Annotated in this window: 92 protein-coding genes; 44 read left to right on the top strand and 48 right to left on the bottom strand. The window is 63.5% G+C overall.

All coding sequences use genetic code 11. The features are described from left to right. The first annotated feature begins 168 nt into the window (after window positions 1–168). Both ACGYKA_RS14140 and ACGYKA_RS14135 read left to right on the top strand, forming a co-directional pair. Window positions 169–1,395 (top strand): glutathionylspermidine synthase family protein, encoded by a 1,227-nt coding sequence (locus ACGYKA_RS14140; protein ID WP_394413211.1) that lies wholly within the window; start codon window positions 169–171, stop codon window positions 1,393–1,395. Between the two features lie 39 nt (window positions 1,396–1,434). Further along, window positions 1,435–2,013, top strand: coding sequence for a DUF1190 domain-containing protein (locus ACGYKA_RS14135; RefSeq protein ID WP_394413209.1), 579 nt, complete (start codon window positions 1,435–1,437; stop codon window positions 2,011–2,013). Window positions 2,014–2,027: 14 nt separating this feature from the next. On the opposite strand, the gene ACGYKA_RS14130 is transcribed toward ACGYKA_RS14135, so the two are convergent. Genes ACGYKA_RS14130 through ACGYKA_RS14120 form a run of 3 tightly spaced genes read right to left on the bottom strand, consistent with a single transcriptional unit; the run spans window position 2,028 to window position 3,943 of the window. Beyond that, a complete protein-coding gene (locus ACGYKA_RS14130; RefSeq protein ID WP_073037890.1) occupies window positions 2,028–2,186 on the bottom strand; it encodes a peptidase M23 in 159 nt (52 codons plus the stop codon). 38 nt (window positions 2,187–2,224) lie between these two features. Next, window positions 2,225–3,052 (bottom strand): 3-keto-5-aminohexanoate cleavage protein, encoded by an 828-nt coding sequence (locus tag ACGYKA_RS14125; protein WP_394413207.1) that lies wholly within the window; start codon window positions 3,050–3,052, stop codon window positions 2,225–2,227. Between the two features lie 27 nt (window positions 3,053–3,079). After that, window positions 3,080–3,943: a 3-hydroxyacyl-CoA dehydrogenase NAD-binding domain-containing protein gene (locus ACGYKA_RS14120; protein ID WP_394413204.1), complete on the bottom strand. Its 864-nt coding sequence runs from the start codon at window positions 3,941–3,943 to the stop codon at window positions 3,080–3,082. An 86-nt stretch (window positions 3,944–4,029) separates the two neighbouring features. Here ACGYKA_RS14120 and ACGYKA_RS14115 point away from each other — a divergent pair, with 86 nt between their 5' ends. Next, window positions 4,030–4,755: an SDR family NAD(P)-dependent oxidoreductase gene (locus ACGYKA_RS14115; protein WP_394413201.1), complete on the top strand. Its 726-nt coding sequence runs from the start codon at window positions 4,030–4,032 to the stop codon at window positions 4,753–4,755. Here ACGYKA_RS14115 and ACGYKA_RS14110 read toward each other — a convergent pair whose 3' ends face one another. The 4 genes from ACGYKA_RS14110 to ACGYKA_RS14095 form a co-directional block, all read right to left on the bottom strand. Beyond that, window positions 4,756–5,664 (bottom strand): LysR family transcriptional regulator, encoded by a 909-nt coding sequence (locus ACGYKA_RS14110; protein ID WP_394413198.1) that lies wholly within the window; start codon window positions 5,662–5,664, stop codon window positions 4,756–4,758. It abuts the gene before it with no gap. A gap of 71 nt (window positions 5,665–5,735) precedes the next feature. Then, a complete protein-coding gene (locus ACGYKA_RS14105) occupies window positions 5,736–6,917 on the bottom strand; it encodes a LarC family nickel insertion protein (RefSeq protein WP_394413195.1) in 1,182 nt (393 codons plus the stop codon). After that, window positions 6,917–8,230 carry a lactate racemase domain-containing protein gene (locus tag ACGYKA_RS14100; protein WP_394413192.1) on the bottom strand — a complete coding sequence of 438 codons (1,314 nt, stop codon included), beginning with the start codon at window positions 8,228–8,230 and terminating at the stop codon, window positions 6,917–6,919. Before ACGYKA_RS14100 ends, ACGYKA_RS14105 begins: the two co-directional genes overlap by 1 nt. A 24-nt stretch (window positions 8,231–8,254) precedes the next feature. Then, the gene (locus ACGYKA_RS14095) at window positions 8,255–9,802 is read right to left on the bottom strand and encodes a UxaA family hydrolase (RefSeq protein WP_394413189.1); all 1,548 of its coding nucleotides are present in this window, start codon (window positions 9,800–9,802) and stop codon (window positions 8,255–8,257) included. Window positions 9,803–9,895: 93 nt separating this feature from the next. Here ACGYKA_RS14095 and ACGYKA_RS14090 point away from each other — a divergent pair, with 93 nt between their 5' ends. Next, complete coding sequence (locus ACGYKA_RS14090; protein WP_394402883.1) at window positions 9,896–10,672, top strand: GntR family transcriptional regulator; 777 nt, start codon at window positions 9,896–9,898, stop codon at window positions 10,670–10,672. A gap of 1 nt (window position 10,673) precedes the next feature. Here the strand turns inward: ACGYKA_RS14090 and ACGYKA_RS14085 are convergent, their stop codons facing one another. Genes ACGYKA_RS14085 through araD form a run of 3 tightly spaced genes read right to left on the bottom strand, consistent with a single transcriptional unit; the run spans window position 10,674 to window position 14,047 of the window. Next, a complete protein-coding gene (locus tag ACGYKA_RS14085; protein ID WP_271690337.1) occupies window positions 10,674–11,384 on the bottom strand; it encodes a ribonuclease activity regulator RraA in 711 nt (236 codons plus the stop codon). After that, a complete protein-coding gene (locus ACGYKA_RS14080) occupies window positions 11,381–12,292 on the bottom strand; it encodes a dihydrodipicolinate synthase family protein (protein WP_073037906.1) in 912 nt (303 codons plus the stop codon). The genes ACGYKA_RS14085 and ACGYKA_RS14080 overlap by 4 nt, the downstream gene beginning before the upstream one ends. Window positions 12,293–12,304: 12 nt before the next feature. Beyond that, window positions 12,305–14,047 carry an L-arabinonate dehydratase gene (gene araD / locus ACGYKA_RS14075; protein ID WP_394413183.1) on the bottom strand — a complete coding sequence of 581 codons (1,743 nt, stop codon included), beginning with the start codon at window positions 14,045–14,047 and terminating at the stop codon, window positions 12,305–12,307. Window positions 14,048–14,164: 117 nt separating this feature from the next. Between araD and ACGYKA_RS14070 the strand changes: the two genes are divergently transcribed. The 3 genes from ACGYKA_RS14070 to ACGYKA_RS14060 are packed head-to-tail and all read left to right on the top strand — an operon-like array spanning window position 14,165 to window position 17,468. Then, a complete protein-coding gene (locus ACGYKA_RS14070; protein WP_394413180.1) occupies window positions 14,165–14,965 on the top strand; it encodes an HpcH/HpaI aldolase/citrate lyase family protein in 801 nt (266 codons plus the stop codon). 2 nt (window positions 14,966–14,967) lie between these two features. Beyond that, window positions 14,968–16,509: an aldehyde dehydrogenase (NADP(+)) gene (locus ACGYKA_RS14065; protein ID WP_394413177.1), complete on the top strand. Its 1,542-nt coding sequence runs from the start codon at window positions 14,968–14,970 to the stop codon at window positions 16,507–16,509. Then, a complete protein-coding gene (locus ACGYKA_RS14060) occupies window positions 16,506–17,468 on the top strand; it encodes a 2-hydroxyacid dehydrogenase (protein WP_394413174.1) in 963 nt (320 codons plus the stop codon). The genes ACGYKA_RS14065 and ACGYKA_RS14060 overlap by 4 nt, the downstream gene beginning before the upstream one ends. 40 nt (window positions 17,469–17,508) lie before the next feature. On the opposite strand, the gene ACGYKA_RS14055 is transcribed toward ACGYKA_RS14060, so the two are convergent. From ACGYKA_RS14055 to ACGYKA_RS14035, 5 genes are read right to left on the bottom strand one after another with little or no spacing between them, the layout of a single operon-like run. Continuing rightward, window positions 17,509–17,823 (bottom strand): NIPSNAP family protein, encoded by a 315-nt coding sequence (locus ACGYKA_RS14055; protein ID WP_394413171.1) that lies wholly within the window; start codon window positions 17,821–17,823, stop codon window positions 17,509–17,511. 25 nt (window positions 17,824–17,848) lie between these two features. After that, window positions 17,849–18,565 carry a FadR/GntR family transcriptional regulator gene (locus tag ACGYKA_RS14050; RefSeq protein ID WP_394413168.1) on the bottom strand — a complete coding sequence of 239 codons (717 nt, stop codon included), beginning with the start codon at window positions 18,563–18,565 and terminating at the stop codon, window positions 17,849–17,851. A 3-nt stretch (window positions 18,566–18,568) separates the two neighbouring features. Then, window positions 18,569–19,270, bottom strand: coding sequence for a nickel pincer cofactor biosynthesis protein LarB (gene larB / locus ACGYKA_RS14045; RefSeq protein ID WP_394413166.1), 702 nt, complete (start codon window positions 19,268–19,270; stop codon window positions 18,569–18,571). Continuing rightward, the gene (locus ACGYKA_RS14040; RefSeq protein ID WP_394413163.1) at window positions 19,257–20,042 is read right to left on the bottom strand and encodes an adenine nucleotide alpha hydrolase; all 786 of its coding nucleotides are present in this window, start codon (window positions 20,040–20,042) and stop codon (window positions 19,257–19,259) included. Before ACGYKA_RS14040 ends, larB begins: the two co-directional genes overlap by 14 nt. Beyond that, entirely contained in the window at window positions 20,039–20,794 is a 756-nt protein-coding gene (locus ACGYKA_RS14035; protein ID WP_073037919.1) for a FadR/GntR family transcriptional regulator, read from the bottom strand. The genes ACGYKA_RS14040 and ACGYKA_RS14035 overlap by 4 nt, the downstream gene beginning before the upstream one ends. A gap of 253 nt (window positions 20,795–21,047) precedes the next feature. Here ACGYKA_RS14035 and ACGYKA_RS14030 point away from each other — a divergent pair, with 253 nt between their 5' ends. The 4 genes from ACGYKA_RS14030 (at window position 21,048) to ACGYKA_RS14015 (ending at window position 27,214) form a co-directional block, all read left to right on the top strand. Next, window positions 21,048–22,007 carry a TAXI family TRAP transporter solute-binding subunit gene (locus tag ACGYKA_RS14030; protein WP_394413161.1) on the top strand — a complete coding sequence of 320 codons (960 nt, stop codon included), beginning with the start codon at window positions 21,048–21,050 and terminating at the stop codon, window positions 22,005–22,007. Window positions 22,008–22,140: 133 nt separating this feature from the next. Then, window positions 22,141–24,015 carry a TRAP transporter permease gene (locus ACGYKA_RS14025; RefSeq protein ID WP_394413158.1) on the top strand — a complete coding sequence of 625 codons (1,875 nt, stop codon included), beginning with the start codon at window positions 22,141–22,143 and terminating at the stop codon, window positions 24,013–24,015. A gap of 31 nt (window positions 24,016–24,046) precedes the next feature. Continuing rightward, on the top strand, window positions 24,047–25,753 hold the full coding sequence (locus tag ACGYKA_RS14020; RefSeq protein ID WP_394413155.1) for a thiamine pyrophosphate-binding protein: 1,707 nt from the start codon (window positions 24,047–24,049) through the stop codon (window positions 25,751–25,753). Window positions 25,754–25,765: 12 nt separating this feature from the next. Beyond that, a complete protein-coding gene (locus ACGYKA_RS14015) occupies window positions 25,766–27,214 on the top strand; it encodes an FAD-binding oxidoreductase (protein WP_394413152.1) in 1,449 nt (482 codons plus the stop codon). A gap of 4 nt (window positions 27,215–27,218) precedes the next feature. Here the strand turns inward: ACGYKA_RS14015 and ACGYKA_RS14010 are convergent, their stop codons facing one another. Then, window positions 27,219–27,965, bottom strand: a complete 747-nt coding sequence (locus tag ACGYKA_RS14010) for an SDR family oxidoreductase (RefSeq protein WP_394413150.1) — start codon at window positions 27,963–27,965, stop codon at window positions 27,219–27,221. Between the two features lie 177 nt (window positions 27,966–28,142). Here ACGYKA_RS14010 and ACGYKA_RS14005 point away from each other — a divergent pair, with 177 nt between their 5' ends. The 10 genes from ACGYKA_RS14005 (at window position 28,143) to ureG (ending at window position 35,129) form a co-directional block, all read left to right on the top strand. Then, window positions 28,143–28,754, top strand: coding sequence for a TetR/AcrR family transcriptional regulator (locus ACGYKA_RS14005; RefSeq protein WP_394413147.1), 612 nt, complete (start codon window positions 28,143–28,145; stop codon window positions 28,752–28,754). A gap of 11 nt (window positions 28,755–28,765) precedes the next feature. Beyond that, window positions 28,766–29,746: a zinc-binding dehydrogenase gene (locus ACGYKA_RS14000; RefSeq protein ID WP_394413144.1), complete on the top strand. Its 981-nt coding sequence runs from the start codon at window positions 28,766–28,768 to the stop codon at window positions 29,744–29,746. A gap of 250 nt (window positions 29,747–29,996) precedes the next feature. Continuing rightward, window positions 29,997–30,794: an urease accessory protein UreD gene (locus ACGYKA_RS13995; protein ID WP_394413141.1), complete on the top strand. Its 798-nt coding sequence runs from the start codon at window positions 29,997–29,999 to the stop codon at window positions 30,792–30,794. A gap of 1 nt (window position 30,795) precedes the next feature. Beyond that, window positions 30,796–31,098: an urease subunit gamma gene (locus ACGYKA_RS13990; RefSeq protein ID WP_067263701.1), complete on the top strand. Its 303-nt coding sequence runs from the start codon at window positions 30,796–30,798 to the stop codon at window positions 31,096–31,098. A gap of 9 nt (window positions 31,099–31,107) precedes the next feature. Beyond that, a complete protein-coding gene (locus ACGYKA_RS13985) occupies window positions 31,108–31,305 on the top strand; it encodes a hypothetical protein (RefSeq protein WP_073037937.1) in 198 nt (65 codons plus the stop codon). Further along, window positions 31,302–31,607, top strand: coding sequence for an urease subunit beta (locus tag ACGYKA_RS13980; protein ID WP_394413138.1), 306 nt, complete (start codon window positions 31,302–31,304; stop codon window positions 31,605–31,607). The genes ACGYKA_RS13985 and ACGYKA_RS13980 overlap by 4 nt, the downstream gene beginning before the upstream one ends. After that, window positions 31,607–33,331, top strand: a complete 1,725-nt coding sequence (gene ureC, locus ACGYKA_RS13975; protein WP_271690319.1) for an urease subunit alpha — start codon at window positions 31,607–31,609, stop codon at window positions 33,329–33,331. The genes ACGYKA_RS13980 and ureC overlap by 1 nt, the downstream gene beginning before the upstream one ends. A gap of 10 nt (window positions 33,332–33,341) precedes the next feature. Continuing rightward, complete coding sequence (gene ureE, locus ACGYKA_RS13970) at window positions 33,342–33,848, top strand: urease accessory protein UreE (protein WP_271690318.1); 507 nt, start codon at window positions 33,342–33,344, stop codon at window positions 33,846–33,848. Further along, window positions 33,841–34,488 carry an urease accessory protein UreF gene (locus ACGYKA_RS13965; RefSeq protein ID WP_394413226.1) on the top strand — a complete coding sequence of 216 codons (648 nt, stop codon included), beginning with the start codon at window positions 33,841–33,843 and terminating at the stop codon, window positions 34,486–34,488. The genes ureE and ACGYKA_RS13965 overlap by 8 nt, the downstream gene beginning before the upstream one ends. Further along, a complete protein-coding gene (ureG, locus tag ACGYKA_RS13960; protein WP_394413135.1) occupies window positions 34,485–35,129 on the top strand; it encodes an urease accessory protein UreG in 645 nt (214 codons plus the stop codon). The genes ACGYKA_RS13965 and ureG overlap by 4 nt, the downstream gene beginning before the upstream one ends. On the opposite strand, the gene ACGYKA_RS13955 is transcribed toward ureG, so the two are convergent. Both ACGYKA_RS13955 and ACGYKA_RS13950 read right to left on the bottom strand, forming a co-directional pair. Beyond that, window positions 35,126–36,154, bottom strand: a complete 1,029-nt coding sequence (locus ACGYKA_RS13955; protein ID WP_394418038.1) for a P1 family peptidase — start codon at window positions 36,152–36,154, stop codon at window positions 35,126–35,128. The two genes, ureG and ACGYKA_RS13955, sit on opposite strands and share 4 nt — an antisense overlap. 34 nt (window positions 36,155–36,188) lie before the next feature. Next, on the bottom strand, window positions 36,189–37,364 hold the full coding sequence (locus tag ACGYKA_RS13950) for a nucleotide sugar dehydrogenase (protein ID WP_394413127.1): 1,176 nt from the start codon (window positions 37,362–37,364) through the stop codon (window positions 36,189–36,191). Between the two features lie 243 nt (window positions 37,365–37,607). Here ACGYKA_RS13950 and ACGYKA_RS13945 point away from each other — a divergent pair, with 243 nt between their 5' ends. Next, on the top strand, window positions 37,608–38,936 hold the full coding sequence (locus tag ACGYKA_RS13945; protein WP_394413124.1) for a DUF2793 domain-containing protein: 1,329 nt from the start codon (window positions 37,608–37,610) through the stop codon (window positions 38,934–38,936). Window positions 38,937–38,957: 21 nt separating this feature from the next. Here the strand turns inward: ACGYKA_RS13945 and ACGYKA_RS13940 are convergent, their stop codons facing one another. From ACGYKA_RS13940 to ACGYKA_RS13925, 4 genes are all read right to left on the bottom strand, one after another. Continuing rightward, window positions 38,958–39,920 carry a pyridoxal-phosphate dependent enzyme gene (locus tag ACGYKA_RS13940; RefSeq protein WP_394413121.1) on the bottom strand — a complete coding sequence of 321 codons (963 nt, stop codon included), beginning with the start codon at window positions 39,918–39,920 and terminating at the stop codon, window positions 38,958–38,960. A gap of 12 nt (window positions 39,921–39,932) precedes the next feature. Next, the gene (locus ACGYKA_RS13935) at window positions 39,933–41,069 is read right to left on the bottom strand and encodes an aminotransferase (RefSeq protein ID WP_394413118.1); all 1,137 of its coding nucleotides are present in this window, start codon (window positions 41,067–41,069) and stop codon (window positions 39,933–39,935) included. A 16-nt stretch (window positions 41,070–41,085) separates the two neighbouring features. Further along, the gene (locus ACGYKA_RS13930; protein WP_394413115.1) at window positions 41,086–42,159 is read right to left on the bottom strand and encodes a serine hydrolase domain-containing protein; all 1,074 of its coding nucleotides are present in this window, start codon (window positions 42,157–42,159) and stop codon (window positions 41,086–41,088) included. Window positions 42,160–42,234: 75 nt separating this feature from the next. Beyond that, window positions 42,235–42,714, bottom strand: coding sequence for an Lrp/AsnC family transcriptional regulator (locus ACGYKA_RS13925; RefSeq protein ID WP_394413112.1), 480 nt, complete (start codon window positions 42,712–42,714; stop codon window positions 42,235–42,237). A 94-nt stretch (window positions 42,715–42,808) separates the two neighbouring features. On the opposite strand from ACGYKA_RS13925, the gene ACGYKA_RS13920 reads away from it, so the two are divergent. Then, entirely contained in the window at window positions 42,809–44,011 is a 1,203-nt protein-coding gene (locus ACGYKA_RS13920) for a methionine gamma-lyase (RefSeq protein WP_394413110.1), read from the top strand. A 78-nt stretch (window positions 44,012–44,089) separates the two neighbouring features. Next, window positions 44,090–46,474: a transketolase-like TK C-terminal-containing protein gene (locus ACGYKA_RS13915; protein WP_394413107.1), complete on the top strand. Its 2,385-nt coding sequence runs from the start codon at window positions 44,090–44,092 to the stop codon at window positions 46,472–46,474. Between the two features lie 33 nt (window positions 46,475–46,507). Here ACGYKA_RS13915 and ACGYKA_RS13910 read toward each other — a convergent pair whose 3' ends face one another. The 6 genes from ACGYKA_RS13910 to ACGYKA_RS13885 all read right to left on the bottom strand — a co-directional run bounded on the left by ACGYKA_RS13910 (window position 46,508) and on the right by ACGYKA_RS13885 (window position 53,538). Continuing rightward, a complete protein-coding gene (locus tag ACGYKA_RS13910) occupies window positions 46,508–48,004 on the bottom strand; it encodes a carboxypeptidase M32 (RefSeq protein WP_394413104.1) in 1,497 nt (498 codons plus the stop codon). After that, window positions 48,001–49,026, bottom strand: a complete 1,026-nt coding sequence (locus tag ACGYKA_RS13905; RefSeq protein ID WP_394413101.1) for an ABC transporter ATP-binding protein — start codon at window positions 49,024–49,026, stop codon at window positions 48,001–48,003. Before ACGYKA_RS13905 ends, ACGYKA_RS13910 begins: the two co-directional genes overlap by 4 nt. Next, window positions 49,023–49,988, bottom strand: coding sequence for an ABC transporter ATP-binding protein (locus ACGYKA_RS13900; RefSeq protein WP_394413098.1), 966 nt, complete (start codon window positions 49,986–49,988; stop codon window positions 49,023–49,025). Before ACGYKA_RS13900 ends, ACGYKA_RS13905 begins: the two co-directional genes overlap by 4 nt. Beyond that, window positions 49,985–50,917 (bottom strand): ABC transporter permease, encoded by a 933-nt coding sequence (locus tag ACGYKA_RS13895; protein ID WP_394413095.1) that lies wholly within the window; start codon window positions 50,915–50,917, stop codon window positions 49,985–49,987. The genes ACGYKA_RS13900 and ACGYKA_RS13895 overlap by 4 nt, the downstream gene beginning before the upstream one ends. Next, window positions 50,917–51,891 (bottom strand): ABC transporter permease, encoded by a 975-nt coding sequence (locus tag ACGYKA_RS13890; RefSeq protein ID WP_394413092.1) that lies wholly within the window; start codon window positions 51,889–51,891, stop codon window positions 50,917–50,919. The genes ACGYKA_RS13895 and ACGYKA_RS13890 overlap by 1 nt, the downstream gene beginning before the upstream one ends. 75 nt (window positions 51,892–51,966) lie before the next feature. Next, window positions 51,967–53,538: an ABC transporter substrate-binding protein gene (locus ACGYKA_RS13885; protein WP_394418050.1), complete on the bottom strand. Its 1,572-nt coding sequence runs from the start codon at window positions 53,536–53,538 to the stop codon at window positions 51,967–51,969. 187 nt (window positions 53,539–53,725) lie between these two features. On the opposite strand from ACGYKA_RS13885, the gene ACGYKA_RS13880 reads away from it, so the two are divergent. From ACGYKA_RS13880 to ACGYKA_RS13845, 8 genes are all read left to right on the top strand, one after another. After that, window positions 53,726–54,694, top strand: a complete 969-nt coding sequence (locus ACGYKA_RS13880) for a GntR family transcriptional regulator (protein ID WP_271693963.1) — start codon at window positions 53,726–53,728, stop codon at window positions 54,692–54,694. Continuing rightward, the gene (locus ACGYKA_RS13875; RefSeq protein WP_394413086.1) at window positions 54,691–55,392 is read left to right on the top strand and encodes a creatininase family protein; all 702 of its coding nucleotides are present in this window, start codon (window positions 54,691–54,693) and stop codon (window positions 55,390–55,392) included. Before ACGYKA_RS13880 ends, ACGYKA_RS13875 begins: the two co-directional genes overlap by 4 nt. Beyond that, on the top strand, window positions 55,389–56,402 hold the full coding sequence (locus ACGYKA_RS13870) for a ketopantoate reductase family protein (RefSeq protein ID WP_394413084.1): 1,014 nt from the start codon (window positions 55,389–55,391) through the stop codon (window positions 56,400–56,402). Before ACGYKA_RS13875 ends, ACGYKA_RS13870 begins: the two co-directional genes overlap by 4 nt. Next, window positions 56,399–57,151, top strand: a complete 753-nt coding sequence (locus ACGYKA_RS13865; RefSeq protein WP_394413082.1) for an SDR family NAD(P)-dependent oxidoreductase — start codon at window positions 56,399–56,401, stop codon at window positions 57,149–57,151. The genes ACGYKA_RS13870 and ACGYKA_RS13865 overlap by 4 nt, the downstream gene beginning before the upstream one ends. Continuing rightward, the gene (locus ACGYKA_RS13860) at window positions 57,148–58,047 is read left to right on the top strand and encodes a polysaccharide deacetylase (protein WP_394413080.1); all 900 of its coding nucleotides are present in this window, start codon (window positions 57,148–57,150) and stop codon (window positions 58,045–58,047) included. Before ACGYKA_RS13865 ends, ACGYKA_RS13860 begins: the two co-directional genes overlap by 4 nt. Beyond that, entirely contained in the window at window positions 58,044–58,964 is a 921-nt protein-coding gene (locus ACGYKA_RS13855; RefSeq protein WP_394413077.1) for an isoaspartyl peptidase/L-asparaginase family protein, read from the top strand. Before ACGYKA_RS13860 ends, ACGYKA_RS13855 begins: the two co-directional genes overlap by 4 nt. Before the next feature lie 141 nt (window positions 58,965–59,105). Then, window positions 59,106–59,684 (top strand): TRAP transporter small permease subunit, encoded by a 579-nt coding sequence (locus ACGYKA_RS13850; RefSeq protein WP_394413074.1) that lies wholly within the window; start codon window positions 59,106–59,108, stop codon window positions 59,682–59,684. Beyond that, window positions 59,684–61,075 carry a TRAP transporter large permease subunit gene (locus ACGYKA_RS13845; protein ID WP_209219229.1) on the top strand — a complete coding sequence of 464 codons (1,392 nt, stop codon included), beginning with the start codon at window positions 59,684–59,686 and terminating at the stop codon, window positions 61,073–61,075. The genes ACGYKA_RS13850 and ACGYKA_RS13845 overlap by 1 nt, the downstream gene beginning before the upstream one ends. Before the next feature lie 279 nt (window positions 61,076–61,354). Here the strand turns inward: ACGYKA_RS13845 and ACGYKA_RS13840 are convergent, their stop codons facing one another. Continuing rightward, entirely contained in the window at window positions 61,355–62,449 is a 1,095-nt protein-coding gene (locus ACGYKA_RS13840; protein ID WP_271690295.1) for a TRAP transporter substrate-binding protein, read from the bottom strand. A gap of 242 nt (window positions 62,450–62,691) precedes the next feature. On the opposite strand from ACGYKA_RS13840, the gene ACGYKA_RS13835 reads away from it, so the two are divergent. Genes ACGYKA_RS13835 through dctP form a run of 3 tightly spaced genes read left to right on the top strand, consistent with a single transcriptional unit; the run spans window position 62,692 to window position 65,612 of the window. After that, entirely contained in the window at window positions 62,692–63,192 is a 501-nt protein-coding gene (locus ACGYKA_RS13835) for a TRAP transporter small permease subunit (RefSeq protein ID WP_067266598.1), read from the top strand. A 16-nt stretch (window positions 63,193–63,208) separates the two neighbouring features. After that, entirely contained in the window at window positions 63,209–64,504 is a 1,296-nt protein-coding gene (locus ACGYKA_RS13830) for a TRAP transporter large permease subunit (RefSeq protein ID WP_394413224.1), read from the top strand. Window positions 64,505–64,523: 19 nt separating this feature from the next. Continuing rightward, entirely contained in the window at window positions 64,524–65,612 is a 1,089-nt protein-coding gene (gene dctP, locus ACGYKA_RS13825; protein WP_394413072.1) for a TRAP transporter substrate-binding protein DctP, read from the top strand. A gap of 249 nt (window positions 65,613–65,861) precedes the next feature. On the opposite strand, the gene ACGYKA_RS13820 is transcribed toward dctP, so the two are convergent. The 12 genes from ACGYKA_RS13820 to ACGYKA_RS13765 form a co-directional block, all read right to left on the bottom strand. Then, window positions 65,862–66,596: an amino acid ABC transporter ATP-binding protein gene (locus ACGYKA_RS13820; RefSeq protein ID WP_271690294.1), complete on the bottom strand. Its 735-nt coding sequence runs from the start codon at window positions 66,594–66,596 to the stop codon at window positions 65,862–65,864. Then, on the bottom strand, window positions 66,593–67,267 hold the full coding sequence (locus ACGYKA_RS13815; protein WP_271690293.1) for an amino acid ABC transporter permease: 675 nt from the start codon (window positions 67,265–67,267) through the stop codon (window positions 66,593–66,595). The genes ACGYKA_RS13820 and ACGYKA_RS13815 overlap by 4 nt, the downstream gene beginning before the upstream one ends. 3 nt (window positions 67,268–67,270) lie before the next feature. Continuing rightward, a complete protein-coding gene (locus ACGYKA_RS13810; protein ID WP_394413069.1) occupies window positions 67,271–68,029 on the bottom strand; it encodes an amino acid ABC transporter substrate-binding protein in 759 nt (252 codons plus the stop codon). A 243-nt stretch (window positions 68,030–68,272) separates the two neighbouring features. Then, window positions 68,273–69,628, bottom strand: coding sequence for a sigma-54-dependent transcriptional regulator (locus ACGYKA_RS13805; RefSeq protein ID WP_394413066.1), 1,356 nt, complete (start codon window positions 69,626–69,628; stop codon window positions 68,273–68,275). Between the two features lie 17 nt (window positions 69,629–69,645). Next, complete coding sequence (locus tag ACGYKA_RS13800; RefSeq protein ID WP_259950196.1) at window positions 69,646–69,771, bottom strand: hypothetical protein; 126 nt, start codon at window positions 69,769–69,771, stop codon at window positions 69,646–69,648. A 34-nt stretch (window positions 69,772–69,805) separates the two neighbouring features. After that, window positions 69,806–71,005, bottom strand: coding sequence for a formate dehydrogenase subunit gamma (locus tag ACGYKA_RS13795; RefSeq protein WP_276154053.1), 1,200 nt, complete (start codon window positions 71,003–71,005; stop codon window positions 69,806–69,808). A gap of 67 nt (window positions 71,006–71,072) precedes the next feature. Continuing rightward, complete coding sequence (gene fdh3B, locus ACGYKA_RS13790) at window positions 71,073–71,666, bottom strand: formate dehydrogenase FDH3 subunit beta (protein WP_067266580.1); 594 nt, start codon at window positions 71,664–71,666, stop codon at window positions 71,073–71,075. A 12-nt stretch (window positions 71,667–71,678) separates the two neighbouring features. Further along, a complete protein-coding gene (locus ACGYKA_RS13785) occupies window positions 71,679–74,666 on the bottom strand; it encodes a formate dehydrogenase subunit alpha (RefSeq protein WP_394439049.1) in 2,988 nt (995 codons plus the stop codon). Window positions 74,667–74,767: 101 nt separating this feature from the next. Continuing rightward, a complete protein-coding gene (locus ACGYKA_RS13780) occupies window positions 74,768–74,980 on the bottom strand; it encodes a twin-arginine translocation pathway signal protein (protein WP_067266573.1) in 213 nt (70 codons plus the stop codon). A gap of 65 nt (window positions 74,981–75,045) precedes the next feature. Next, window positions 75,046–75,654: a molecular chaperone gene (locus tag ACGYKA_RS13775; RefSeq protein WP_394413063.1), complete on the bottom strand. Its 609-nt coding sequence runs from the start codon at window positions 75,652–75,654 to the stop codon at window positions 75,046–75,048. Beyond that, complete coding sequence (locus tag ACGYKA_RS13770; protein ID WP_394413061.1) at window positions 75,651–76,283, bottom strand: DUF3306 domain-containing protein; 633 nt, start codon at window positions 76,281–76,283, stop codon at window positions 75,651–75,653. The genes ACGYKA_RS13775 and ACGYKA_RS13770 overlap by 4 nt, the downstream gene beginning before the upstream one ends. Next, entirely contained in the window at window positions 76,280–76,819 is a 540-nt protein-coding gene (locus ACGYKA_RS13765; protein WP_067266595.1) for a DUF3305 domain-containing protein, read from the bottom strand. The genes ACGYKA_RS13770 and ACGYKA_RS13765 overlap by 4 nt, the downstream gene beginning before the upstream one ends. 370 nt (window positions 76,820–77,189) lie before the next feature. Between ACGYKA_RS13765 and ACGYKA_RS13760 the strand changes: the two genes are divergently transcribed. From ACGYKA_RS13760 to ACGYKA_RS13740, 5 genes are read left to right on the top strand one after another with little or no spacing between them, the layout of a single operon-like run. Continuing rightward, complete coding sequence (locus ACGYKA_RS13760; RefSeq protein ID WP_394413059.1) at window positions 77,190–79,154, top strand: 4Fe-4S binding protein; 1,965 nt, start codon at window positions 77,190–77,192, stop codon at window positions 79,152–79,154. A gap of 25 nt (window positions 79,155–79,179) precedes the next feature. Beyond that, a complete protein-coding gene (locus ACGYKA_RS13755) occupies window positions 79,180–79,383 on the top strand; it encodes a DUF6494 family protein (RefSeq protein ID WP_394413057.1) in 204 nt (67 codons plus the stop codon). A gap of 5 nt (window positions 79,384–79,388) precedes the next feature. Beyond that, the gene (locus ACGYKA_RS13750) at window positions 79,389–80,459 is read left to right on the top strand and encodes a P-loop NTPase (RefSeq protein WP_394413054.1); all 1,071 of its coding nucleotides are present in this window, start codon (window positions 79,389–79,391) and stop codon (window positions 80,457–80,459) included. After that, window positions 80,456–81,172 (top strand): DUF4444 domain-containing protein, encoded by a 717-nt coding sequence (locus tag ACGYKA_RS13745; protein WP_394413051.1) that lies wholly within the window; start codon window positions 80,456–80,458, stop codon window positions 81,170–81,172. Before ACGYKA_RS13750 ends, ACGYKA_RS13745 begins: the two co-directional genes overlap by 4 nt. Next, window positions 81,169–81,654 (top strand): DUF6505 family protein, encoded by a 486-nt coding sequence (locus ACGYKA_RS13740; RefSeq protein WP_394413048.1) that lies wholly within the window; start codon window positions 81,169–81,171, stop codon window positions 81,652–81,654. Before ACGYKA_RS13745 ends, ACGYKA_RS13740 begins: the two co-directional genes overlap by 4 nt. A 42-nt stretch (window positions 81,655–81,696) precedes the next feature. Here the strand turns inward: ACGYKA_RS13740 and ACGYKA_RS13735 are convergent, their stop codons facing one another. Genes ACGYKA_RS13735 through ACGYKA_RS13725 form a run of 3 tightly spaced genes read right to left on the bottom strand, consistent with a single transcriptional unit; the run spans window position 81,697 to window position 83,920 of the window. Continuing rightward, complete coding sequence (locus tag ACGYKA_RS13735; RefSeq protein ID WP_394413045.1) at window positions 81,697–82,509, bottom strand: substrate-binding domain-containing protein; 813 nt, start codon at window positions 82,507–82,509, stop codon at window positions 81,697–81,699. Continuing rightward, window positions 82,506–83,219 carry an ATP-binding cassette domain-containing protein gene (locus ACGYKA_RS13730; protein ID WP_394413042.1) on the bottom strand — a complete coding sequence of 238 codons (714 nt, stop codon included), beginning with the start codon at window positions 83,217–83,219 and terminating at the stop codon, window positions 82,506–82,508. The genes ACGYKA_RS13735 and ACGYKA_RS13730 overlap by 4 nt, the downstream gene beginning before the upstream one ends. Next, the gene (locus ACGYKA_RS13725) at window positions 83,216–83,920 is read right to left on the bottom strand and encodes an ABC transporter permease (RefSeq protein WP_271690280.1); all 705 of its coding nucleotides are present in this window, start codon (window positions 83,918–83,920) and stop codon (window positions 83,216–83,218) included. Before ACGYKA_RS13725 ends, ACGYKA_RS13730 begins: the two co-directional genes overlap by 4 nt. A 452-nt stretch (window positions 83,921–84,372) precedes the next feature. Here ACGYKA_RS13725 and repA point away from each other — a divergent pair, with 452 nt between their 5' ends. The 4 genes from repA to ACGYKA_RS13705 all read left to right on the top strand — a co-directional run bounded on the left by repA (window position 84,373) and on the right by ACGYKA_RS13705 (window position 89,992). Then, window positions 84,373–85,548, top strand: coding sequence for a plasmid partitioning protein RepA (gene repA / locus ACGYKA_RS13720; RefSeq protein ID WP_394413039.1), 1,176 nt, complete (start codon window positions 84,373–84,375; stop codon window positions 85,546–85,548). Then, a complete protein-coding gene (gene repB, locus ACGYKA_RS13715) occupies window positions 85,548–86,543 on the top strand; it encodes a plasmid partitioning protein RepB (RefSeq protein WP_394413221.1) in 996 nt (331 codons plus the stop codon). The genes repA and repB overlap by 1 nt, the downstream gene beginning before the upstream one ends. A 178-nt stretch (window positions 86,544–86,721) precedes the next feature. Then, window positions 86,722–87,873: a plasmid replication protein RepC gene (repC, locus tag ACGYKA_RS13710; protein WP_394413036.1), complete on the top strand. Its 1,152-nt coding sequence runs from the start codon at window positions 86,722–86,724 to the stop codon at window positions 87,871–87,873. Between the two features lie 142 nt (window positions 87,874–88,015). Further along, window positions 88,016–89,992, top strand: a complete 1,977-nt coding sequence (locus tag ACGYKA_RS13705) for a cache domain-containing protein (protein WP_394413033.1) — start codon at window positions 88,016–88,018, stop codon at window positions 89,990–89,992. A 21-nt stretch (window positions 89,993–90,013) separates the two neighbouring features. On the opposite strand, the gene ACGYKA_RS13700 is transcribed toward ACGYKA_RS13705, so the two are convergent. The 4 genes from ACGYKA_RS13700 to ACGYKA_RS13685 form a co-directional block, all read right to left on the bottom strand. Next, window positions 90,014–91,066 (bottom strand): M42 family metallopeptidase, encoded by a 1,053-nt coding sequence (locus ACGYKA_RS13700; protein ID WP_394413030.1) that lies wholly within the window; start codon window positions 91,064–91,066, stop codon window positions 90,014–90,016. Between the two features lie 94 nt (window positions 91,067–91,160). Continuing rightward, the gene (locus ACGYKA_RS13695; RefSeq protein ID WP_271690274.1) at window positions 91,161–92,474 is read right to left on the bottom strand and encodes a TRAP transporter large permease; all 1,314 of its coding nucleotides are present in this window, start codon (window positions 92,472–92,474) and stop codon (window positions 91,161–91,163) included. Then, window positions 92,471–92,974 (bottom strand): TRAP transporter small permease, encoded by a 504-nt coding sequence (locus tag ACGYKA_RS13690; protein ID WP_067266537.1) that lies wholly within the window; start codon window positions 92,972–92,974, stop codon window positions 92,471–92,473. The genes ACGYKA_RS13695 and ACGYKA_RS13690 overlap by 4 nt, the downstream gene beginning before the upstream one ends. 58 nt (window positions 92,975–93,032) lie before the next feature. Continuing rightward, window positions 93,033–94,052: a TRAP transporter substrate-binding protein gene (locus tag ACGYKA_RS13685; RefSeq protein WP_394413028.1), complete on the bottom strand. Its 1,020-nt coding sequence runs from the start codon at window positions 94,050–94,052 to the stop codon at window positions 93,033–93,035. Window positions 94,053–94,101 lie beyond the last annotated feature (49 nt).

Genomic DNA, 94,101 nt, shown 5'->3' with positions numbered 1-94,101 from the left:
AAAGCCTTGCTACCGTCGCGCCCAGTAGTGACATTCCTGCTTTGCAAACCCAGTGACATTTCTGAATGGTGTTTACATAAGCAGCACAGCCGCGTCCAACCGCCGCCCCCTCTGGCCGCTTGGCCCAAAGCCGATTAGAAGCGACGGTGAAACCGGGGGAGCGAACCGTTGCAAAAGATCACATTGCCCGAAAGACCCGACTGGCGCGCCCATGCGCAAGAGGTCGGCTTTACCTTTGCCGACATGCATGGCGAACCCTATTGGGACGAAACCTCGGCCTATGCGTTCACCCTCACCCAGATCGAGAATGACATCGAAGACCCTTCGACCGAGCTTCACGCCATGTGCCGTGAAGCCGTGGCCGAGATCATCGCCAGCGAAGAGTTGATGACCCGGCTCGCCATTCCAGATGCCCACCGCGACCTTGTGGCCGAGAGCTGGCGCCGGGGCGATCCTGAGATCTATGGCCGTTTCGATCTGGCCTATGACGGCACAAACCCGGCCAAACTGTTGGAATATAACGCAGATACACCGACCTCGCTTTACGAAAGCGCGGCCTTTCAGTGGCAGTGGCTTGAGGACCAGTTGAAAGCAGGCGTGTTGCCCGAGGGCACGGATCAGTTCAACGGCATTCATGAGGCGCTGGTCGCCCGTTTTGGCGATTTCTTCGAGCAGGACAGCGATCTGCATTTCACCGCCGTGGCCGACAACCCCGAAGACTACGGCACCGTCGAAGCCATGGGCTGGGCCGCACGCGAGGCGGGGCTGGGCGCGCATTACTGCGATCTCGACAAGATCGGGCTGAGCGACGATGGCCACTTCCTTGATGATCAAGACCGCCGCATTGCCGTTCTGTTCAAACTCTACCCTTGGGAAGACCTGCTGCGCGACGACTACGCCGCCCATATCCAAGGCTCGGGCTGTCTGTTTCTTGAGCCTGCGTGGAAAGCGCTTTTGTCCAACAAGGGCCTCCTGCCCGTGCTGTGGCAGATGTTCGAAGGCCACCCCAATCTGCTGCCCGCGTTTTTCGAGGCTGATGTGGCCGATGCGCTCGCCGGACGCGGCCCCGCCGCCCCCGCCTGCGCCGACGCCTTTGACCGTGCCGCGGCGGAACTGGCCGAGGCGCATGTGCGCAAGCCGATCCTTTCGCGCGAGGGGGCGTCGGTCACGATCCACCAATCTGGCAAGGTGGTCGAACAGTCGCAAAACTCTGACTACGCCGAACATCCGCGCATCCTGCAGGCTTATGCCCCGCTGTCCACCTTCGACGGCTTCCGCCCGGTGATCGGCTCTTGGATCGTGGGAGAGACCTGCGCGGGCATCGGCATCCGCGAAGACCGATCGCGCATCACGCAGGATTTGTCACGCTTCAAGCCGCACTACATTCTGGCATAGCCCACCGCTCCGCCGCCCCTTGGCAGAAAGACGACTATTATGACCAAACGCTCGAAACGGGTTTCCATCGCCATTGTCGGCGCCGCCGCCTTCACCCTTGCCGGCTGTGAGGAGGAAAAGGTCGACGCCGCCGCCTTCCCCGACCTGCAAAGCTGTCTTGCCGACGCCGCGCGTGGCGGGATGTACAGCGAGCAGGAATGCGAAACCGCCTTTGACGCGGCGCAAACCCTTCATGTGGAATCCGCCCCGCGCTACGATAGCCTTGAGGTCTGCGAAGAGCAGCATGGCGAAGGCGCCTGCGGCTCGGAAGAGGCGGCGACCCAAGGCGGATCGGGCGGCATATTCATGCCCCTGCTGGCGGGCTATCTGATCGGCAATATGATGAGCAACCGCGCGGGTATGGCGGCGGCGCAGCCACTGTACAAGACGAAGGATGGCCGCTTTACCAACGCGGCACGCTCCAGCACCTATTCGACCAATCGCGGCGCGGCCAAGCTCAGCACTTCGCAATTCACCCGCCCCAGCACCACCATCGGCAAGACCCCGATGACCCGCGCCACCGCCGCATCGCGCGGCGGCTTTGGCCGGGCGGGCGGATCGCGCGGCTTTGGTGGCTGATCGGCGCTGACGCCTTACTTGCGGCGCAGCACCGCCGCGGCAAGGATCACGATCGCCAGCGACAGCATCGCCACCGCCCAGAAGGGATCGTTGCCATGGGGATGCACATGCGCGCCCTCATGCGCCGCCAGCGGTGCGGCAAAGGTGGCGAGGGCGAATGTCAGTTTCTTCATCTCGATCTCCTTGATCTATCACGGTGGACCGGGCGGCCTCAGGCCAGCCCCAGAATCTCACGCGCCTGCTGCGCGGTGGCGACGGGGCGACCGGCCTCTGCGCAGATCTCCGCCGCGCGGGTCACGAGGGCGGCATTGGAGGGGGCGAGGGTCTGTTTGTCCAGCCGGATGTTGTCCTCAAGCCCCGTGCGCAGATGGCCCCCCGCGGCGGCGCACCATGCGTTCAACTCGGCCTGATGCCGCCCGATCCCGGCGGCGCACCACGGGATATCGCCGAAAAGCCGTTTGACGGTTTTGATATAGAAATCAAAAACCTCCCGATCCGCTGGCATGGCGTTTTTCACGCCCATGACGAATTGGATATAGGGCCGGGCCGGGATCTGGCCAGCCTCCGCCATCGCCTTGGCCTGTAGAATGTGGCTGAGGTCAAAGACTTCGATCTCGGGCAGCACGCTATAGGTCATCATCTCTTCCGCCAGCCAATCGACAAGTTCGGGCGGGTTCTCATAGACGCGGTTGGGAAAGTTGTTCGACCCCACCGAGAGCGAGGCCATGTCGGGCCGCAGCGGCAGCATCCCGCCCCGGTTCTTGCCCGCGCCCGAACGCCCACCGGTCGAGAATTGCACGATCATGCCGGGGCAATGTTCCCGCAGCCCCTCTTGCACCCGCGCAAAACGGTCGGGGTCCGCCGTGGGGGTGCCATCGGCGGTGCGCACATGGGCATGGCAGATCGTCGCCCCGGCCTCGAACGCGGCATGGGTGCTTTCGATCTGTTCGCTAATGTCGATCGGCACCGCCGGATTGTCGGCCTTGGTCGGCAGCGATCCGGTGATTGCCACGCAGATGATGGCTGGATTATCGGTCATGGGTGTCCTCGGCTGTCTGAAAATTTGTTAATCGGCGCTGTCGCGGGCAAGGGCGATGACACGGCGCAGCGCCTGCTCCGCGGCCTCCGCATCCTCCCCGTCGGGCCAGTCGTAAAACCCCTTGCCGCTGCGTTTGCCCAGATGCCCCTGCCCCACCAGGTTGGCGAGGGTCGGCGACGGGTCATGGCGATCACTCAGATCGGGATAGAGGTATTCGGCAATGCTTAGATGGGTGCCCAGCCCATTTAAATCGCGCTGCCGGAACGGGCCGGAAAGCGCCATGCGGACACCGACCGACCATTGCACGATCTCGTCAATCTCCGCCGGGCTGGCGACACCTTGATCCACCAGATGCAGGCATTCGCGCATGATGGCATGTTGAATGCGATTGGCCACGAAACCGGGCGGCGCGTGATCGAGCCGCACGGGCCGCCGCTCCAACCCGCGCAGTAGGGTCATGACCTGGGCACAAAGCCCTTCGGGCGCTTCTTCAGCTGCGACGACTTCGACGGCGGGGATCACATCGCCGGGGTTGAAGAAATGGGTGATCACGGCGCGTTCGGGCCGAGCCATATCCGCCGTCATCTCTTCCAATCTCAGGCCAGAGGTGTTGGACAAGATCGGCGCGCCCTCCGGCACGGCCCCCTCCAAAGCGGCGAGCACACGGCGCTTGAGCGCGAGGTCTTCCGGCACGCATTCCAGCGCGAGATCGGCATGCCCTGCCTCCTCCAAGGCAGGGTAGGCGGTCGACCCCAGCACCGTGGCCAAAAATGCCTCCCGCGCGGCCTCGGTCGGGTCGACCGCTTGGACCGTCCAGCCGTGCTGGCCAAAGAGCCTGCCGATGGACTGGCCCATCGTGCCTGCGCCCACGATGATGATGCCTTTGGCCATGTGATCCCCCTCCCGGATATCAGTTGTTTACTTATCACCAGAGCGTAGTGATAAGTAAACAGCGAATAGGAAAAGGATGCCGCCCCGTGACCCAAGACCCCTCTCCGCGCCATGCGCTCGTCACCGGCGGCGCGCGCAACATCGGCCTCGGCATCGCGCGCAGGCTGCGTGAGGACGGCTGGCGTGTCTTTGTCCTCGATATTGAAGAGCCCGAAGACCCCGCGCTTCGGGCGGATGCGCAGCGGGTGGATCTGACGGACATCGCGGCGACCACGGCTGCCCTCCAACACATCCTCGCGCAGGGGCCGGTCACCTGTTTGGTCAATAACGTCGGCATTGTGAAACCCGCATCTTTCGACGCTGTCGCCCTCGACGATTTCGACCCCATCATGCATCTGAACCTGCGCCCCAGCATTCTGGCCGCGAAACTGGTCGTGCCGGGGATGCGCGCGGCGGGGGCTGGGCGGATCGTGATGAACACCAGCCGCGTGACCAAGGGCAAGATCGACCGCACGCTCTATTCCGCGAGCAAGGGCGCGATCCAGTCGATGGCACGGACTTGGGCGCTGGAACTGGCGCGCGACGGGATCACCGTGAACTGTGTCGCCCCCGGCCCCATCGCCACCACCGCTTTTTGGGAGAACAACCCCGAAGACGCGTCGGAAACCCGCGCCATTGTCGATGCGGTGCCGATGGGCCGGATGGGAACACCTGAAGACGTAGCGCAGGCGGTGTCCTTCTTTGCCGATCCGCGCAGCGGCTTTATCACCGGGCAGACGGTCTTTGTCTGTGGCGGCACGGCGGTCGGGTAATCAGCCCTCGGACTCTAGGGCCGCAAGCAACCTGCGCAGAACCGGATTGCGCGCATTGCGCAGATAGGCCAGCCCGATCCGGCTTTGCACCTTGGCGTCGCGGATCGGCAGGAAGGACACGCCTGCATCCTTCATCCGCGCGGCAGAGGCGGGGACGAAAGCCACCCCGAGACCCGCCGAGACGAAATTCACGATGGCGGTGAACTGCGGCGCGCGATGGGCCACGCGGGGGGCGAAACCGGCATCGGCGCAGAGTTGATAGGCGCAGGCGGCAAAGCCCATGTCGGGGCCAAGGTGGCTGAAGATGAAACTCTCCTCACGCAGCGCCGCCATGGCAACGGAAGGCACCTCGGCAAGGCGGTGATCGGGCGGCACAGCCAGCAGGATATCCTCGGTATGAACCGTGCGGGTGGCCAAATCCTCTGGCACGCCGGAAAGCGGCAGGCGCACAAAACCCGCGTCGAGCCTGCCCGCCACGATCTCGGCGATTTGCAGGTCCATGTCCAACTCGCGCAGGATCAGATCCACCTCTGCCGCGCCCGCGCGCAATTCGCGCAGGAGCCGCCCGAGGATCCCCGCGTAAGAGGCCGAGCCGACATAGGCCAATTCGATGCGCCCGCGCTGACCGTTGCGCGCCGCTTCGGCCAATGCCTCGACCCGCCGGGCCTGTTGCAGCAGGGCGCGGGCCTCGGGCAGCAGCGACTTGCCGAAGTCCGTCAGCATCACCCGGCGGCGGTTGCGGTCAAAGAGAAGCTCACCGCCAAAGGCGGTTTCGAGATGTTTCAGCTGCTGCGTCAGCGCCGGTTGCGCCACGCCGAGCGCGGCCGCCGCTTGACCGAAATGCAGCGTTTCCGCGATGGCGACGAAGACCTCATACTGGCGCAACGTGGCGGTGAGTGGCGTTTCCATGCGGCCCCCTGAACTGACGTCAGAGGATTTTCACACGCGGGCCGGTGATAAGCAAGTTAGATCACTGGCCCCTACCCCTCCGCCGCGCGGGCGCGGCTGCGGCGGGCGTGCAGGGTCTCGGCCTCGGCCAGATCGTCGCTTTCGACCTTAATGGTCTCATGCCCACCGGGGCGCCGTGCACGCTTGCGCCGAAGCGGGCCGCTGTCATCGCTTTCCCGTGGGAGGATCAGCCGGTCGACAAGACTGCGGCGGAGGCCGAGGGTCGAAGTCAGATCGAAGACCCGCGCGGCGACCGCCTCAGCCTCTTGCGGTTGCACCAGCAATTCCAGCCGCGTGACGGGGCGGGATTTTTTGCCCTGCCCGCTGAGCAACATGAGATCGACCACGCCCTCCATCTCGCGCAACCGATCCACCGCCGCGCCCAGTTCTTCGCCCGTCATATCGTCGATATCGCAGGCGAATTGCACAAGACTGTCCTGCGCGATGCCCGCCGCGCCGGTGTCAAAGACGCTCACCCGCAGGATATTCGGCAGGCCTTTCATCACCCGCATCCCCGCGCCCGATCCGGTACAGCGCAGCCGCCCCGGTGGACGGCTGGCGATGGGGCTACCGGAGGTAAGATGGGCAAGAATCGCGGCTCCCGTGGGTGTCACCCGCTCGCCCGGCACGCCGTCGTCATGCCAATCATAGCCTTGCAAGATCAGCGCCGTGGCGGGCGCGGGCACCGGCAGTTTGCCATGCGCCGTCTCGACCAGCCCGCCGCCGAGGGGCAGTGCTGCGAGCGAGACGGTCGCCCCCGCCAGCGCGGCGCAGATGCTGCCCGCGGCGGTCACATCCATCAGCGCGTCCCAATCCGCGATCTCGTGAAAATGCACCCGGTCGATGGGGATGTCATGCACCTGCGCTTCGGCCTCGGCGATCCGGTGAAGGATGGCGCAGGCGGCCTCCGCCGTGCCCTCCGACAAAGCTGCGTTCTCTAGCAAGTTGCGCATGGCGCGATAGGTCGTCTCGGCCCCGTGCCGCCTGCCGGCGTCGGGTGCTGTCAGCACCAGCTCAAACCGCCGCGACGTGATGCCCGAGGCGACATGTTCGCTCAGTTCCGCATGGCCCACCTCGGCGGGGAGGACGGCGGCGACATCGGCCAAGGCGCGCTCGGCCAGATCGGGGAAGGCATGCAGCATTGCGGCGATGAACATATCCCCCGCCGCCCCGCCTACGGGGTCGAGGTGTAGATGAAGCCCCTGCCCCCGCATCAATGTCCCTCCGGCCAAGGGTTGCGCAGCAGGCCGCCGTCGAACTGCATCTCATGCAGGTCACCGATCACCTCCAGCCCCGGACGGTCGCGCAGGTCCGGCAGCATCGCCTCGGAGGCATAGAGATACTCAAGCTTCAGCGTGTTGGGAATGCGCAGCAGCCGGACCTTGGTGATATCCTCGGCCCCGCAGGTCTTGACCGCCGTCTGGATCGCGGTGCGGTCGCAGGGCATGACCATCGGGATTTTCGACTGTTTTAGCACCTGCGAGGTGATGGCATTGGCATAGACCGCCTCGCGGTCAAAATCCTGCTCCAACCGCTGCGTGATCACATCCGCCCGCGCCGCGCCATTGCCGTTGCCGTTGCTGCGCGGCGAAAGGCCAAGCGCCACCAGCCGGGAGATATGCAGATGGACCTGCATCTTCTCGCTCGAAAACCGATGGGTGATATTGGGGTCCATCCCGGTGCCAGAGAACTCTTTGCCGATCTCATCCACCACCAGCACGTCCAGATCGCCCGAGGCCGAAGGCGCATCCAGCGGCCCCAGCGGCAGGCGGGGCATGTTGCGCATCGCCTCTTGCAGATAGGGCGCTTCGGCCTCCAGCATCCCGTCGCTGTCAAGCGCCACGACCTGCGCCAGCCCGTCATAGGCATTCTCAATCGTGCCGATGCCGAAAAGCACCTTGCAACGCTCCAACTTCATCCGCGCCATCTTGGCCACGAAGATGCCGACGTTATCGATGCCCCGCGAATGGCAGGTTTCGGCCCCCGATTGCTTGCCCAACCCGATCGAAAGCATCTTGGCCAGCCCGCTTTCGTTCGGCGCGCGGAAAGAAGTATGCGGCTTGATCCGGTTGAACAGGATAATCCCATCGGCGGCATTGGCATGGCGGTCCATCCGCACCGACATGCCGTTGTCGAGGACGCCGATCTCATCGGTTTCCATCGAAGAGCGGATTTCGCAACCGAGGCTTTCCTCGGTGGCGCCCAGTTTAGCCAAAAGCGCCGTTTGCCCCTCTGCCGTTGCCCCACCATGGCTGCCCATGGCAGGCACAACAAAGGGATGCGCCCCGCGCGCGCGGACCTCGGCCACGATGGCGGCCAGCAGTTCCGGCAGCTTCGCCAGCCCGCGGCTGCCTGCGGTGATGGCGATGGACATGCCCGGCTTGATCTTGCCCGCGCAATCGGCCTGCATCGCCTCTGCCACGGCGGCGCGCGGGTCGTCGATCTGGGTCGCGGCAAAGGTCTGACGGCAAAGCGCCATGCGCGGCAGCGGCGTATCCTCGACCAGTTTCACATAGTTCGGTTTCATCTGCGCTGTCCCCTTCGACATCTGTTACCCCGTGACCCCAATCGGCCAAGGCGCGAATTCTTCCTCGCCCACGCCGAGCGCTTCGGACTTGCTTTGCTCGCCCGAGGCGATGGCAAGGATGCGCTCGAAGATCCTTTGGCCCAATTCCTCTAGGCTTTGGTCGCCGTCGATGACCGTGCCGCAGTTGATGTCCATATCGTCCTGCATCTTGGTGAACATCGGCGTGTTGGAAGCGAGTTTGATCGTCGGTGAGGGGTAGGAGCCAAAGCACGACCCGCGCCCGGTGGTGAAGCAGATCAGGTTCGCGCCCCCCGCGATCTGCCCGGTGGCCGAGACGGGATCGAAGCCGGGCGTATCCATGAAGACCAGCCCCTTTTGCGTCACCGGTTCGGCATAGCGGTAGACCTCCATCAGCCCCGTGCTGCCGCTTTTCTTGGCCCCGCCGAGCGATTTTTCGAGCACATTTGCCAGCCCGCCTGCCTGATTGCCGGGGCTGACCACGCCGTTGATCTGCGTGTCGCGGCCCTTGGTATAGTCCAGCCACCAATCCATGCGTTCGACCAGCTTGCGCCCCACCGCTTCACTGCGGGCGCGCCGGGTCAGCAAGTGTTCGACGCCGAAAATCTCGGGCGTTTCCGACAGGATCGCCGTGCCGCCATTGTGCACAAGGATATCCGCCGCCGCCCCCAGACCGGGGTTGGCCGAGAGCCCCGAAAGCCCGTCCGACCCGCCGCATTGCATCCCGATGGTGATATGTTCCGCCGAACAGGGCTCACGCCGGACGGCATTGGCCTGATCCAGCATTTCGCGCACCGCCTCTTTGCCTTCGGCAATCGCGCGGGCCGTGCCGCCGACATGCTGCATGGTAACGCAGCGCAGCATCTTGCCCTCGGCCAACCCCTCCTCCTCAAAAAATTGGGCGAGGCTGTTGCGTTCGCAACCCAGCGACAGGACCACGGCCCCGGCCAGATTGGGGTGGCGGATATAGCCCGAGAGCGTGCGGCGCAGCAGGTCCATCGGCTCGCCCGTGAGCTCCATCCCGCAGCCGGATTCGTGGATGAAGGGGATCACCCCGTCGACGTTCTCCCATGCCTCCATCCGCTCTTCGTCGAAGTAATTGGCGACCTTGCGCGCCACGGTGGCCGAGCAATTCACGGTGACGAAAAGCCCGATGTAGTTGCGCGTGCCCACCCGGCCATTGGCGCGGCGGATGCCCATGAACTGCGCGCGCTCTTGCGGTGGCAGCAGCTTGGTCGGGGTATAATCGCGGGCAAAGGCATAGTCTTTGTCGACCGCGTCGAACTTGATGTTATGGCTGTGCAGCCAATCGCCTGCGGCGATCTCATCTGCCGCATAGCCGATCACCGTGTCGAATTTTAGGATCGGCGCGCCACGCTGGATCGGGCGGATCGCGATCTTGTGACCTTGGGGCGTATCATGGTTGGCACGCAGCCCGTCTTGCGGCAATACCGCGCCACGGGGAACCGCCGCGGTTGCCACGACCACGTTATCCGTCGGTGACAGCAGCATCACCTTTGCGCGTCTGTCCTCTTGCATGGTCTGGCTGTCCATCGGATGCTCCCCCTCCCTCGGGTGTCGAAAAAACCGCTTCGGTAAGATGTCATTAACTGATATATTAGATTTAACAGCTATGGAAGAGCCCGCATGACCGCATCGAAGAAACCCGCCGCGCAGAGCGCACAGACCCTTGCCAAAAGCATCCTTGGCGGTGGGGCCGACTTGGGACTGTTCGAGGGCGGGCCGACGGGACGCGGGGTTTACGCCACCCTGCGCGATCAGATCGTAAGGCTCGACCTGCCGCCCGGCACGCCGCTGTTGCGCGCCGAACTGGCCGAGACCCATGGCGTCAGCCTGACGCCGCTGCGCGATGCGCTGCAACAGCTGGCCAAAGAAGGGCTGGTCAAGATCTACCCGCAATCGCGCACGCTGGTCACACCGATCGACATGTCGGCAATCCGGGAGGCGCAATTCATGCGCATCGCGCTTGAGACCGAAGTCGTGCGCCGTTTGGCCGCCGAGATCGCGCCCGAAGCCCTCACCCGTCTGCGCAGCATCGTCGCTTTGCAAAGCAGCATTTCGGACCAGCCCGGCGATGTGCCGACCTTTCAGGAATTGGACGAGGTGTTTCACCAGACCCTCTTCGTGGCGGCGGGTCATGTGCAAAGCCAGCGCATCATGCGCAGCCATGCGGGCCACTTGGAACGCCTGCGCCGCCTGCATCTGGACGACATTGATGAGGCGGGGCGCATTCTGAACAACAAGGACGTGATCGGCGGCCACAGCCGGATCCTCGACGGGATCGAAGCGGGCGATGCGCCCGCGGCGATGGAGGCGCTGCGCCAGCACCTACAACGCACCGTCGACCGGATGACCGAGAAACGGGCGGCTTTCCCGGAGTATTTCACCCCGGAAAAGCCCTAACTCAGCGGTTGTTGGCCTTGCGCCACGCGGCGAACTTATCAAGGTTCTCTTGCTTGGTGCCGGGGTAAAGCCCGATGATCCCGGCGCCATCCTTGACCTGCTCCACCACGAAATCCTCATAGGCGGTCATCTCGACAGCCTCTTCGGCCACCTCTTCGGCAATATCCGCGGGGATGATGATCACGCAGTCGTCGTCGCCCACCACGATATCACCGGGAAAGACCGGGGCATCGCCGCAGCCCACGGGGCAGTTGATCTCAATCGCCTCATGCAGCGTCAGGTTCGTGGGGCTGGAGGGCCGCGCGTGATAGGCGGGGATCTCAAGCGCGCCGATGGTCGCCGCATCGCGCAAGCCCCCGTCGGTCACCACACCCGCCGCGCCGCGCATCATCAGCCGGGTGATCAGGATGTCACCGGCGCTGGCGGCGCGGGCATCCTTGCGGCTGTCCATCACCAACACATGGCCCTCGGGGCAGGTCTCGATCGCGACGCGCTGCGGATGCTCGGGATTGCGGAATTCGACCAGTTGGTTGCGGTCTTCGCGGGCGGGCATATAGCGCAGTGTAAAGGCGGGGCCGACCATGTTGCGCCCCTTGGCGGCCACTGGGCCGACCCCCTGCACCACCTGATTGCGCAGCCCGCGCTTATACAGCGCCGTCGCCAATGTCGCGACCGAGACCGCTTGAAGTTTCTCGCGTAGTTCGGGGCTCATGCCGCCTCTCCCTTCAGTTGATTGTCTTTCACGAATTGATCCAACACCGCCTGCTGCTGTTCCGTCAGCGGCCATGCGGAAGGCGGGCGCGTGGGGCCGCAATCCTGTCCGATGGCCATAAGGGCGGCCTTGACGCCGGTGACATTGGTGCCGTTATGCTCTTCCGCGCGGATGTCCTCAAAGGCGCGCATCCCGGCGATGAGGCGGTTCGCTTCGCCGTAGTCGCCTGCGTCGAGTGCCGCGTGGATGGCGACCGAGCGCTCAGGCCAGACGTTGATCAGGCCCGAGGTGAAGCCCCGCGCCCCCACGGCATAGAGCGGCGGCGCCCAGACCTCGGCCAGACCGCCGACCCAGACGATGTCTTTCGGCGCCGCTTCGATCGCGCGGGCAAGGTTCAAGGGGTTCGGCGTGGCCCATTTGACGCCCTTCACCCCGTCGACCTCGCACAGCCGCGCGATGCCCTCGGGCCCCATCGCATCGTTGCGCAGGTACAGCATCACCGGCAGCCCGCCCGAGGCATCCCGCACCGCGCGCACATAATCGACCGTACCGCGGGGGGAGACGAAGGGATCGGGCGGTTGGTGGATCATCAGCGCATCCGCCCCCGCCTCGGCGCTTGCCTTGGCCAGCGCACAGGCATCGCGAATGCCGCGCCCGACCCCCGCAAGCAGCGGCGCGCGGCCATCGACCATCTGCGCCACCTCGCGCACCATGGTGCAGGCCTCATCATTGGTCAGCGCGTAGTATTCGCCGGTATTGCCGTTCACCACCGGGATATGCACCCCGGCGGCAAGCGCACGGTCAATGATCGGCGCCAGCTTGCGCGGCGCGATCTCTCCGCCCGCGTCATAGGGCGTCACGAGGATGCCCGAGATGCCGGTAAGCGCCTTCGAAAGATCATGTGTCATTGCCAGCCCCTCTCAGAAGATATCCGGCTCGCCCGCCGCTTGGCCGAAGGCCGCGGTGAGATAGTCGAAGTCACAACCCTGATCGGCCTGCCCCACATGGCGCTGGAACATATAGCCCCAACCCCGCTCGAACCGCGGCTCGGGGGCTTTCCACGCGGCGCGGCGGGCGGCGAGTTCGTCCTCATCCACCAGCATGTCGAGGGTGCGGGCCTCAAGGTCCATGCGCACGATGTCCCCCGTTTTCAGCAGCGCCAGCGGCCCGCCCACGAAAGACTCCGGCGCGACATGCAGGATGCAAGCGCCGTAGGAGGTGCCCGACATCCGCGCATCCGAGATCCGCAGCATGTCGCGGTGCCCCTGTTTCAGCAGCGCCTTGGGCATCGGCAGCATCCCCCATTCCGGCATCCCCGGCCCGCCCTGCGGCCCCGCGTTACGCAGCACCAGCACATGGTCGGGCGTCACATCGAGATTTTCGTCGTCGATGGCGGCTTTCATCTCGGGGTAGCTGTCAAAGACCAACGCCGGACCTTCGTGGTGGTGGAACTTCGGATCGCAGGCTGCTGGTTTGATCACCGCGCCATTGGGGCAAAGGTTGCCCTTGAGCACGGCAAGCGAGCCTTCTTTATAGACTGGGTTCGACAGGGGCCGGATCACGTCGTCATTATAGACAGGCGCATTCGCAATCCCCGCCTCCAGCGGTTTGCCGGTGCAGGTGATGGCCGACCGGTCAAGCTTGTCGCCCAACTGGTCCATCAGCGCCCGCAGCCCGCCCGCGAAGTAGAAATCTTCCATCAGATATTCGCTGCTGCCCAAGGGGCGGATATTGGCGATCAGCGGCGTGATGCGGCCCAGAGCGTCGAGATCGCTCAACTCCAGCGCCACACCGGCGCGGCGCGCCATGGCCAAGAGATGCACCACCGCATTGGTCGAACAGCCCGTCGCCATCGCCACCGTCGCCGCGTTTTGCACGGCGGCGGGGGTGATGATCTTGTCAGGCGTCAGGTCCTCCCAAACCATATCGACAATGCGCCGCCCGCAAGAAGCGCTCATCCGTTTGTGCCCCGCATCCGCAGCGGGGATCGAGGTCGCCCCCGGCAGGGTCAGCCCCATCGCCTCGGCAATCGCCGTCATGGTGGAGGCGGTGCCCATTGTCATGCAATGCCCGTAGGACCGCGCAATGCCGCCTTCAACGCCGACCCATTCCTCGGCCGAGATCGTACCCGCGCGGCGTTCGTCCCAGAACTTCCAGGCGTCCGAGCCAGAGCCAAGCGCCCGGCCCGCGTAATTGCCCCGCAGCATCGGCCCCGCGGGCAAGAAGATGAACGGCACGCCTGCGCTGATCGCCCCCATGGTCAGACCGGGCGTGGACTTGTCACATCCGCCCATGAGCACCACGCCATCGAGCGGGTGCGAGCGGATCGTCTCTTCGGTCTCCATCGCGATCATATTGCGGTAGAGCATCGAAGTCGGCTTGGTGAAGCTCTCGTCGATCGAGATCGTCGGAATCTCAAGCCCTAGCCCCCCGGCCTGCGCGATTCCCTTCTTCACGTCCTCCGCACGGTCACGAAAATGAAGGTGGCAGGGGTTCATCTCGGACCAAGTGTTCAGGATGCCGATCACCGGGCGGCCTTCCCAATCCTCGGGGCCCAGACCCATCTGCATCATACGCGACCGATGGCCAAAGCTGCGCAGATCGTCGGGGGCGAACCAGCGCGCGCTGCGCAGCTGATCGGCGGTTTTCTTGGTCTCGGTCATGGATTCCTCGCCAGCTAAAACATCATCACAAAAAGGTTGGAAAACACATCTTGCTCGAACTGATATATTACCGTATCACCCCAATTGTCGATACCATTTGAGGGAGGAGCCGCGAAAATGTCGGGAAAACCACTGAAACAAACGCTCCGCCCCGGCAGCCGCCTGCCGGGCTTTTGGCTCTCACTCTGTTCCCCCACGGTGACCGAGATCGCGGCGGGCAGCGGGATCGACTGGCTGCTGCTGGATATGGAGCACGCGCCCAACGACCTGAGCCAAATCACCGACCATCTGCGCGCGGCAGGCAGTGCCAATCTCGATGCGCAGATGATCGTGCGCATGCCCTCTTCCGATCAGACGATGACCAAACGGCTGCTGGATATCGGCGTGCGCAACCTGATGTTCCCGATGATCCAAACCGCCGAGGCCGCCCGCCAAGCCGTATCATGGACCCGCTATCCGCCCGAAGGGCTGCGCGGCATCTCGGCCACGATCCGCGCCAATGATTACGCGCGGCAAACCGATTACCTCAGCACCTATGCAGAGGCGCAATGCGTGATCGTGCAGGTCGAAACCCCCGAAGCGGTGGCCGAAATCCCCGCCATCGCCGCCGTGCCGGGGGTGGATGCGATCTTTATCGGGCCGGGAGATCTCTCGTCCGCGATGGGCTATACCGGCAACCCGATGCACCCCGATGTTCAAGAGAAGATCCGCGAGGCGGTCGCGGCCATCCATGCCGCCGGGCTGCCTGCGGGCATCCTCGGCTATGGTGCCGATCTTGCGCAACGGTATTTCGACGAGGGTATCGAATTCGTCGCCATCGCGGGCGACGCTTGGCTGCTCACGCGGCAGATGGATGCGCTGGTGCAGACCATGGCGCAGCCCTCCCCCACTTTGACACAGGAAACCCATAAGGATTGATCATGACCGCGGACAGCAAGAGATTTCACCCCCACGGCAAACATCTGATCGCCGGCGAATGGGTCGGCGGCGGAGAGACGTTCGCCAATTCCCCCGCCACCGGCGAAAGCGACCAATTCCAAAGCGGCACCCCGGCCCATGTCGACCGGGCCTGCCAAGCGGCGGAGGAGGCCTTTTGGTCCTACGCCTATGCCAGCCGCGAGACCCGCGCCGCCTTCCTCGACACCATCGCGGATGAGATGGAGGCCCGTGCCGAGACCATTACCGAGATCGGCACCCGCGAATCCGGCCTGCCCGAAGCCCGCCTTCAGGGCGAGCGGGGGCGGACAACCGGGCAGCTTCGCCTCTTTGCCGATCACATCCGCAAAGGCGCGCATCTGGACCGGCGCGTTGACGGCGCCCTGCCCGAACGCCAGCCGATGCCGCGCCCAGATATCCGCATGATCCAGCGCCCCATCGGGCCGGTCGCGGTCTTCGGCGCGTCGAACTTCCCGCTGGCCTTCTCCACCGCGGGCGGCGACACCGCAGCGGCGCTGGCGGCGGGCTGCCCGGTCGTAGTCAAGGGGCACTCCGCCCACCCCGGCACGGGGGAGATCGTGGCCGAAGCGATCCACGCGGCGATCCAGAAATGCGGCGTCCACCCCGGTGTCTTTTCCCTAATCCATGCCAACAGCCGCGAAGTGGGCCAAACACTGGTACAGCACCCGCTGATCAAGGCCGTCGGATTCACAGGCTCCCTCGGTGGGGGCCGCGCGCTGTTCGATCTCTGCGCTCAACGCCCCGAACCAATCCCTTTCTTTGGCGAATTGGGGTCGGTGAACCCTATGTTCGTTCTGGCCGAGGCCACCCGAAACCGCGGCGCGGAAATCGGCGCAGGCTGGGCCGGGTCGCTGACCATGGGCGCGGGGCAGTTCTGCACCAACCCCGGCATCGCAATCGTGGCCAAGGGGGCCGAAGGCGACGCATTCGTCGCCGCCGCGAAAGAGGCGCTTGAGCAGGTCGCCCCGCAGGTCATGCTGACCGATGGCATCGCCCAAGCCTACCGCGACGGCAAGGAACGTTTCACCGGGCGCAACGCCGTCCGCGCACTGGTCAGCAACGACAGCGAAGGCCGCGCCGCCCAGCCGAACCTGTTTGAAACCGACGCCGATACCTACCTGCAAGACCACGCCCTTGGGGAAGAGGTTTTCGGCCCCTTGGGTCTGGTGCTGCGGGTGTCCTCGGGCGATGAGATGCAAGAGCTTGCCAAAGGGTTCGAGGGGCAATTGACCGCGACGCTCCAGATGGACGAAGGCGACACCGACGCCGCCAAGGCGCTGATGCCCATCCTTGAGCGCAAGGCGGGCCGGGTGCTGGTGAACGGTTTCCCCACCGGGGTCGAGGTTTGTGACGCCATGGTGCATGGCGGCCCCTACCCGGCCTCCACCAACTTCGGCGCGACTTCCGTCGGCACCATGGCGATCCGCCGCTTCCTGCGACCCGTGTCCTACCAAAACCTGCCCGAGGCGCTATTGCCCGAAGACCTGCGCGGGGCTTCGGCATGAGCGGCGGGTTGATCGGCCCCGTCGCCGTGCTCGACGCGATGCCGCAGGGCATGCAAGAGAAGGTGCGCGGCTATGCCGAAGGGCTCGACCTGCGCTTTGCGGCCTCCTTCTCGGAAGAAGCCTTTGCCGAAGCGGTAAAGGGGGCAGCCTATATCGTCCCACGCGGGCGGGGGCTTCCGGCTGAGGTGCTGCGGGGAGCCGATAGCGTGCGCCTCGTGCATCAGTGGGGCACCGGGTATGACAAAATCCCCTTGGATGTCGCGCGCGAGATGGGTGTTCCGGTCGCGCGCAGCCCCGGGGTCAACGCGCCCACCATCGCGGATCTGACCATCGGCATGATGATCGCCGCGCTGCGCCGCATCCCGCTGCATTACAACAACACCCGCGCGGGCAAATGGATCGTGCCCGAGATCGTCCCCGGGGCGCGGGATCTCAGCAGTCAGAAGGTCGGGCTGATCGGCTTTGGCGCCATTGGGCAGCTTGTCGCGAAACGGCTGACGGGCTTTGACTGCGAGGTGCTCTACTACCGCCGGTCGGGGCCAGCCGAAGGCACCAGCGCGCACTATGCCGAGCGCGATGAAATCCTTGAGACCTGCGATATCGTCAGCCTGCACATGCCGCTGACCGATGCGTCACACCACACCATCGGGGCGGATGAACTGGCGCGGATGAAATCGGATGCGCTTTTGGTGAACACCGGGCGCGGCGGGCTGATCGACGAGAAGGCACTGATCGATACGCTGACGTGCAAGCGCATCGCGGGGGCTGCGTTGGATGTCTTCACCGAAGAACCCGTCGAGCCGGACAACCCCCTTCTGCGTCTCGATAACGTCCTGCCCCTGCCCCATATCGGCGGCCATAGCGAGGACAACCTCAAGCGCATGGTCAGCCATTGGGCGGCCAACATCCGCGCGTTTCACGAAGGGCGCGGCATCGACGAAAGCTGCCTTGTGACCTGAACGCTACCCCCGGTCTGAACCTTCAGGCCGGGGGTGCTGCTTAACCCTCGAGTGGCACAGGCATCAGGATCTTGTTGGTCTGGCTTACCAGATACCCCGCCTCGGCGCTTTTCTTGAGATAGGCCTGCCACTCAGGATCCGCCGCCATCTGCGCCCGACGGGTGGCACGGTCGGCGGCGTCCTTATAGGCCCAGATATGCACGAAGGAATTCACGTCGCCCGTCTCGACCTGCGCATAGATCACCGGCTCGCCCAAGATGCGGCGCTGCGCCGGGAAGCCGAATTCGGCATAGAGCGCGAGGTGTTTCTTGATCGTGCCGGGGCGGCAACAATAGGTCCGGTGGTCGTAGATCATGGGGTGGTCTTTCTGCTTGCTTGGGTCATGCGATACCGGCGTGGTCGGTGATCCGGGCCCGCGCCTGCAAAAGGTGATAGGCCATCGACACGCCCGCGACTTCGCTGTCGCCCGCGCGGATCGCTTCGAGAATTTCCCGATGTTCGCTGATCACCACGTCGATCCGCGCCTGAGATCCTTGGCGGGTCAGCTTTTGCGCCACGTCGATCCCCTGTTCGATCGAACCGCGGGCGCAGTCGAGCATCTGCACGAAGACCTCATTGCCCGAGGCCGCCGCGATGGCGCGGTGGAACTGGTAATCGGCGTCAAAGGACGGGTCGCGCGCCTGCATCGATGCCTCCAGCGTCTGCAAGGCTGCCTCGATCCGGGCGATGTCTTTGGAACTGGCACGCTGCGCGGCCATGCGGGCGGTGGCCTTTTCGATCGTGATCCGCGCTTCCATCGCGCGCATCAGCCCGGCGACGGAACCCGCCGTGGCATATTCGATCAGCTTTTCCGAAGGCCGCCGCCGCACGAAGGTGCCCACGCCGCGCCGCGCCTCGACCAGACCGTCCTCCTGCAGCTTGCGCAGCGCCTCACGCACCACGGGGCGCGACACGCCAAAGGCGGTGGCGATCTGGTTCTCCGAAGGCAGCTTTTCCCCCTGCACCAGCTTGTTCGACACAATCTGCTCAAGGACCTGCCCGTAAAGCTGGTCGGCCAAGGTCTGGCGTTTCTTGATCTTCAGTTTCGGTGCTGTCACCGGCTACCCTCCCGCCGCGGCGCGGCGCATCATATTGGCCAACCGCAGAGCCGATGTTGCAGCCCCATAGCCGTTGTCGATGTTCACCACCGTCACCCCCGGCGCGCAGCTGGCGAGTATCGAATCGAGCGCGACCCTCCCGCCGCGGGCCACACCATAGCCCACCGAGGTTGGCACACCAATGACCACCCCCGGCACCAGCCCGGCCACGACCGAGGGCAGCGCCGCATCCATCCCGGCAAAGACAATCACCACAACCATCTCGCGCAGCAACTCTTCCCGCGCGAGCAGACGCCACAGCCCGGCGACGCCCACGTCCGAAACCTCGGTCGCCGCCATCCCGCCATAGGCCAGCGTGCGCCGCGCCTCGGCCATGGGGGCATAATCAGAGGTGCCCGCACTGACGAGGGCGATGCGCGGGGTGCTGGCCAAGGACCCGATCTCTCCCAAGATGGCGGTGCGCGAGGCGGTGCAGTAATCGACCCGTTGCGCCGCGTCGGCGGGCAGGGCGGCGAACTGCTCTGCCGTCAGCCGGGTCAACAACAGCCGTCGCTCCTCTGCCGCTGCATCGCCGATGATGGCGGCGATCTGCGCCACGGATTTATGCTCGCAAAGCACGGCCTCTTCAATGCCGATACGCCCCCCGCGGCCCCGATCAAAGGTCACGTCTGGATGCCCGTCGGGGCCGGTCTTAGTGATGGACAAATGCACTTCCTCTTGAATAGGCCCGCAGATCAACCGCGCGCCCGTCATCCGTGGCCCGCCGAACCTGCGTCAATATCGCTGCACGTTTCTGGGCGGAGAGGTCTTCATAGGCAAGCGGATCAAGCTCGACCACCCAGCCCCCGCGCAGGCGTCGGCAGCGCAGGGTGATATTGCCCATGACCTCTCGCAGCAGGGTCTCTACCTGGTCGATCACCGCCAGATCCGCCGGCTCCACCCGCAGACCGGTCTCGATCCGGCTGGCCAAACAGGGGGCGGCTGGCAGTTCCGCCAGATCTCCCAGCCCGAGCGCGCGGGCCAAGGCGCGCACATCCGACTTGGACATCTGCGCCTCGACGAAAGGGTGCAGCACGCCGTGTTCCGCCGCGGCTTGCAGGCCGGGACGGTAGTCCGTCAGATCATCGGTATTGGTGCCCGCCGCCACCAGCGGCCCCATGCGCGCCAAAGTGCCATAGAGGTTCGACTTGCAGAAATAACAGCGATTGACCGGGTTCGCGCGATAGGCGGGATCGGCGAACTCCCCCGCGTCGACCAACCTCAACGGCAGGCCCCAAGTGGTGGCGAAATCCTTCACCCGCGCGGTCGCCGCCGCCGGAACGGCGGGTGAGACCGCATGGCAAAGCGTCACGCCCGCCGCGCCGCGCACCTTGGCCGCGGCAGCCGAGAGCGTCAGGCTGTCGATCCCCCCGCTGAGCGCGATGGTCAGTGAGGGGGGCCGCGCGAGGGCGGCATGGAGGGCGGCAGGAATGGTCACTCTGCTAGCCCGTCCTCAGTCTTGAGTTGTGCCAAAAGCCGCCCGCTCGACATCTGGAGGTGGTCGCGCATCCGCTGGCGGGCGCGTTCCGCGTCACCTTCAGCGATAGAGGCGGCGATGTCGTAGTGCTCTTGTATCGCGTCGCGGCTTTCGCCGCCGCGTTTCAGCGCTTGCAGCCGACCGGCCAACATGGTCTCGCGCAGGCTGGCGACAAGGTAGTTAAACAGGCTGAGGTAATAGCTGTTCCCCGTCGCCTCGCAAACCGCGCGGTGAAAATCGAGGTCTGCAGTGACCCCTGCCGCCACTGCCGGGCCACCGATCTTGTTGCTTTGATCATAAGCGGCGGCGGCACGCTCAATCTCTGCGCGGGCCTCGGGGGTGGCGCGGGCGGCGGCGATGGCAGCGGCTTCGATCTCAAGCCCCATGCGCAGCTCTAGGATCTGTTCGAGCTTGCGCTGGCTTTCCATGTCACGTTCAGGGATAGCAAAGCCCTGGCGGGGCCGGTCGCTGGCGACAAAGGCCCCCCGGCCCTGACGGCTCGACAACATACCTTCGGCCTTGAGGCGCGACACCGCCTCGCGGATCACCGTGCGGCTCACATCGAAATCGCTGGCCAATGTGGTTTCGGAGGGCAGCACATCGCCCACGTTCCACACACCGTTCACCACATTGTGGCGCAGCACCTCGGTCACCTGATCGCTCAGCGTGGCACCATCGACGAGGGGCGCGGTCGCCTGAAGATTTGCAGCCATAATAACAACTTCCTTTCGCCGATTGGACCACCTGTATGACAAGCTGTCAATAATCAGAAGGTAGGCCCTACCGCAACGTTACAAGCAGAATACAACATTACAAGTAAGATGAAATACCCGTAAATTTGTATTTTTAATTGACAGGCTAAAGATTCCCCCGCAGTCTGCGGATCACGGCAAGAGGATGTCAGGGGGGAGCCCAGAACCCATCCAGTAGCTGCCGACACACAGTCAAAACTCGGGAGGAGTTTCTATGTCACCCATCTTCAAATCGATCCGTCGCACCACAGCGGCCACCATCCTTTTCGCCGTCGCAGGCGCCGCCGCCCATGCGCAGAGCTTTGTCATGGCGACCGGCCAGCAGGGCGGCTCGTGGTATCCCGTGGGCGGCGCGATCAAGGCGATTGTGGAGCGTGAGAACCCCGATATGGACATCACCGTCACGCCGGGTGCGGGCGTGTCGAATGTGGTTGGTGTAGACGCGGGCCGCTTTGGCATCGCCTTCGCCAACTCGATCTCGACCGTGGATAGCCTGTCGGGCAAAGAGCCGTTCCGCAAGGCGACGACCAATGTCTGCAACCTTGGCATTCTTTATCCGCAGTATTTCCAGATCGTCGCGCTTGAAGATTCGGGCATCAAGACAATCGCCGACATGAAGGGCAAACGCCTGACCACGCAACAGCTTGGCAACACCGGCGAATTCCTGACGCGTGAGCTTTTGTCGACCGCCGACATGACCTTTGATGACCTCGACAGCGTCGCCAACACCTCCTATTCCGACTCCGCCTCGCAGATGAAAGACGGTCAGGCCGATTTCTTCACACTGGGGTCGTCGCTGCCGACAGGTTCGGTCATGGATCTGGCGTCCTCCCGCAAGATCCGCCTGATCGACGTGGATGAAGAGACCTTCCAGTACTTCAAAGACAAGAACGCCGCTTTCCAGCGCCGCGAAGTCAAGGCGGGCGCCTACCCCGGTTTCGATGAGACCGTGCATGCGATCAGCTATGACACCCATATGGTCGCGCCCTGCGACTATGACGGTGAGATCGTCAAATCCGTGCTCGCCGCGATTGCCGACAACAACGACAGCTTCGCCGCGATCAGCAAATCCATGGCGAACCTGACGGTTGAGGAAATGGCCACCGACATCGGCGTGCCCTTCCACCCCGCCGCGAAAGAGTTCTACGCAGAGCGTGGCGTCTCGGGGATGTAATCCCCCCTGACGAGAAACGGGTCGGCCGGGGCCAAGCGCTCCGCCCGACCCACATCCCCATAGGCCCTGCCGCCCGCGCATCACATGCGCCGCCGCACAAGGGCCGCCTTCCACTCTAGACGCGAGAACCCCCATGCAACTGTCGATCCTTCTGGATAAGATGCCCCTGATTACCCGCATAGCAAGGCTGATCCTGGTCGGTATGGCTGTGTGGCATCTCTACGTCGCCTTCGTCGGCCCGCCCAACCCCTATATCATGCGCGGCGTGCACGTCGCTCTGGCGCTTTTGCTGATCTTCCTGACCGTCAACCGCAAGGGGCTGCGCAATGATGTGCCGCGCTGGTATGACGTGGTGCTTGGGCTGATCGCCTCGGGGGCCGCGCTCTACCCTTCATTCAACCTCAATTACATCACGCAACGCTTCCTCTATGTCGACCCGCTGATGCCGGTGGATATCGTGGTGGGGATCACGCTGGTTATCCTGCTGCTTGAAGCCACGCGCCGGATGCTGGGGCCGATGCTGCCGATTACGGCGCTGCTGTTTCTCGGCTACGGCCTCGCCTTCACCTCGACCCTGCCCTCGGTGATCCTTGAGCAGTTGTTCATGACGCCCGAAGGCATCTTCGGCATCCCGATCGCGGTTTCCGCGACCTATATGGTGCTTTTCATCCTCTTCGGCTCTTTGGTCGAGCGGATGGGCGTGGGCCAACTCTTCATGGATTTCGCCGTGGCGCTTACCGGGCGTCAGGTCGGCGGTCCGGCCAAGGTGGCCTGTGTGACCTCGGGCCTCTTCGGGTCGGTGTCCGGCTCTGCCGTGGCCAATGTGATGACGACCGGCACCTTCTCTATCCCGCTGATGAAACGCATGGGGTTTAAACCCGCCTTCTCCGGCGCAGTCGAGGCCGTGGCCTCGACCGGGGGGCAGATCATGCCGCCTGTCATGGGGGCTGCGGCCTTTGTCATGGCCGAATACCTCGGCGTGGGATACCTCACGGTTGCGAAATACGCGCTGGCGCCCGCGATCCTGTTCTATGTGGCCCTTTTTGCCGCGGTCCATTTCGAGGCCAAGCGCAAGGGCATCGGTTCGGTCCCGAAAGAGGATCAAGTGCCGCTGAAAACCGTCCTTGTCGAGCGGGGCCATCTGTTCTTGCCGCTGGCGATCATCGTGGGCGTGCTGATGCTGGGCTATTCGGCCCCCTATGCGGCGCTTTGCGGTATCGTCTCGGTCGTGCCCGTGGCGGCGCTGCGCAAGACGACACGGCATTACGTCACCGTTGACAACATCCTCGAAGCACTCGAAGGTGGCGCGCGCAACGTGCTAGCAATTGCCGCGGCCTGTGCCTGTGCCGGCATCGTGGTCGGGGTGATCGACATCACCGGCCTTGGCCTGACCTTCTCGAACTTCGTGATCGAAGCGGCCCAAGACACGCTGGTCATCGCGCTCTTCCTGTCGATGATCGCGGGCATCATCCTTGGCATGGGGATGCCGACCACACCGGCCTATATCGTGCAGGTCGCCCTGCTGGTGCCGGCACTGGTGAAACTGGGCGTGCAGGTCGAAGCAGCGCATCTCTTCGTGTTCTACTTCGCGATCCTGTCGGCCATCACACCCCCCGTCGCCATGGCGGTCTATGCCGCCAACACCCTATCGCACGCCAAGATCGTCGAGGCGAGCTGGGCCGCGGTGAAACTCGGGGCCACCGGCTTTATCGTGCCCTTCATGTTCGTCTATGAACCGGCGATCCTGATGCAGGGTTCGGCCACCCAAATCACCTTGGTCCTGTTGCAGGCCACCATTGGCGTCATCCTGCTGGCCGCCGCCCTGCAACGCTACTACTTTGGCCAACTGTCGAATGTGCTGTCGGTGGTGCTTTTCGCGGCGTCGCTCTTGCTGATCTATCCCGATCTGCGGCTCACCGCCTCGGGGCTGGTCATCGCGGGCGTTATCCTGGCCTTCCAAAAGGCCAGGAACCCCAGCCCGAAAAGCCAAGCGGCCACACATACTTAAATCTCAGAACGAACGAAACGGAGCCTTCTCCATGCTGCAAAAAACATCCCTCAAGGCGCGGACCGGCGGACAGGTCCTTGTGGATCAGCTTTTGATCCACGGCGCCGACACCGCCTATTGCGTGCCCGGCGAAAGCTACCTTGAGGTGCTGGACGCGCTGCATGACGTGCAGGACCGTTTCACCCTCATCAACGCGCGGCACGAAGCTGGGGCCGCGAATATGGCCGAGACCTATGGCAAGCTCACCGGCAAGCCCGGCATCTGCATGGTCACCCGCGGCCCCGGTGCCTGCCATGCGGCCATCGGCGTGCATATCGCGCAACAAGACAGCACGCCGATGATCCTGCTCGTGGGCCAAATCGCCCGCGACACGACCGACCGCGAAGCCTTTCAAGAAGTCGACTACCGCGCCATGTTCGGCCCCATCGCCAAATGGGCCACCCAGATCGACGACCCGGCACGCGTGCCGGAATATATGACCCGCGCCTTCCGCGTGGCGACCTCGGGCCGCCCCGGCCCGGTGGTGATCTCCCTGCCCGAAGACATGCTGACCGAGGTGGTTTCCGTGGCCGATGCCCGGCCCTATACGGCCACCCATGCCGGCCTGTCGCCCGATAGCCTCGATATGCTCAAGACCGAGATCGCGCAGGCCGAACGGCCCCTGCTGCTGCTCGGCGGTTCTGGCTGGTCGGATGAGAGTGCGGCGGCGATCACCCGCTTTGCCGAAGCCAACAAGATCCCCGTCACCACCTCTTTCCGGCGACAGGACATCGTGAACAACCTCTCGCCGGTCTATGCAGGCGATTTCGGCACCTCCACCGCGCCCAGCCTCTACGCGCATCAACGCGAGGCGGATTTGCTCATCGTGATCGGCGCGCGTTTGGGCGAGATGACGACCAAGACCTACACCACCATGCAATCGCCCAACCCCGAAACCCGTCTGGTGCATCTCTACCCCGAGGCGGATGAGATCGGCCGTGTCTATTCACCGGATTTGGGCATCGCGGCGGCGCCCGTCGCTGTGGCCGCTGCCTTGGACGGCGTCGATCTGGGCCGGGCAGAGGCATGGGGCGATTGGTGCGACAAGCTGCATGCCGATTACCTCACCGATACCGAAGCGCCCAATGGCGGGGAATGGGACCTCGACATGGGGGTGGCCCTTGCGCAACTGCGCGATGAGCTGCCCGATGACGTGGTGGTCACGCTCGACGCGGGCAACCACACCGGCTGGGCGCAGCGGTTCCTGCGCTTTGGCCGTCCGGGCCGGATCGTCGGCTCCACCTGTGGCGCGATGGGCTATTCCGTACCCGCCGCCGTGGCCGCGTCGATTGCAGACCCTGAACGGCTGACGCTGTCCTTCGTCGGCGATGGCGGCTTTATGATGAGCGGCAACGAACTCGCCACCGCCGCGCAATATGGCGGGCGGCCCATCGTGCTGCTGTTCAACAACGGCATCTACGGCACCATCCGCATGCACCAAGAACGCGACCACCCGGAGCGTATCTCGGGCACCACCTTGCAGAACCAAGACTTCGTGAAGATGGCCGACGGTCTGGGCGCCCATGCCGAACGGGTGACCAAAACCGAGGATTTCGCCGCCGCATTCACCCGCGCCCGCGAGAGTGGCCGTCCGGCGCTGATCGAACTGGTGACCGACCCCGAGCAGATCTCGACCCGCACCACGATCAGCAAGCTGCGCGCGGCGGCCCAGAAAAAAGTCGACGCCGACCAGCGCTGAAGGATGACCCAGATGACGACCCTGACCGCGCCGCCCCGCACAGATGATACGGACGCGCAAGATCACGCCGCCTTGCTCGATGCGCTGCGCGATGCCATCGGCCCTGCCCATGTGGTGACCGACGCCAAGGATTTCGACGCGCGGCTGATCGAAGACCGCGGGCTGCGGCGTGGCACGGCGCTGGCGCTGATCCGCCCAGGCTCGACCGAGGAGGTCGCTGCCTGCATGCGTCTGTGCCATGCCGCTGAGGTGCCGGTCACACCGCAGGGCGGCAACACCGGCCTTGCGGGGGGCGGTGTGCCCGATGGCGGCATTATCCTCACGACCGACCGGCTGAACCGTATCCGCGCGGTCGATCCGACCAATGCGACGATGACGGTCGAGGCGGGCTGCATCCTTGCCAATATCCAAGCGGCAGCGGATGAGGTCGATGCGCTCTTCCCGCTCTCGCTCGCCTCTGAAGGGTCCTGCCAGATCGGCGGCAATCTTTCGACCAACGCGGGCGGGACGGCGGTGCTGCGCTATGGCAATACCCGTGACCTCGTGCTGGGGATCGAAGCGGTGCTGCCAGATGGCCGGGTGCTGAATGACCTGAACGGCCTGCGGAAAAACAACACCGGCTTTGACCTCAAACACCTCTTTATCGGCGCCGAAGGCACGCTTGGCATCATCACGGCGGCGGTGATCAAACTCTTTCCCAAACCCACCGCCCGCGCCACCGCACTGGTGGCCTGCACCGGCCCCGATCCGGCGCTCGCCCTCTATGCGCGGATGCGCGGCCAGACCGCCGACACGCTTTCAACATTCGAGTATATCGACCGGCTGGGCCTGCAAATGGTGATCGACCACGCGCCCGGCTGTAGCGATCCGATGGCCGAGGCGCATCCCGCCTATTGCCTGATCGAACTCACCGGCAATGGCGCGCAGACAGACCTCGACGCTCGACTGGAAACCGCATTGGAAGCGGCTTTCGAGGCGGAGGAGATCATCGACGCCGTGATCGGCGCCTCGGAGGCGCAGAAAGACGCGCTTTGGGCGCTGCGAGAGAACCTGTCAGAGGCCCAGAAACCCGAAGGCGCGTCGATCAAACATGACGTTTCGGTCCCGGTGTCGCGCGTGGCGGATTTCATCCGCGAGGCGACCCAAGCCTGTATGGATCACATGCCCGGCCTGCGCCCCTGCCCCTTTGGCCATTTCGGCGACGGCAACCTGCATTTCAACCTGTCGCGCCCGGTGGATATGGCGGATGCGGCGTTCCTTGCCGAATACGGGACCTTCAACCGGATCGTGCATGATATCGTGCACCAGATGGGCGGCTCTTTCTCGGCGGAACATGGCATCGGCACCTTCAAACGCGCCGAGTTGCGCCGTTACAAGGATCCGGTCGCGCTGGAGTTGATGGAGCAGATCAAAGCCACCCTCGACCCGGGCCAGTTGATGAACCCGGGCAAGGTGCTTTGACCGCTTAACCGCGCCCCGCAAAGGGCATCTTGGTAGCCATCACGGTGATGAACATGGCGTTGGAGTCGAGCGACAAGCGCGCCATGTAAGACAGCGTTTCGGCGACATCATTCACGTCCATCCGCGGCTCCGACATCCGGCTGCCGTTGGGTTGCAGAATGCCTTCCTTCATCCGCTCGGTCATCTCGCTCGCCGCATTGCCGATGTCGATCTGTCCGCAGGCGATGTTATGCGCCCGCCCGTCGAGCGACAGCGCGCGGGTCAACCCGGTGATCGCGTGTTTCGTCGCCGTATAGGGCACCGACAGCGGGCGCGGCACATGGGCGCTGATCGAGCCGTTGTTGATGATCCGCCCGCCCTTGGGGCTCTGCCGTTTCATCAGGGCAAAAGCCGCGCGGGCGCAGAGGAATGACCCGGTCAGATTGGTCGCGACGATGTCGTTCCACTCCGCCACGCTTAAGCCGTCCACCTCAACCGCCGAGCCATTGCGCCCGGCATTGTTGAACAGCAGATCCAGCCGCCCAAAGGTCGTCTCCACCCGCTCGAAGAGCGCGCCGACCTCCGCCTCGACGCCCACATCGGCAGCCGCGGCGATATGCCCCTGCCCGTCGAGCCTCGCGCAGGCTGCGTCGATCTTATCCTGCTGCCGCCCCGTCAGCACGAGGGTGAAACCGTCCTTTGCCAAACGCTGCGCACAGGCAAGGCCCACCCCGCTTCCGGCCCCCGTGATTAGAGCAATCTTTTGATCCATCTTCTCATTCCATCCCTGTCATCGCCCTGCGGGCCGTTGTGTGGAATCTAATATATATGATCGCGCAAGAATAGGTTTTTCCCGCTATTTTCCAGTTTGGCGCGTCCTTCAACTTGCCCGCCTCACATTCGCGCGAGCGCACTAGACGACCGGTCTATTATTGCTTAGATGCCCGGTATGTCAGAGACAAAGAAATCAGATCAGACGCGGCAACGCATCTTGGACATAGGGCGCAGCCTCGTGCTGAGGCACGGGTTCTCTGGCGTTGGCCTGTCGCGCATTCTGAGCGAAAGCGGCGTGCCCAAGGGCTCGTTCTACTATTACTTCGCGTCGAAAGAGGCTTTTGGCACCGCGATGTTGGCAGATTACGTCGAGGCCTATCTCGACCGCGTCGATGCGCTGATCGCGGCCCCGGGAACGGCGGGCGACAAGCTCGACAGTTTCTGGGATGCATGGCTCAGCCAATCCAGCGCCCCGGGGATCGCCAGCGCCTGTTTGGTGGTGAAACTCGGATCCGAAGTTGCCGACCTGTCGGAAACGATGCGCGAAACCCTCGATCAGGGTGTCGATGCTTTGGTCGCCCGGATTGCCCAATTGCTGCGCCAAGGCGCAGAGGATGGGACCGTTCGTGCGCTCGAAGACACTGAGACCACAGCTCGCATGCTCTATGCGAAATGGCTCGGCGCTGCGGTGCTGGCTAAGCTGGCACGCAGCGATGCGCCGCTGCGCATGGCGCGCGCTGAAACCTCTGCCCAACTCTCCCCGACCGGGGGCCAATTCCCAACCTGAAAGGAAACAGCATGTTCGCTGCCATCCACGACACATTCGGCGAGCCCGCCGAGGTTCTGACCACCCGCGAAACCGACAAGCCTGCGCCCGCCGCAGGCGAAGCGCTGCTGCGCATGGTGCTCTCGCCCATCCACAACCACGACCTTTGGACCGTGCGCGGCAACTATGGCTACAAGCCCGACCTGCCCGGCGCCATCGGCGGCTCTGAAGCGCTTGGTATCGTCGAAGCCGTGGGCGAAGGTGTTGATGAGGCGCTGATCGGCAAACGCGTCACGGCTGCCGGGTTCCACGGCGCATGGGCCGAGTATTTCACCGCCCCTGCCGCGGGCCTGCTGCCCCTGCCCGAGGCGATCTCGGACGAAGCGGGCGCGCAGTTGATTGCCATGCCCTTCAGCGCCCTGTCTTTGTTGGAGACCCTCAAGGTCGGCGAAGGCGATTGGCTGATCCAAACCGCCGCCAATGGCGCGGTCGGCAAGATCATGGTCGGTCTGGCCAAGGCGCGCGGCGTCAACCTGCTGAACCTCGTCCGCCGCGAAGGCGCCGCCGAAGAGATGCGCGACACCGGCGCGGAACATGTCCTCTCCACCGAAGATGCGGATTGGCAAAGCAAAGCGCGTGAGTTGATCGGCAAAGAGGGCGCGGTCTCGGCCATCGATTCCGTCGGTGGCGAGTTGGGCGGCCAGCTGGTCGAACTGCTGGGCAAGGACGGTGAGCTGATCGTCTTCGGCACAGCGACGGGCCAGCCGCTCACCATGTCTTCGGGCGAATTGATTATGAAGCACATCACCGTCAAAGGCTTCTGGGGCTCGCGCGTCAGCGGCGAAATGGCGCCCGATACGCGGGGCCGCCTGATTGGTGAATTGGTGCAACTGGCCGCGCAGGGCCAACTGCCCCTCGACACCGGCGGCATCTTCCCGCTGGCCGAGGTGACCGAGGCGATGAAAGCCGCGCTGACCACGGGCCGTGGCGGCAAGGTCATGCTCCGCCCGTGATCGGGATTTGACGACAGCGGCGGCCCTCCCTCCCCGGGGCCGCCGCCCCATGCGCGGAATGCCCAAGTTTAGGACAGCCCCGCGATTTGCCGCCCATTTTTCAGGCAAACCCGCCGTGTATGCGGCTCCGAACCGCCTCGGCGATGACTCTTCCCCGTCTCTATGGTGATTAAAAAATCATCAGACTTTACCGGGCGGAGCGTTCCTCATCCTCATCGACAGCAGCATAAACAGCCCCCAAGCGACCCCGGTGCAGCCGCGCGCCATCGGTGCTGCGATGGTCTCGGCCAAGGCTGCGCGGGGCGGGTCGACAATCGGCGAACTGCGCCAGTCGGGCGCGATGAAGCTACTCTTCCCCCGCCCCGACCCCGCGCTGTTGCAGGCAATCGTCATCAACTCCGCAGGCGGCATCACCGGCGGCGATAGTTTTTCCCTGACGGCCCGCGCCGAGGCGCAAGCGGCGCTCAGCCTCACCACGCAGGCCGCCGAACGCGCCTATCGCGCGCAACCGGGGCAAGTGGCGGCGCTGCGCAACACCCTTACCGTCGACTCCGGCGCGACGCTGCATTGGCTGCCGCAAGAGACCATTCTCTACGACGGATGCGCTCTGCGGCGGCATCTGACGGTCGAACTGGCGCAAGACGCCTCTCTCCTGCTGGTGGAGCCGCTGGTCTTTGGCCGCGCCGCTATGGGCGAAACCCTGCGTCATGCCCATTTACGCGACCGGATCGAGGTCAACCGCGCGGGCCAGCCGCTTTTTCACGACGCGATGACGCTCAGCGGCGATGTCACCGCCCATCTCGCGGCGCCGCACATCGCGGCCGGGGCCGGTGCCCTTGCCACGCTGATCTATGTGGCCCCCGATGCCGAAGCGCGGCTGCCCCGGCTCCGCGCCCAATTGCCCGACAGCGCCGGGGCCAGCCTGATCGGCCATGACCTGCTGGTTGCCCGGATCCTCGCCGCAGATAGTTTCGACCTTCGCCAATCGCTCGTCCCGATTTTGGGCGCGTTGAGCGGTGACACCCTTCCCCGATCATGGATGACCTGACGTGCAACTGACCCCGCGAGAAAAAGACAAACTGCTGATCTCCATGGCTGCCGAGGTCGCCCGCAAGCGCCTTGCGCGGGGGGTCAAGCTGAACCACCCCGAGGCCATTGCCCTCATCACCGACACCGTCGTGGAAGGCGCGCGGGATGGCCGCAGCGTGGCCGATATGATGCAGGCCGGTGCCCATGTCATCACCCGCGACGACTGTATGGAGGGGGTGGCCGAAATGATCCCCGAGGTGCAGGTCGAAGCCACTTTCCCCGACGGGACCAAACTGGTCACCGTGCACAACCCCATCAGATAAGGACATTTCATGCCGCGTTTTGCCCCCCTTCTTGCCCTGCCGCTTATGTCGCTCGCCATGGCGGCCTTCGCCCATAGCGCGCCGCTCCCCCACAGCCATGGCGGAGAGGGCGACGGATCGCTCGCCGTCTACCTGATCGCCGCCGCGGCCTTTGCGCTGTCGGGGGGGATCCTCGTCCTGCGGCGTCTGAAGACCGCCAAAGCATGATCCCGGGAGAGATCATTCCGGCGGAGGGCCTGTTGACCCTCAATGCCGACAGCACGGCGATCACGCTGATGGTCGCCAATACCGGCGACCGCCCGGTGCAGGTCGGCAGCCACTACCATTTTGCCGAGAGCAACCCCGCGCTTGAGTTCGACCGCGCCGCCGCGCGGGGCCTGCGCCTCGACATCGCGGCGGGGACTGCGGTGCGTTTCGAGCCCGGCCAACGGCGCGAGGTCGCGCTCATCCCGATCGGCGGGGCGCGGCGGGTCTTTGGCTTTAACAGCGCGGTGATGGGATACCTCTGATGCCTGCACAGATCAAACGCGGTGACTATGCCGCCATGTTCGGCCCCACGGTGGGCGACCGGGTGCGGCTGGCCGATACGGACCTTATTATCGAAGTCGAACGTGACCTGACCACCGGCGAGGGCCGGGCCTATGGCGAAGAGGTCAAGTTCGGCGGCGGCAAGGTGATCCGCGACGGCATGGGCCAGTCGCAGGTCACCCGCGCGGGCGGGGCCGTCGACACGGTCATCACCAATGCGCTGATCGTCGATCATACCGGCATCTACAAGGCTGATGTCGGCCTGAAAGACGGGCGCATTGCCAAGATTGGCAAGGCAGGCAACCCCGACACGCAGCCGGGGGTCGATATCATCATCGGGCCGGGGACCGAGGTGATCGCGGGCGAGGGGCGCATCCTCACCGCCGGGGGGTTTGATAGCCATATCCATTTCATCTGCCCGCAACAGATCGAAGACGCGCTGCATTCGGGGCTGACCACCATGCTCGGCGGCGGCACTGGCCCTGCGCATGGCACTTTGGCCACCACCTGCACGCCGGGCGGCTGGCATATCGGGCGCATGATGCAGGCCGCCGACGCCTTTCCGATGAACCTTGCCTTCGCGGGGAAAGGCAACGCCTCGCAACCCGCAGCACTGGAAGAGCAGATCAACGCGGGCGCCTGCGCGCTGAAACTGCATGAGGATTGGGGCACCACCCCGGCGGCCATCGACTGCTGCCTTGGCGTGGCCGATGCGATGGACGTGCAGGTGATGATCCACACCGACACGCTGAACGAAAGCGGCTTTGTCGAACATACCGTAAAAGCCATGAAAGGCCGCACGATCCATGCCTTCCACACCGAAGGCGCGGGCGGGGGCCATGCGCCAGATATCATCAAGATCTGCGGCGAAGAGCATGTGCTGCCCTCCTCGACCAACCCCACGCGGCCCTTCACGGTCAACACGTTGGAAGAGCATCTGGATATGCTCATGGTGTGTCACCACCTCGACAAATCGATCCCCGAGGATGTGGCCTTTGCCGAAAGCCGCATCCGGCGAGAGACCATCGCCGCCGAAGACATCCTGCATGACATGGGGGCGTTCTCGATCATCGCCTCCGACAGTCAGGCCATGGGCCGGGTCGGAGAGGTCTTGATCCGCACATGGCAGACCGCTAACAAGATGAAAAAGCAGCGCGGGCGGCTGCCCGAGGAAACGGGCGACAACGACAATTTCCGTGTGCGCCGCTACATTGCGAAATACACCATCAACCCCGCCATCGCTCATGGCATCTCGACCCATATCGGCAGCATCGAAGAGGGCAAGCGCGCCGATCTGGTGCTCTGGAACCCCGCCTTTTTCGGGGTGAAGCCCGAGATGGTCTTGCTCGGCGGCAGCATCGTCTGCGCGCAGATGGGCGACCCCAACGCCTCGATCCCCACGCCGCAGCCGGTCTATTCGCGGCCCATGTTCGGCGCCTATGGCCGGGCGGTGGAAAATTCCGCCGTGGTCTTTGTCAGCGAAGCGGCGGAGGCCGCGGGAGTGGGCGGCAGCCTCGGCCTTGCCAAACAGACGCTTGCGGTGCGCAACACCCGTAAGATCGGCAAGCGCGATCTGAAGTTGAACGACGCGCTGCCTGAGGTCGAAGTCAACCCCGAGACCTATGAGGTGCGCGCGGATGGTGAATTGCTGACCTGTGAACCCGCCTCTGTGCTGCCGATGGCGCAGCGCTATTTCCTGTTTTGAAGAGACCGAGATGACCCCAATCCTTTGCCAAGAGATGCGCCGCGCCGGAGCGTGGTCCGATGCCAGTGATCGGGTCGAGCTGACCTATGACGGGCGCTTTCTGCGCCGCAAGGTGCTGACCACGGCGGACGGGCTGACGTTTCTGGTCGATCTGGCGCAGACCACCTCGCTCGACCACGGCGATGCTTTCGTGCTGGCCGACGGGCGTCTGGTCGAAGTTGTGGCTGCCGACGAAGCCCTGCTGGAGGTGACCGGCCCCGACCTGCCGCGCATCGCGTGGCACATCGGCAACCGCCACACCCCCTGTCAAATCGACGCCGACCGGCTGGTGATCCAGCGCGATCATGTGATCGCCAAGATGCTCGGCCAGATCGGTGCCACCGCGCGAGAGATCACCGGCCCCTTCCGCCCCGAAGGCGGTGCCTATGGCCATGGGCGCACCCATGGGCATGACCACGGCCATGTCCACCACGCTGTTCACAATCACGACCACCCGCATGACCATGCGCATGGCTGACACCCTACAGGCCGACGCGCTTCTGACCTTGGTGCAGTTGCTGTCGCCCTCCTACCCGGTGGGGGCCTTCGCCTATAGCCATGGGTTGGAATGGGCGGTGCAGAACGGGGATGTGACGGACCAAGAAACGTTGGACGGCTGGCTGCGCACGGTGTTGCGGCACGGGTCGGGTCAGGCGGATGCGCTGTTCCTCGCAGCCGCGTACCGCGCCAACGACCCATCGGAGATCGACGCGCAGGCCCGCGCCTTTGCCGCCTCTGCCGAGCGGTTGAAAGAGACCGTGCTACAGGGCAAAGCCTTTGCCCGCACCAGCGCCGCGATCTGGCAGCAGGACATGCCGCCGCTTTGCTATCCCGTGGCCGTCGGACGCGCCGCACGGCTGCAAGGGCTGCCGCTGCGCCAAACGCTTGAGATGTTCTTGCACGCCTTCACCACCAACCTCGCCACCGCGGGCATGCGCCTTATCCCCTTGGGGCAGACCGAGGGGCAGATCGTCATCCGCGACCTTGCGCCGCTCTGTCTTGAGGTCGCCGCGGCGGCAGAGGAAGGCACGCTCGACGATCTCTCCTCCACCGCCTTTCTCAGCGACATCGCCGCGATGAAACACGAAACCCAATATTCAAGGATTTTCCGCACATGAAACGCAACAACGGCCCTTTGCGCGTCGGCATCGGCGGCCCGGTAGGCGCGGGCAAGACCACTTTGACCGCCGCGCTCAGCCGCGCGCTGCGTGATCGGTTGTCGATCGGCGTGATCACCAATGACATCTACACCCAAGAGGACGCCGAGGCGCTGATGCGCATGCAGGTGCTGCCGCAAGACCGGATCATCGGGGTTGAGACCGGCGGCTGCCCGCATACCGCAATCCGCGAGGATGCCTCGATCAACCTTGCCGCCGTGGCGGAGATGGTCGCGCGGCACCCGGATGTGGAAGTGGTCTTGATCGAAAGCGGCGGCGACAACCTGTCGGCCACCTTCAGCCCTGAACTGGCGGATGTGACGCTCTATGTGATCGATGTGGCGGCGGGGGAGGAGATCCCCCGAAAGGGCGGCCCGGCGATCACCAAATCCGACATTCTGGTCATTAACAAGACCGACCTCGCCCCTCATGTCGGCGCCTCGCTCGAGGTTATGCAGCGCGACAGCGCGCGGATGCGGCCGGACCTGCCGACGGTCTTCTGTGCGTTGAAGTCCGGCGAGGGGATCGACGCGCTGCTGGCCCATCTGGCGCGGGTCGGGGGGCTCGACCTCGCCCCAATGGACCCGGTGAGCGCGGCTTAACCGCGGTAGACCTCTGACAGCCGGTCGCGAAATGCGGGCAAAAGGCTGCCATCATAACCCCGGTGCGGCACCCCATGCCAAAGCGCGTTGAGGATCGCCTCCTCAACCGCTTCGACCGCGGCGATAAAGAAGGCATCCATCCGGTCTTCGTTCAACCGCTCGCCGCTCTGCGTGTCGGCCCCCCCACGGGTGATGCGGTTGGCGGTTGAGAAGGCCAGCGCGATGTCGCCGCTTTGATGGCCGATGTGGCTGCCCAACCGGCCAAGGGCTGCGGCGCTGCGCCGGGCCATGCGGGTCAACTGCCGCGAGCCCATCGGCGCGTCGGTCGCCAGAATGATGATGATCGAGCCCTTGTCTGGGTCATCCCCCGGCCCCGGCGGCGGCAGCTGTTGGCCAAAGACCCGCAAAGCGCTTTGTTGGCCAAAGTTCGACAAAACCAGCGCGCCAAGGTCGAACCCGGCGCCGCCCGGCAGGGTGACCCGCCGCGAAGCGGAGCCGAGACCACCGGCATAGCCGAAGGTCTTCATCCCGCTACCGGCCCCGACCGTGCCCTGCGCAAACGCTGGCCCGCAAGTCGCAATCGCCGCCTGCGCGTGATCCTCGGTCACCGCCAGCGCCTGAATGTCGTTCACCGTGCCGTCGTTGCATTCCAAAACCAGCGGGTTGACCGTGCAAATGCCCCGCCCGATCTCGGGGTTTTCTGCAATCGCCCGCCGGATCAGTGCCGTGCTACAGGGGCCGACGCCAAAGGTGTTGGTCAGCAGGATCGGCGTCTCGATCTGGCCCAGTTCGGCCAGTTGCATCAGGCCTGCGCTTTTGCCGAATCCGTTCAACACGGCGACGCCCGCAGGCACCGGATTGCGAAAGAGATCACCTTCATGCGGCAGAACCGCCGTCACCCCGGTGCAAAGCCCCTCCCCGCGTAGGTCTTGGCTGCCCACGCGCACCCCGGCGACATCGCAGATGGTATTTTGCGGCCCCGTGGGTAGGGTCCACCAGTTCTTGCTGTCGATCGTATTGCGCATTTTGCCTTCGAGAGTTTGGGGTGCCGTTGGTGCGTCAATCCGCACCGAAAAGATCGCGGGTAAAGACCTTGTCGGGGACATCCGCCAGATCGGGGTGATTGCGGTTGGCCACGATCACATCCGCGCGCGTCTTGAACGCTTCCAAATCGCGGGTGACTTCGGAGCCGAAGAAGCGTTCCTCTTGCAACACCGGCTCATAAACGATCACCTCGATGCCCTTGGCCTTGAGCCGCTTCATGATCCCTTGGACCGAGCTTTGCCGGAAGTTGTCCGACCCGGCCTTCATCACCAACCGGTAGATGCCCACCCGCTGAGGATTAAGCGCCAGAATCTGCTCCGAGACGAAATCCTTACGTGTGCGGTTCGCCTCGACCACGGCGTTGATCAGGTTTTGCGGCACGTCAGAGTAATTGGCCAGCAACTGCTTGGAATCCTTTGGCAAACAGTAACCGCCATAGCCGAAGGACGGGTTATTGTAATGCCCACCGATGCGCGGGTCGAGGCAGACACCGTCAATGATCTGCCGCGTGTCCAACCCATTGGTCAACGCGTAGCTGTCCAACTCATTGAAATAGGCCACCCGCATGGCAAGGAAGGTATTGGCGAAGAGCTTGACCGCCTCTGCCTCGGACGCACCGGTAAAGAGCATGGGAATGTCGTCGTCGATTGCCCCCTCGGCCAGCAATTCCGCAAAGCGCCGGGCCCGCGGGCTGTCTTCGCCGACGACGACGCGCGAGGGGTGGAGGTTGTCGTAGAGCGCGCGGCCCTCGCGCAGGAATTCCGGGCTGAAGATGACTTGGTCGCTGTTCACCTTGGCGGAGAGGCCCGCAGTATAGCCCACCGGGACGGTGGATTTGATGACGATGGTGGCCGTTTTCGTGACCGCCAAGACATCCCGCACCACCGCCTCAACACTTGAGGTGTCGAAGACATTGGTGCGTGGGTCATAGTTGGTCGGCGTGGCGATGAGCACATAATCAGCGTTGCGATATGCCGCCTCGGCATCGGTCGTGGCCCCGAGGGTGAGGGGCTTTTCCGCGAGATATTGCTCGATCTCAGGATCGACGATTGGCGCGCGGCGGGCATTCACCTGCGCCACCCGTTCTGCGTTCAAATCGACCGCCGTCACGTTGTTGTGCTGCGCCAGAAGCACCGCATTCGAAAGCCCGACGTAGCCGATACCGACAACGGCGATCCTGGTCTTGGACATAAGCGTGGGCCTTTCTTGCGCGGCGTGGCGTGATGTTAAACTGCGGCTTTCGTTTTGAAAAGGCTCCGCTGACAGGGAGTTAGGGCGGTTTGGCGAAAGTGAAGGCCGCAGCGCGAACCTTTCGCCCGTGCCGTGCGATGTGGCAGAACCGCCGCTTGTTGCGCGTGGCCCGAACGGTGGGTTGTCAGGCTGGCAAGACTTCCTTCTCACAGTCTCAGGCGACCCATAACGCGGAGAGCCCCGATGCCCGACACCTCTGAGCGCCTATCCCTGCCCTATTTGATGCCCGCACAGGCGCAAAAACATGTGACCCATAACGAAGCGCTGCAACGGCTCGATCTTCTGGTGCAGCTTGCGGTCGAAGGCTTTGACGCCAACACGCCGCCCGCCCTGCCGCAGGCGGGGGAGATTTACGCCCTCGGTGATGCGCCGACAGAGGTTTGGGCGGGTCATCCCGGTGAACTGGCCGCGTGGGTCGGAGAGACCTGGCAGTTCACCGCCCCGCAAGACGGCTGGGTCGCTTTGGATAAATCGACCGGGATTCTGCACCGTCGGGGGGCTGGGGCTTGGACCGAAGTCTCGCCCCCCGATCTGGCGAACCTCTCCGGGCTGGGGGTTAATACGGGTTACGACAGTGGCAATCGCTTGTCGGTCTCCTCCCCGGCGAGCCTGTTTACCCATGAAGGGGCGGGGCATCAGTTGAAGCTCAACAAGGCCAGCGCCGCCGATACCGCGAGCCTGCTGTTCCAAACCGATTGGTCTGGCCGTGCCGAGATGGGCACGGCGGGGCAGGATGATTTCGCCATCAAGGTCAGCGCCGATGGCAGCAGTTGGACCACCGCACTGGCCTTTGACGCGGCCAGCGGCATCGCTTCAGGCGCGGCGCTGACGCAGGACGTGGGTGATGCGACGGTGGGTCGGCTGCTGCGGGTCGGGGATTTCGGCATCGGCGCTGACGCGGGGCCGTTGGTGACGGACCTCGACGCGCATGATCTTTCGGGCAGTTTTTCAAGCTATGGCGGCGCCCATGCGCAGGCGCCTTCCGGCGCCAACCCTTTCCCGGCGCTGAATGGGGTCTTCGGCCTGCTCTGCGGCAATAGCACCTTAGGCGGGCAGAGCGCCTATCTGTGGCAGATCGCACTGGGCATCGACACGCCGGGTCTGGCCTTTCGCGTGCGGGCGACGGGGGCTTGGGGCGCGTGGCAGCCTTTGTGGTCCGGCGCGAATACGACCGTGGATGCCAATGGGTTCATCAAAGAAGCCAGCCCAATCGTGCGCCTTTTCCGCGATGGCAGTGAAGAGCCTGCGGTGCCTTTGGGTGCAGGGTTCGAACGGATCGGGCTCGGCCATTACCGATTGTCGAACGTCCCAGCCCTCGCCAGCCGCGGCTGGCAGATCGAAGCGCCGCAGGATGCGAATGGCAACCGGCTGGTTCATGTCGCGTGCAGCTATGATGCGGGGACGCTCGATATCCGCACCCGCGAGGTGATCTGGCAGGACGGCTGGGCCGGCGGTGCGCCGCGTGACATTCCCGATGGCCGCTGGGTCGACCTGCGGTTCGACATGGACTGAGGGGAAATGGCCGGGTGGCCGTTAGATGATGCCGCGCAACTGCTCGACCTCATAATTGCCGCCGCATAGCAGAACGACAGAGGTCTGGCCCGCGTAGTTCCGCGGCCCTGCCAGATAGGCCGCCAGCGCCAAAGCGGCGGCCCCTTCGACCAGCATATTCTCTTCCCAAGCCAATACTTTCAGCGCCTCGGCGATCTGATCCTCGCCGCAATGGATGATCTCGTCGATCACCGCGCTTGCGAGCGGCAGGGTCATCGAGCCAGCATCGACCCCGCCCGCCACGCCATCGGCCAGCGTGTCGAGATGTTCCGTTTCGACGATTTTCCCCGCTCTGATCGACGCGGCCAGCGCGCAGCTATTCGCAGCGCTCACACCGATCACGCGGGTCTGCGGCGAGAATTCCTTGATCACCGATCCCATGCCCGAGATCAGCCCACCGCCGCCCATCGAGACGAAGACATTGTCGATGCCTTCGATCTGGTCGAGCAGTTCCAGCGCGGCGGTGCCCTGCCCCGCGATTACCTCGGCATCGTTGTAGGGTGAGATATAGGTATAGCCCTCTCCCTCAGCCAAACTCTGCGCGTGCAGCTCTGAAAGCGAGGCATCGGCCCCATGGATCACGACCCTAGTGCCGTAGCTTTCAATGATCTTGCGTTTCTTGGCGACGACGGTTTCGGGCAGTACCACGATCAACTCATGCCCCGTGGTCTGGGCCGCAAGCGAGCAGGCAATGCCGTGGTTGCCGGAGGATGCGGTGATGACAGGCCGGTCGAGCGGCACCGTCGTCAGCTTTGCACTGGCGCCGCGCAGTTTGAATGACCCGGTATGCTGGAAGTTCTCGGTCTTGTAGAACAGCCGCGAACCCTCTGCCATTGGCAAGCGGGAGGCGATCACCGGCGTGCGGTAAACCGCGCCCGCGATTTTGCGATGAACCACGCAGGAACGGGCGGCGCTTTGGGCGATCAGGTCTGAGGCTGACGGCATAATGGGCTCCATCTAGCCCGACTGTGCTGCGCCGTGACGCGCGAGGAAGGCCGAGACACGCGCCAACCCATCGTGCAGGTCCGCCGTCGAATTGGCGAAACCGATGCGCAGCCAGCCCTCCATGTCCATGGCGCTGCCGGGGGTGAAAAGAACGCCCTCTTCCTCCAGCAGCTGCGTGCAGAAATCACGGCTCGGCAGCGGCAGGTCGTATTTCAGCAGCGCCGTGGTGCCCGCTTGCGGCTTCACCCATGAGATCAGCGGCTCGGCCTCGACCCAATCCGACAGGATTGCGAGGTTCTCACGCGTGATCCGATGCGCGCGGTCGAGAATTTGGGCGCGGTTTTCGAGGGCGTGGGCCGCGAAATACTCGTCAATCCGCCCGACAGAGATCGTATTGTAATCGCGGTGGATCATGATGTCTTCCAGCAGGGTCTTCGGCCCTGCGACCCAGCCCACGCGCAGCCCGGCCAGCGAATAGGCCTTGGACATGCCCGCCGTGCTGATACCACACTCGTAAAGATCACAGATCGAGGCGGTATAGCCGTTCCCCGCCTGATCGGTGCCGCGATAGACCTCGTCGCAGAGCACCCATGCGCCGCTGCCGCGCGCGATCTCGGCAATCTCAGCCAGCATCGCGCGATCCATCAGCGCCCCGGTCGGGTTGTTGGGATTGTTAGTGGCGATCATCCGCGTGTCGGGCCGCATCATCGCGCGCAGCTCGTCAAGATCGGGCAGAAAGCCGTTCTCCGGGCGCAGATGCAGCAGTTCGACCTCGGCACCGATGCTTTCGGGGATCGAGTAATGCTGCTGGTAGGTCGGCACGATGGCGATGACATGATCGCCGCGACTGACCAGCGTCTGGTGCACCAGCGCATTGGCCCCGATGGTGCCGTGGGTGGTCAGCACGTTCTCGCGGGACTGGGTCTCGTAGAGCCCCGTCACCGCGTCGCGCAGCCGGTCCGAGCCCTCGATCGCGCCATAGCCCATGCGCATGCCGCGCAACTCGCCCAGCACGGAATTGTCGACGCCCGCCATGTCGATCAGCTCACCCAAGGTGATCGAGTCCACGCAGGTCTCGGCGAGGTTGTAGCGGCAGTGGTTCTCGAATTCGTTCATCCACATCTCGACGCCGAAGGTCTTGATATGCATTGTTTTTCCTTTCGTGTCAGCTCTCAGTCAGCGCGGCGAAGAGCCGGCGGAGGAATTGCGGCGTGGCGGTCGGCGCGAGCCAGCGCATCACCGCGACGATTTCCTGCTCGGGCGCGATCCAGATCGTATGGCCGCCCGCGCCCTGCGCGCTGAAGGCGGTATCGGGCAGTTTCGGATCGGCTTCCGCCCCGCGGTTCAGCCACCACAGGAAGCCGTATTTGCCGAGCGTCGGCGTGGGCGTCAGGGACCGCTGCATCCAGTCCACGGGCAGAATTTGTTCGCCGTTCCACGCGCCGTTCTGGCAGATGAACTGGCCGAATTTTGCGTGATCCTCGGCAGAAATGAAAAGCCCGCCGCCCCAATGCCCGCCGCCGGTGACCGATTGCATCCGGGTGCCATCCACCTCGACCCATGAGGTCGAATAACCCTCCCACCGCCAGTCAGCGGAGGCCCCGATCGGGTCCATGATCCGCGCGCGCAGCACCTCCGGCAAGGGCCGGCGGAAGCGCATCATCAGCGCATAGGCCAGCGCGTTCACCCGCACGTCGTTGTACTCATAGTGGCTACCCGGTTCGCCGACCTGCCGCAGCTGCCCCTTGCGGCTGTTGTCCGCCCCGGGGCCGATTTGGCGGTAGTGGTCGACCTGATCGTCCTTGCCGAAAATTTCGCCGCGCCATTCGCTGTTCATCTGCAACAGATGCCGCCAGGTGATCCGCCCGTTGTGATCGCCCGAAAAATGCGGCCCTGGCACGCTGTCGCCCACGGGCGCGTCGAGGTCCGCGATCAGCCCGTCTTTCACCGCCAGCCCCGCCAGCACCGACAGGTAGCTCTTGGCGATGGAGAAGGTCATGTCGGCCCGTGTCGTATCGCCCCAGTCGGCCACGCGCTGGCCGCGATGCAGGATCACACCGGCAGGGCCGCCGCGCGGTTTGACGGGGCCCACGATCTCGGTCCAGGGGCCGCTTTCGTTCCACTCGCGGTTGCCGACATAGGCGCCGTCGGGGTGGTACATCGAGCGGGGCCAGTCGGTCTCATGCGCTTGCGCATGGTCGACGACGGCTTGCAGGGCGGGGGTGGCGGCGAATGTCATGGGGGCTCCTCGGGGCTTCGGGCGAACATTTCCCAAGGGGGGCGGAATTGTAAACCGGTTAAATGTCTCCACGCCTCAATCGCCGATGTCGGGATAGACCTGAGAGCGTTTGACCACGCCATAGACAAAACTGGTGTCGATTGACCCGATGCCGCCGATGGGATGCAGCCGCGCCCGCACGAAGCGCTCATAGTCCTCAAGATCGCCCACCACGACGCGCAGCAGGTAGTCCGACAACCCGCTCATCACGAAACATTCCAGCACCTCCGGGATCGCGCGGATCTGGTTCTCGAAGCGTTTCACCGTGCCCTCGTCGTGCCCGTCCAGCGTCACCCGCACCATGACCGTGACCGGCAGGCCGTAGGCCTTGGCATCGACCTCCACGCTGTAGCCCCGGATCGCGCCGTTTTTCTCCAGCGCGCGCAACCGGCGCAGGCAGGGCGAAGGCGAGAGGCCCACTTCCTCGGCCAGATCGAGGTTGGTCATCCGGCCATTGCGCTGCAGGGCGCGGATGATGCGGCGGTCTGTGGCGTCCAATCGGGGCGTTTGGGGCATGATATGCCAAATCTCCTGCAATTCGCGCATATATTAGCAACCAAATGCCCCTTGCGCCATCGGATCATGCCGGAAAATCAGACAGGGGCCAGCCATGACCGAGAACCAGAAATCCTTTGCCACCCGCGCCATTCACCACGGCTATGACGCGCAGGACGAACAGGGCGCGCTGAACCCGCCGATCTTCATGAGCTCGACCTTCACCTTCGAGACCGCGGAGGCGGGCGGCGACATGTTCGCGGGCGAGCGTGCAGGGCATTTCTACACCCGCATCAGCAACCCGACGCTGGACCATCTGGAAAAGCGCATCGCCAACCTCGAAGGGGCCGAGGCCGGGCTTGCCACCGCTTCGGGCATGGGGGCGATCACCTCGACGCTCTGGACCTTCCTGCAGGCGGGCGACGAGATCATCATCGACAAAACGCTTTATGGCTGCACCTTTGCTTTCATGACCCACGGGTTGCCGCGCTTTGGCGTCAAGGTGACGCTGGTCGACATGACCGAGCCTGCAAACCTCGCCGAGGTGATCAGCGACCAGACCAAGGTGGTCTATTTCGAGACCCCCGCGAACCCCAACAACCGGCTGGTGGACATCGCCGCCATCTCAGACATCGCGCATCGCGCGGGCGCCAAGGTGGTGGTCGACAACACCTATGCCACGCCGGTCATCACCCGGCCCATCGAACATGGCGCCGACATCGTGCTGCATTCGGCGACGAAGTTCCTTTCCGGCCATGGCGACGTGGTCGCGGGCCTCGTGGTGGGCAATGCCGAGGACATGATGCAGGTGCGGCTCGTGGGTCTGAAAGACATGACCGGCGCGGTGATGTCGCCGCTCACCGCCATGCTGCTGCTGCGCGGGATCAAGACGTTGGAGCTGCGCATGAAGCGTCACTGTGCCACCGCCGCCAAGGTCGCCGAGGCGCTGGAGCAGCACCCGGCGGTGCTGCATGTCGCCTACCCGGGGCTGGCAAGCTTCCCTCAGGCCGAGCTTGCGCGGCGGCAGATGGGCAACTTCGGCGGCATGATCCCCTTCGAGGTCAAGGGCGGCAAGGCGGGCGGCATCGCTTTCATGAACCGGCTGAACCTCATTCAGCGCGCGGTGAGCCTTGGCGATGCGGAGAGCCTGATCCAGCATCCCGCCAGCATGACCCATTCCACCTATTCCCCCGAGGAACGCGCCGAACACGGCATCGCCGAGGGGTTGGTGCGGCTTTCGGTCGGGCTGGAATCGGCGGAAGACATCATTGATGACCTTTACGCCGCGCTCGGGGCGCATAACATGCAAGCGGCCTGATCCGGCACGAACCGGACCAGTCGCGGGTGGTGTCGAGGAGGGCACCGCCCGAGGGATCCTCAGAATGAAAGACCTGCCATGACCGCTCTCGCCCCTGAACAGCTGAAGACCATCGAACAACGTCTCCTGTGGCTGTCGCACTGGATGATCCACAACGCGAACCACATTCGGCCCAAGGTCGACGGCATCAAAGTGGGCGGGCATCAGGCGTCTTCGGCCTCGATGGTGTCGATCATGACGGCGCTTTACTTCAGTGCCCTGCGGCCCGAGGACCGGGTGGCGGTAAAGCCGCATGCCTCGCCGATCTTCCATGCGATGCAATACCTGATGGGCAACCAGACCCGCGAGAAGATGGAGGATTTCCGCGGGTTCCAAGGCGTGCAGAGCTACCCCAGCCGCACCAAAGACGTGGATGACGTGGATTTCTCCACCGGGTCGGTCGGGCTTGGGGTGGCGGTGACCTCCTTCGCCTCGCTGGTGCAGGACTACATCACCGCGAAAGACTGGGGCGGGGACGTTGATCTGGGCCGCATGGTGGCGCTGGTCGGCGATGCCGAACTCGACGAGGGCAATATCTACGAGGCGCTGCAAGAGGGCTGGAAGAACGACCTGCGCAACACCTGGTGGATCATCGACTACAACCGCCAGTCGCTCGACGGGGTGGTGCGCGAGGGGCTGTTCAAACGCATCGAGCAGATTTTCGACGCCTTCGGCTGGGACGTGGTGAAGGTGAAATACGGCGCTTTGCAGCGCGCTGCCTTTGACGAGCCGGGCGGCGACAAGCTGCGCGACTGGATCGACAATTGCCCCAACCAGCTCTACTCGGCGCTGACCTATCAGGGTGGCGCGGTCTGGCGCGAGCGGCTGATGGAGGCGCTTGGCGATCAGGGTGATGTCACGGCGCTCATCGACGCGCGCAGCGATGACGAACTAGCCGAGCTGATGGAAAACCTCGGCGGCAACTGTGTTGAGACCATGGCCGAGACCTTCGCCGCCATCGACCACGACCGCCCGGTCTGCTTCCTCGCCTATACCATCAAGGGGTGGGGCACACCGATTGCGGGGCACAAGGACAACCACGGCGGTCTGATGACCAAAAGCCAGATGGCCGACTGGCAGAAACACATGGGCGTGGCCGAGGGGGAGGAATGGGAGCCTTTCGCCACCATCGAGAACCCGCAAGCGTTGCAAGCGGCACTCGACCGCGTGCCCTTCTTCGCCAAGGGCCGCCGCCGCTACAATGACACGACACTGCCGGTACCGCAGATCGAACTGTCGAGCGACCGCGAAATCTCCACGCAGATGGCCTTCGGCAAGATCCTCGACGATCTGTCGAAGGGCGACAGCGATCTCGCCTCCCGCATCGTGACCATGTCGCCGGACGTGACCGGCACCACGAACCTTGGGCCATGGGTGAACCGGCGCAAACTCTTCGCGCGCAGCGAACAGGCCGACACTTTCATCAACGAGAAGATCCCCTCCACCGCGAAATGGGAATTCACGCCCGAGGGCCAGCATATCGAGTTGGGCATCGCCGAAATGAACCTCTTTCTGCTTTTGGGCGCGGCGGGCCTGTCGCATTCGCTCTTCGGCAAACGGGTCATTCCCATCGGCACGGTCTACGACCCCTTCGTCGCGCGCGGCTTGGACGCGCTGAACTACGCCTGCTACCAAGACGCGCGCTTCATGATCGTCGGCACCCCCTCGGGCGTGACGTTGGCGCCCGAAGGCGGGGCGCATCAATCGATCGGCACGCCGCTCATCGGGATGAGCCAGGACGGGCTGGCGAGCTTTGAGCCGGCCTTCGCCGATGAGCTAGCCGTCATCATGCAATGGGCCTTCGACTACCTGCAACGCGACGGCGAAGGCGACCCGGACGAGCGCACTTGGCTGCGGGATGAGACCGGAGGTTCGGTCTATCTGAGGCTGACCACGAACCCCATCGAGCAGCCCGGCAAACGCGTCGACGAGGACTTCCGCCAAGGCGCCATCGACGGAGCCTATTGGTTGCGCAAGCCGGGGCCGAACTGCGATGTGGTGATCGCCTACCAAGGCGCCGTAGCACCCGAAGCGATCAAGGCCGCGGGTAGCATCGCCGAAGGCCGCCGCGACGTGGGTGTGTTGGCGGTGACCTCCGCCGACCGGCTGAATGCCGGCTGGACCGCGGCACAGCGCGCCCGGGCGCGCGGCAATCACGCGGCGCAGAATCATATCGAAACGCTGTTAGGTCAGCTGCCGCGCGACTGCAAGCTGGTGACGGTGATCGACGGCCATCCGGCGACGCTGTCCTGGCTGGGCGCGGTCGTGGGCCATCAGACGGTGCCGCTCGGGGTCGAGCATTTTGGCCAGACCGGCACCATCGCCGACCTCTACCGGCATTTCGGCATCGACGCGCGCTCGATCGTGGAAAAGGTGCAGGGCCTGACCCCGGGCCGCCAGATGTTGCACCGGGTAGCGGGCTAAGGTTCGAAGGGGGGGGGCAAACTGCCCCCCTCATCACCTGCCGAACTTGGCTTCCAGATAGGCCAGATAGGCCGTCGGGTCGTAGGCCCCGGCCCCGATCCCCGCGAGGATCTCGGCCCGGCTGCGCGACCGACCATGCTGCCAGACCAGATCGCCCAATGCCGCGTGAAGCGGCGCGTAGTCGCCCGCCGTCACGCCCGCGCGCACCTCGGGCTGCGTGGCATCCAGATGCGCCATGATCTGCGCGGCGGTCGAATTGCCCACGGTATAAGTCGGGAAGGAGCCGATGTAGCCGTGCGACCAATGCACGTCCTGCAGACAGCCCGCGCCGTTGTCCGGCACCTCCAGCCCCAGATCCTCGCGCATCGCCGCGTTCCACGCCTCGGGAACGTCGGCGACCTTCAGCGAGCCGTCCATCAGCGCCATCTCGATCTTCACCCGCAGCATGACATGCAGATCATAGGTCAGCTCGTCCGCCTCGACCCGGGTGAGGCCGGGGGAGACGCGGTTGATGGCGGCGACGAATTCCTCTTCGCTCACGTCGCCGAGCTGCTCGGGGAAGGTGTCGCGCAGGCGCCCGTAATGCACTGCCCAGAAGGCGGGCGACCGGCCGATGTGGTTTTCCAGCAGGCGCGACTGGCTTTCGTGCATCCCGAAACTGGTGCCCGCCACGGCATAGAGCCCGATCATGTCGGTCGCATGCGCCCCGCGCGTGAGCGCCGGATCGGCGCCCATCTCGTAGAGCGCATGGCCCGCCTCGTGGATCGTGCCGAAGATCGACATTGGCAGGTAGTTCGGGTTCCAGCGCGAGGTGATCCGCACGTCGTTGCGGGTCATGGAGATCTCGAAAGGATGCACCGCCGTATCGAGACGCCCGCGGTCCATGTCATAGCCCAGGGCCTCGGCGATATAGGCGCAGAAGGCCTGCTGGCCGGCGACGGGATAGTCGCGGAACAGGAAATCGCTGCGCGGCGCGGGCCGGGCAAACGCCGCGTCGAGGATCGGGCGGATGCCGTCGCGGAGCTGGTCGAAGAACCGGGTGAGCTGCACCGCGGTGGCGCCGGGCTCGAAAACATCGGCCATTGGATCGTAGGGGTGGCCGTCATGGCCGAGCGCCTCAGCCTTCTCGCGCGCCAGATCGACGATGCTCTGCAGATGCGGCTGGAACAGGGCGAAGTCGCCAGTGCGGCGGGCCTCGGTCCAGGCGGCGCCGGCGGTGATGGATTGCTCGGCCTGTCGGCGCAGCAGGGCGGCGGGGATGCGGGCGTGATGGGTGCGCGCCTCCTGCACCGATTGCGCGGCGCGGCGCTCGATCTCGGGCGCGTCGCTCTTGAGCACGGCTTCGGCGGCCTTGCCCATCTCGGGGTCGAGGATCATCTCACGCGCGACGCCCATCAAGGTGGCGATCTGGTGGCCGCGCGTCTCGGCCCCGCCCTTGGGCATCATTACCCGCGCGTCCCAGTTCAGCAGGTTTACCGAGACGAGCACGTCGTTCAGCCGCCCCACGCGGTCGGTCAGGGTCAGGCTCATGCGGCGGCTCCTGTTTCGGCGCCGGTGCCCCCGTCATGCAGGTGGCAGGCGACGCTGCGGTTGTCTTTCGGGTTCACGAGGCGCGGCACCTCGGTTTTGCAGCGGGGCCCTGCAAGCGGGCAGCGCGGATGGAAAGCGCAGCCCTTGGGCGGGTTGATCGGCGAGGGGATCTCACCCTTGATCGGGTGGAAGTTGGCGCGCCCGGTGCCAAGGGTCGGCACGGAGGCAAAGAGCGCCTCGGTATAGGGGTGCAGCGGTTTGGCGTAGAGTTCATCCGCCGGCGCGGTCTCGACCACGCGGCCGAGGTACATGATCGCCACCCGGTCGCAAACGTGACGCACGACCGACAGGTCATGGCTGATGAACAGCGCCGTGAGGTCGAGCTCGCGCCGCAGCTTCATGAAGAGGTTCAGCACCTGCGCCTGAATAGACACGTCGAGCGAGGCCACGGCCTCGTCCAGCACCAGAAGCTCGGGCTGCATGGCGAGCGCGCGGGCAATGGCGACGCGCTGGCGCTGCCCGCCGGAGAACTGGTGCGGTAGGCGGTTGGCATAGGCGCCCTCCAGCCCCACCTGCTCCAGCAGGCTGCGCACGCGGTCCTGCACGTCGCGCGCGGGGATCAGCCCGTGGATGCGCGGGCCTTCGGCGATGATCTCGCCCACCTTCATGCGGGGGTTGAGGCTCGCGAAAGGGTCTTGGTGGATCATCTGCACGCGGGTGGTGAGCTTGTCGACATTCCCGCGATGGTCGCGCGCCACCGGCTTGCCTTCGAGCGTGACGCTGCCCGCGCTCGGTGCATAGATGCCCGAGACGACGCGGCCCAGAGTGGACTTGCCGCAGCCGCTTTCGCCGACGATGCCCAGCACCTCGCCGCGCGGAACGCTTAGATTGACGTCGTTCACGGCATGGACGGTCTGGGTGGAATCGCGCCCCGACAGGCGGTCAAGCCCCCGGACGACCAGCCCCGGTTTGCGGGTGAACCGCTTGGAGACGCCGTCGATTTTCAGAATGGGATCGGTCATGTGGCCTCGATCGGATGGTGGCACAGGACGGAATGTGCCGCGGTTCCAGTGTTGGGTGGGATCGTCGCGCAAACCTCGGTTGCGCGCGGGCAGCGCGGGCGGAACGGGCAGCCCGAAGGCAGGTTCGCCAGCTGCGGGGTCGAGCCCGGGATCTGCGGCAAATCGCGGCCCGGCTCGTGCAGGCCGGGGACCGAGTCGATCAGCCCGCGCGTATAGGGATGACGCGGATGGGCGATGACCTCCTCGGCGCTGCCGCTTTCGACGATCCGGCCTGCGTACATCACCGCGATGTCGTCGGCGAGCGAGGAGACCACGGCGAGGTCATGGGTGACCCAGACGATAGCCGTGCCGGTCTCATCCGCCAGCCGCCGCACCTCGGCGAGGATCTGGCCCTGGATCGAGACGTCGAGCGCGGTGGTCGGCTCATCGGCGAGGATCACGGCAGGCCGGTGCAGCAGGGCCGTGGCAATCGCCACGCGCTGGCGCATCCCGCCCGAGAGTTGGTGCGGATAGGCTTGCAACCGCTCGGCGGGGGCCGGAATGCCGACGATCTCCAGCGCCTCGCGGGCGCGTTCCCATGCGGCGGCCTTGCTGACCTTGTCGTGCACCCGCACCGCCATGGCCATCTGATCGCCCACCCGCAGCACCGGGTTGAGGGTCATCATCGGGTCCTGAAACACCATCGAGACGTTGCGGCCCCGCATCCGGCGGCGGCCCTCGGCGCTGAGGCTGCGCATGTCGGTGCCCTGCACCAGAACCTCGCCAGCGGTGATCCGACCGGGTTCGTCGATAAGCCCCATGATCGAAAACCCGGTGACGCTCTTGCCGGAGCCGCTTTCTCCCACCAGCCCGAGGATGCGCCCCGGCTGGACCGAGAAGCTCACGTCGTTGACAGCGGTGACATGTCCCTTGCGGGTGCTGAATAGCGTGGTCAGTCCCCTGACCTCCAGTGCGGCGCTCATCGGCTGTTCCTCGGGTCGAGCACCTTGCGGACCTGATCGCCCACGAGGTTGATTGCGACAACGGTCACCATCAGTGCCAATCCGGGATAGATCGACAGCCAGTAGCGGTCCGAATGAATGTATTTGAACCCGTTGGAGATCAGCGATCCCAGCGAAGGTTCAGTGAGCGGCAGGCCGACGCCGAGGAAGGACAGCGTCGCCTCCAGCGCGATTGCGCTCGCCACCTGCACCGTCGCCACGACGATGAGCGGCGGCAGCACGTTGGGCAGCAGGTGCTTGAAAAGCACCCGATGCGTCGGCAGCGGGGTGGAGCGCGCGGCCTCGATATAGTCCTTGCCGCGTTCGACCTTGGCCGCGCCATGGGTGGTGCGCGCGAAATAGGCATATTGCGCGACAACGAGGGCGAGGATGATCTGACCGATCCCCTGCCCCAGCATCGCCACCAGCACCAATGCCAACAGGATCGCGGGCATCGACAGTTGCAGATCGACGATCCGCATCAAGAGCGCCTCGATCCGACCTCCGAAATAGGCCGCCGTGAGACCCACGGCGATGCCCACCAGCAGCGCCAGCGCTCCCGCCGACAGGCCGATCACGAAGCTGGTGCGCAGCCCGTAGAAGATGGCCGAGAGCATGTCGCGGCCCGCGTTGTCGGTGCCCAGCAGATGGACATAGCCGCCCGATCCTTCGGTGCCCGGGCGCAGGAAGGCGTCGAGCCAATCGAGCGCGGCCATGTCATAGGGGTCCTGCGGCGAGACCAGCGGCGCGCCGAAGGAGAGGAACAGAAGCAAGGCAATCACGATGAGCGCGCCCACGGCGACCCAGCTTTCGCGGAAGTCCGACCAGAAGTTGCGCAGCCGCTCGGCGCGCGTCTCCACCGGCGGGGCCGAGGGCACGGCCATGGTGTTTTCAGCGACGATCTCGGGCATCATGCGCCTCCTTTCAGGCGGACCCGCGGGTCCAGTCGGGCGTAGACCAGATCAACCACGAGGTTGATGAGGACAAAGAGGATCACGACCATGATGAGGTAAGAGACCATCACCGGCCGGTCGAGTTGCAGGATCGAGTCGATGATCAGCTTGCCAACGCCGGGCCAGTTGAACACGCTTTCGGTCACCACCGCGAAGGCCAGCGTCGAGCCGAGCTCAAGCCCCAGCACCGTGACGATCGGGATCGAAATATTGCGCAGGATGTGGCGGAAGACGATCTGCCGGTCCGGCAGACCCTGCGCACGGGCGAATTTGACGTAGTCGGTACCCATCGCCTCGACCATGCCGGCGCGAGTCAGGCGGATCATCAGACCCATCTTGAAGAGCGACAGGTTGATCGCGGGCATGATGACATGGCTCCAGCCATCGGGGGTAAAGAGTGAGGACGTCATGCCGAAGACCGTCGCCTCATCCCCGCGCCCGCCTGAGGGCAGCCAGCCCAGTTCGACCGCGAAACCCATGATCAGCAGCATGCCAATCCAGAAGGTCGGCACCGAGAAGCCCAGAACCGACAGCGCCATAATCATCTTGGCGCCGATGCTGTCAGGCCGGTAGCCAGCCCAGAGACCGGCGGGAATGCCCACACCCACGGCGATCAGCACCGAGGTCAGCACCAGTTCCAGCGTGGCGGGAAAGCGCGAGAAGACGAGGTCGACGACCGGGATGTTATAGACCATCGAGGTGCCCAGATCGCCCTGGGCCACGTTCTTGAGGAAGGTCCAATACTGCACGACCAGCGGTTGATCGAGCCCGTATTGCTCGATCAGCTTCTGGCGGATCTCGGCGGTGGCGCCCGGATCGATCATCACGTCGATCGGATTGCCGATGGCAAAGACGCCGACAAAGACGATCACCGACATGGCAAAGACCACGACAACCGCCTGTGCCAACCGGGTTACAAAATAGCTGAGCATTCGACCTCGCCCATCAGACTTGAAAAATAGAGGCACCCGCCGGCAAGCAGCGGGCGCCCGGTGCGTTATGCCGCCTTATTCGACCGGGGTGATCGCATAGGCGCGGGTTTCCTGATCGACGCGGGGCGTCATCTCGATGGTGTCGGCATTGGCCGCCCAGACGGTCTGCAAGATCACCGTCGGGATCAGCGCGCGGTCTTCCATCGCGATGAAGGACGCCTCTTCATAGAGCTTTTTGCGCGCTTCCGGATCGAGGGTCTGGGCGCCTTCGCCGAAGACCTTGTCGAACTCGGGGTTGGAGTAGCCCGCGCGGTTGAAGTTGCCGAAGCCCTTCTCGGGGTCCTTGGTGTGCACCAGCGCGCCGTAGGTATAGGCGGCCTCGCCGGTCAGCGTGCCCCATGCGGACATGGTCATGGTGTATTCCTCACGCGCGGCGGCGGGGAAGAAGACCGTGCCGTTCAGCGCCTGCGCGTTCACCTTCAGACCCAGACGCGACCACATCTGCGCCAGCGCCTCGCAGACCACGGCATCGCCGGGCACGCGGTTATTGGTGCAGGTGAAATCGATCTCGAAACCCTCGGGGTAGCCGGCCTCGGCCAGCAGTTCCTTGGCTTTCTCGATGTCATATTCGCGCTCGCCCAGTTCCGGGCTGTAGCCGAAGAAGCCTTCGGGCATCAGCTGGTTGGCGGGCGTGCCGAGACCTTCGAGTACCACGTTGACCAGCACGTCGCGGTTGATCGCCAGGTCCAGCGCCTTGCGCACACGCAGATCCTGCAGCGGGTTGCCCTCGACCTCTTCGCCGTCGACCTTGATCGGCTGCGGCTCTTCGTCCTTCACCGACGGCGCGATGTTCAGGATATAGACCGAGTCGGAGACGAATGTTTCGATGTCGCCATCATTCTTCATCGCGAGGTAGTCGGAGGCGGGAACGTAGTTGATCAGGTCAACTTCACCCGACCGCAGGGCCGCAACGCGCGAGGTGTCCTCGGGGATCTCGCGACGGGTGACGGTCTCCCAAGTGGCCTGACCGCCCCAGTAGTCGTCGAAACGCTCAAGCACCAGATCGCCTTTGGGCTGCCAAGAGACGAAGGTGTAGGGGCCGGTGCCGATCGCCTTCTCGCCCGAGTTGAACTCCTCGTTGCCCGCTTCCATGCCGGTTTCAGAGGGCACAACGAAGAGACGGGTGAAGTCGTTGGGCAGCGACGGCGCCATGCCCTTGGTCTTCACGCGCAGGGTGTAGTCATCGACCACTTCGACGCTGTCGACATATTTGGTGTAGAGGGTCATCGGCATCGGGCCGGTCACCTGCGGAATACGCTCGATCGAGAATTTCGCGTCCTCGGCGGTGAAGTCGGTGCCATCATGAAATTTCACGCCTTCGCGCATCTTGAATTCCCAAGTGGTATCGTCGATCGGCTCCCAGCTCACGGCGAGGCCGGGCTTCAGCTGCAGCTTCTCGTCGACATCGACGAGCGTGTCGAAGACATGGCGCAGGGCTTCGGCCTGCGAGCCCAAGGTCGACCAATGCGGGTCAATCGAATCCGGGCCGGCGCGCAGGCCGATCACCAGATCGGCGGCCATCGCTGCTGGCGCGGCAGCGATCAGCGCCAATGCGGCGACGGCGGATTTCAGGGTAAGCTTCTTCATTGGTCAAAACCTCCATGTGTTATATCTTGCAGTTACACTAGACAGCTATAATTGTGACGGTCAACACAAATATGTAACATTGCAACCTTCGCATGCCGTATAAGCCCAATATATAAGCTTGTCGCGCTACTGTTTTTGAGGCAGTGTTACAGACATGAGTGACAAACAGGCAAAATTTGAACGGGCAATGGATCGAATCGTACAGGCGATGGATCGCAGTTCGTCCGTATCTCTTTCCGTTCAGCTCCGCGGAGCGCTGGAATTCGGGATTGCGTCGGGCGAATTGCCCTCCGACGCGCGCCTGCCCTCGGTCCGCGCTTTGGCCGCGCGGATGAAAATTTCCCCGGTCACGGTCAGCAATGTCTACGCCGCGCTCCAATCCTCGGGGTTGGTCGAGGGGCGCGTCGGCTCGGGTACATTCGTCAGCGGCGGTGGTAGCCGCGCCCACGACGGGCGCTTTCGTCAGCTTGATCAACAGATCGCTGAACTGTTGAGCCTCGCGAAATCCTGTGGCGTCAGCGCGTCGGAACTGGCTGTGCGCATTTCCATGGCCAGCAGCGCCAGCCCGCGCCCGCTGCGCATTCTGATGGTCGGCAATTTCATCGACGCGACCCGCGCTTATGCAGATGAACTGCGCCAGCATCTGCCCGAGGGCGATGAGATCGACGCCGCCGTTCTGGATGAGATCGCACCCAATCCACCCAAGGACATCGACCTGATTATCGCACCCAAAACTCTGCTGTCCAAAACGCGAGAAATCTTGCCGAATGTCGAAGTGCTCGGCCTGACGCTCATCCCCAACGAGGCGACCCGCGTGGCACTGGCTTCGATCCCGCCTGACGCCAAGACGCTCGCTTACTCCTATTTTCCCGGCTTCGTTACGATCATGAAAGCGGGCATCCTGCGGTTTGCCCCCCATGTCACGCAGTTGACCATGAAGGTCCGTGACGAGAATGGCCTGTCATCGGCCATGCGCGAGGCAGATGTGGTCATCTATGCCACCGGTGCCGACTACCTTCGTGGCGCGTTGCGCCCCGAGCAGACCGCTTTTGAATACCGTCACACCCCAGACGTACACGCCATCCGTTCAGAAATCCTGCCCGCCATCGAGACATGCCGGGCCTCTCTCAAATCCGCAAAGGCCGCCGAAGAATGAAGATATCCGAAAGCAATTGGTTCGAGATCGAAGAATACCTCAAGACCGACGACCGCTGCGTCCTCCCCTTGGGCAGCACCGAGCAGCACGCCTACCTCAGCCTCTCGGTCGATTCGATCCTGTCGGAAAAGGTCGCCGCCGATGCCGCCGAACCTTTGGGCGTGCCGGTCTTTCCGGCTGTGGCTTATGGCCTGACGCCTTATTTCATGGGTTTCCCCGGCTCGGTCTCGCTGAAGCTTTCGACCTATGCGGCACTTTTGCACGACATCCTCGACAGTCTCTATGCCACCGGCTTCCGCCGCGTGCTGATCGTCAACGGCCATGGCGGCAACAGCCCGGTGCAGCCCGTCACGATGGAGTGGATGGAGGCCAATGAAGGCGCCCGCTGCCGTTTCCATGACTGGTGGCGCGCGCCCGAGACGTGGAACTGCGTGCAGGAGATCGACCCCGTCGCCTCTCACGCGTCGTGGATGGAGAATTTCCCCTGGACCCGCCTGCCCGGTCGTGAGCTGCCGGACGAGCAGAAACCCTTCGTCGACTTCGACCGCCTGCGGGACCGCAACGCCGCCGGCGTGCGCACGCTCATCGGGGACGGCAACTACGGCGGTGTCTACCAGAAGCCCGATGCCGACACCGACCGCCTGTGGGAGATCGCCGTGCGCGAGACCCGCGCGCAGCTCGAGGGGGACTGGGCATGAGCGAGACCCCGATCCTGATCTGGGGTGCCGGTGCGATCGGCGGCATCCTCGGCGCCTATTTCGCCCGCGCGGGCCATGCGGTGCATATGGTCGATGTGGTCGAAGAGCATGTCGCGGCAATGCGCAGCACCGGCCTCAAGATCGAAGGCCCGGTTGAGGAATTTACCCAAGTCCTGCCCGCCAGCACGCCCGCGGAACTCACTGGCCAGTTCGACCGCATCTATCTTTGCGTGAAGGCGCATCACACCGAAGCGGCGCTTGAGATGCTCACCCCGCATCTCGCGCCCGGTGGCTATGTCGTCTCGGCCCAGAACGGCCTCAACGAAAAGGTCATCGCCGCGCGCATCGGGGCCGAGAATACGGTGGGCTGTTTCGTCAACTACGGCGCCGACTGGCTGGAGCCGGGGCGCATTCTCTTTGGCAACCGCGCCGCTGTCGCCGTGGGCGAATTGGACGGGCGCATGAGCGACCGCGCGGCCGAGGTGCATGGGCTGTTGAAACTGGTCGAGCCCGAAGCCGTCGCTACCGACAACATCTGGGGCTACCTTTGGGGCAAGATGGGCTACGGCGCGCTGCTTTTTTGCACCGCCCTCACCCCCGACAGCATGTCCGACGCCATGGCGCGGCCCGAACACCGCGCCGCCTACCGCGCGCTTGGCCACGAGGTGATGACACTGGCCGCGCATGAGGGCGTCTCGCCGCTCGGTTTCAACGGATTCGACCCGGAAGCCTTCCGCGCCAATGACACCGCCGCCATCGACGCGGCGATGGAAAAGATGATCGCCCACAACCGCAAGACCGCCAAGACCCACTCGGGCATCTGGCGCGACCTCGCGGTGCGCAAGCGCAAGACCGAGGTCGACGCGCAAATCGGCGTCATGGTCGAGTTGGGCCGGGAAGCGGGCATCGCGGTGCCGACACTGGCGCGCATGGTGGACCTCATCCACGACATCGAGGACGGCAAGCGCGCACAATCCGCCGAGCTTGTCGACCTGTTGGTGGCGGCATGAAGATCGATCTGACCGGCAAGGTCTTTGCCGTAACCGGCGCGGCGCAGGGCATCGGTGCCGCCATCCTGTCCGAGTTGCGCGCCGCCGGGGCCACCGTGGCCGCGATGGACATCGATGCCGAAGGCCTCGCTCCGCTGGAGGCCGAGGGCGTGACGCTCCATAGCGGCGATCTGGGCAACCGCGAGACAACCCTCGCGCTCTGCGCCGAGATCCTCGAACGTCACGGGCGGATCGACGGGCTGGTGACTTCTGCCGGCGGTGTACGCGGTCAGGTAGGACGCCCTCTGGAAGAGATCAACGAGGCCGACTGGCAGGCGATCTTTCAAGCCAATGTCGATGCCGCCATGTGGTGTGCGCAAGGTTTCGCGCCCGCGATGAAGAGCGCGGGATCGGGCCGGATCGTCACCATCTCCTCCGGCGCGGGGCTGAAGCCCAGCCTTACTGGCATCCAAGCCTATGCGGCGGCGAAACACGCGCTCGTGGGTCTCACCAAGCAGCTGGCGCTTGAGCTGGGACCGCAGGGCATCACGGTGAATTCCGTGGCCCCCGGCTTCGTCCTGTCGAACCCCTCGACGGAAAAGCAATGGGACGCCTTCGGCCCCGAGCGGCAGAAGCAGATCATCGGCGGCATCCATATGCGCCGCTTGGGCCGCGCACAGGACATCGCGGATGCGGTCACCTTCCTCTGCTCCGACCGCGCCGGTTGGATCACGGGCCAAATTCTTTCCGTCGATGGAGGCCACGCATGAGCGAGCCGCATGAATGGGACGAGCCGCATTGGCGCGGGCTGGTCGAACAGGTCCGCGCGGGGCAGAACCTGCTGCCGAAATCCTGGCCCGACGGCGCTCGTTGTGCCGTGGCGCTGAGTTTCGACAGCGATCACGAAACCAACGAGCTGCGCGACGGCGGCACAAGCATCGCCCGCCTCGGCTGGGGCGAATACGGCGCGCGGCGCGGCATTCCGCGCATCCGCAAGGTGCTGGACCGTCATGGCGTGAAGGCGAGTTTCTTCGTGCCCGCCGTCTCTGCCCTGCTGCACCCTGAGGAGCAGCGCAGCCTCGCCGAGGAGGGCCACGAGATCGGCCTGCACGGCTGGATCCACGAGCGCAACACGCAGGTCCCGCCGGAGGCTGAACGCGATCTGATGCTGCGCGCCTCGGACACGCTGGAAAAGATCACCGGCACCCGCCCCGTCGGCATGCGCACACCGTCGTGGGACTACAGCGCCCACACGCTCTCGATCGCCCGCGAGATGGGGCTTCTCTACGACAGCTCTCTGTTCTCGGACGACGACCCCTACGAGATCGTCGAGAAGGGCGAAGCGACCGGGATTGTGGAACTCCCCGTGGAGTGGATTCGCGACGACGCCGTCTATTTCATGATGAACCGTTTTGGCGCGCAGCGGCCCTATACGCCGCCCGCGGATGTGCTCGACATTTTCCGGCGCGAGTTCGACGGCGCTTATGACGACGGCGGGCTCTTCCTCTTGACCATGCACCCGCATGTGACAGGCTACCGCTCGCGCATTTTCATCCTCGACGAGCTGATCGACCACATCAAATCCCGCGGCGATTGCTGGATCGCCACCCATGCCGAGATCGCCGCCTATTGCGCCGAACAGGCCGGATTGAAAGGACACACATGACCTATTCCCTTGCCATTCACGGCGGTGCCGGAACCATCCTCAAGGAAAACATGACGCCCGAGAAGGAGGCCGCCTATCACGACGGCCTCGCCCGGGCGCTAGAGGCGGGCGAAGCGGTGCTGCGCGACGGCGGGAGTGCGATGGACGCGGTGGTGGCCGCTGTCTGCGCGCTGGAGGACGAGCCGCTGTTCAACGCAGGGCGCGGCGCGGTCTATACCTCCGAGGGCGTGCAGGAGATGGACGCCGCCGTGATGGACGGCGCCGACCGGCGCGCGGGCTCGGTCGCCGGTGTTTTCGGGCCGAAGAACCCGGTGAAACTGGCGCGCGCCGTCATGGAGCGGACCGAGCATGTCACCCTCATCGGCCCCAACGCGCTAGAGATCGCCCGGCAGGCGGGCCTCGAGTTCGCCGACCGTGACTATTTCTTCACCCAGTCCCGTTGGGATGCCTTGCAGGAGACGCTCGCGATGCGCGCCCGGGGCGAGGTTTCGGACGATCCGGCGCGGCGGCATGGCACCGTGGGGGCCGTGGCGCGCGACGCAGCGGGCAACATCGCCGCCGCCACTTCCACGGGGGGCATGACCGCCAAGGCCCCGGGCCGGGTTGGCGACACGCCGATGATCGGCGCGGGCACCTTCGCGGACAACGAGACCTGCGCGGTCTCCGCCACCGGGCATGGCGAGATTTTCATCCGCTGGAACGCCGCCGGGGAGATCGCCGCGCGGATGCGCCACGCGGGCGAGGATCTGGCCACCGCCGCCGAACATGTGGTGATGCAGGATCTGGCGCCCAACGACGGCTCGGGCGGGATCATCGCGGTGGATGCGGCGGGCAATATCGCCATGCCGTTTAACTCGCAGGGCATGTACCGCGGCATGGTCCGCAAGGGCAGCGCGCCCGAAACCAGTATCTACTGAGCGGCGCGGCCCTTCGGTTGCCTTCCTGCCACGGGAAGGCGCCAAATGCAGCCGGGAAGAGCCGCCCGCCATCTAAATCTTGACATTTTGTCCCCTCCCTTTGATTGACGATCAAACGAACTTGACGGGAGAGGGGACAAGGTGCGTTTTTTAGCAGCAATGGCCAGGGTGATCTGCGCGGTGAACTTGGTCATCGGCAATCTCTTCTCATGGCTCGCACTCGGCATCGTGTTGGTCTGTTTCACCGTGGTTGTGCAGCGCTATGTATTCGCGATCAGCTTCGTTTGGATGCAAGACCTCTATATCTGGCTCAACGGCGCGATGTTCACAGCCGTGGCCGGTTTTGCGCTGCTGCGCGATGACCATGTGCGCGTCGACATCTTCTACCGCCCCGCCACCATGGCCCGCCGCGCGCTGATTGACCTGATCGGCGTCATCGTCTTTCTGCTGCCCTTCTGCTGGATCGTCTACACCTATTCGATCCCCTTCGTGATCCGCGCTTGGGGCTATCAGGAAGGGTCGGCCAATGTGGGCGGCATGCCGGGGCTTTATATTCTCAAAGCCTTCATCATCGGCTTCGCATTTCTACTCGCAATTCAAGGGATTGCATGGATCATCCGCTCCATCCTCGTGCTCAGCGGCAATGCTGATCTGGTGCCCAAATCCATGCAATACAGCCGGGACCAAATCCCCGCAGACCATCCGCAGGGAGCCGTTTGATGGACCCGATTTTCATTGGCGAGATGCTCGCCGCGCTCATGTTTTTTGGCGTGATCGGCTTTTTGCTGCTCGGCTTTCCGGTGGCTTTCACCCTTGCGGGCGTGTCGCTGCTGTTTGGCGCCGTGGGCATGGGCTTCGGCGTTTTCGATCCCTCCAACTTCGGCTCGCTGCCGAACCGCTATATCGGCTTCATGACCAACGAAGTCTTGGTCGCCGTGCCGCTCTTTATCTTCATGGGGGTGATGCTGGAACGCAGCCAGATCGCCGAGCAGCTTTTGCTCACCATGGGCAAGCTTTTCGGCAATATGCGCGGCGGTTTGGGGATTTCGGTGGTGCTCGTGGGCGCGATGCTCGCGGCATCCACCGGCGTCGTGGGGGCCACGGTTGTCACCATGGGCCTGATCTCTCTGCCCGCCATGCTGCGGGCGGGCTATGACCCCAAGCTTGCCACCGGGGTGATCTGCGCCAGCGGCACTTTGGGGCAGATCATTCCGCCCTCCACCGTGTTGATCTTCATGGGCGACATGCTTTCGGGCATTAACTCTCAGGTGCAGATGGCCAAGGGCAACTTTGCCCCCACGCCCGTCTCTGTGGGGGACCTTTTCGCCGGGGCGCTGCTACCGGGGATTTTGCTGGTCTCGCTTTACCTGAGCTACGTTCTCTTCAAAGCCGCGACCGCGCCCGCCTCCTGCCCCGCGACGCCGGTTCCGGCGGATGAGAAAAGCCAGCTGGTGCGAGATTTCTTTGTCGCCCTGATGCCGCCGCTCTTGCTAATCCTTGCCGTGCTGGGGTCGATCCTCGGCGGCATCGCGACCCCGACCGAGGCGGCCTCTGTCGGTGCTGTGGGGGCGATGGTGCTTGCGGCCATGCGCTGGCGTCTGTCCTTCCGCATCCTGCGGGAGACGATGATCGCCACGGCCACGATCACCAGCATGGTCTTTGTCATTCTGCTGGGGGCTTCGGTCTTTTCCATCGTGTTCCGCATGATGGGCGGCGACAATCTGGTGCATGAGTTCCTCAGCAACCTGCCCGGCGGCCCCTTGGCGGCGGTGGCGGTGGTGATGATCATCATGTTCTTCTTGGGCTTCATCCTCGATACCTTTGAGATCATCTTTATCGTGATCCCGATCACGGCGCCGGTGCTGTTGATGCTGGACATCGATCCGATCTGGCTGGGCGTCTTGGTTGGGGTGAACTTGCAGACATCCTTCCTGACGCCGCCCTTCGGCTTTGCGCTGTTCTATCTGCGCGGGGTGGCCCCGGCGGATCTGCCGACGAGCGCGATTTACAAAGGTATCCTGCCCTTCGTGATGTTGCAGGTGGTGGCGATTGCGATCCTCTTTGCCTTCCCGCAGATCGTGACTTGGTTGCCTAAGGTGATCGCGGGGTGAGATAGCCCCCCCGACGTTCAAAGGCCCGGCAGCAACGCCGGGCCTTTTTTTGTTTTCCAAACATCCGCCAATGTCCCGCCCGGCGGCACGCCGGGCATCGCCCTCCCTCCCCCCGGAGGGCGATTTTGCAACCTTGCGGCAGCCAGCAAGGTAAGCAACGGAGGAACCGGGCCAGCCCCTTGCTACGTTCAGATCGCCCCCCAGGGAGGGCGATGCCCTTCGCGCTCAAACGAAAAAGGGCCCGGCGTTACCACCGGGCCCTTCCGATCAGCGCGAAGCTCAGTACTTCAGGAACTTCTGACGCGCCTGCACATAGGGGCTGTCGATGTTCTCGGTCCGAGTACGGACGAGGTTCAGCGCTTCGACAAAGCTCTCGGCGGTCTTCTTGACCAGCGGGTCGTCGCTGTTGCGCAGTTCTTCGACCACTTCGACCGAGGCCTTGGCACCGGCTTCCATGATGTCGTCCGGGAAGTTGCGCACGGTTACGCCATGCTCTTCCTGCAGGGTCTTCAGTGCGCGCGGGTCGTTGGCGTAGAAGTCCGCAGCGACTTGGTCGTACTCCGCTTGGCTGACGTCACGGATGATCGCCTGCAGGTTCTCGGGCAGTTCCTGATACTTCTTCTTGTCGACGACAAGCTCGGTCGCCAGACCCGATTCCACGAAGGACGGCATGTAGTAGTTCTTGGCCACCTGATGGAAGCCGAGCGCCAGGTCGTTGTAGGGGCCGACGAATTCCGCAGCGTCGAGCGTGCCCGACTGCAGCGCCTGGAAAATCTCGCCCGCGGCCATGTTGGTCACGGTCGCGCCCAGTTTCTCCCACACGCGGCCACCAAGGCCCGGCGTCCGGAAGCGTACGCCTTTGACGTCGTCGAGGCTTTTCAGCTCATCGCGGAACCAGCCGCCGGTCTGCGTGCCGGTGTTGCCCGACAAGAAACCCTGAACGCCGAACTGGTCATAGATCTCGTCCCAGATTTCCTGACCGCCCATGTAGCGCATCCATGCGGTCAATTCCGGCGTCGTCATGCCGTAGGGCACGCCGGTGAAGAACGACAGCGCGGGGGATTTGTTCTGCCAGTAGTAGGCGGCGCCATGGCTCATCTCGGCGGTGCCGTCGATCACGGCGTCGAGCGATTGCAGCGGGGGCACCATCTCACCAGCCGAGAAGACCTGAATGGTCAGCTCGCCACCCGAGGCGGCGGTGATCCGGTCGGCCAGACGCTGCGCGCCGACACCCAGACCGGGGAAGTTCTTGGGCCATGTGGTGACCATGCGCCAGGTGATGTTGCCCTGCGCAATAGCGGGCGCTGCAAGTGTCGTGGCGGCGGCACCTGCCCCCATCACACCGGCTTTGCGGATAAATGAACGACGATCCATGTTTTTCCTCCCAAACGGATATTTGCTTAGCCTCCCCCGACGTCGACGCGGAGGGCCATGCGCAGCAGATAATCGTCGCTTTTCGAAAATGTCCATGGCTTAGGCAAATTGAAATCTCACCTTCTGGACAATCCCGCCCCAAGCCGCATACGTAGTGCTACTTAAAGCAGCATTATTAATGGTCTTTTGCCTTGTTTTCGGCAGAAAGGCCAATAATGTGCGAGCTGCCAGGGAGGGCTCAGATCTTGATAAAATTCATCGACCAGATGAACGAATTCGTCGGGCGCATCGTGTCGGTCGTCGCCGTCATTTTCGCCGCAATCATCATCTATGACGTCTTCATGCGCTATGCGCTGAATGACCCGACCCGCTGGGCCTTTGACGTCACGAAACAACTTTATGGCTTCTATTTCGTGATGCTGGGCGGCTATGCGCTGCGCCATCAGGCCCATGTGCGGGTCGATCTGATCACCGAAACCCTTGGCCCCAGCCTGCGCCGCTGGGTCGAAGCGGCGGGCTATGTGATCTTTTTCTTCCCCTTCGCGTGGATCTTCACCACCCGCTCTTATGAATTCGCCATGCGCTCCTATGCCCAAGGTGAGACGACATATGGCTCGGTCCAGCTGCCGGTCTATCCGCTGAAAATGGCCATGGCCCTCGCTGCCGGTCTTTTGCTGCTGCAAGGTGTGTCGGAATTTTTGAAACTCGTACTTAACCGTCAGGAACTGCCCCGTGACGCCTGAACTCATTGCTCTCACCATGTTCGGTCTGCTTTTGCTGGGCCTTTTCATGGGCCACCCACTGGCCTTCGTTCTGGGCGGCACCGCCGTTTTGGGCGCTGTCATCGCCGGCAAACCGATGGTGCTGGGCATAGTCATTAACCGGATTTTCGGCGATGTGCTGGACAACTTCACGCTGATCGCGATTCCGCTCTTTATCTTGATGGCAAGGTTCCTCTCCGATTCGGGCGTGACGGATAAGATGTTCGAATCACTGCGGCTTTTGATGTCGAACATCCGCGGCGGTCTGGCGCTGGCGGTGGTTTTCATCTCGATCCTGCTGGCCGCGACCACGGGTATCATCGGCGCCTCGATCACCGTGATGGGCGTGATGGCCCTGCGCCCGATGCTGCAATATGGCTATAGCCCGACCCTGACCACCGGGGTCATCGCCGCCTCTGGCTGTTTGGGCATTCTGATCCCGCCGTCGATCATGCTGATCCTCATGGCCTCTTATTCCCCCCTCTCGGTGGGAGAGCTTTTCGCGGGCGCCATGGTGCCGGGCGTGGTGCTGGGGCTGCTCTATGCGGTCTGGGTTTTCGTCGTCGCTGTGGTCCGACCCGACATGGCCCCCGCCGTTGAGCCGGATGAGAAAATCTCGAAACCCGCCCTCCTGCGCATGTTGCTGATCGAAGCCGTGCCGCCGCTGGTGCTGATACTCGGCATCTTGGGCTCTCTGCTCGCGGGCATCGCCACGGCGACCGAAGCTTCCGCCATCGGTGCGGCGCTGGCACTGGTGATCGTCATCATGCGCGGCAAGTTCAGCTGGGCCTCCTTCTACGGCGCGATGCTGGAAACCGGGCGCACCTCGGCGATGATCCTGTTTATCGTCGTTGGCGCCACCGCCTTTACAGGCGTGTTCAACATCACCGGGGGTCTGCGCGCCACGCAGGAGATCATCCGCAACCTCGACATGGCGCCTTGGCTCTTGATCGCGATGATGATGTTCATCGTCTTCATCCTTGGGGCCTTCCTTGACTGGACCGGCATCGTGCTGCTGTCCTTCCCGATCTTCCTGCCGATCGTGCAGGAGATGGACGTGAGCCTGTTGTGGTTCGTCGTGCTGATGTCGGTGGTTCTGCAAACGTCCTTTTTGACCCCGCCCTTTGGATATGCGCTCTTCTACCTGCGCGCCATTGCCCCGCGTGAGGTCAGGACGTCGCATATCATCGTCGGCGTGCTGCCTTTCATCGGTCTGATCCTGATGATGTGCGTGGCGATCGCCCTGTTCCCGCAGCTTGTCACCTGGCTGCCGGAAACGCTCTATACAAAATAATCAACGGAGGAGAGAGATTATGAAATGGAAATCAACCCTTGCCGGTCTGGCACTCTGCGCGGGCGTTGCCACGCAGGCCGCGGCCCAAGACAGCTGGACCATGACCACCACATGGCCGACCTCGCTGGAACTGATCGAGATCGACAAGCATTTCGTCGATCTGGCCAACAAGCTGACCGGCGACGACCTGACAATCGAATTCTTCGAAGGTGGCTCCCTCGTGCCCGCGGGCGAAGTGTTTGGCGCGGTTGAATCCAACACCGTGCAGGCTGGCGCCGACTGGCCCGGTTACTGGGCGGGCCGCAACTCTGCCTTCTCGCCGCTGGCCACCACGGCGAGCCTGTTCAACGCAGTCGACTACGTCAACTGGATCGAGCAATGGGGCGGCAAAGAACTTTATAACGAGATCTACGGCAAGTTCGGCATGGTCTATCTCCCCTACGGCGTGACCAACAACGAATCCGGCTTCCGCACCAACGAGCAGATCGTTACGCTGGAAGACCTCAAGGGCAAGCGTCTGCGTCTGTCGGGTCTGGAGCAGGGCCGTCTGTTGGAAAAACTGGGCGGGTCGCAGGTCTCCATGGCCGGTGGCGAAATCTATCAGTCGCTTGAGCGCGGCGTGATCGATGGCGCGGAGTTCTCGACCCCGAACGTCGACTTCTCTGGCGGTTTCCAGCAGGTTACCAAATACTGGGCGACACCGGGCTGGCACCAGTCTGCCTCGATCTTCGGTGTGATGATCAACAAAGGCGCATGGGACGCCCTGTCGGACGAGACCCGCGAAGCGCTTGAGATTGCGGCGCAGGCCAACCTCGTTTGGTCGCTGTCCTTCACCGAGAAGCGCGCGACCGAAGCCTACCAGCAGTTCCTCGACGCGGGCATCGAAATCAACCGCTACGATGACGAGACGCTGACCAAGGTTCAGGAGATGGCGAACGAGACCATCGAAGAGACCGCCTGCGAGAATCCCGATTCCGCCAAGGTCTACCTGAGCCAGCTGGAGTACCTGAACGACTACGCCAAATGGCGTGACGCTTCGGCGCCGTTCAACCTCGGCCGCACACCGAATGGTCCAGACATCGAGAAGATCCGCGCCTGCGCGGAGTGATTTGAGCCGTCAGGTTTAAACGGAAAGGCCCGCCAAATGGCGGGCCTTTTTACGTTTGGGGAAGAAGATCGAGGGCCATCGCCTGCCCGCGGGTCGGCGATCTGACAGATGTTCGGTCGCACTTCATGGTTCAACCATGATGTGCCTTCGCGAGGTTGCACCCAGCCTCACCAAATCGCCTACCCGGGGGGCGGGCAGGCGATGGCCCGGCGCCTGCGGCTTGTCCCGGGCCCGGGTGGCAAAATCACCCTACCCCTCAACCCGTTTCAAGAACTTCTGCAAACGCGCATCCTTCGGCGCGCCAAAAATCTCCGACGGCGCACCGCTCTCAACAATCTTCCCGCCGTCCATAAAGATCACCCGATCTGCGATCTCGCGGGCGAACTGCATCTCATGAGTCACGATCAGCATGGTCTGCTTGCGCTCCGCCACCGCGCGCATAAGGTCGAGCACCTCCCCCACCCATTCCGGATCGAGCGCCGAGGTCGGCTCATCGAACAACATCAGTTCCGCCCCGAGTGCCATGGCGCGACCAATGCCAACACGCTGTTGCTGCCCACCGGACAACGCCGCCGGGAAACTGTCAGCCTTATCGGCCAAGCCGGTCTCAGCCAAAACCGCGAGCGCGCGTTCTTCGGCCTCGGCCTTGGGGCGTTTCTGCACCGTGACGAGCGCTTCCATGATGTTCTCTTTCGCCGTCCTATTGGCGAAAAGCGCGTAGTTCTGGAACACCATCGCCGTCCGGCGGCGCAGCGCCAGAATATCCGCTTTGCGCGCCTTGGCGGCGTCGACGGTCACATCGCCGATGCGAATGACCCCCTCTTGCGGCACGTCGAGAAAATTGAGACAGCGCAACAGGGTCGACTTGCCGGTGCCCGAGGGGCCAATCACAACCACCCGCTCGCCCTCGGCAATCTGCAAATCAATGCCGTTCAGAACCGGCGCGCCGCCGAAATCTTTGGTCAGGCCAGTGATATCGATCATCGCACGAACGCCTTATTCAGATAGGTTTCAAGCCGCTTTTGCACTTGGCTTAGCGCTTCGACGATGACCCAATAGATCATGGCGACAACGAGATAGGCCTCGAAATAAAGGAAACTTCCGGCGGCTTCTTTCTGGGCCGCGCCCATCATCTCGGTCACGCCGAGGGTAAAGGCGAGCGACGTGCCTTTGATCATGTCGATGAAATAATTCACCAACGTCGGCGCGGCGATCCGGGCGGCCTGTGGCAGGATGATCCGCCACATCATCTGACCTTGGGTCATGCCGATGGACTGGGCGGCCTCCCATTGGCTGCGGTCCACCCCCATGATCGCGGCGCGGATGCTTTCGGCCATATAGGCGGCGAAATGCAGGGTCAGCCCCATGATGGCGGCAGTCACACCGCTGATATTGGTCAGGAACGACAGCACCTGCGGCAGACCGAAGTAGAAGAGAAACAGTTGCACCAGCAGCGGCGTGCCGCGGAAGAAGCTGATGAAAACGATCACGAGCCAGTCGAGCACGGGCACTTTCACAACCCGTTCAACCGCCAAAAGCGAGGCAAGGATGAGTGCGAACACCATCCCCGCCACCGCCATGAACAAGGTCAGCGGTACGTAGCCCAATATGACGGGCACCAGCCCCAGCATGTAGTCAAGGTCTAGCGCCCGCATGGGTTACTCCGCTTTGGTGATGTCTGTGCCGAACCACTTGTCCGAGATTTTGGCCAGTGTACCGTCTTCGCGCAGGGATTCCAGCGCGGTGTCGACACGGTCACGCAGCGCGCGGCCTTCGTCATTGTCTTGGAACGGCAGGGCGTTGCGGATCTCAGAGAAAGGCTTGCCCGCCAGTTGCAGCGGCAGGGGGCTTTCCTGAATAAGCTGCGCCGAAGAAACCCGGTCCATCACAAAGGCATCGACCCGGCCAAGCGCGGTATCTTGGGCGATGTTGGACTCATAGGTCTTGATCTCGATCTCATCCGCGAAGGAGAGCTCGTTCAAAAGTTGCTCGAAGTTCGACCCAAGGTTCACCGCAACGGTTTTGCCGCGCAGGTCTTCGACGCCGCCGATCTCTTCGTTGCCCTCTTTGGTCACGACCTGCGCACCGTCAAAAACATAAGGCGCGGTAAAGGCGAACTTTTCCTGACGCTCGGGCGTGATGGTGATCTGGTTGGCGATCGTATCAATGCGGCCCGCGTCCAACGCGCCGATCAGGCCGGAGAATGCCATGGTCTCGAACTCGACCTCGAAACCCGCCTCTTCGCCGACGGCGTTCATGACATCGACCTCAAACCCCTGAAGCACGTCCTGCTTCACAAAGGTGAAGGGAAAATAGCCGCCCGACATGCCGACGCGGAGCGTGTCATTGTCTTGGGCAAAGGCTGCGGTGCCATTGACCGCGGCGAGCGCGGTGGCGGTAACGATCTGTTTCAGCATTGAATTTACTCCTCTAACGCTTGCGCTTCAGATGTCACTGGGCGCCGCCCGCTTCAACACCGTCGCTGAAACAGGAACGTTTGACGGGCAGGATCGGTTCAGATGGAATAACGGGTTTAGAAGAGCGGCCCCGGCAGGGATGTCCTCCCTACCACAGGGCCCGTAACAGAATGAAATTCTGCGAATCTGAAGAAGATTCCCCACATGCGGAACAGATATGCGCGTTTCGCATAGCTTTATCCGTCAAAGCGCCTCGATATCCAACCCTTCGGCGGCCCAAGCGGCGAGCTTGCGGTCGACGGTTTTGCGCGACACGCCCAAGCGGCGCGCGGCCTCGGCCCGGTTGCCGTTCGACAGATCAAGGATGTGCAACATATGGCGCTGCGTGACCAGTTCGAGGTCTTCGATCGCCCGTGGCCCATCGACCGCGCCATGGCCCGCAAAGGCTTCGGGCAGGCTGCCAAGGATCACCGAGCGTTCGATCAGATTGCGCAATTCGCGCACATTCCCCGGCCAGTCGTAACGGCGCAGTTTCAGCAAAGTCTCCGCATCCAAACGCAGCGCGGGCATGCCTAGCGCGGTTGAAAACTGCTGCATGAACATCGCCGCCAGTTCGACGATATCCTCAGACCGGTCCTTGAGCGGGGGCATCGCGACTTCAACCACGTTCATGCGATGATAGAGGTCGGCGCGGAAACGCCCCCCTTCCACCGCCTTGGGCAGGTCGGCGTTGGTGGCGAACAGGAACCGCAGGTTCAGCGGAATCTCCCGCTCCGCCCCTTCGGGCCGGATGCGCTGGTCTTCCAACACCCGCAAGAGCGCCGCCTGTAGCTGCTCCGGCATCTGCGCCACTTCGTCGAGAAACAACGTGCCGCCGTCGGCCAAAAGGAACAGCCCCGGTTGCAGGGTCTCGTTCCCCTCCACCGCGCCAAAGAGTTCGGGCACGATCCGGTCTGGCGTGATGGCGGCGCAGTTCACCGCGACGAAGGGATTATCGGCGCGGTCGGACATCTGGTGCAACTGCCGCGCGGCCAACTCCTTGCCCGTGCCGCTGGGACCGGTGAAAAGCACCGGCGTCGGCACGGGAGCAAGACGGTTGAGCATGCCGCGCACCTTCGACAGCGCCTCGGATTTGCCGAGCATTTGCACCGCCGTGCCACCCTGCAACTCCCGCCTGAGCAGGGTATTGTCACGGCGCAGGTTCTTGCGGTCCAATGTGCGCGACACCGCGCCGAGGATTTGGTTCGCCCGGAAGGGTTTCAGCACGAAATCACTCACGCCCGCCCGGAGTGCGGCAATGGCGGTTTCAAGATCGGCATAGGCGGTGATCAGGACCGTGTCGGCGTAGAACCCCTTGCGGCGCTGTTCGACGACCCATTCCAGACCGGTCTTGCCGGGCATGACATTGTCCAGCACGACCACATCGAAATGCGCCTCGTCCAAGAGCTTGGTGGCCTCCGCAGGAGAAGCCGCTTGGGCCACGCGTTTGACGCGCGGCTCCAATATCTTGGTGAGGAAATGGCGCATCCCCGGTTCGTCGTCGATCACAAGGATCGACGCGCCTTCGAGCGTGCCGCCGTATTCATCGCCTGCCGCCATGATATGCCTCTTTGGTGTCAGTCCAGCCGGACGTTTTCACCTGAATAGACCTCGGCGGAGGAAAAGCCTATCTCATGCAGCCCGAAATAGGCCACGACGCCGATCACCGCGACGCCCAGAAACCCTGCCAACATGGCTTTCATCGCGCGACTCCTTTGATTTGAACGCCGCCGCCCGTCATTCTGCGGGGGTCCGTTTGTCTTGTTTGACCTCATCAAGCCAGAGCGAGTGGTGCTGTTCGGCCCAACGCTCATCGACCTCGCCATTGCCCATGGCGTCAAAGGCGCCTTCCATGCCGAGCGTCCCGATGTAGATATGGCCCAAGATCACCGCCATCATCAGAAAGCCGATGATCGCGTGCCACAGCTGGGCATATTGCATTTCGGCATGGGGCGTCAGATCGCCCTGAAGCGGACCAAAGCCTGCGGCCTCGGCCATGCCGATGTCATTGATGATGTTGAACGTATGCCCGAAAAGCTGGATCTCGAAGGGAAAGAGCAGCGACAGTCCCGAGAGCGAGACCGAGAAGCCCAGCAGGATCACAGCCCAGAAGACGATCTTTTGGCCGAAGTTGAACTTCTTGGCGGGCGGGTGTTTGTCACCGATGAAACCGCCGCCCTGTTTGATCCAGACCCAATCGGTCTTGTTCGGGATATTGTGCCAAATCCACATGACGAAGACCATGACGAGCGCAATCATGAAGGCCCATGAGACGTTATTGTGGATGAACTTCGACCCGGTCAACAGGGTCGAGTTGAACTCATGCCCCAGCAGAGGGATGACGACCTTGCGACCAAAGAGCGTGGCCAAGCCCGTCAGCGCGAGCAGGATGAAAGACCCCGCCAGCATCCAATGCGCGAAACGCTCAATGGCTTTAAAGCGGGTGACGGTGCGCCCGACCTTGCCGCCCTCGATACGGATCCGGCCTCGTAGGAGGTAAAAGAGCAGCAGCACAGCCAGCGTCCCGGCGAGCAGCCAAGCGCCATATGTCGCCAGTGGGCCTTCGCGGAATTGCTGCCACCACATCCCGTTGTCTTGGACAAGGACGCGGCCCGTCTTGTTCATCGTACTCACGCGCACGGGCAATTCGTTATAGCGGATGCCACGCCACAGGTCGGGGTCAGAGCGTCCGCCGAGCGGGCCAAGGCTTGGCACCGTGGCCGCATCGCCGCCCAAATTGTTGCGCCGGAACCCGTCGTCGATCTCTGCGCCGTTCTGACGCCGTTCGATATCGGCCAAGTTCTGCGCGCCGCCGGTGCTAGCGCGGTCGATGGCCGAGGGGGTCGCGTTCTCAGGCAGGCGCACGTCCTGCGCCGTGACGCTGACCGGCAGCGCGGCCAAGGCGAGAATGAAAAGAGCCATCAGGTGGCGCAGCATGGGAAATCCCCCGGCTAGACAGATATGGAGAAAAGGGACGGCCCGATCAGGCCGCCCCCGAAAGCCGTTACTGGCCCTTTTGCTCGTAAGCCGTGCCCCAGCCCCAAGCGCCGGAGCCGAAGCCGCGTGCGACCACGCGCTCGCGGTAGATGTCCGAGACCATGTCCCCGTCACCGGCCAGCAGCGCCTTGGTCGAGCACATTTCGGCGCAGATCGGCAGCTTGCCTTCCGCGATCCGGTTGCGACCGTACTTCTGGAACTCAGCCTGAGAGTGGTTCTCTTCGGGGCCACCGGCGCAGAAGGTACATTTGTCCATCTTGCCGCGCGACCCGAAGTTGCCAGCCTGCGGGTACTGCGGCGCGCCGAAGGGGCAGGCGTAGAAGCAGTAGCCGCAGCCGATGCAGAGGTCTTTGGAGTGCAGCACGATGCCGTCGTCGGTCTGGTAGAAACAATCCACCGGGCAGACCGCCATACAGGGCGCGTCTGAGCAGTGCATGCAGGCGACCGAGATCGAGCGTTCGCCCGGCTGGCCGTCCTGAATGGTCACCACGCGGCGGCGGTTGATGCCCCAAGGCACCTCGTGTTCGTTCTTACAAGCCGTGACGCAGGCGTTGCATTCGATGCAGCGCTCGGCATCGCAGAGAAACTTCGCTCTTGCCATTCTCTTGTCTCCTTACGCTGGCATGATCTTGCAGAGAGTCGCTTTGGTCTCCTGCATTTGCGTGACTGAATCGTAGCCGTAGGTCTGCACGGTGTTGGTGCTTTCGCCCAGCACGATCGGGTCGGCCCCATCGGGGTATTTGTCCCGCAGGCTGACGCCGCCCATGTGCCCGCCGAAGTGGAAGGGCATGAAGGCCACGCCCTCGCCCACCCGTTCGGTCACCATCGCCATCACCTTGATCTTGCCGCCCTCCGGGCCTTCGACCCAGACATCGGACCCGTCGCGCACACCAAGATTGTTGGCGTCACGGGTATTGATCTCGATGAACATGTTCTGTTGCAGCTCGGCCAGCCATGGGTTCGACCGGGTCTCATCCCCGCCGCCCTCATATTCGACCAGACGGCCAGAGGTGAGGATGATCGGGAATTCCTGCGAGAAGTCGTTCTTTTGGATCGACGCATAGAGCGTCGGCACCCGCCAGAAGGTCTTGTCGTCATAGGTCGGATAATCCGCCACCAGATCACGCCGGTTGGAATAAAGCGGCTCGCGGTGTTTCGGCACCGGATCGGGGAAGGTCCAGACCACGCAGCGCGCCTTGGCGTTGCCGAATGGGGCGCAGCCATGCGCGATCGCCACCCGCTGGATGCCGCCCGACAGGTCGGTCTTCCAGTTGATGCCGCCGACTTGGGCCACATAATCGGAATCGATCTCACCCTGCTGCGAGGTTTCGCCGACTTCTGCTTGCCCGTCATCCGCGTTTTGTGGCGCTTCGTAGCCGGCGACGGCTTCGATGATGCGACGCTCATCCGCTGTCAGATCACTGTCCCAACCCAAGTCAATCAGCATCTGCATGGTGAATTCGGGATAGCCGTCCTTGATCTCGGACCCTTTGGAATAGACGCCCTCGGCCAGCAGGTTCTCACCATCACGCTCCACACCGAAACGGGCGCGGAAGGTCAGACCGCCATCTGCCACCGGCAGCGACATGTCATAAAGGTTCGCCGTGCCCGGGTGCTTCATCTCGGGCGTGCCCCAGCAGGGCCACGGCATGCCGTAGTAATCGCCATCCGCCGGGCCACCAACGGCACGCAGGGTGGTTTTGTCGAAAGTATGCTGGTTCTGCATGTGCATCTTCATCCGCTCGGGCGACTGCCCGGTGTAGCCGATGGTCCACATGCCCTTGTTGAACTCGCGCGTCAGGTCTTCGATGAGCGGCTCTTCACCATTCACCTCGATGTTGCGGAACATGCGATCTTCAAAGCCGAACTTCTTGGCGAACTTATAGAGGATCGTGTGGTCGGGCAGGCTCTCAAACAGCGGCTCCACGACCTTCTCGCGCCACTGGAGCGAGCGGTTGGATGCGGTGACCGAGCCAGAGGTTTCAAACTGCGTACAGGCCGGCAGAAGATAGGTGTCTTCGGTGCGGTCATGCAGAACGGCGGAAACGGTGGGGTATGGGTCGACCACGACCAAGAGGTCGAGTTTCTCCATCGCCGTTTTCATCTCGCCCTGACGGGTTTGCGAGTTCGGCGCGTGGCCCCAGAGCACAATCGCTTTGGTGTTGTCGGGCTGTTCGAGGTTCTCACGATCCTCAAGCACGCCGTCGATCCAACGCGATACCGGGATGCCGGTGAGGTTGATCATGCGCTGCTCTTCGCCTGCGCCATCGGTCCAAGCGGCGAAACGGCTCTGGATCCATTCAAGATCCTCGCCCCAAACGCGCGCCCAATGCGCCCAAGAGCCATCGGACAGACCGTAGTAGCCCGGCAGCGTATCGGCCAGAACGCCAAGGTCGGTGGCACCCTGCACGTTGTCGTGGCCGCGGAAGATGTTGGTGCCGCCGCCCGCGGTGCCCATGTTGCCAAGGGCCAGCTGCAGGATGCAGTAGGCGCGGGTGTTGTTGTTGCCGTTGGTGTGCTGCGTGCCACCCATGCACCAGATCACGGTGCCGGGACGGTGGTTGGCCAGCGTGCGCGCGACGCGCTCAAGCTGGGAGCCGGGCACGCCGGTGACGCGCTCGACCTCGTCCGGGGTCCAGTTGGCGACTTCCTTGCGGATCTCATCCATGCCCCAAACGCGGGTGCGGATGAATTCCTCATCCTCCCAGCCGTTCTCGAAGATGTGGTAGAGGATGCCCCAGACCAGCGCCACGTCCGAGCCGGGACGCATGCGCACATATTCGTCGGCATGGGCCGCGGTGCGGGTGAAACGCGGATCGCAGACGATGAGCGGCGCGTTGTTTTCCTCTTTCGCCTTCAGCACGTGCTGAAGCGAAACGGGGTGCGCCTCGGCAGGGTTGCCGCCGATAATGAAGATCGCACGCGACTTGTGGATGTCGTTGTAGCTGTTGGTCATGGCGCCGTAGCCCCATGTGTTCGCCACGCCCGCCACGGTGGTGGAGTGGCAGATCCGCGCCTGGTGGTCGACGTTGTTGGTGCCCCAGTAGGCCGCGAACTTGCGGAACAGATAGGCCTGTTCGTTGGAGTGTTTCGCCGAGCCCAGCCAATAGACCGAATCCGGGCCGGAGGTGTCGCGGATCGACAGCATCTTGTCGCCGATCTCATTGATCGCCTGATCCCAAGAAATCCGCTGCCATTCGCCGCCGACCTTTTTCATCGGGTACTTCAGGCGGCGTTCGCCATGGGCGTGCTCACGGACCGAAGCACCCTTGGCGCAATGCGCACCGAGGTTGAAGGGGCTGTCCCAACCGGGTTCCTGACCCAGCCAAACACCGTCCGACACTTCGGCGATGACGGTACAACCGACCGAGCAATGGGTGCAGACGGATTTCTTGACTTCCATCTTGCCGCTGACGGCGGCGGTGGCGGCGCTGGCCTGTTGCACGCTGCCCGCGGTGCCCGCGATTGCGGCAAGCCCACCGATGGCAAGTCCCGAGCCGCGCAGGAACGCGCGCCGGTCAATACCGCTGCGCGCCACATCGGACAAGATGCCTGTCCGCTGCGCAGACCGCGCGACCCCATTGGTCTTTTTCCTCAACATATCTTCACTCCCTATGCGCGGGCTGGCCCCGCCTGAGGTGGCTATTGAACGGCGGGCGTTGTCGCCCTGCCAATTTTCGGGGCCGCGCCCCGGTTATCTGGTCAGAACCGCGCAGCGGCGTAATAGGCGCGCGTGTGTTCGGTGTCTTGGATACGGTCCGAGGACAGGTCGGGCGCCTTGGCCGCTTCGGCCTCGGTCCCGGTGGTGGCCACGGCGACGGCGGCCAAAGGCGCGGCGCTGCCCGCGAATTTCAGGAAGTCGCGCCGATCCTTGCGAACGGCTGTGTCGGTGGATCCCTCTGGCTTGCGTGTCATCTTCTCTCTCCTGTTACGTCTTTGGTTCAGGGGCGTGCGGCCCCGCCTGTCTCATCCTGCTTGGTCTAGTCGTCGTTGCTCAGCCGGAAGGCTTCGGCCTCGATCTGCATGAAGGCGCGGCCGATCTTGCCCACCGGGGCGTAAAAAACCGAGTTTTTCGCGCCTTCGAGGTCGGCAAAGAAATGCCCGGCCCAAGGCGCGATATGCCGGTTAAAGAATGTCTTTTGCTGCGCCACCGTGGCGGGGGCCGAGAAACGGCCTGCGATCATCGCGCCCATCATCTCCATCAATGAGGCGATGTTGTCTTCGGGCTCGAACACATTCGCTGCACGCTCCAACCCGCGCGCGACCATGTCCTGGCGCAGTGCCGCCAGCGGCTTTTCGTTAAGAAAGCCGGTGAGGTAGAAGCTGGCATAGGGCAACAGTTCGCCCCGCCCCAAACCGATAAAGAGCCGGTTAAACTCGCTCTCCGCGCCCAAGGGTTTGGTCTTGCCCGCCAGTTTGGAGAGCGCTTTGAACCCCTGCCCCAATTCGCTGTCGTCGCCCGACAGAGCGGCACATTGATCCAGCAGGATCTGATCCGGCGGGCCGGAAAGGATGAGCCCCATGAAGTTGTAGAGGTCCGCGCGTAGGCGGTCTTCTTCGGGCAGGGGCGTCGCGGCCAATTGGGTCATGCGCTGCTACCTTCCATGTCCTGTGCCAGATCGCTGGCGAAGTGAAACCGCATGCGGCGGTGGGTCGGCGCAGGTTGCGCCTCGGCGTCTTCTTCGGGGGTCACCGTCTGCGCCTCGTAAGGTGCGTCTTGAGCCAGAGCCGTTTCGGTCCGCCGCGGGCCCGGCACGACGACATCATGGGTCGGTGCCAGCGCGGGCGCTTCTGCCGCAACCGCCTCTTCCGGCGCGTCGCCCTCGGCGGTCAGCACCTCTTCGACCTTCGCGACCATGCCCCGGCCAACTTTGTAGATCGTGTTGACCGGCTTTCCAGCGGTGGCTGCCGCTGTGTAATCGTCGTCATAGTCGTTCAACCCGTCAAGGCAGGCCAGCACCGGGTTGGTTTTCCAAAAGCTGCGCAGCGCACGGGTCTTGAGCCGTTGCGGCAGTTGCGCCTTGAGAAAGGCGCGCAGCTGTTCGCCGCTCACCAGATCCTCGGGCGCGGGCAGGTCGAACTCGGCCAGCAGATCATCATCGCTGCGCTCAGCCAGCGCGGCCTCTTCGGCGGCGGCTGCGCGGGCTTCATGGAGGCGCGCTTCTGTCTCCGCCTCGGCGGCGACGGCGGCGCGGCGCTTTTGCCAGAAACCGCTCATGCCAGACGCTTTCGTTTCAACGCGGGCGAGGCGTAGATGTCAGCGGGCTTTTCGATGCGCGGGTCGCCGATACCGTCTTGCTTGCGATCGGTGCGCAGACGATCCCGGCGGCGTTTGACGAAGGCTTCCTCTTGATGGAACTCTTCGACGAATTCCTGCACCCATGCGATCAACCCCGGCGTCATCGCGACCTTTTCCACGACCTCTTCGGCGCTGTCGCAATAGTCCTGCGCCTCATAGGGCGAGGCCGTGACGAGGGCGAGTTTGAAGGGTCGGTCCGTCGCGCCGGGAATGGGGCGCATCACGACATAGACACATGGCACATCCGCGCCCAGCCCGTGCACATAGGCCTCAGTCTCGGCGCCGTGGAGCTCCAGCTTGAGGGTCGCGGCGTGGTATTCGACAGTCTCACCCTCGCGGCGCAGCTCACGCCAATCCGCTTTTTCAGCACCGGGCAGCACGGCGGTCGCTTTCCAGCTCCACTTGGCCCAACGGGTCACACCCGGCGCGCGCCGCAGCACAATGCCCAAGGGCATCGTCCGATACATTGTCGGGTTGTGAATCAAGTCGCTCCTCCGTTTCGAAGACCTTCGCCGGAAAGCCCGGTCCGGGGGAAGCGCTAATCCGCGCCGAGGCCCGAAAAACCCGGCTTTCGAGACAAGATGGCCCGCCGGTTCTGCCCGTCAATGGCGCCCCGGCCTATTTGTCTAACTTGAGTATTTTGATCGGAAAACAGTCGAATTGCCGATATCGAATCACCCGAGCCGTAAGGAGCCGCGCCGCCCCGCCGATCGCCCCTGTCGCGGCGCGAATTTCGGTTGTAGGGGGTGGCAAATCCCGTCTAGCTTGGGGCCTCAGCCGCCGCCGGAGAGGCCGCGGATTGACGGGCGAGATAAGGGAAAATTCATGGCCAAGACATTGATAACATGCGATTGCGCAGGGTCGCAGCGTATCGATTCCGATGCATTGGCCGAACGTACAGGTTTGGCGATCACCCCCCCCTGTTCGGCCCTCTGCACCACCCAGATCGACCGCGCGGCCAAGGCGCTCACCGCGGGCGATGCGATTTTATGCTGCACCCAAGAAGAGCGGGTCTTTACCGAATTGGCCGAGGAATTGGGCCTGCCCCCTGCCCCCCTCTTGGACCTGCGCGACCGGGCCGGATGGTCCGATGACCCCCGGGACAAACTACCCAAAATGTCCGCCCTCGCGACGGAAGCGCTGTTGGACGTTCCGGCTGAGAAAACCATCGACGTCGCCTCGGAAGGTCTTTGCCTGATCGTCGGGCGTGGCCCCGCGGCTCTGGAAGCGGCAGCGCAACTGAAGGACCACCTCAGCGTCACGCTGTTGATGGACGACGCGGTGACCGAGGCCGAGGACAACCTGCCAGAGGTTCGCGATTTTGACCTAATCTCCGGCAAGCTGCGCCGCGCCAAGGGCGCGCTTGGCCAGTTCGAGGTGGTGATCGACGCGCTGCGGCAGGTCGATCCGCGGGGCCGTGGCCCGCTGACCTGGACCGAACCGCGCGACGGCGCGCGCAGCCAGTGCGACATCATCCTCGACCTGCGCGGCGAAACTCCGCTTTTCCCCGCGCATGAGAAACGCGAAGGCTACCTGCGCGCCGATCCGGGCCATCCGGCGGGCGTGGCCGCCGCCGTGCTGGCCGCCTCGCATCTCACCGGCACCTTCGAACAACCGCTCTACGTGCGCACCGAGCCGCTGCTCTGCGCCCATTCCCGCGCCGGGCAGACCGGCTGCACTGCCTGCCTCGACCTCTGCCCCACCGGCGCGATCACGCCCGACGGCGATCACGTCACCGTTGATCCGATGATCTGCGCGGGCTGCGGCGCCTGTTCCTCGGCCTGCCCCTCGGGCGCGATCAGCTATGACGCACCGCCCGTCGATTTCACCATGCGCCGGGTGCAGACCCTCGCGCAGGCCTACCTCAAAGCGGGTGGTGACGCGCCGCGCCTGCTGGTCCACGACGCCCACGGGGCCGAGATGATCCGCCTCGCCGCGCGCCATGGCCGCGGACTGCCCGCCGACGTCATCCCGATGGAACTCGACGCGCTCGCCGCCTTCGGCCATGCTGAGGCGCTCGCCGCCCTTGCCGCCGGTTTCGCCCATGTCTCGCTGCTGCTCGGCCCCAAGGCCGACCGTGACGCCATCGAGACCCAGACCGCGCTGGCCCGCGCCATCGCGGGCGAGGCGCGCATGTCCCTGATCGACACGCCCGACCCCGAGGCGCTGACCGACATCCTCTACGACGGCGCGGCCCCTGCCCCCGTCGGCCAGCCGGTGCGCCCCATGGGCAGCCGCCGCCAGATCGCCCGCCAATCCGCGCGTGCGCTGAACCCCGAGGCGGAGGTGCTGGACCTGCCCGCCGGTGCTCCTTACGGCGCCGTGCTCGTGGACAAAGACGCCTGCACGCTCTGCCTCTCCTGCGTCTCGCTCTGCCCCTCGGGGGCCTTGGGCGACAACCCGGACCTGCCGCAGCTGCGCTTTCAGGAGGACGCTTGCCTGCAATGCGGCCTTTGCGCCAATGTTTGCCCCGAGGATGCTATCGCGCTCGCGCCGCGGCTCGACCTGACCGAGGCGGCGTTGAGCCAGCGTGTGCTGAACGAGGAGGAACCCTTCGCCTGCGTGGAATGCGGCAGCCTCTTCGGCGTGAAATCCACCGTCGAGCGGATCACCGACAAGCTGCGCAGCCATTCAATGTTTGCCGACGAGGCCAAGCTGCGGATGATCCAGATGTGCGATGACTGCCGCATCAACGCGCAGTATCATAGCACAAACAATCCGATGACGGGCGCCGAGCGGCCCCGCCCCCGCACCACCGACGATTACCTCTCCAAACGGCGCGACCACTAGGCCGCCCCCAACACAGGAGCCATCCATGAGCGAAGACTTCAACATGTCAATGCGCAAGTTTCTCAAGCAGGTCGGCGTGACCTCGCAACAGGCCATCGAGAAGGCCATGCGCGAGCATGACACGAGCGGCAAGAATTTCCCGGTCAAGGCCGTGATCTCGATCCCGGAACTCGGTCTCGAACATACTATCGACGGCACCATCGCCGGCGCGGACAAGGGCGAGGCATAAGCGACGTGACTGCCAGCAGAGACGCGGTCCTGACCGCCTTGAAGACCGTGACCGATCCGGCCACGGGCACCGACATCGTGGCCAGCGGCGTGATGCGCGCGCTCAACGTGGACGCCGCGGGCGCGGTGCGTTTCGTGATGGAAATCCCGCCCGCGCAGGCCAAGGCCTATGAGGAAGCCAAGGCCCTTGCCGAAGCGGCGTTGGCGCAGGTCGAGGGGGTCTCGAAAGTCTCCATCGTGTTGACCGGCCATAGTGAGAAGGCCCCGCCGCCCGATCTCAAGCCGCAGCGCAAGGCGGAGCCTACGGGCCCGCAGAAAATCCCCGGTGTCGATCGCATCATCGCCGTCGCTTCTGGCAAAGGCGGCGTGGGTAAATCCACCGTTTCCGCGAACCTCGCCTGCGCGCTCGCGGCCCAAGGCCGACGCGTGGGGCTCCTGGATGCCGATGTCTACGGCCCCAGCCAACCGCGGATGCTCGGCGTCTCGGGCCGTCCGGCCTCGCCCGATGGCAAGACCATCCTGCCGATGCGCAACCACGGCGTCACCATGATGTCGATCGGGCTCATGACGAACGAGGATCAGGCCGTGGTCTGGCGCGGGCCGATGCTGATGGGCGCGCTGCAGCAGATGATGACGCAGGTGCAATGGGGCGCGCTCGACGTGCTGATCGTGGACCTGCCGCCGGGCACCGGCGACGTGCAGATGACGCTGGCGCAAAAGGCGCAGGTCGACGGCGCGGTGATCGTCTCTACCCCGCAGGATGTGGCCCTGATCGACGCCCGTAAGGGCATCGACATGTTCAACCAACTCAAGGTGCCGATCCTCGGCATGATCGAGAACATGTCGACGCATGTCTGCTCGAACTGCGGCCACGAAGAGCATGTCTTCGGCCACGGCGGTGTCGCCTCCGAGGCCGAGAAATGGGGCGTGCCGCTTCTGGCCGAAGTGCCGCTCGATCTGCAGATCCGCCTCGCCTCCGACGGCGGTGCGCCGATCACCGTGAGCCAGCCCGACAGCAAGCAGGCCGCGGCATTCCACACCATCGCCAAGCAGCTTGTGGACGCCGGCGCGGCATGAGCGATGGACTGTCCTTCCCGCCGCTGATGTCGGGCGAGGCGGTGACGGGTGACGCCCTTGGCGCCGCCTGCGCCCGCGCGGCCGAGGGCTGCGACGCGGGGCTGATTTGCTACCGGTTGGGCGAGACGGAGATCGAGGCCGCGCTGGTCTTCGCCCCCGAGGTGCCGCTGGCGCGCGCCGTGACGATGCTGCCGCTCTGCGGCGTCGGATTTCAAAACGCCCTCGGCGCGCTGTCGCCGCCCGAGGTGGCGGTTCAGCTGGACTGGGACGGCGGCATTCGCCTCAACGGCGCTTCCTGTGGCCGTTTTCGCATGGTAGCATCCACGAGTGACGCTCAGGCGGTGCCCGACTGGCTCGTCGTGGGCTTCACCCTGCCGCTCTACCCTGAAGACGATCCCGAGATGACCCGGACCGGCCTCACCCCCGATCAAACCGCGCTCTATGCCGAAGGCTGCGCCGAGATCCAGCCCCCTGCCCTCGTGGAATCCTGGGCGCGGCACAGCTTGCATTGGATCAACCGCTGGGAGGACCTCGGCCCGAAAGCGCTGCACAGTGAATGGCGCGGGTTGGTCTTCGACCTCGACACACAGGTGACCGTACAGGGCCAAAGCGGTACATTCATCGGTGTCGACGAGAATTTCGGCATGTTACTGCGGGACAAAGAGACCACCCGTCTCATCCCGGTCACCACCCTATTGGAGCCCGCCCCATGACCCTCAAACTCGCCCGCGCGATCCATTTCGACGAAAGCGACCGCAACGTCTTCGCCTCCCCCGCCCGCACCGGCGAATGGTGCATCTCGGGCGGGTTCGAGTTCTCGGACTGGACCGAGGGTGATCTTACCGGCAAGGCACGGCAAGCTTTCGCCAACGGCTGGCTGGGGCTGGAGACCTTTGGGCGCGTCACCTTCGTCGCTGTCACCCAGATCGAAGAGGCCGAGGTCGAGGCGCTCACCGCCCTTCTGGCGCCGCATTTCGTGACCTACTACGGCGCGCCCTCTGTCGATGCCGCGCGCCCCGTGGCGAAAGAGGAACTGGCGCAGATGGTCGACCTCTGCGCCGATCACGCGCCCAACTGCCTGCTCACCGTGGCGCGCGAGTTGACCGAGGCGGGCGTGCGCGAAAGCTTTCGCATGATCCAGCCGCAGGACGCAGGGCTCGAGCAATTCGCGATCCACGGCGACCTGCCCGAATGAACCACCCGCGCCCCGGCTGGCGCGGATCGTCTCTAACAAAGGCTATTCAGCCTCTGCCGCGTTGAAGACAAAGAGCGTCTCACCGTTGATCTTGTAGTCATTGATCAAGGTTTTCGCGCGGTCTGATGTCAGCCAATCCTCCAACTTCAAGGCCAGTTCGTTTTTCACATGGCCATGCATTTCAGGGTTCACCGGCAGATAGGCATATTGGTTAAACAGAACCGGATCGCCCGCGTAGAGCAGCGCCAGATCGCCCTTATTGCCGAAGTTCAGCCAGCTCGCGCGGTCCGACATGACATAGGCGGGCATCCCCGACGCGGTGTTGAGCGCGGCGCCCATGCCCGCACCGACAGCATTGTACCAATCTCCGAATGCCGCCGGGTCAAGGCCCGCTTCGACCCAGAGGGACAGTTCCTTCTTATGGGTGCCGCTGTCGTCCCCCCGGCTCACGAAGGCAGATTCCGCCTCGGCGATTGCGCCCAATGCTGCCGTGGCCGCCTCTGACCCTTCGATGCCCGCCGGATCGTCTTTCGGCCCGATGAAGACGAAATCGTTATACATGATCTCGGTCCGGTGGCTGCCAAAGCCGCCTTCGACAAAGGCTTCTTCCGCCTTGCGCGAATGAACGAGGATCGCATCCACGTCGCCCGCCTCGCCCAGTTTGATCGCTTGGCCGGTGCCGACGACCAGCAGTTGCACGTCCAGATCAAGGTCCGCCGCGATCTCCGGAAGGAGCACGTCGGCAAGGCCCGAGTTGTTGAACGAGGTGGTCACCGCCATCTTCATCACATCCGCGGCCTGCGCGGCACTGCTCATCGCCAGCGCGGAAATTGCGCCGATCATCCAATGTTTCATTCTACGATATCTCCTCTTAGAAATGCCTGAGCCTCTGCGGTCTCAGGTTGGTTGAAAAACACATTTGCGGGACCGGCCTCATGCAGACGGCCCCCCAGCAGAAACAAAACGTCATCGGCCAAACGGCGGGCTTGGCCAAGGTCATGTGTCGATAGGATCAGCCGCGTGCCGGTCGATTTCGCCGATTGCAAAATCGCCTCGATCTCTCGCGTCGCGCGCCCGTCCAATGCGGCACAGGGCTCATCCAGAAACAGCAATTTGGGTTTGCAGATCAGTGCACGGGCAAGGGCCAGCTTTTGCTGCTCACCGCCCGAGAGCACCGGGGCCGCGCGGCCCAAAAGCGGCTCTAACCCGACGCGGTTGGCCCATTCCTCGGCTTCTTTTCGCGCGTGGGCCTTTGACACGCCGCGCAGACGCAAGGGGTAGATGAGGTTCTCAAACACCGTCCGCCGCAGCATGACCGGGCGCTGAAAGACAAATGCTTGGTGATGCCGCGCCTCCTCGGTCGAGCAAGCCCACTCGATCTCTCCCGCCGAGAGCCTTGCGGTGCCGTGCAGCAATTGCAACAGCGTGGTCTTCCCCGCCCCGTTCGGCCCCATCACAACCGTAGCGCCCTGCCCGTCCAGCGTCAGAGCAATTGGCCCCACCAGCCGCTGCCCCCGCCTGCGGCTTTCGATCGCTTTGGCCTGCATTGGGAAAAGCTGCGTCACCACCGGCCCTCCCGCTCCGTCCGGCCCAGCCAATGGATGGCGAGGTTCACCGCCACCGCAAGCCCGATCAGCACAAACCCAAGGGCGAGCGCCAAGGCGAACTCCCCCTTCCCGGTTTCAAGCGCGATTGCCGTGGTCAACACGCGCGTCGCATGGTCGATGTTGCCGCCGACGATCATGATCGCTCCGACCTCGCCAATCGCGCGGCCAAACCCCGCAAGTGCCGCAGTCAGCAACGCGCGGCGCGAGTCCCAGAGCAGGGTGCGTATCTTCTGGCCCTGCGTGACATTCATCGAAATCAGAAGGTCATGATATTCCTGCCAAAGCTCACGGATCGACTGATGCGCAATGGAAGCGATGAGCGGCACGATAATGATCACTTGGGCGATGATCATCGCCGTGGGCGTGAAGAGCAGCCCAAACACCCCAAGCGGTCCGGAGCGGGAGAGAACCACATAGACGATCAGCCCCACTACGACCGGCGGCAGCCCCATGAGCGCGTTCAATATGGCAATGACCAACCGCCTTGCGCGGAACCGTTTGACGGCGACTAAGGCCGCGAGGGGTAGCGCGATCAGGCAGGCGACAGCCAAAGCAGAGAGGGTGACACGAAGGGACCGGCCGGCGATCTCCACCAACTCGGCATCGAAGGTAAAGACAAGCCAAAAGGCCTGCGTGATACCGCTCCAAATATCGACCATCTCGCGGAGGCCTCCCCCGATTAGGAGCCCGCGGCCCCATCGCCCGCGCAGAGTGTCAGGACTATCATTCGGACGCCAGAGCCTGTCGGCGTGAAAATACCTAGGAAGACAGGCTGACTTTGATTTTACCTCGCTCAGAAGAACAGAAGGTCAAGTTGACCCACCTGTGATTCCCGCGAAAGGAAGGATGTGGCTCGAATAAGGGGGAGCGGACGCGCGCGTGGGGTTAACTCGTGGTTGGCGAGGGCCTGTTGCCGCAAGAATAATTTTATTATTTATTTACAGTCATTTCTGTCGAGTGGGACATTCTATCTTTGCGTTTGGCCCAGATAATTAATGCCGCCTTGCCCTCTCCTTCCGCAAGAATCTATTGCAAGCTTCGCTCCAATCGCATTAAGTAACGGAAACAAAAGCGCTACCGAATAATAGCGTTACTGAGAGCGAGGGCAGATGTGACGGACACGGTACACATCAATACACGGATCCGCCGTAATGCGGAAACGCTTTCCGAGGCGTTGGAAAGTCACATGCTGAAGGTCTTTGCGCCCGACGCGCGCAAGGAGTTGCGCCGGTTCTCCGCAGGGGAAGCGGCTGAATTGCTTGGCATTTCCACGAGCTTCCTTCGCAAACTCCACTTCGATAATAAGATCGTCGATGTCCAGACCAGCCCCGGCGGGAGGCGGCACTACAGTGCGGACGATCTGCTCTCGATCCGGCGGACATTGGAATCCACCGCTAAATCCCGCGGCGCCTATCAACGCGGTCGTCGTGAGGGAGACAAACTTCAAGTATTGTCCTTTTTGAACTTCAAGGGCGGTAGCGGCAAAACCACGAGCGCGATCCACGCGGCACAGCGGTTGGCCCTCAAAGGCTACCGCGTGCTCTGTGTCGATATCGACCCTCAAGCGTCTCTAACAACTCTGTTTGGCTATCGGCCGGAGTATGATTTCCTGAATTCTGGCACCATTTACGATGCGATCCGCTATGATGATCCCGTCCCCTTGGCCGATGTGATCCAAAACACCTTCTTTACGGGTATTGATCTTGCCCCCGGCGGATTGATGCTACAGGAGTTCGAGCACGAAACGCCTCAGGCACTGCTCAACAACACGCAGCCCCCGTTTTTCGCGCGTTTGGCGACCTCCTTGCAGGATGTAGAGCAGAATTACGACGTGGTGATCTTCGATTGTCCACCGCAATTGGGCTATCTGACCATGTCGGCGCTCTGCGCCTCGACGGGTGTGTTGATCACAGTGGTTCCGAATATGCTCGACGTCGCATCCATGTCGCAATTCCTACAGATGAGTGCCGATCTGCTTGATGTCGTCTCTAATGCAGGGGCGAGCATGGAGTTCGACTTCCTGCGCTTCCTTATCAACCGTTATGAGCCGAATGATGGGCCACAACAGCAGGTTCTATCCTTCTTGCGGCAACTCTTTGACGAGGAAGTCATGGTGGCCTCGATGCTGAAATCCACTGCGATTTCTGACGCGGGGCTGACCCATCAGACCATTTATGAGGTGGACAGGTCGCAGTTTCATCGGACGACCTATGACCGCGCGGTGGATTCACTTAATCTTGTGAATGATGAGATCGAAAGCATGATCCAGAAAGCATGGGGGCGGTAATGGCACGTAAAGGTATTCTATCATCCGCTCCGACGAAACCTCTAAAGACGGAGCCGCCGAAAACGCCCGCGTTAGAGCCGAATAAGAGCCGGAGCAAGCCTAGCGTCATGCCCCGCGGGGCTGTTGGGGCGCTTCAGTCGTCGTTGAACCGGATGCAAGAGAATGCAGTTCAAGAATTGGACGGCAGTCTGATTGATATGGCCGGCGTCGAAGACCGCTTAGGGACTGATACGCAGGCTCAGAAACAGCTTCACGATAGTCTGAAGACCTATGGCCAGCAGGTCCCGGTTCTGGTTCGGCCGCATCCGGAAACCCCGGGCCGGTTCGAAATTGTCTACGGGCGGCGGCGACTTCAGGCTCTGAAAGCGCTTGGGATGCCGGTTAAAGCGATGGTGCGTCAATTGGATGACCACGCTTTGGTAATGGCGCAGGGCCAAGAGAACACGGCCCGTCAGGATCTCTCTTTCATCGAAAAAGCCAGTTTTGCGGCGCAACTCGATGCGGGGGGCCATGACCGGCAGACAATCGCTGATGCGCTTTCGATCGACCTGCCAATGGTCAGCCGGATGCTCAAGGTCGGCCATGCGTTCGATCTGCCCTTTTTGCGTCAGATCGGGTCGGCGCCATCCATCGGGCGTGATCGCTGGATGGCGCTGGTCAAATTGTTTGAACAACCGGGCGCGAAAGAACGGGCAGTAAAACGAATGGCGCGGCCCGATTGGGAAAGGTTCACTTCGGATGAACGGTTTGAGGCGATTTTCGCCGAGGCTTTGACGACCCCTGAAAAGTCTGCCGACTCCCCTGCCCCATCGGCCAAACCCCGCACGCTGCGGAGCCGAGATGGCAAAGCGCTCGCGGACATTCGCAGCGGCAAGCGTGGTGTCACGGTCACCGTGCCCGCCCGCGCAGCGCAGGGTTTTGATAAATGGCTCGACGCACATGCAGAAGAGCTTTTGCAGGAGATTCACGACCGCTGGCAGAAGACCCGCGCGTGAGACATTGAGGAAGTAGCAACAGGAGGCACATCCAAGACCACAAAAGAAAAGCCCCCCAGGATAAATCCCGGAAGGCCCTTCTCAAACTTTGCACCTTCGAGATAGCCCCAAAGATTTATCGATGTCAACTCTACCCGATGGGATAGGGCCGGTATTTTGTTGTCTTTCGTGATTTTAGATGGAAAACACGTTCCGAACTGCGTTCGGGCGGCCGAAATCGGCTACCCAAGTGGAATGCGAGGGGCCGGACAAATGGGCTTTGCTCGACCGGCTGACAACCGCGGCAGAGGCCTTCGATCTGTCGCACCGCACTCTCACCGTATTGAAGGCTTTGCTGAGTTTCCTACCAAGCCGGCATATTCCGGATGGTGCGGCGGGCATTGTATTTGCCTCAAACGCCCGGCTCTCTGAACGGCTTCACGGTATGCCGGAGAGCACTCTAAGGCGGCATCTGGCGCAGTTGGTCCGCGTGGGCCTGATTGCGCGACATGATAGCCCCAACCGAAAGCGTTTTGCACGAAACCAGGGGGGTGCAATTGCGCTGGCCTTTGGGTTTGATCTCGCCCCTCTTGTGGTTCAGGCAACGATGATTGAGACGGCAGCTCAAGCAGCCGAGGCAGAGCAGGAACGTTTGCAGGCGCTGAGGGACCGCGTGCTGGTCCTCCGCCATGCGCTGATCAGGAAGGGTTGCGGCGAGGGATTGGCTGATGAGACGGGCCGGGTTCTGCGGCGCAAACCGGATGAAATGGCGTTGTCTGAACTTGAGGAGGCGCTCCGTGTAGCACTTGAAAATGCCTGTGGAGAAGAACCTGTGGGCGAAACAGCACCCGTCCCCCCTGCCCCGCTCACGGACCAAATGAGCGCCAACGACGGTGAAAATGAGCGGCACATACAGGATTCAGATAAATCCTATTTTGACTCTGAAGAGCGCGGCCAAGGCAATAAGAACCCGCGTACGGCTGACAAAGCCGAACCTGATTATTCTGAGAAAGAAGAAGGCGTATCATTCGCGGATGTTGTGGATGCCTGCACAGAGGCTCGCAGCTTTTTCCCGGATGCGATGGGAAACTGGGGAGACCTTGTGCGGATCGGAGACCGGATTGCACCGATGCTGGGGATTGACCCGCCTGTGTTAAATGAGGCAAAACGAGACATGGGCGCGGAGAGCGCTGCGGTCACGGTGCTGTGCTTGCTTGAGAAAGCCGCGACGATCCGTAGCCCCGGAGCTTATCTAAGGCGTTTGACGCAGATGGCCCGAAATGGTGCGTTTTCCCTTGGTCCGATGGTCTCAGCCTTGGCAAATAGGCAAAATTGTCAGCTGGCAATTTGAAAACAATAGGTTTTACAGTGACTTAGATTAACTTGCGCCTGGCAATTTGAGAAACTGGGCCTTCTATCGGGCAAAATCCCTCCATATGCTTCACCCTCCTCGGCTCACCGGCTAACTTAGGTGAAGCTCTCCGGGAAAACCCATGACCTCTGTCCGCCTCCGCCTGCTTATCCTCGCGCTCACACCGCTCATTGTGCTGATGCCGCTTCTGTTGGTTCTGGGCATGTCACGTTGGACGGCGGATTATGACGAAGTCCTCATCGCGAACGTTGAAAGCGAATTAAGGATCGCCAACCAGTATCTAGCCCGGTTGTTGGCGCAGACGGGGAATGAGTTGGACGCCGTCGCCGGGTCCGTCGAATTCGCCCAGCAGGTTGATAGCCCGGCGCCAGAACAGGCGGCTTTCTTTGCCGAGATACAGGACCGGCTGGGATTGGATTTTCTGCAATTCCTCCCTATTGAGGCCGCCATCGAAGACGGAGAGGATTGGCCGGTGATCGCCCGCGCCGCGCGGGGCCAGAGCGGCGCGGAGATCGACGTATTTAGCAACGCACGGCTGACAAGATTGAACGACGCCCTCGCGCTCCGCGCGCAGGTGCCGGTGATCGATACGCCCGCCGCCGTCCCCACGGACCGAAAGATCGAAGACCGCGGCATGGTGGTTCACGCTGCGAGCCCGGTTGATTTGGACGGACGGCAAGGGGTCTTGGTGGGCGGGATGCTGTTGAATCGCAACCTCGACTTTATCGATACGATCAATGACCTCGTCTATCTCAACGCGGTGACCGGTGGGGACAGGCAGGGCACGGCGACGCTTTTCCTAGATGACCTGCGCATCTCGACCAATGTGCGTCTTTTCGAAGATGTGCGCGCCCTCGGCACCCGGGTCTCGGCAGAGGTGCGGGAGGCCGTGTTGATTGAGGGGCGCACTTGGCTCGACCGGGCCTTCGTGGTGAACGATTGGTACATCTCTGGCTACCAGCCGATCACGGATAGTTTTGGCGAACGGGTGGGGATGCTTTACGTCGGCTTCCTCGAAGCACCCTTTGCGCAGGCGAAGCGGGAGGCGTTCTGGTGGATGCTGGCTGCTTTCTTTGCCGTGCTTGCGCTGTCGGCGCCGGTGTTCCTTTGGCTGGCACGCGGTATTTTTTCGCCCCTCGAACGGATGACAAAAGTCATGCACCGGGTCGGCAAGGGGGAACTCTCGGCGCGGATCGGCGCGGTCCCCGCACGGGATGAGATAGGGGCAGTCGCGCATCACCTCGATTGGTTGCTGGAGCAGGTGCAGGAACGCGACCGGCAGTTGCGCAGCTGGAATGACGCGTTGAACCAGCGGGTCGATCAACGCACTGCCGAACTGCGGGAGGCGAACGAGAAGCTGGAGCAGACCTTCCGCCAATTGGTGATGAGCGAGAAGCTCGCCTCCATCGGTGAAATCACCGCGGGGGTGGCGCATGAAATCAACAACCCCGTCGCGGTCATCATGGGCAATGTCGATGTCATCCGGGAGACGCTTGGCGCGGATGCAGAACCGGTGGCCACGGAACTCGGCTTGATCGACCGGCAGCTGTCACGGATCGAGGTCATCGTCGGCAAATTGCTCAAGTTCGCCGCGCCATCCGAGTTTTCTGATTGTGAACATAATATTGCGCTGCGGCCCTTGGTGCAGGACTGTCTCGTGCTGGTCGATCACCTCATCAGCCGGGGCGGGATCGAGGTGCATTGCGATCTGTTTGAGGTGCCGCCAGTGCGCGCGGACTCCGGTGAGATTCAGCAGGTCGTGGTGAACCTTGTGGTCAATGCGGTGCAAGCGATGCAAGGGGCAGGGCAGCTGGTATTGTACCTTAGCCCTGAGGATCGCGATGGCGTGGCCGGTGTGGCGTTGTCGGTGCATGACAGCGGGCCGGGGGTGCCTGAGGCGTTGCTCGGCTCGCTTTTCGATCCCTTCTTTACCACCAAACCGGGGGAGGGAACGGGCTTGGGCCTGTCGATCTCTCAGACGCTGATCCAGCGGGCCGGCGGGATCATCACGGTCCGCAATCGGGCGGAAGGGGGCGCGGCCTTTACCGTTTGGCTGCCGCAAGCCCCCGAGGATGCGGGCCCCCCTGAACGCCCATGACGTTCAAGGGGGCAGGGGGCTTTAGGCTGCCTTGCCGTCAAAGCCCTCAAGATAGGCCACGAGGATGTCGAGTGCGGCTTGCAGGTCGCCTTTCGACACCATCTCGGTCACCGTGTGGATGTAGCGGGTGCCGACCACGATCCCCACGGCCCGCGCGCCAGCGGCGGCTTGCTGCGCCGCAGCACCGTCTTGCCCGCCTGCGGCAAGCATGGTGCGTTGGAAGGGGATGTCGCGGGCTTCGGCCAGCTTTTCGATGTCGCGCACGAGGTCCATATCGGCGATGAAGCTGCTGTCGCGGACGTGCAGGCCAAAGCCTTTACCGAGCCGCGTGGTCGAGAGGTGCTCGGGCACGCCGGGCGTGTCACAGGCCAGCGTCGTGTCGATGCCAAGGCCGATGTCGGGCTGCACCTTATAGGCCGCCGTGCGCGCGCCCCGCAGGCCAACTTCTTCCTGACAGGTGAAGGCCACATGAATCTCCGCGCCACGCCCCTTTTCGGCCAGCTTGCGGATCGCCTCGATCCCCAGCCAGCAGGCCACGCGGTTGTCGAGCGCTTTGGAGACGAACTGCTCACCCATCTCAAGGAATGGCTCGTCCATAACCACGAAGTCACCGACCTTGACGATCTCCTTCGCCTTCTCGCCCAGCCCGAGGTCGACGAAGAATTCCGAGACTTCGGGGATCTTCTTGCGGTCTTCGGGGGAGGAAATGTGAATGGGCTTGCCGCCGGGGTTCATCACGCCCTTCAGATCGCCCTGATCGGTGCAGACCAGCACCCGGCGCGAGAAGAGGTTGCGCGGATCGAAACCGCCGACGGGCTGGAGGTAGAGGAACCCGTCTTTCGACACATGGCTGACCAGAAAGCCGATCTCGTCCATATGGCAGAGCAGCATGATCTTGGGCGCCTTGCCATCGCCCGCCGTCGCATCCCGGCGGCAGAGGAGGGAGCCCATGGCGTCGGTCTCCACATGGTCAAACAGCCCTTCGATCTCACGGGTGATCAGATCGCGCACGCGGTGTTCGCGCCCCGGAACGCCGGGGGTTTCGCAAAGGTCTTTGAGTAGGTCGATGTTCATGCTGGCCTCATCCTTGGTGATTTGGCCGCACTATCGCGCCGCGCCTGCCGAAGTGCAAACAGGCGCGGCCCGATGAGGCTGAGAGGGCAGGGGGCTACATCTGACCCGGGAGGAACAGCACGAGCGCGGGGAAGACGAGCAGCAGGATCAGCCGCAGGATATCGACAAGCCAGAACGGGGTGACGCCGCGAAAGATCGTCCCGGTGGAAACATCGCCCACCACGCCTTTGAGGACGAAGACATTGAGGCCGACGGGCGGGGTGATCAGACTGATCTCGGTCACGACGACGACGATGATGCCGAACCACACCGGATCGAAGCCAAGGCTCGTGACCAGCGGGAAGAAGATCGGCACCGTCAGCAGCAGCATCGACATGCTCTCGAAAATGCAGCCGAGCGCGATGTAGATCAGAAGGATTAGACCCATCACCACCCAAGGCCCGAGGTCAAGCGCGGTCACGGAGGCCAGCAGCCCTTCGGGCAGCCCCGCGAGGTTCACGAAGTTGGAGAAGATCCACGCCCCGATCAACACCGAGAAGAGCGAGGCCGAGGTGAGCGTCGTCTCCTCCAGCACTTCACGCAGGCCGCGCCAGCTGAGCCCGCCGCGCGCCCAAGCGATGAGGAAGGCCCCCGCCGCCCCCATGCCCGCGGCCTCGGTCGGGGAGAAGGCGAGGTGGATCGGCCAGAAGTCCAAGACCCCATAGAGCCCGCCGATGACCAGCGCAAAAAGCGCCAGCACCGACCAGACGTGATTGAGCGCACGCAGCCGCTCCCCCCATGTGGCACGGGGGCCAGCGGGGCCGGCCTCGGGGTTCATGGCGACGGAAAAGCGCACCGCGCAGAGGTAGAGAAAGATGCCAAGCGCGCCCGGTACGATGCCCGCGATGAACAGCGCGCCGATCGAGGTCTCGGTCAGCAAGCCGTAGATCACGAGGATGACCGACGGCGGGATCAGGATGCCGAGCGTGCCCCCGGCGGCGATGGAGGCGGTCGAGAGGCTGTCGGAATAGCCGTATTTGCGCATCTCCGGCATGGCGACCTTGGACATCGTGGCGGCGGTGGCAAGCGATGAGCCGCAGATCGCCGCGAAGCCTCCGCAAGCGACGATGGTGGCCATCGCCAGACCGCCCCGGAAGTGGCCCAAAAAGGCGTTGGAGACTTGGTAAAGCTCGCGGCTGATCCCGCCTTTGTTGACGAAAAGCCCCATGAGGATGAAGAGCGGGATCACCGACAGCCCGTAGTCTTGGCTGGTGTCGATGATCAGCCGCGACACCATGGAGATCGATGCGCGGTAGCTGGTCTCATAGACCAGCCCGATCATCCCGACGAGGCCCATGGCAAAGGCAATCGGCAAGCGCAGCAAGACGAGGACGAAAACGGCGGCAAAGCCGATGGCAGAGGCGATCATGTGGCAGGGTCCAGAAGTTGCGGCGCAAAGAGGCGCAGAAGCCCGCGCAGGATCAGCACGACAGCGGTGAGATAGGTCATCACCGCGATGAACATGCCGATGTAGAAGGTCGGGATTTCAAGATATTCGGTCACGTCGCCATAGCTCAGCGCGCGGTAGGCGAGGTCGACGACCCGCCCTGCCGGAAACCACAACATCACCCCGCAGCCCAGTGTCACTAGCCCGTCGCGCCAGCGTTGCAGCCCCCAGTTTTCAAAGGGGCGGTCCAAAAGATCGGCGGCGATATGCCCCTCGCGGCCCGAGAGGACCGGCAGAGCAGAGAAAACGATCAGCGCGATGCCGATGCGGATCAGCTCCGTCGCGGCTTCGATGGGCGCGTTGAAGACCGACCGCATGATGACATCGGCAAAGGTCAGCACCATCAGCGCGAAGAGCGCGAGAGAGGCCATCGTCATCGGCAGGGCCGAGAGGGCGGTGGTTAGGCGGATTAAAGAGCGCATGGCGGTTCCCTGGCTGGGGGCCGACCGCGTTTGCGCCCGGCCCCTTTGGCGGTGGGGGTTATTGGCTGGCCTTCGCCATTTCCTCACGCATCATCTCATAGGCGGCTTGCCCATCGACACCGGCCTCGTCGAGCTCTGCGATCACCTTGTCGCGCACTTTGGCGGCCATCTCGGCAAAGCGGGCTTGATCCTCTTCCGAGGCGGTGACGATCTTGTTATCGCCCGCGGCCTCGGTCGCCTCACGCGCGTCGACGTCGCTCTGGTCCCAAACCGCACCCATCATGCGGCTCGCCGTCTCGCCAAAGACTTCGCTATCGAGCTTTTGCTGCACGTCTTCGGGCAGGCTGTCGAAGGTCTCTTGGCTCATGATGACCGAGAAGGAACCGCGGTAGAACCCGCCGGGCATCTCATAGACGTTCTTGGCCACTTCGTTGAGCTTGAAGCTGATCCGCTCGCCCATGTTCATCGCCACCGCATCGGCGGCGCCGGAATCGAGTGTTTCGTAAACCTTGGGCGCGGGCACCTGAATGCCGACAAGGCCAAGTTCCGCCCCCACATCCGCCGAGACACCACCGCCGAGGCGGGTTTTCAGCCCTTGCAGATCGTCGAGGGTGTTCACCTCTTTGTTGGAGTGGATTTGCCCGGGGCCGTGGGTGGTCAGCGCGATCACCTTCACGCCACGGTGCTCGTCGAGCTCGGCCAGCATCGCCTCATGCACACGCCAATGGGCGACCGATGCGGCCTCGGCATTGCCTTCGTAGCCGGGGATTTCGACCAGTTTCGTCCCGACGAAACGACCGGGCGTGTAGCCGTGGAACAGAATGGCGATATCGGCGGCCCCGTCCAGCAGCAGGTCCATCTGCGCGGGCGGCGGGGCGAGGCCGTTTTTCAGCTCGGTCTCGATCAGCCCATCGCTGGCCTCGGCCATCATGTCGGTCAACTGGGTGAACATGCCGGTGTTGACCGGGTGGCTTGGCGGCAGCCATGTGGAAATGGTCAGCGTCTCGGCGGCGAAAGCGCCGGTCGCGGTGCAGAGCGCAAGCGCACTTGTCGTGAGAAACTTGGTGAATTTGGTCATTTTGGGCTCCTCCCCATACCGTTTGATATGCCTTGGCGGGGTTCTCCCA

This window comes from Sulfitobacter sp. 1A15106 (genome assembly GCF_043556995.1).
GTDB lineage: Bacteria > Pseudomonadota > Alphaproteobacteria > Rhodobacterales > Rhodobacteraceae > Sulfitobacter > Sulfitobacter faviae.
This window is presented reverse-complemented; position numbering and strand designations above follow the sequence as displayed.

Coding starts and splice junctions, on each gene's coding strand:
- ACGYKA_RS13935 (WP_394413118.1), bottom strand. CDS start 41,069: ATGCATATCAAGACCTTCGGCGTCGAGATGTGGATGAACGAATTCGAG.
- ACGYKA_RS13775 (WP_394413063.1), bottom strand. CDS start 75,654: ATGACCCAATTGGCCGCGACGCCCCTGCCCGAAGAAGACCGCCTACGC.
- ACGYKA_RS13885 (WP_394418050.1), bottom strand. CDS start 53,538: ATGAAGAAGCTTACCCTGAAATCCGCCGTCGCCGCATTGGCGCTGATC.
- ACGYKA_RS13895 (WP_394413095.1), bottom strand. CDS start 50,917: ATGCCCGAGATCGTCGCTGAAAACACCATGGCCGTGCCCTCGGCCCCG.
- ACGYKA_RS13870 (WP_394413084.1), top strand. CDS start 55,389: ATGAGCGAGACCCCGATCCTGATCTGGGGTGCCGGTGCGATCGGCGGC.
- ACGYKA_RS14110 (WP_394413198.1), bottom strand. CDS start 5,664: ATGGAAACGCCACTCACCGCCACGTTGCGCCAGTATGAGGTCTTCGTC.
- ACGYKA_RS14120 (WP_394413204.1), bottom strand. CDS start 3,943: ATGGCCAAAGGCATCATCATCGTGGGCGCAGGCACGATGGGCCAGTCC.
- ACGYKA_RS14015 (WP_394413152.1), top strand. CDS start 25,766: ATGACGACCCTGACCGCGCCGCCCCGCACAGATGATACGGACGCGCAA.
- repC (WP_394413036.1), top strand. CDS start 86,722: ATGGAAAACACGTTCCGAACTGCGTTCGGGCGGCCGAAATCGGCTACC.
- ACGYKA_RS14125 (WP_394413207.1), bottom strand. CDS start 3,052: ATGACCGATAATCCAGCCATCATCTGCGTGGCAATCACCGGATCGCTG.
- ACGYKA_RS13735 (WP_394413045.1), bottom strand. CDS start 82,509: ATGAAACATTGGATGATCGGCGCAATTTCCGCGCTGGCGATGAGCAGT.
- ACGYKA_RS14010 (WP_394413150.1), bottom strand. CDS start 27,965: ATGGATCAAAAGATTGCTCTAATCACGGGGGCCGGAAGCGGGGTGGGC.
- ACGYKA_RS14000 (WP_394413144.1), top strand. CDS start 28,766: ATGTTCGCTGCCATCCACGACACATTCGGCGAGCCCGCCGAGGTTCTG.
- ACGYKA_RS14055 (WP_394413171.1), bottom strand. CDS start 17,823: ATGATCTACGACCACCGGACCTATTGTTGCCGCCCCGGCACGATCAAG.
- ACGYKA_RS13810 (WP_394413069.1), bottom strand. CDS start 68,029: ATGCTGAAACAGATCGTTACCGCCACCGCGCTCGCCGCGGTCAATGGC.
- ACGYKA_RS14090 (WP_394402883.1), top strand. CDS start 9,896: ATGACCGCATCGAAGAAACCCGCCGCGCAGAGCGCACAGACCCTTGCC.
- ACGYKA_RS13915 (WP_394413107.1), top strand. CDS start 44,090: ATGACCGCTCTCGCCCCTGAACAGCTGAAGACCATCGAACAACGTCTC.
- ACGYKA_RS14105 (WP_394413195.1), bottom strand. CDS start 6,917: ATGCGGGGGCAGGGGCTTCATCTACACCTCGACCCCGTAGGCGGGGCG.
- ACGYKA_RS13805 (WP_394413066.1), bottom strand. CDS start 69,628: ATGGCGGCAGGCGATGAATACGGCGGCACGCTCGAAGGCGCGTCGATC.
- ACGYKA_RS13705 (WP_394413033.1), top strand. CDS start 88,016: ATGACCTCTGTCCGCCTCCGCCTGCTTATCCTCGCGCTCACACCGCTC.
- ACGYKA_RS13780 (WP_067266573.1), bottom strand. CDS start 74,980: ATGACACGCAAGCCAGAGGGATCCACCGACACAGCCGTTCGCAAGGAT.
- ACGYKA_RS13985 (WP_073037937.1), top strand. CDS start 31,108: ATGCCGCGTTTTGCCCCCCTTCTTGCCCTGCCGCTTATGTCGCTCGCC.
- ACGYKA_RS14030 (WP_394413161.1), top strand. CDS start 21,048: ATGTCACCCATCTTCAAATCGATCCGTCGCACCACAGCGGCCACCATC.
- ACGYKA_RS13865 (WP_394413082.1), top strand. CDS start 56,399: ATGAAGATCGATCTGACCGGCAAGGTCTTTGCCGTAACCGGCGCGGCG.
- ACGYKA_RS13690 (WP_067266537.1), bottom strand. CDS start 92,974: ATGCGCTCTTTAATCCGCCTAACCACCGCCCTCTCGGCCCTGCCGATG.
- ACGYKA_RS13900 (WP_394413098.1), bottom strand. CDS start 49,988: ATGAGCGCCGCACTGGAGGTCAGGGGACTGACCACGCTATTCAGCACC.
- ACGYKA_RS13815 (WP_271690293.1), bottom strand. CDS start 67,267: ATGCGGGCGCTAGACCTTGACTACATGCTGGGGCTGGTGCCCGTCATA.
- ACGYKA_RS14025 (WP_394413158.1), top strand. CDS start 22,141: ATGCAACTGTCGATCCTTCTGGATAAGATGCCCCTGATTACCCGCATA.
- ACGYKA_RS14130 (WP_073037890.1), bottom strand. CDS start 2,186: ATGAAGAAACTGACATTCGCCCTCGCCACCTTTGCCGCACCGCTGGCG.
- ACGYKA_RS13700 (WP_394413030.1), bottom strand. CDS start 91,066: ATGAACATCGACCTACTCAAAGACCTTTGCGAAACCCCCGGCGTTCCG.
- ACGYKA_RS13940 (WP_394413121.1), bottom strand. CDS start 39,920: ATGCCGTCAGCCTCAGACCTGATCGCCCAAAGCGCCGCCCGTTCCTGC.
- ACGYKA_RS13945 (WP_394413124.1), top strand. CDS start 37,608: ATGCCCGACACCTCTGAGCGCCTATCCCTGCCCTATTTGATGCCCGCA.
- ACGYKA_RS14085 (WP_271690337.1), bottom strand. CDS start 11,384: ATGAGCCCCGAACTACGCGAGAAACTTCAAGCGGTCTCGGTCGCGACA.
- ACGYKA_RS13930 (WP_394413115.1), bottom strand. CDS start 42,159: ATGACATTCGCCGCCACCCCCGCCCTGCAAGCCGTCGTCGACCATGCG.
- ACGYKA_RS14095 (WP_394413189.1), bottom strand. CDS start 9,802: ATGGACAGCCAGACCATGCAAGAGGACAGACGCGCAAAGGTGATGCTG.
- repB (WP_394413221.1), top strand. CDS start 85,548: ATGGCACGTAAAGGTATTCTATCATCCGCTCCGACGAAACCTCTAAAG.
- ACGYKA_RS14060 (WP_394413174.1), top strand. CDS start 16,506: ATGAGCGGCGGGTTGATCGGCCCCGTCGCCGTGCTCGACGCGATGCCG.
- ACGYKA_RS13925 (WP_394413112.1), bottom strand. CDS start 42,714: ATGCCCCAAACGCCCCGATTGGACGCCACAGACCGCCGCATCATCCGC.
- ACGYKA_RS14135 (WP_394413209.1), top strand. CDS start 1,435: ATGACCAAACGCTCGAAACGGGTTTCCATCGCCATTGTCGGCGCCGCC.
- ureG (WP_394413135.1), top strand. CDS start 34,485: ATGAAACGCAACAACGGCCCTTTGCGCGTCGGCATCGGCGGCCCGGTA.
- ACGYKA_RS13695 (WP_271690274.1), bottom strand. CDS start 92,474: ATGATCGCCTCTGCCATCGGCTTTGCCGCCGTTTTCGTCCTCGTCTTG.
- ACGYKA_RS13745 (WP_394413051.1), top strand. CDS start 80,456: ATGAGCGATGGACTGTCCTTCCCGCCGCTGATGTCGGGCGAGGCGGTG.
- ureE (WP_271690318.1), top strand. CDS start 33,342: ATGACCCCAATCCTTTGCCAAGAGATGCGCCGCGCCGGAGCGTGGTCC.
- fdh3B (WP_067266580.1), bottom strand. CDS start 71,666: ATGGCAAGAGCGAAGTTTCTCTGCGATGCCGAGCGCTGCATCGAATGC.
- ACGYKA_RS13765 (WP_067266595.1), bottom strand. CDS start 76,819: ATGCCCTTGGGCATTGTGCTGCGGCGCGCGCCGGGTGTGACCCGTTGG.
- ureC (WP_271690319.1), top strand. CDS start 31,607: ATGCCTGCACAGATCAAACGCGGTGACTATGCCGCCATGTTCGGCCCC.
- ACGYKA_RS13875 (WP_394413086.1), top strand. CDS start 54,691: ATGAAGATATCCGAAAGCAATTGGTTCGAGATCGAAGAATACCTCAAG.
- ACGYKA_RS13770 (WP_394413061.1), bottom strand. CDS start 76,283: ATGAGCGGTTTCTGGCAAAAGCGCCGCGCCGCCGTCGCCGCCGAGGCG.
- ACGYKA_RS13840 (WP_271690295.1), bottom strand. CDS start 62,449: ATGGATCGTCGTTCATTTATCCGCAAAGCCGGTGTGATGGGGGCAGGT.
- ACGYKA_RS13920 (WP_394413110.1), top strand. CDS start 42,809: ATGACCGAGAACCAGAAATCCTTTGCCACCCGCGCCATTCACCACGGC.
- ACGYKA_RS13830 (WP_394413224.1), top strand. CDS start 63,209: ATGTTCGGTCTGCTTTTGCTGGGCCTTTTCATGGGCCACCCACTGGCC.
- ACGYKA_RS14080 (WP_073037906.1), bottom strand. CDS start 12,292: ATGACACATGATCTTTCGAAGGCGCTTACCGGCATCTCGGGCATCCTC.
- ACGYKA_RS13955 (WP_394418038.1), bottom strand. CDS start 36,154: ATGCGCAATACGATCGACAGCAAGAACTGGTGGACCCTACCCACGGGG.
- ACGYKA_RS13795 (WP_276154053.1), bottom strand. CDS start 71,005: ATGCTGCGCCACCTGATGGCTCTTTTCATTCTCGCCTTGGCCGCGCTG.
- ACGYKA_RS14070 (WP_394413180.1), top strand. CDS start 14,165: ATGTCGGGAAAACCACTGAAACAAACGCTCCGCCCCGGCAGCCGCCTG.
- ACGYKA_RS13760 (WP_394413059.1), top strand. CDS start 77,190: ATGGCCAAGACATTGATAACATGCGATTGCGCAGGGTCGCAGCGTATC.
- araD (WP_394413183.1), bottom strand. CDS start 14,047: ATGACCGAGACCAAGAAAACCGCCGATCAGCTGCGCAGCGCGCGCTGG.
- ACGYKA_RS13820 (WP_271690294.1), bottom strand. CDS start 66,596: ATGATCGATATCACTGGCCTGACCAAAGATTTCGGCGGCGCGCCGGTT.
- ACGYKA_RS13725 (WP_271690280.1), bottom strand. CDS start 83,920: ATGGTCGATATTTGGAGCGGTATCACGCAGGCCTTTTGGCTTGTCTTT.
- ACGYKA_RS13845 (WP_209219229.1), top strand. CDS start 59,684: ATGGACCCGATTTTCATTGGCGAGATGCTCGCCGCGCTCATGTTTTTT.
- ACGYKA_RS14035 (WP_073037919.1), bottom strand. CDS start 20,794: ATGGCTGCAAATCTTCAGGCGACCGCGCCCCTCGTCGATGGTGCCACG.
- ACGYKA_RS13880 (WP_271693963.1), top strand. CDS start 53,726: ATGGATCGAATCGTACAGGCGATGGATCGCAGTTCGTCCGTATCTCTT.
- ACGYKA_RS13685 (WP_394413028.1), bottom strand. CDS start 94,052: ATGACCAAATTCACCAAGTTTCTCACGACAAGTGCGCTTGCGCTCTGC.
- ACGYKA_RS13905 (WP_394413101.1), bottom strand. CDS start 49,026: ATGACCGATCCCATTCTGAAAATCGACGGCGTCTCCAAGCGGTTCACC.
- dctP (WP_394413072.1), top strand. CDS start 64,524: ATGAAATGGAAATCAACCCTTGCCGGTCTGGCACTCTGCGCGGGCGTT.
- ACGYKA_RS13890 (WP_394413092.1), bottom strand. CDS start 51,891: ATGCTCAGCTATTTTGTAACCCGGTTGGCACAGGCGGTTGTCGTGGTC.
- ACGYKA_RS14100 (WP_394413192.1), bottom strand. CDS start 8,230: ATGAAACCGAACTATGTGAAACTGGTCGAGGATACGCCGCTGCCGCGC.
- ACGYKA_RS13755 (WP_394413057.1), top strand. CDS start 79,180: ATGAGCGAAGACTTCAACATGTCAATGCGCAAGTTTCTCAAGCAGGTC.
- ACGYKA_RS13965 (WP_394413226.1), top strand. CDS start 33,841: ATGGCTGACACCCTACAGGCCGACGCGCTTCTGACCTTGGTGCAGTTG.
- ACGYKA_RS14005 (WP_394413147.1), top strand. CDS start 28,143: ATGTCAGAGACAAAGAAATCAGATCAGACGCGGCAACGCATCTTGGAC.
- ACGYKA_RS13950 (WP_394413127.1), bottom strand. CDS start 37,364: ATGTCCAAGACCAGGATCGCCGTTGTCGGTATCGGCTACGTCGGGCTT.
- ACGYKA_RS13980 (WP_394413138.1), top strand. CDS start 31,302: ATGATCCCGGGAGAGATCATTCCGGCGGAGGGCCTGTTGACCCTCAAT.
- ACGYKA_RS13740 (WP_394413048.1), top strand. CDS start 81,169: ATGACCCTCAAACTCGCCCGCGCGATCCATTTCGACGAAAGCGACCGC.
- ACGYKA_RS13855 (WP_394413077.1), top strand. CDS start 58,044: ATGACCTATTCCCTTGCCATTCACGGCGGTGCCGGAACCATCCTCAAG.
- ACGYKA_RS13800 (WP_259950196.1), bottom strand. CDS start 69,771: ATGAAAGCCATGTTGGCAGGGTTTCTGGGCGTCGCGGTGATCGGCGTC.
- ACGYKA_RS13910 (WP_394413104.1), bottom strand. CDS start 48,004: ATGAGCCTGACCCTGACCGACCGCGTGGGGCGGCTGAACGACGTGCTC.
- ACGYKA_RS13785 (WP_394439049.1), bottom strand. CDS start 74,666: ATGTTGAGGAAAAAGACCAATGGGGTCGCGCGGTCTGCGCAGCGGACA.
- ACGYKA_RS13860 (WP_394413080.1), top strand. CDS start 57,148: ATGAGCGAGCCGCATGAATGGGACGAGCCGCATTGGCGCGGGCTGGTC.
- ACGYKA_RS14020 (WP_394413155.1), top strand. CDS start 24,047: ATGCTGCAAAAAACATCCCTCAAGGCGCGGACCGGCGGACAGGTCCTT.
- ACGYKA_RS14065 (WP_394413177.1), top strand. CDS start 14,968: ATGACCGCGGACAGCAAGAGATTTCACCCCCACGGCAAACATCTGATC.